This is a genomic window from Clostridium sp. DL-VIII, from assembly GCF_000230835.1.
Taxonomy (GTDB): Bacteria; Bacillota; Clostridia; order Clostridiales; family Clostridiaceae; genus Clostridium.
The window spans coordinates 2539404-2654746 of sequence record NZ_CM001240.1 but is presented as its reverse complement, the minus strand read 5'-3'; the positions used below and the strand labels follow the sequence as shown (position 1 = coordinate 2654746).

Annotated in this window: 115 protein-coding genes, 4 pseudogenes and 1 riboswitch (2 of these 120 cut by a window edge); of the genes and pseudogenes, 29 read left to right on the top strand and 90 right to left on the bottom strand. The window is 29.0% G+C overall.

The features are described 5' to 3' along the window. Positions 1 to 789: the 5' portion of a GTPase-associated system all-helical protein GASH gene (locus CDLVIII_RS12175; protein WP_009169747.1), read on the bottom strand. 285 nt of this gene lie to the left of the window's left edge; only the first 789 of its 1074 coding nucleotides appear in the window; its start codon is at positions 787 to 789; its stop codon lies beyond the left edge, outside the window. Between the two features lie 22 nt (positions 790 to 811). Continuing rightward, complete coding sequence (locus CDLVIII_RS12170) at positions 812 to 2116, bottom strand: metallophosphoesterase family protein (protein ID WP_009169746.1); 1305 nt, start codon at positions 2114 to 2116, stop codon at positions 812 to 814. 356 nt (positions 2117 to 2472) lie between these two features. Between CDLVIII_RS12170 and CDLVIII_RS12165 the strand changes: the two genes are divergently transcribed. Then, entirely contained in the window at positions 2473 to 2697 is a 225-nt protein-coding gene (locus tag CDLVIII_RS12165) for a helix-turn-helix transcriptional regulator (protein ID WP_242835903.1), read from the top strand. 341 nt (positions 2698 to 3038) lie between these two features. On the opposite strand, the gene CDLVIII_RS12160 is transcribed toward CDLVIII_RS12165, so the two are convergent. The 27 genes and pseudogenes from CDLVIII_RS12160 to CDLVIII_RS12040 form a co-directional block, all read right to left on the bottom strand. After that, complete coding sequence (locus CDLVIII_RS12160) at positions 3039 to 4199, bottom strand: hypothetical protein (RefSeq protein WP_207636828.1); 1161 nt, start codon at positions 4197 to 4199, stop codon at positions 3039 to 3041. Between the two features lie 38 nt (positions 4200 to 4237). Further along, positions 4238 to 4618, bottom strand: coding sequence for a hypothetical protein (locus CDLVIII_RS12155; RefSeq protein ID WP_009169744.1), 381 nt, complete (start codon positions 4616 to 4618; stop codon positions 4238 to 4240). Between the two features lie 484 nt (positions 4619 to 5102). After that, complete coding sequence (locus CDLVIII_RS12150) at positions 5103 to 7667, bottom strand: SIR2 family protein (protein ID WP_009169743.1); 2565 nt, start codon at positions 7665 to 7667, stop codon at positions 5103 to 5105. Between the two features lie 578 nt (positions 7668 to 8245). Continuing rightward, on the bottom strand, positions 8246 to 8617 hold the full coding sequence (locus tag CDLVIII_RS12145; protein ID WP_009169742.1) for an aspartyl protease family protein: 372 nt from the start codon (positions 8615 to 8617) through the stop codon (positions 8246 to 8248). Beyond that, entirely contained in the window at positions 8614 to 8865 is a 252-nt protein-coding gene (locus tag CDLVIII_RS12140; RefSeq protein ID WP_009169741.1) for a hypothetical protein, read from the bottom strand. Before CDLVIII_RS12140 ends, CDLVIII_RS12145 begins: the two co-directional genes overlap by 4 nt. Positions 8866 to 9185: 320 nt before the next feature. Then, positions 9186 to 9431: a hypothetical protein gene (locus tag CDLVIII_RS12135; RefSeq protein WP_009169740.1), complete on the bottom strand. Its 246-nt coding sequence runs from the start codon at positions 9429 to 9431 to the stop codon at positions 9186 to 9188. A 1394-nt stretch (positions 9432 to 10825) separates the two neighbouring features. After that, complete coding sequence (locus CDLVIII_RS12130; protein ID WP_009169739.1) at positions 10826 to 13981, bottom strand: SMC domain protein; 3156 nt, start codon at positions 13979 to 13981, stop codon at positions 10826 to 10828. A gap of 2 nt (positions 13982 to 13983) precedes the next feature. Then, on the bottom strand, positions 13984 to 15702 hold the full coding sequence (locus CDLVIII_RS12125) for a hypothetical protein (RefSeq protein ID WP_009169738.1): 1719 nt from the start codon (positions 15700 to 15702) through the stop codon (positions 13984 to 13986). Positions 15703 to 16037: 335 nt separating this feature from the next. Further along, positions 16038 to 16316 carry a hypothetical protein gene (locus tag CDLVIII_RS12120; protein WP_009169737.1) on the bottom strand — a complete coding sequence of 93 codons (279 nt, stop codon included), beginning with the start codon at positions 16314 to 16316 and terminating at the stop codon, positions 16038 to 16040. Continuing rightward, positions 16303 to 16590 carry a transposase domain-containing protein gene (locus CDLVIII_RS31975; protein ID WP_242835988.1) on the bottom strand — a complete coding sequence of 96 codons (288 nt, stop codon included), beginning with the start codon at positions 16588 to 16590 and terminating at the stop codon, positions 16303 to 16305. The genes CDLVIII_RS12120 and CDLVIII_RS31975 overlap by 14 nt, the downstream gene beginning before the upstream one ends. Further along, positions 16588 to 17840, bottom strand: a pseudogene (locus CDLVIII_RS12115) (IS66 family transposase); the annotation flags it as partial. The pseudogene CDLVIII_RS12115 and the gene CDLVIII_RS31975, both read right to left, overlap by 3 nt. A 157-nt stretch (positions 17841 to 17997) precedes the next feature. Next, positions 17998 to 18366: an IS66 family insertion sequence element accessory protein TnpB gene (gene tnpB, locus CDLVIII_RS12110; protein WP_035302242.1), complete on the bottom strand. Its 369-nt coding sequence runs from the start codon at positions 18364 to 18366 to the stop codon at positions 17998 to 18000. Further along, a complete protein-coding gene (locus tag CDLVIII_RS12105) occupies positions 18366 to 18704 on the bottom strand; it encodes a hypothetical protein (RefSeq protein ID WP_009169734.1) in 339 nt (112 codons plus the stop codon). Before CDLVIII_RS12105 ends, tnpB (CDLVIII_RS12110) begins: the two co-directional genes overlap by 1 nt. A gap of 152 nt (positions 18705 to 18856) precedes the next feature. Then, a complete protein-coding gene (locus CDLVIII_RS12100; RefSeq protein ID WP_009169733.1) occupies positions 18857 to 19708 on the bottom strand; it encodes an HNH endonuclease in 852 nt (283 codons plus the stop codon). After that, complete coding sequence (locus CDLVIII_RS12095) at positions 19705 to 21219, bottom strand: AAA family ATPase (protein WP_009169732.1); 1515 nt, start codon at positions 21217 to 21219, stop codon at positions 19705 to 19707. Before CDLVIII_RS12095 ends, CDLVIII_RS12100 begins: the two co-directional genes overlap by 4 nt. Positions 21220 to 21288: 69 nt before the next feature. After that, positions 21289 to 22578, bottom strand: coding sequence for a hypothetical protein (locus CDLVIII_RS29285; protein WP_009169731.1), 1290 nt, complete (start codon positions 22576 to 22578; stop codon positions 21289 to 21291). Between the two features lie 2 nt (positions 22579 to 22580). Then, positions 22581 to 24833, bottom strand: a complete 2253-nt coding sequence (locus tag CDLVIII_RS12085; protein ID WP_009169730.1) for an ABC transporter ATP-binding protein — start codon at positions 24831 to 24833, stop codon at positions 22581 to 22583. A 72-nt stretch (positions 24834 to 24905) separates the two neighbouring features. Continuing rightward, a complete protein-coding gene (locus CDLVIII_RS12080; RefSeq protein WP_035301754.1) occupies positions 24906 to 26255 on the bottom strand; it encodes a hypothetical protein in 1350 nt (449 codons plus the stop codon). 71 nt (positions 26256 to 26326) lie between these two features. Continuing rightward, positions 26327 to 28006, bottom strand: coding sequence for an AAA family ATPase (locus CDLVIII_RS12075; RefSeq protein WP_035301752.1), 1680 nt, complete (start codon positions 28004 to 28006; stop codon positions 26327 to 26329). Next, positions 28003 to 28554: an ABC-three component system middle component 1 gene (locus tag CDLVIII_RS12070; RefSeq protein ID WP_009169729.1), complete on the bottom strand. Its 552-nt coding sequence runs from the start codon at positions 28552 to 28554 to the stop codon at positions 28003 to 28005. Before CDLVIII_RS12070 ends, CDLVIII_RS12075 begins: the two co-directional genes overlap by 4 nt. Further along, positions 28541 to 29899: an ABC-three component system protein gene (locus CDLVIII_RS12065; protein ID WP_009169728.1), complete on the bottom strand. Its 1359-nt coding sequence runs from the start codon at positions 29897 to 29899 to the stop codon at positions 28541 to 28543. The genes CDLVIII_RS12070 and CDLVIII_RS12065 overlap by 14 nt, the downstream gene beginning before the upstream one ends. Before the next feature lie 3 nt (positions 29900 to 29902). Further along, positions 29903 to 31060 (bottom strand): MBL fold metallo-hydrolase, encoded by a 1158-nt coding sequence (locus tag CDLVIII_RS12060; protein WP_009169727.1) that lies wholly within the window; start codon positions 31058 to 31060, stop codon positions 29903 to 29905. Positions 31061 to 31275: 215 nt separating this feature from the next. Then, the gene (locus CDLVIII_RS12055; RefSeq protein WP_009169726.1) at positions 31276 to 31839 is read right to left on the bottom strand and encodes a zeta toxin family protein; all 564 of its coding nucleotides are present in this window, start codon (positions 31837 to 31839) and stop codon (positions 31276 to 31278) included. Next, positions 31839 to 32012, bottom strand: a complete 174-nt coding sequence (locus CDLVIII_RS30445; protein ID WP_008422364.1) for a hypothetical protein — start codon at positions 32010 to 32012, stop codon at positions 31839 to 31841. The genes CDLVIII_RS12055 and CDLVIII_RS30445 overlap by 1 nt, the downstream gene beginning before the upstream one ends. A 1098-nt stretch (positions 32013 to 33110) precedes the next feature. After that, positions 33111 to 33419 (bottom strand): hypothetical protein, encoded by a 309-nt coding sequence (locus tag CDLVIII_RS12050; protein ID WP_035301751.1) that lies wholly within the window; start codon positions 33417 to 33419, stop codon positions 33111 to 33113. A 414-nt stretch (positions 33420 to 33833) separates the two neighbouring features. Then, on the bottom strand, positions 33834 to 33977 hold the full coding sequence (locus tag CDLVIII_RS29875; RefSeq protein ID WP_083825341.1) for a diguanylate cyclase: 144 nt from the start codon (positions 33975 to 33977) through the stop codon (positions 33834 to 33836). 165 nt (positions 33978 to 34142) lie between these two features. Then, positions 34143 to 35057 (bottom strand): LysR family transcriptional regulator, encoded by a 915-nt coding sequence (locus CDLVIII_RS12040; RefSeq protein ID WP_035301750.1) that lies wholly within the window; start codon positions 35055 to 35057, stop codon positions 34143 to 34145. A 401-nt stretch (positions 35058 to 35458) separates the two neighbouring features. Between CDLVIII_RS12040 and CDLVIII_RS12035 the strand changes: the two genes are divergently transcribed. Both CDLVIII_RS12035 and CDLVIII_RS12030 read left to right on the top strand, forming a co-directional pair. Continuing rightward, positions 35459 to 36349, top strand: coding sequence for an AEC family transporter (locus CDLVIII_RS12035; protein ID WP_009169724.1), 891 nt, complete (start codon positions 35459 to 35461; stop codon positions 36347 to 36349). Between the two features lie 174 nt (positions 36350 to 36523). Next, positions 36524 to 36877, top strand: a complete 354-nt coding sequence (locus CDLVIII_RS12030; RefSeq protein ID WP_083825340.1) for a dihydroxy-acid dehydratase — start codon at positions 36524 to 36526, stop codon at positions 36875 to 36877. Positions 36878 to 37192: 315 nt separating this feature from the next. Here CDLVIII_RS12030 and CDLVIII_RS30670 read toward each other — a convergent pair. The 8 genes and pseudogenes from CDLVIII_RS30670 to CDLVIII_RS11995 form a co-directional block, all read right to left on the bottom strand. After that, positions 37193 to 37339, bottom strand: a pseudogene (locus tag CDLVIII_RS30670) (family 1 glycosylhydrolase); the annotation flags it as partial. Then, positions 37338 to 38801 carry an amino acid permease gene (locus CDLVIII_RS12025; protein WP_009169723.1) on the bottom strand — a complete coding sequence of 488 codons (1464 nt, stop codon included), beginning with the start codon at positions 38799 to 38801 and terminating at the stop codon, positions 37338 to 37340. The gene CDLVIII_RS12025 and the pseudogene CDLVIII_RS30670, both read right to left, overlap by 2 nt. Positions 38802 to 39031: 230 nt before the next feature. Further along, entirely contained in the window at positions 39032 to 39961 is a 930-nt protein-coding gene (locus CDLVIII_RS12020; RefSeq protein WP_009169722.1) for a 2-dehydropantoate 2-reductase, read from the bottom strand. Between the two features lie 28 nt (positions 39962 to 39989). Beyond that, the gene (locus CDLVIII_RS12015; RefSeq protein ID WP_242835984.1) at positions 39990 to 41159 is read right to left on the bottom strand and encodes a PLP-dependent aminotransferase family protein; all 1170 of its coding nucleotides are present in this window, start codon (positions 41157 to 41159) and stop codon (positions 39990 to 39992) included. Between the two features lie 25 nt (positions 41160 to 41184). After that, complete coding sequence (locus CDLVIII_RS12010) at positions 41185 to 41847, bottom strand: hypothetical protein (protein ID WP_009169720.1); 663 nt, start codon at positions 41845 to 41847, stop codon at positions 41185 to 41187. A gap of 26 nt (positions 41848 to 41873) precedes the next feature. Next, positions 41874 to 42560: a DUF5058 family protein gene (locus CDLVIII_RS12005; protein WP_009169719.1), complete on the bottom strand. Its 687-nt coding sequence runs from the start codon at positions 42558 to 42560 to the stop codon at positions 41874 to 41876. Between the two features lie 51 nt (positions 42561 to 42611). Beyond that, a complete protein-coding gene (locus CDLVIII_RS12000; protein WP_009169718.1) occupies positions 42612 to 44249 on the bottom strand; it encodes a D-aminoacylase in 1638 nt (545 codons plus the stop codon). A gap of 25 nt (positions 44250 to 44274) precedes the next feature. Continuing rightward, complete coding sequence (locus CDLVIII_RS11995; protein WP_009169717.1) at positions 44275 to 44931, bottom strand: aspartate/glutamate racemase family protein; 657 nt, start codon at positions 44929 to 44931, stop codon at positions 44275 to 44277. Positions 44932 to 45124: 193 nt separating this feature from the next. Here CDLVIII_RS11995 and CDLVIII_RS29870 point away from each other — a divergent pair, with 193 nt between their 5' ends. From CDLVIII_RS29870 to CDLVIII_RS11980, 7 genes are all read left to right on the top strand, one after another. After that, complete coding sequence (locus CDLVIII_RS29870; RefSeq protein ID WP_083825339.1) at positions 45125 to 45277, top strand: LysR family transcriptional regulator; 153 nt, start codon at positions 45125 to 45127, stop codon at positions 45275 to 45277. A gap of 131 nt (positions 45278 to 45408) precedes the next feature. Beyond that, positions 45409 to 45747 (top strand): LysR substrate-binding domain-containing protein, encoded by a 339-nt coding sequence (locus CDLVIII_RS32510; RefSeq protein WP_050816259.1) that lies wholly within the window; start codon positions 45409 to 45411, stop codon positions 45745 to 45747. After that, on the top strand, positions 45732 to 46022 hold the full coding sequence (locus CDLVIII_RS32505) for a LysR substrate-binding domain-containing protein (protein WP_050816258.1): 291 nt from the start codon (positions 45732 to 45734) through the stop codon (positions 46020 to 46022). The genes CDLVIII_RS32510 and CDLVIII_RS32505 overlap by 16 nt, the downstream gene beginning before the upstream one ends. A gap of 299 nt (positions 46023 to 46321) precedes the next feature. Continuing rightward, the gene (locus CDLVIII_RS11985; protein ID WP_009169716.1) at positions 46322 to 46642 is read left to right on the top strand and encodes a hypothetical protein; all 321 of its coding nucleotides are present in this window, start codon (positions 46322 to 46324) and stop codon (positions 46640 to 46642) included. Positions 46643 to 46717: 75 nt separating this feature from the next. Further along, the gene (gene tnpB / locus CDLVIII_RS29865) at positions 46718 to 46933 is read left to right on the top strand and encodes an IS66 family insertion sequence element accessory protein TnpB (RefSeq protein ID WP_083825338.1); all 216 of its coding nucleotides are present in this window, start codon (positions 46718 to 46720) and stop codon (positions 46931 to 46933) included. A gap of 47 nt (positions 46934 to 46980) precedes the next feature. Further along, positions 46981 to 47160, top strand: coding sequence for a hypothetical protein (locus CDLVIII_RS31240; protein WP_186005561.1), 180 nt, complete (start codon positions 46981 to 46983; stop codon positions 47158 to 47160). Positions 47161 to 47241: 81 nt separating this feature from the next. Further along, on the top strand, positions 47242 to 47463 hold the full coding sequence (locus CDLVIII_RS11980; RefSeq protein WP_035301747.1) for a tyrosine-type recombinase/integrase: 222 nt from the start codon (positions 47242 to 47244) through the stop codon (positions 47461 to 47463). Positions 47464 to 47498: 35 nt separating this feature from the next. Here CDLVIII_RS11980 and CDLVIII_RS29270 read toward each other — a convergent pair whose 3' ends face one another. From CDLVIII_RS29270 to CDLVIII_RS11950, 7 genes and pseudogenes are all read right to left on the bottom strand, one after another. Next, complete coding sequence (locus CDLVIII_RS29270; protein WP_009169715.1) at positions 47499 to 47705, bottom strand: DUF3990 domain-containing protein; 207 nt, start codon at positions 47703 to 47705, stop codon at positions 47499 to 47501. Next, positions 47692 to 47916, bottom strand: a complete 225-nt coding sequence (locus tag CDLVIII_RS11975; RefSeq protein WP_009169714.1) for a DUF3791 domain-containing protein — start codon at positions 47914 to 47916, stop codon at positions 47692 to 47694. The genes CDLVIII_RS29270 and CDLVIII_RS11975 overlap by 14 nt, the downstream gene beginning before the upstream one ends. 61 nt (positions 47917 to 47977) lie before the next feature. Beyond that, complete coding sequence (locus CDLVIII_RS11970; protein WP_008422406.1) at positions 47978 to 48178, bottom strand: hypothetical protein; 201 nt, start codon at positions 48176 to 48178, stop codon at positions 47978 to 47980. 1 nt (position 48179) lies between these two features. Next, a complete protein-coding gene (locus tag CDLVIII_RS11965) occupies positions 48180 to 48677 on the bottom strand; it encodes a DUF3990 domain-containing protein (RefSeq protein WP_009169713.1) in 498 nt (165 codons plus the stop codon). After that, complete coding sequence (locus CDLVIII_RS11960; protein WP_009169712.1) at positions 48674 to 48910, bottom strand: DUF3791 domain-containing protein; 237 nt, start codon at positions 48908 to 48910, stop codon at positions 48674 to 48676. Before CDLVIII_RS11960 ends, CDLVIII_RS11965 begins: the two co-directional genes overlap by 4 nt. Positions 48911 to 48985: 75 nt before the next feature. Then, positions 48986 to 49168 (bottom strand): annotated as a pseudogene (locus CDLVIII_RS31965) (hypothetical protein). 661 nt (positions 49169 to 49829) lie between these two features. Continuing rightward, on the bottom strand, positions 49830 to 50120 hold the full coding sequence (locus CDLVIII_RS11950) for a DUF2325 domain-containing protein (protein WP_009169710.1): 291 nt from the start codon (positions 50118 to 50120) through the stop codon (positions 49830 to 49832). Positions 50121 to 50616: 496 nt separating this feature from the next. Here CDLVIII_RS11950 and CDLVIII_RS11945 point away from each other — a divergent pair, with 496 nt between their 5' ends. The 5 genes from CDLVIII_RS11945 (at position 50617) to CDLVIII_RS11925 (ending at position 54231) form a co-directional block, all read left to right on the top strand. Next, on the top strand, positions 50617 to 51003 hold the full coding sequence (locus CDLVIII_RS11945; RefSeq protein ID WP_009169709.1) for a metal-dependent transcriptional regulator: 387 nt from the start codon (positions 50617 to 50619) through the stop codon (positions 51001 to 51003). 279 nt (positions 51004 to 51282) lie between these two features. Continuing rightward, positions 51283 to 51882, top strand: coding sequence for a 30S ribosomal protein S4 (gene rpsD, locus CDLVIII_RS11940; RefSeq protein ID WP_009169708.1), 600 nt, complete (start codon positions 51283 to 51285; stop codon positions 51880 to 51882). A gap of 145 nt (positions 51883 to 52027) precedes the next feature. Continuing rightward, on the top strand, positions 52028 to 52735 hold the full coding sequence (locus CDLVIII_RS11935) for a hypothetical protein (protein WP_009169707.1): 708 nt from the start codon (positions 52028 to 52030) through the stop codon (positions 52733 to 52735). A 505-nt stretch (positions 52736 to 53240) separates the two neighbouring features. Next, positions 53241 to 53831 (top strand): HD domain-containing phosphohydrolase, encoded by a 591-nt coding sequence (locus CDLVIII_RS11930; protein WP_009169706.1) that lies wholly within the window; start codon positions 53241 to 53243, stop codon positions 53829 to 53831. Positions 53832 to 54033: 202 nt separating this feature from the next. Beyond that, positions 54034 to 54231 (top strand): hypothetical protein, encoded by a 198-nt coding sequence (locus CDLVIII_RS11925; protein ID WP_207636827.1) that lies wholly within the window; start codon positions 54034 to 54036, stop codon positions 54229 to 54231. Between the two features lie 127 nt (positions 54232 to 54358). On the opposite strand, the gene CDLVIII_RS11920 is transcribed toward CDLVIII_RS11925, so the two are convergent. From CDLVIII_RS11920 to CDLVIII_RS11875, 10 genes and pseudogenes are all read right to left on the bottom strand, one after another. Further along, complete coding sequence (locus CDLVIII_RS11920) at positions 54359 to 55495, bottom strand: 5-methyltetrahydropteroyltriglutamate--homocysteine S-methyltransferase (RefSeq protein WP_009169705.1); 1137 nt, start codon at positions 55493 to 55495, stop codon at positions 54359 to 54361. Between the two features lie 141 nt (positions 55496 to 55636). Next, positions 55637 to 56554, bottom strand: coding sequence for a LysR family transcriptional regulator (locus CDLVIII_RS11915; protein WP_009169704.1), 918 nt, complete (start codon positions 56552 to 56554; stop codon positions 55637 to 55639). 123 nt (positions 56555 to 56677) lie between these two features. Continuing rightward, positions 56678 to 56893 (bottom strand): annotated as a pseudogene (locus tag CDLVIII_RS11910) (ATPase); the annotation flags it as partial. A gap of 318 nt (positions 56894 to 57211) precedes the next feature. Then, a complete protein-coding gene (locus CDLVIII_RS11905; RefSeq protein WP_009169703.1) occupies positions 57212 to 58879 on the bottom strand; it encodes a tannase/feruloyl esterase family alpha/beta hydrolase in 1668 nt (555 codons plus the stop codon). Between the two features lie 481 nt (positions 58880 to 59360). Continuing rightward, positions 59361 to 61223: a cation-translocating P-type ATPase gene (locus CDLVIII_RS11900; protein ID WP_009169702.1), complete on the bottom strand. Its 1863-nt coding sequence runs from the start codon at positions 61221 to 61223 to the stop codon at positions 59361 to 59363. A gap of 168 nt (positions 61224 to 61391) precedes the next feature. Further along, the gene (locus CDLVIII_RS11895) at positions 61392 to 61667 is read right to left on the bottom strand and encodes a metal-sensing transcriptional repressor (RefSeq protein ID WP_009169701.1); all 276 of its coding nucleotides are present in this window, start codon (positions 61665 to 61667) and stop codon (positions 61392 to 61394) included. Positions 61668 to 61795: 128 nt separating this feature from the next. Further along, positions 61796 to 62017 (bottom strand): PC4/YdbC family ssDNA-binding protein, encoded by a 222-nt coding sequence (locus CDLVIII_RS11890; protein ID WP_009169700.1) that lies wholly within the window; start codon positions 62015 to 62017, stop codon positions 61796 to 61798. A gap of 64 nt (positions 62018 to 62081) precedes the next feature. Next, the gene (locus CDLVIII_RS11885; RefSeq protein ID WP_009169699.1) at positions 62082 to 62927 is read right to left on the bottom strand and encodes an alpha/beta hydrolase; all 846 of its coding nucleotides are present in this window, start codon (positions 62925 to 62927) and stop codon (positions 62082 to 62084) included. Positions 62928 to 62944: 17 nt separating this feature from the next. Beyond that, entirely contained in the window at positions 62945 to 63307 is a 363-nt protein-coding gene (locus CDLVIII_RS11880; RefSeq protein WP_009169698.1) for a DUF4180 domain-containing protein, read from the bottom strand. 14 nt (positions 63308 to 63321) lie between these two features. Next, complete coding sequence (locus CDLVIII_RS11875) at positions 63322 to 63810, bottom strand: helix-turn-helix domain-containing protein (protein ID WP_009169697.1); 489 nt, start codon at positions 63808 to 63810, stop codon at positions 63322 to 63324. A gap of 404 nt (positions 63811 to 64214) precedes the next feature. On the opposite strand from CDLVIII_RS11875, the gene CDLVIII_RS11870 reads away from it, so the two are divergent. Continuing rightward, positions 64215 to 64844, top strand: a complete 630-nt coding sequence (locus CDLVIII_RS11870) for a class I SAM-dependent methyltransferase (RefSeq protein WP_009169696.1) — start codon at positions 64215 to 64217, stop codon at positions 64842 to 64844. Positions 64845 to 65061: 217 nt separating this feature from the next. Here CDLVIII_RS11870 and CDLVIII_RS11865 read toward each other — a convergent pair whose 3' ends face one another. After that, entirely contained in the window at positions 65062 to 66039 is a 978-nt protein-coding gene (locus tag CDLVIII_RS11865; protein ID WP_009169695.1) for an AraC family transcriptional regulator, read from the bottom strand. Between the two features lie 277 nt (positions 66040 to 66316). Between CDLVIII_RS11865 and CDLVIII_RS11860 the strand changes: the two genes are divergently transcribed. Then, positions 66317 to 67159 carry an SDR family oxidoreductase gene (locus CDLVIII_RS11860; RefSeq protein ID WP_009169694.1) on the top strand — a complete coding sequence of 281 codons (843 nt, stop codon included), beginning with the start codon at positions 66317 to 66319 and terminating at the stop codon, positions 67157 to 67159. Between the two features lie 503 nt (positions 67160 to 67662). Here the strand turns inward: CDLVIII_RS11860 and CDLVIII_RS11855 are convergent. The 6 genes from CDLVIII_RS11855 to CDLVIII_RS11835 form a co-directional block, all read right to left on the bottom strand. Further along, positions 67663 to 67923 carry a hypothetical protein gene (locus CDLVIII_RS11855; protein WP_009169693.1) on the bottom strand — a complete coding sequence of 87 codons (261 nt, stop codon included), beginning with the start codon at positions 67921 to 67923 and terminating at the stop codon, positions 67663 to 67665. Positions 67924 to 67937: 14 nt separating this feature from the next. Next, positions 67938 to 69194, bottom strand: a complete 1257-nt coding sequence (locus tag CDLVIII_RS11850) for a DNA polymerase IV (RefSeq protein ID WP_009169692.1) — start codon at positions 69192 to 69194, stop codon at positions 67938 to 67940. 404 nt (positions 69195 to 69598) lie between these two features. Further along, the gene (locus CDLVIII_RS31235; protein WP_035301746.1) at positions 69599 to 69814 is read right to left on the bottom strand and encodes a hypothetical protein; all 216 of its coding nucleotides are present in this window, start codon (positions 69812 to 69814) and stop codon (positions 69599 to 69601) included. Between the two features lie 88 nt (positions 69815 to 69902). After that, a complete protein-coding gene (locus CDLVIII_RS11840; RefSeq protein ID WP_009169691.1) occupies positions 69903 to 70613 on the bottom strand; it encodes a Fic family protein in 711 nt (236 codons plus the stop codon). A gap of 304 nt (positions 70614 to 70917) precedes the next feature. Then, positions 70918 to 71052, bottom strand: a complete 135-nt coding sequence (locus tag CDLVIII_RS32500) for a hypothetical protein (protein ID WP_009169690.1) — start codon at positions 71050 to 71052, stop codon at positions 70918 to 70920. Positions 71053 to 71266: 214 nt separating this feature from the next. Beyond that, positions 71267 to 71509 (bottom strand): hypothetical protein, encoded by a 243-nt coding sequence (locus CDLVIII_RS11835; RefSeq protein WP_035302237.1) that lies wholly within the window; start codon positions 71507 to 71509, stop codon positions 71267 to 71269. A 418-nt stretch (positions 71510 to 71927) separates the two neighbouring features. On the opposite strand from CDLVIII_RS11835, the gene CDLVIII_RS11830 reads away from it, so the two are divergent. Together CDLVIII_RS11830 and CDLVIII_RS11825 are read left to right on the top strand one after the other, a co-directional pair. Further along, positions 71928 to 72470: a hypothetical protein gene (locus CDLVIII_RS11830; RefSeq protein WP_009169688.1), complete on the top strand. Its 543-nt coding sequence runs from the start codon at positions 71928 to 71930 to the stop codon at positions 72468 to 72470. Between the two features lie 100 nt (positions 72471 to 72570). After that, entirely contained in the window at positions 72571 to 72768 is a 198-nt protein-coding gene (locus CDLVIII_RS11825) for a YvrJ family protein (RefSeq protein ID WP_009169687.1), read from the top strand. Positions 72769 to 73022: 254 nt separating this feature from the next. Here CDLVIII_RS11825 and CDLVIII_RS11820 read toward each other — a convergent pair whose 3' ends face one another. The 15 genes from CDLVIII_RS11820 to CDLVIII_RS11755 form a co-directional block, all read right to left on the bottom strand. Next, on the bottom strand, positions 73023 to 73997 hold the full coding sequence (locus CDLVIII_RS11820; RefSeq protein ID WP_035301745.1) for a carbohydrate kinase: 975 nt from the start codon (positions 73995 to 73997) through the stop codon (positions 73023 to 73025). A gap of 34 nt (positions 73998 to 74031) precedes the next feature. Next, a complete protein-coding gene (locus CDLVIII_RS11815; protein ID WP_009169685.1) occupies positions 74032 to 75501 on the bottom strand; it encodes a sucrose-6-phosphate hydrolase in 1470 nt (489 codons plus the stop codon). Positions 75502 to 75815: 314 nt separating this feature from the next. Beyond that, positions 75816 to 76730, bottom strand: coding sequence for an alpha/beta hydrolase (locus CDLVIII_RS11810; RefSeq protein ID WP_009169684.1), 915 nt, complete (start codon positions 76728 to 76730; stop codon positions 75816 to 75818). A 72-nt stretch (positions 76731 to 76802) separates the two neighbouring features. Then, the gene (locus CDLVIII_RS11805; protein WP_009169683.1) at positions 76803 to 78623 is read right to left on the bottom strand and encodes a beta-glucoside-specific PTS transporter subunit IIABC; all 1821 of its coding nucleotides are present in this window, start codon (positions 78621 to 78623) and stop codon (positions 76803 to 76805) included. Positions 78624 to 78691: 68 nt separating this feature from the next. After that, on the bottom strand, positions 78692 to 79678 hold the full coding sequence (locus tag CDLVIII_RS11800; protein WP_009169682.1) for a LacI family DNA-binding transcriptional regulator: 987 nt from the start codon (positions 79676 to 79678) through the stop codon (positions 78692 to 78694). 603 nt (positions 79679 to 80281) lie between these two features. Continuing rightward, complete coding sequence (locus tag CDLVIII_RS11795; RefSeq protein ID WP_050816256.1) at positions 80282 to 80461, bottom strand: thioredoxin family protein; 180 nt, start codon at positions 80459 to 80461, stop codon at positions 80282 to 80284. A gap of 64 nt (positions 80462 to 80525) precedes the next feature. Continuing rightward, entirely contained in the window at positions 80526 to 81317 is a 792-nt protein-coding gene (locus tag CDLVIII_RS11790) for a nitroreductase family protein (protein WP_009169681.1), read from the bottom strand. 126 nt (positions 81318 to 81443) lie between these two features. Continuing rightward, positions 81444 to 82094 carry a peroxiredoxin-like family protein gene (locus tag CDLVIII_RS11785; RefSeq protein ID WP_009169680.1) on the bottom strand — a complete coding sequence of 217 codons (651 nt, stop codon included), beginning with the start codon at positions 82092 to 82094 and terminating at the stop codon, positions 81444 to 81446. Positions 82095 to 82128: 34 nt separating this feature from the next. Beyond that, positions 82129 to 82809 (bottom strand): haloacid dehalogenase type II, encoded by a 681-nt coding sequence (locus CDLVIII_RS11780; RefSeq protein WP_009169679.1) that lies wholly within the window; start codon positions 82807 to 82809, stop codon positions 82129 to 82131. A gap of 55 nt (positions 82810 to 82864) precedes the next feature. After that, complete coding sequence (locus CDLVIII_RS11775) at positions 82865 to 83812, bottom strand: alpha-hydroxy-acid oxidizing protein (RefSeq protein ID WP_009169678.1); 948 nt, start codon at positions 83810 to 83812, stop codon at positions 82865 to 82867. Between the two features lie 62 nt (positions 83813 to 83874). Continuing rightward, positions 83875 to 84321 carry a flavodoxin family protein gene (locus CDLVIII_RS11770; protein WP_242835898.1) on the bottom strand — a complete coding sequence of 149 codons (447 nt, stop codon included), beginning with the start codon at positions 84319 to 84321 and terminating at the stop codon, positions 83875 to 83877. Next, positions 84300 to 84479, bottom strand: a complete 180-nt coding sequence (locus CDLVIII_RS31960; RefSeq protein WP_242835897.1) for a hypothetical protein — start codon at positions 84477 to 84479, stop codon at positions 84300 to 84302. The genes CDLVIII_RS11770 and CDLVIII_RS31960 overlap by 22 nt, the downstream gene beginning before the upstream one ends. A 58-nt stretch (positions 84480 to 84537) precedes the next feature. Beyond that, positions 84538 to 85131: a TetR/AcrR family transcriptional regulator gene (locus tag CDLVIII_RS11765; RefSeq protein WP_009169676.1), complete on the bottom strand. Its 594-nt coding sequence runs from the start codon at positions 85129 to 85131 to the stop codon at positions 84538 to 84540. A 175-nt stretch (positions 85132 to 85306) separates the two neighbouring features. Continuing rightward, positions 85307 to 85810, bottom strand: coding sequence for a hypothetical protein (locus CDLVIII_RS31955; RefSeq protein WP_242835894.1), 504 nt, complete (start codon positions 85808 to 85810; stop codon positions 85307 to 85309). Between the two features lie 334 nt (positions 85811 to 86144). Then, entirely contained in the window at positions 86145 to 87194 is a 1050-nt protein-coding gene (locus CDLVIII_RS11755; protein ID WP_009169674.1) for an aldo/keto reductase, read from the bottom strand. Positions 87195 to 87366: 172 nt separating this feature from the next. Between CDLVIII_RS11755 and CDLVIII_RS11750 the strand changes: the two genes are divergently transcribed. After that, positions 87367 to 88386 (top strand): AraC family transcriptional regulator, encoded by a 1020-nt coding sequence (locus CDLVIII_RS11750; RefSeq protein WP_242835892.1) that lies wholly within the window; start codon positions 87367 to 87369, stop codon positions 88384 to 88386. 323 nt (positions 88387 to 88709) lie between these two features. Beyond that, the gene (locus CDLVIII_RS11745) at positions 88710 to 88958 is read left to right on the top strand and encodes a hypothetical protein (protein ID WP_009169672.1); all 249 of its coding nucleotides are present in this window, start codon (positions 88710 to 88712) and stop codon (positions 88956 to 88958) included. Between the two features lie 102 nt (positions 88959 to 89060). On the opposite strand, the gene CDLVIII_RS11740 is transcribed toward CDLVIII_RS11745, so the two are convergent. Further along, the gene (locus tag CDLVIII_RS11740; RefSeq protein ID WP_009169671.1) at positions 89061 to 89585 is read right to left on the bottom strand and encodes a cupin domain-containing protein; all 525 of its coding nucleotides are present in this window, start codon (positions 89583 to 89585) and stop codon (positions 89061 to 89063) included. A gap of 313 nt (positions 89586 to 89898) precedes the next feature. Further along, positions 89899 to 90070: riboswitch (M-box (ykoK) riboswitch) on the top strand. Positions 90071 to 90303: 233 nt separating this feature from the next. Between CDLVIII_RS11740 and CDLVIII_RS11735 the strand changes: the two genes are divergently transcribed. Beyond that, complete coding sequence (locus tag CDLVIII_RS11735) at positions 90304 to 91560, top strand: CBS domain-containing protein (RefSeq protein ID WP_009169669.1); 1257 nt, start codon at positions 90304 to 90306, stop codon at positions 91558 to 91560. Beyond that, a complete protein-coding gene (locus tag CDLVIII_RS11730) occupies positions 91557 to 92798 on the top strand; it encodes an Nramp family divalent metal transporter (RefSeq protein WP_009169668.1) in 1242 nt (413 codons plus the stop codon). Before CDLVIII_RS11735 ends, CDLVIII_RS11730 begins: the two co-directional genes overlap by 4 nt. 181 nt (positions 92799 to 92979) lie before the next feature. On the opposite strand, the gene CDLVIII_RS11725 is transcribed toward CDLVIII_RS11730, so the two are convergent. Both CDLVIII_RS11725 and CDLVIII_RS11720 read right to left on the bottom strand, forming a co-directional pair. After that, positions 92980 to 93615, bottom strand: coding sequence for a DUF190 domain-containing protein (locus CDLVIII_RS11725; RefSeq protein ID WP_009169667.1), 636 nt, complete (start codon positions 93613 to 93615; stop codon positions 92980 to 92982). 474 nt (positions 93616 to 94089) lie between these two features. Beyond that, the gene (locus CDLVIII_RS11720) at positions 94090 to 96702 is read right to left on the bottom strand and encodes a calcium-translocating P-type ATPase, PMCA-type (RefSeq protein WP_009169666.1); all 2613 of its coding nucleotides are present in this window, start codon (positions 96700 to 96702) and stop codon (positions 94090 to 94092) included. 434 nt (positions 96703 to 97136) lie between these two features. On the opposite strand from CDLVIII_RS11720, the gene CDLVIII_RS11715 reads away from it, so the two are divergent. Next, the gene (locus CDLVIII_RS11715) at positions 97137 to 97631 is read left to right on the top strand and encodes a hypothetical protein (RefSeq protein WP_009169665.1); all 495 of its coding nucleotides are present in this window, start codon (positions 97137 to 97139) and stop codon (positions 97629 to 97631) included. 37 nt (positions 97632 to 97668) lie between these two features. On the opposite strand, the gene CDLVIII_RS11710 is transcribed toward CDLVIII_RS11715, so the two are convergent. From CDLVIII_RS11710 to CDLVIII_RS32495, 3 genes are all read right to left on the bottom strand, one after another. Then, positions 97669 to 98217, bottom strand: a complete 549-nt coding sequence (locus tag CDLVIII_RS11710) for a CD3072 family TudS-related putative desulfidase (RefSeq protein ID WP_009169664.1) — start codon at positions 98215 to 98217, stop codon at positions 97669 to 97671. Positions 98218 to 98257: 40 nt separating this feature from the next. Beyond that, the gene (locus tag CDLVIII_RS11705; protein ID WP_009169663.1) at positions 98258 to 98953 is read right to left on the bottom strand and encodes an aspartate/glutamate racemase family protein; all 696 of its coding nucleotides are present in this window, start codon (positions 98951 to 98953) and stop codon (positions 98258 to 98260) included. A gap of 66 nt (positions 98954 to 99019) precedes the next feature. Then, positions 99020 to 99151 (bottom strand): hypothetical protein, encoded by a 132-nt coding sequence (locus CDLVIII_RS32495; RefSeq protein WP_278245914.1) that lies wholly within the window; start codon positions 99149 to 99151, stop codon positions 99020 to 99022. Positions 99152 to 99319: 168 nt separating this feature from the next. On the opposite strand from CDLVIII_RS32495, the gene CDLVIII_RS11700 reads away from it, so the two are divergent. Next, positions 99320 to 100738, top strand: a complete 1419-nt coding sequence (locus tag CDLVIII_RS11700; protein ID WP_009169662.1) for a PLP-dependent aminotransferase family protein — start codon at positions 99320 to 99322, stop codon at positions 100736 to 100738. Positions 100739 to 100900: 162 nt separating this feature from the next. Here the strand turns inward: CDLVIII_RS11700 and gpmA are convergent, their stop codons facing one another. Then, entirely contained in the window at positions 100901 to 101632 is a 732-nt protein-coding gene (gene gpmA / locus CDLVIII_RS11695; protein WP_035301743.1) for a 2,3-diphosphoglycerate-dependent phosphoglycerate mutase, read from the bottom strand. 506 nt (positions 101633 to 102138) lie between these two features. On the opposite strand from gpmA, the gene CDLVIII_RS11690 reads away from it, so the two are divergent. Both CDLVIII_RS11690 and CDLVIII_RS11685 read left to right on the top strand, forming a co-directional pair. Then, on the top strand, positions 102139 to 103056 hold the full coding sequence (locus tag CDLVIII_RS11690; protein WP_186005560.1) for a substrate-binding domain-containing protein: 918 nt from the start codon (positions 102139 to 102141) through the stop codon (positions 103054 to 103056). A gap of 387 nt (positions 103057 to 103443) precedes the next feature. Further along, complete coding sequence (locus tag CDLVIII_RS11685) at positions 103444 to 104700, top strand: MBL fold metallo-hydrolase (RefSeq protein WP_009169659.1); 1257 nt, start codon at positions 103444 to 103446, stop codon at positions 104698 to 104700. 92 nt (positions 104701 to 104792) lie between these two features. On the opposite strand, the gene CDLVIII_RS11680 is transcribed toward CDLVIII_RS11685, so the two are convergent. The 4 genes from CDLVIII_RS11680 to CDLVIII_RS11660 all read right to left on the bottom strand — a co-directional run bounded on the left by CDLVIII_RS11680 (position 104793) and on the right by CDLVIII_RS11660 (position 109252). Next, positions 104793 to 105692 carry a radical SAM protein gene (locus tag CDLVIII_RS11680; protein WP_009169658.1) on the bottom strand — a complete coding sequence of 300 codons (900 nt, stop codon included), beginning with the start codon at positions 105690 to 105692 and terminating at the stop codon, positions 104793 to 104795. A 407-nt stretch (positions 105693 to 106099) separates the two neighbouring features. Beyond that, a complete protein-coding gene (fliB, locus tag CDLVIII_RS11670; RefSeq protein WP_009169657.1) occupies positions 106100 to 107311 on the bottom strand; it encodes a flagellin lysine-N-methylase in 1212 nt (403 codons plus the stop codon). A gap of 686 nt (positions 107312 to 107997) precedes the next feature. Next, entirely contained in the window at positions 107998 to 108240 is a 243-nt protein-coding gene (locus CDLVIII_RS11665) for a type II toxin-antitoxin system Phd/YefM family antitoxin (protein ID WP_009169656.1), read from the bottom strand. Between the two features lie 139 nt (positions 108241 to 108379). Continuing rightward, positions 108380 to 109252, bottom strand: a complete 873-nt coding sequence (locus tag CDLVIII_RS11660) for a LysR family transcriptional regulator (RefSeq protein WP_009169655.1) — start codon at positions 109250 to 109252, stop codon at positions 108380 to 108382. 120 nt (positions 109253 to 109372) lie between these two features. Here CDLVIII_RS11660 and ispG point away from each other — a divergent pair, with 120 nt between their 5' ends. Both ispG and CDLVIII_RS11650 read left to right on the top strand, forming a co-directional pair. After that, positions 109373 to 110422 carry a flavodoxin-dependent (E)-4-hydroxy-3-methylbut-2-enyl-diphosphate synthase gene (ispG, locus tag CDLVIII_RS11655; protein ID WP_009169654.1) on the top strand — a complete coding sequence of 350 codons (1050 nt, stop codon included), beginning with the start codon at positions 109373 to 109375 and terminating at the stop codon, positions 110420 to 110422. Between the two features lie 16 nt (positions 110423 to 110438). After that, positions 110439 to 110936 (top strand): NUDIX domain-containing protein, encoded by a 498-nt coding sequence (locus tag CDLVIII_RS11650; RefSeq protein WP_009169653.1) that lies wholly within the window; start codon positions 110439 to 110441, stop codon positions 110934 to 110936. A 296-nt stretch (positions 110937 to 111232) separates the two neighbouring features. Here the strand turns inward: CDLVIII_RS11650 and CDLVIII_RS11645 are convergent, their stop codons facing one another. From CDLVIII_RS11645 to CDLVIII_RS11635, 3 genes are all read right to left on the bottom strand, one after another. Further along, positions 111233 to 114193 carry a DEAD/DEAH box helicase family protein gene (locus tag CDLVIII_RS11645; protein ID WP_009169652.1) on the bottom strand — a complete coding sequence of 987 codons (2961 nt, stop codon included), beginning with the start codon at positions 114191 to 114193 and terminating at the stop codon, positions 111233 to 111235. 216 nt (positions 114194 to 114409) lie between these two features. Beyond that, entirely contained in the window at positions 114410 to 115207 is a 798-nt protein-coding gene (locus CDLVIII_RS11640; RefSeq protein ID WP_009169651.1) for a hypothetical protein, read from the bottom strand. 5 nt (positions 115208 to 115212) lie between these two features. Continuing rightward, positions 115213 to 115343: the final stretch of an ATP-binding protein gene (locus CDLVIII_RS11635; RefSeq protein ID WP_009169650.1), read on the bottom strand. The gene runs 802 nt beyond the window's last position; 131 of the gene's 933 nt are visible here — the last part of the coding sequence; its start codon lies beyond the right edge, outside the window; its stop codon occupies positions 115213 to 115215.

Sequence of the window (115343 nt, the reverse complement as noted above, 5' to 3'; positions counted from 1 at the left end):
AAAATTTGAAAGGATTTTATTTATAACTGCTTTTGCTGCAAATGGTCCTGGTAATACATTTACTTTGTCTGCCATTTCCTTTCCTATTAATATAGGAATAAAATTGTCATCAATTTCTTTAAAAGGTTTATTTAAATCACAACTCCATTCACCTATCACCCACCATAGTACTTCTGAATCCTCAGATTTTAAGCTATTAATCTTTTGCATCTTTTCAAAATTACTAAATATACTAATAATATTTTGTTTTAACGATTCAAGCTGTTTAGCAACTTCTTCATTAAGATTTGATGTGACTAAACTAGGATTTTCTTTAATCATTACTTGTAATGATTTCCCAAAATTTCTTTTAGCATAGTCATTATCTTCATTCTCTCTTAGTTGCTTTAATGACTCATAAAAACCATTTTCTATATTATTAAAAACTCCTTCAATTGGAGGATCATAATAGTTTTTCAAACATATGCAGCTCAACTCTATTATTGTATTGTATTTATCATTATCTTTTAGTATTTCATTTAACATAATTCCTGCTAAAAGTTGTATTTCTTTATCCTGCTCATAACTAAAGGCGCTATCATCTTTAATAAATATTTCTGCAAAACTATCTTTAAATTTATCCTGCTTATTGTTTTGCACTTTCATAAATAACTTTATAATATTCTTAATAAAATTCCAATCAACTCCTTCTTCTATATATGTTTTAATACTTTTTTTTCTTTTATCTAATATATCAGCTGTGCAAGCTATATTCGCTTGTCCATACCATGTTCCCATATTTTTTTCCATTAACCTTCCCTCCCACATATTTCTAATAAAATTCATTCAATATATTTAAAAATTGACCCTCTAGATTGTTTTTTTTAATCATTTGTAAAATATAATCAACATCATCTAATTTATTTTTGTCCATTTCATTACCAGACAAACATCTCTTTAATGTAGCTTCTTTATTAATATTGTTTAGGCTTAAATATTTATAAACTATTTCCTTATCAGTAATATTAGTTTTTCTGATTTCTTTCTCCGTTTCTATATTCTCATATTCACTATAATCATTATCTTTAGTATTCAAAAGACTAATATCTTCTTTGCTTTTTAAATTGATTCCCGAATTATTATTTTCATCTAAATTCAAATCTAATGTTACTAATTTATATATATTACTTTCACACACTTTTTCATCGTATGTAAATTCTCTTACATCATTCAAAATTCTAGGATATATTTTTATTATTAACTTATCTTCTTCAACTTTAATTGAAATCCAATTATAGCACGGGATCCAATTATCATCCCTTTCTGGGTGTATTGCACCAGAGCTAATTTTAAGACTTTTTTCATCTGCTTCTATCTTTTGTAAGTGCTTATGCCCATAAAGCTGTATCTTCACTCTTTCATGCATAAGTCTTTCCAAAGTATCATTGTCTTTCCAACATTCAGGTGGATGATGACATAGTAACATATAAATGTTTCCATCTTTATTTTTGGGTATTTGTGTTTGAGTAATTACCATTTTTCTTTCTTTGGTGTTATCTTTATGATCATCTGCATTAGAAATAATAGCAGAGTTAATTCCATGTATTATCAAATTATATTTAGAATTTAATTTAATTTCACTTTGCCAGCATAATTGCATCTTATCAAAGGAAGAAGATAGTTTATTAGAAAATTTATTATATTCTTTAATAGGATATAACAATGGATTTTGTATATACTTATCATTATTAAATTTTCTTAATGCCCAGTCTACATCATCATTTTTTTGTTCCTCAATAAATTTTTGAGCATTATAAACACTAATCGATTTGTTGGGAATATTTTGATCTATATCATGATTTCCAGGCACACAATATATATCCTTTTCATATAAATCAAAAATATTTAATATATTCTTTAAAAAATTATCAGCAATATCATATTCTTCTTCTTGTCCACTATAAGCTATATCTCCACAAACTAATATACCTTTAACATTCTTTAATTCCTTTTTAGCATTTTTTTCTATATCACGTATCATTTCATTTCTTAAATCATCATTATCATCAAAGTCATCGCCACTATATCTATTAAAATGAATATCCGAAACATGAATAAATGAAATTTCATTACACATCGCTCTACCTCCGACTATATATATAATTATACTAAATTTACTTATTTTTTCAATTTAAATTATCTTTTTTTACAAATTTGGAAAAATAAATTTACAATTTTTACTATTAATAAATATCTTTGAAATAATTATGCCATCTAACATAATTAAAAATATCGAGTAAATATTTTTCCAGTGCAATTACCTGCAATTATTAATAAAGGTCCATCTATTGTTCTTATAGTCTTTTTTGATTTATTATTTTCTAGAACAAAAATAGAGGCAAACCTCGTATTTTAGTTTTTCCCTCTTAATTTAGTTATGCTACATAATTATTATGTCCATGCTTCACTCGCATGCTCCTCCAACTATAAGATGTGAATTTTTATGGCATTAAGTATGGGGAAAAAGTAAAGGTTCTATTAAGACGTAAAAAATTAACCATATCAGATTTAGCTGATATGATTGATACTTATCTTCAAAATTTAACTAATAAATTAAACCGAGATAATTCTTCAGAACAGGAACTAATTGAAATTGCTACTGCTCTTGAATGTAAATTTGAAGGATTCTTTATTTTTGATGATAGAAATAAAATATAATATTCTTTATACTTTATAAAACACAAAAAGACTATGAATTTTTAAGTCTAATGACTCTTTTCATAGCCTTTTTCTATTTTATAAATGTATAATCTTAATTCTTTACTATATTGATAATAAAAATATTTATATGGAAACTTTATATCAATTCCAAATTCAGTTACGTAATTTTCGCCCACTACTTGTACATATTGATCTTAAAATGCAATTGTCATATTGAATATAATGGATTTCAATATCTATTAGCAGCTTAATTGCCAAATTCAGAGAAATGGTAAAATATTAATATTAGAGAACTTATTATTGGCATCAAATAAAAACTCTTTTATATTTAGATTGTTTTACCTAATATTATCACTTCTTTTTCTAATTATGAATCCTCGTCCATTTGTAACAATAATTCCTTGATTAATTTGTCCAACATAAAGCATTTCCGGTATATTACTATTTTTATTATCTAACAAAATCTCCATTTTTTCTTTGACTTTTATTTTGTCAATTGAATAATAGTAATCTGATATCAATTTAATCTCATTTTCTTTTATATTATTTTTTTCTAAAAATTTAATGTATCTTTCTGATTTAATAAAAAAATGAAATTTCAAATTTGCCTTACCTTTAAATTTCATTAATTTCCCTAAGGTTTTGTTATCCACTTCATCTAAGAATATGATATTTTTTGTATTTAAATTAAAGCTGTAAATACCATTCTCATTAATTTTTGTGTAGCTATCTATATAATCAATTAACTTATATATTTCTTTCTGAAATGGTATCCTTGAATTTAAGTATATTCTACGTGAAATAAATCCAAGTTCTAGAGCTTCTTTATCTTCCTTCCCATAAAAGATTTCATAACTTTCAGGTGTATTACAGCATATTAAATTTACTAAATGATTCGCTAGCAGCTCTAGCTTATTATTCTCATATAAGATTATATTATCTCTCAAATCTAATTTATTTGACTCAGTTATTGCAAAATTTTTATAATTATGTTTTATTATATTCTCTATCTTTTCAAGTTCTTTTTCTAATTCTGAAATTATGTTTAATAATGTAACCTCAAAAACTTTGCCTTCTATACTAAATAAATATTCATCTGAATAATGAACTTTTTCTTCAATATCATCAATACAAATTTTCTCTACAAAAACATACTCTCTGCATAAGAATGCCAATTCAATATCTTGTTCTTCCATTCTTTTAATTATCATTTCAACTTCATGAAAGAGAAATCTATCTTCTTTACTTTGCTTATTAAATAATTTTTTAAAAGAATTAACTTTATTTTTCATAAAATATGCGTTAATATCATAGCTATTATCATATAAATCCTTAATTAAATTTATGCGTTTATTTATGTAACTAATAATTTTATCAATTAAGAAATTTATATTTTCTTTTACTTCCGCATTGCATTTTAAAGCAAATTTATAAATGTATTCCAATTGAATAGATTCTTTAATATCAAAGATTTCATCATATATTTTTAAGTCTTTCATTAAAAGTATAATTTCATCACCATCCATTAAATGTATCTTTATTGAATGTTTTTTTCTTTATTTTCTTTCCAATTAGACCATGTCTTTTTTTCTTTTATATCTAGCCTTTTAGGTATCACCAGATACCATTCATTTAACTTATAATATTTATTATTTACTGCTCTTTCAAGTGACTTATTAATATTTTCATAGTGCAATTTATTCATATAAAATTTACATTGATACACATCTATTGGTCCATTAAAATCTCCTACATATACATCAATACCTTCGTCCCCAGGATTTTCTTTAATTCTACTTACATCAATATAAGGATATTTGTGTTTTAGCATATTATAACAGGCACCTTCAAACTTATCAGATGCACCGTCTTCTCCATATCTTTCTATGAAGTACCTAAAATCTCTTTCTGTTGCCATAAAAAAACCTCCTATTTATAAATTTGTCTAAAGCATGCTTATTTCTGTTAACTACTTTATTAGGATAATATGCTATTTTAAAATATATCTTGTTAACACCTATATAATATTTTTCTATAATAGCTTGCCTGAATATTAAATTAAGAAACTTTTATTACTACTATTCTTCATAATAATTAAACTTTTTGAGTTTTTATTATAGACACTATATATATTTTTTTAACTTCCTATTATTAGCCTAATCAGCATATTAATTTCTTATTATATAAATAATACTAAGCCACTAACGTAGTGGTTATTTAATTTTGATTCAGCAATAACCTCTTTAAATATTAATACAACAACATTTGGGCATAAAAATTTTTTATAGAAAGAAATTTAGTAATCCCAAGTGTTTTATAAGTTACTTGCTGAATTGAAATTTAATATATATTTTATTTTACATACATTTGTTACATTAATCCTAAAACCGTGCTTTTTTAGATTAGCTGAACTTAGCAGTTTTTCCGGTTATCTCCTTAATAATTTCCTCTAGATACTCAATATCATTTGAATGCAAAAGATTTCTATCCATTTCAGTACTAACATAGTTTATAAAATTATGAACATCTTCCATATCATCTTTTTCAAGATCATTCAAAAGATATTTATTTACAGCAAATACATCATAATAAACTTTAATTGCATTATGTATTTTTTTTCTATCATCTTTATAAACAAGTATATAATTAGTTAAAATTAGAGCTTTAGTTACTAACATATGTACTAATGTATATTCGATATTATGTGCATTATGTTCAGATGCAAGACTATATGCTCGATTTATGTTTAAATAAGCTCTTTCTAAGAAATCAACTTTTATTTCTTGCCTTTTTTCTCTCCTAGCTACTCTTAGCTTACATTTTGCTTCTTGGTGTAAAAACTGATAATTATCACTAAGTAATGGATGTAGCTCTTCATAAATTCTATTTGGCAAAACAAGAGATCCTTTATATTTTCTATTGGAAAACATAAGTTGCACTGTATCCAAGAAATAGTATTGCTTTGTTATTCGATAAAATTCATTTGAGATGCCAGCTTCTGTTTTATATAGATTTTTATAATCATTTATAATATCATAGTATGCACTCGCTATAGACGAATGATTTTTAGTGTCCTCTGCCAATTTTGATAAACAACGAAATACCCAATATGCAGAATTTACAACAAATTTAAATCCTGAATGAGTTGATATTGATTGTTCAATATCAGATAAATAGTCCCTTTGTATAGTAATATTAGCTTTTTCGCATAATTCATAAAGTACTTTATCAATTCCAAGATCTATTGCGGTTTGAGAAGACACTACCATTTGTGTTGCCAAAACAATCATAGCCTTTATTTCTGTCACATTATCATAATTAAGAAAATTAATTCCTGGTAGAAGTGATTTTTGATTTTTCAAAGAACTATTTTCGATAATAACAATATAATCAAGTATAGAATTTTGCTCTTTATAATCATTTAAACTAAGATATGCTATTTTTTCATTAAATTCTTTGATTTCTTTATCTACAAATCGATTTTCAACTGGATAAAATCCTATATAAGATGCCAACATAAGCTTATTTTGAGAATAATAGCGATAAAAATCTCCATCAGATTTATTAACCGAAACAATAATTTTACTTTTTCTATTTTTAATTTCTCCCAACTTAGCAAATATTATATCTCGCATCTGAAGTGATGTAATAGTACCTTCATCAAACAAAAAAATAGAATTTTCACATTGAATAATTTTCAAAAGAAGATGGTCTTCAATTCTTAATTCTGAAGGAAAATAATATATTTTCTTAGTATACAATCTTTGTGCAATATTTAACAAACAAAATGTCTTTCCACTTATTCTATTACCATATAGAATAAATAAATTTACATCTTTCTTTTCCCTCAAATCTTCAAATAGAGATTCTGTAATATTTCTATTAATAAAAAATGATGGTAGAGTAATTGACTTTGTTTTTATGTCAATTTTAATTTTTTCTTTATTAAACAAGTATGAAATATTATCTTTATCACGATCATCTAACTTATTAAATTGCAAATTCATAAATTCATTTAGTTCATCATCTCTACTAATTCTATTTTGTTCCAAATGTATCTTGTTAATAGAATAATATAAATCATTAATTTCATCTAAATTGTTTACACGAATAATGTGAGTAATTCCATATTGTTGTAACTTTATTTTATCTTGTATCGGGAATTTTTTGTCTGATGTTAAATTACTATCATAGTACAAATATAATACTTTATGTTCTTCATCTAACTTAACTTTTTCAGAAAAACCAATTTCAGCAGTAAAAAGTAAATCAAGCTCATTAGCTAGACCACATCCAATAAATAAAACACTTTTTGAATAAAAATCATTTTGTAAATTTTTTAGCATGTCCTTATTATGAGGATCACTTAATGCTTGAATGTACTGACGTTTACTAAGTATGCAGTATTTTGATTCTCCTGTATTTATATAACGGTGTATATCTCCATGAATTTTAAATAAACATTGTTTGTTTTTTATAACATTGGGATTATGACTATCATATGGGAAAATTCTAACTATTCTTAAACAGTTTTCTATAGCATCATCATAATTCAATGTATAAATATACTGCCATCCTGAATTTAAAAGTTTTCTTTGTGGTTGTTCTAAGTCATATACCTCTTTAAAATTATTTTCCATATATGATATGAAATTATTTTTCATTGTTTTGTGTTCTTTACCATCTAAATGATTCCATAATTCATCTGAAATATCAGATAATGCCATTTGTTTTAACTGATTTACATCCTCATAATCCAAATTATCTTCTTTTGCTATTAATTCTATCATATAATCTTTTAGAACATTAGCATTAGGAACTTTTCCACATTTAGTTTTACTTCCAGCAGTAAAACCAGCACCAATTATCGGGACCAAATGCTTAGAATTCATAAGTGTTTTAATAATATCTATTATTTCTTCTTTATCATTATGGTTGCTATAATCAAGAATTTTCATATTCTTCATACCATCCTTTTACTTAAAATTTATTTAACTTCAAAAATACCGAAAATATTCTACTATAATGTAACATCAAACTTTATTTTTTATACTAATACTTTTCAATAAACTTTAGCTTTTTCTTTTCACTTTTTAATAATTATTAAAATTATATAAATATTCATTAATATAATTAAAATTAATTTTCTCAGTTCCCATTACAGACATAACTTGCTTTATAAAAAATTAACGATCATAAATTAATTATTATTTATTCACTAATTTTAATATTCTACAAACTTCCAACTATCCCTCTTCATTCCCTATAAATATACTAAAATGCATTTATGTTCCTTCATAAATATATAAAATAATAATTAATATAAATCTTTTCTACAAAATTTATAAACGCAAAAAGACCATGAAATATTTATTTCTAATAATTTTCTTCATCGTCTTTTTCTACTTCATATTAAATTAATATCCAAATCTCTAATTAATATCATATTGAATCATAGCTTTAATGTTCTTTAAATCTAAACAATAATAACTAAATAAACTAAATCTGCCCATGTAATTATAATTGCGCAAAACACTATAAACATCTAATAATTCAATTCTAATGTCATATTTTTAATATTTATATTGGCATTAAGTATTTTTAATATATCTAAACCTACAAGTAAATCAATATTTATTCCGTAGTCCATATCGCCTATTGATAATGAAAAATCTTTAAGAACAATATCATTTAATTTTAACATTTCAAAATTCTTAACAAGAATTCTTTCGTAACCACCTATTCCTTGGGCATTTTTTATCTTTTCATTTCCATTTAATAAAATATAGTCAGCATTGATTAATGTAGTAGCAGAACCTGTATCTATTAAAACATTTTCTAAATGTAAATTTTGGCTATTAATTCTTAAATCTAGTGAACAAAACAATAAATAGTTTTGGTATCTTAATTTAATCATCTAATTAATCCAATCCTCTCATTTTCATAGACTAACAATTCTTCTTTTGTATTACCAAAACTTAATTCACGCGTTTTATCTTTTCTATGGAGCATACGATAACACTTAAAAGCATCATTAATGTCATCAAAAACTTCTATTATTGCTACGTCTTCAATTATTAATTTATTATCTTCTTCATGTTGTTTTAAACTATCAAATACAATCCATTTATTTGGATATGTTTTTCTTACTTCATTCCATAGCATAACCGAACATCTCCTTCTTTCTGCATTCTACCTTAATTATAGCACATATATTAAAACTCTCTCATACCAATTTTGTATGTTGTCCTTTAATCTTAACCAATCTTTGGTTTAGTTAGGATGTGTGTCTGCACTCCTAAACACAAACGAACTTGAATGTTTTGAAAAGCTCAATTTTTTTGTAATTTTTCTCTAAACGCTACTTTATTTCATATATTATTTACAACCATGAATTTTTGTAATTTAACAAATTCTGTTACTATAATAAACATCTCGTTCTAACATTATTATTCAGATTTAATATATATTAGCTATGGTATTATTTAAATTTGAACCTTTAATTTTTCTTTATATTTTTCATAATCCTCACTAAGGACATATTCAATAATCCAAACTTTTGGAATCATGTATGTCAATGAAACAAAATAATGCCTTACTCTATTTTCTCTCATCAGTCTTCTTGCTGCTTGTTCAGATATTCCACCAAGCATTTCTCTAAATGTTTTTATATTAACAACGTCTGGATAATCTTCAAAAAGTTTTTCATAATATTTTTCATCTCTAATCATAACTTACATCCTTTTATAAATTATTTGTCAATGGTAGGATGTTAGTTGATTTTTTATTAGTTCTCTCCTAGTTCTCTCCAAAATTCAAATTTGATAACTTTTTTCGAATTTTTCCTTTCACCACTGATTCTCTCAATCCAGTTTCAAAATTCCTCTTAATCCCTGTAATAGTACCGCTTTAAGTCAGCTCTATTTTCTCTTATTTTCCTTCACAATACTTTAGCTTCTAGATATCTCAAGGGACTCAAAATCCTCTGGTAGTGATATCGTGCCGGTTCGAATCCGGCCAGCGGCACCATTAATTTTGGTGAATCGTCATATTACTTGGCTCAGACGCCTTGTAGTATGGCTTTTTTTATGTGTTTCCCACTTCTTTTCCCACTTCTGCAACAATTCCTGTACTTACCATCAATTAATCTTTTAAACCTAGTAATGGTGCCACTTATAGCCTCTTGTAATATTCTAGCTATAAATCCATCTTATCTTAATATTTTCCTTTTGGGCATTAAATAATATTAGCTATAATTGTAATTACAGCTAACATTAATTGTTAAAATATATTATATGATAACTTTATTAATAAATTTCTTCTGACATAAAATTAAATATTTTTTAATTACTATTTGCATAAAGTTTATTATTATTTCTGATAGAAATAATAAATGAAGAAAACTATTAAGTTAAAAAACATTTTTCAAATCTTTTAGGTTGTTGATTTTATTTTAATGTTCTAGATAAACCATAAGCCGAGTTCTGTATTGGAACCAGCTTGTACCAAATCATACTTTATAGTATTTTATAATACTTTCAAGCACTGATGTTTAGGCACTTGTAGGCAGTTTTTATATTTCCCCATAACTTACCATGCTCTATTGTATTTTTTCTTCTAAGGGAAAGTTGAGGGAAATTTACCTTGTATAATTTATATTGATATATTAATTTAATGTGGCGAATTATATTCCAATCATTAAAAATACACAACTCCAAATATTGCAACACACACCTCATATTGGATTGTAGTTTCAACATGAGGTGTGTGTTGAATAATTATACCAAATTTTAACTTATCGTATTTTATTGTATCTATTCATCATTGAAATTACTTCAAACCTCAGATTAAAAATATCATATCTTTACATATTGTATTTTTTAATAATAAAGCATATCTTGTTGATGGTCGGAAGAATGGTGGAAGTTTTAATTCTTCCGACCATTTCTTAAGTTAAGAATATCAATAGTAAACATAAGAATTTATAAATATTATTTTACTTTATTTTTATCTAGATAATATTTAAATCAAATAACTTGCTCCTAATTATATTTAAATTTCAAATGGAACTGCATAACTCACGCATGTCTTCATAATTTTAGTTTGCTTTTTCTCATTAATTATTTTAATTTGATTTGACTTCCTTATCAAATTTGTAAACTTTAAAATCATTTTCACCCAAAAATGAAAACTTCTGTTTTAATAAAAATGCTAAATTTTCATTTGCAGTTGCAAAAAATATTTGCCTATCTGTAGAAACAATCATTTCACGTATATAGTCTATAAATGATAGAATATTTAAATCGTCAATAAATGCAATCGGATCATCAAAAATCAAATACGGTGGTCCATTTTTTAATTTTTGATTTAAGCATAGGAATACTGCTAATGCTAGTGCTGATCTTTGACCAGTGCTTATTGATTTTAAATCAGTAATTTCATTAGTATCTGTTCTTTTAAGTATTATGCTAGAACCTTCCTCAAAATAAATATCGATAAATTCAGCTGGTGAGTGTATTTCTGTAAAGATTCTTACTATTTTCTCTCTATTTGAATTCATAAATTCTTTTAAATAATTATTCTTACTATGATTTTCTAAAATATCATTAATAATGCTTAGTGCTTTATCTATTTTTCTCAATATTGCTCTTTTTTCATTAAGTTTTATTCTATAGTCTTCAATTGTATTAATACTTTTTCTTTTTATAATATCAATCTTATCCTTCTGTTCTTTTTCCAATTTAAATTTATTAAACAACTCATGTAATTCTTCAAACTCTTTTTTCTTAATCCAAATATTATCCTTCTCAGCTAATTCTATATATTCATTAATACTACCGATCAAAACTATTGCTTTTTTTATTTTTTTCTGTCTATCGATGATTATATCTTCGAAATTGTCTTTATAACTAGATTTTAAATATTCTTGCACTATATTTCGAATTTTCTTTTCTTTAATATATATTTCGTTATTAATACTATTCTTTTTTTCCATTAATTCACTTAATTTATTTTCATAATTTTTGATATTGTCTACTCCGTATATCTCCTCTACTTTAAGCGAATTGAGATGTCTTCTTAGCTTATTATATTCTTCCTCTGTTAATCCATCCGCTGCTAACTCATCTCTAATTCTATACCACTTAAAATACTCATCATTAATCTCTTCTGCTTGAGATTTTATAGACTCAATATAATTCAAAGCATCTCCTAAACTCATATCTTCTTTCTTAATACAATTTAATCTATATAGAATTTCTTTAACTTTTTTAACAGTAATATATTGTCTTTCTAAATTATCAATGTTAATCTTTAGAAACTCACCCTCTTTTACATATTTCTCCAAAACTTCTGCATTCTCAAAAACTGTATATATTGCCTCTATTCTTTTTTGCAATTCATTATTACTATATGGTGTATTACATAGGGGACATTTGTTTATATCGGTATTAATTCTTAATACCTCTTTTCCCTTAGCTTTAATTTCTACAACTATTGCTTCTAGCTGACTTAAGCTCTTTTTAATAGCGGATGTTTTTTCTTCACACTCTCTATACTTTTCTTTTTGTAACTTTAACTTTTCTCCTAAATTAATATGAAAATTACTTATACTCTCACCGGAATTAGATAGAATAGTTAGATCACATTTTTGTAATTCTTCTAGACATTCATTAAGCAACATCTTCCTATTATACAATTCTGAGATCCTTGCATTTATCCCCTCTAACTTAATTTTAATATTTTTTTCTTCATAAAACCTATATTCATTAAGTAAATCTACTACTTCATTTATGTTTTTTATTTCTCTTTCTATACCTCTAAATTCTTGATTGAGCATATAAATTTCTTCTTGATAAGATTTATAACACATCACAATATAATCAATATCAGCCTCTTCATTATCTATATCTTTTTTAGTAAGTTCATTAATCCAATTGATATCCTTAATTAAAATGTTGAGGCTGTTTTCAACTTTGATAAAATCATTTTCAAAATCACTATATTGTTTCTTTAAATTATTTAGTATACTACCTTTCCAATAAATATTTTTTGCATTCGTAATAAATTTATCAAATAATAAATCAGGATTACACATTCCATCATTTAATTCTATTAATGTTTTCTCTTCATCATTTATTACTTTTTCATAATCATCAATAAATTTAATTGTATTAGATTCTTCCTTTTTTAATCTTTCTTGATAGCCAAATAATCTGTTCTCAATATAGTTTACATTTTCACCTAATGCAATATCTTCAAAGGCTTTATTTATATCTCCATCTGCTTTCTTTTCACTTGTCAATTCAAATGATGCATCTGTGTTAAAAAAGTTATATCTATTAAAACCAACACATAGACGATTAATGCCGTTACTTTGCGGTTTATTATACCAAAATTCATATCTCTTTTTGAATGTTTTATTATCACATTTATTACTTACTACCTTATCAAATCCTTCAAAATATGCATTAATCTTAATCTCATCACTTTCTGCATTTTGGTTTCTATAATTTTTACCACATAAAAGTAATTCTATTGCTTCTAATACAGATGTTTTCCCTGTCCCATTTTGTCCTGTAAAAAGATTCACTTTACCAAATTCAAAATCCCGTTTAATAGGAAACTTACGATAATTCTCAAGCGTTAATTTTTTAATCCGAGGTATTTTTCGCATCTCTATATCTTCAACTACCTCGCTCTCACCTCCTCTATTAGCGTTAATAATATTCTTCATACTATTATCATCTTGCTTAATTGTATTACCTTCTATAATTGATTTTACTCCATCTGTATATTTTACATCTTTCATGAAAATACAATCCAAATCATTTTTTTCTAATTTAGTTATCCATAATTCAGCTAAATCCTCACTAATATTTTCATCCTTTTCAATCTCTACATTGCACTTTTTATCTAACCAATTTTCTAACTGTTTTTCATTGACAATATATTTTCTACAATAGCTTTCATTTTTTTGAATTTCAGTAATTTTATTCTTTAGATTAGAATCAATTATTTCTGGCTCATAAAGCATAATTAAGTAGAAATTCCATTGAAGAAATCCTGGATTAGTATAGTAGTTATCAGAAATATATTTTTCTAAGTATTCCTCTATATCAAAAGTATCCGATTTCCATTCTTCTGAATAATCAACATAATAAATCTGGTATAAATTCTCATTATAATATTTTTGGCATTTTAAAATAGTACTTTTTTCATCTATATTTTCAACTTTGTCAAAGTACTTACATAGAATATTTTTTATTAAATTTATATCCAAAATTATTCCCCCTTTCTAAATGACTCTCTCTTAACTGCAGATGATTTTGTTATTTTAGGCTTATTATTCTTAAAGTATTTTTTTATTCCCTCGATACTCTCATACCATATTACCAATCTATATTCAGATTGACTATCCTTTAAAAGGTTTGCAATTTTATCAAACATCTTTTTAACATTGTTATCAGTTTCAAGACCAAGATACACTACGGTTGCTGGAATTTTTTTATCTTTAGAATATATGTTAAAATAGTAACTATTATTTATGCTATTGGGATTATAATTAATTTCAAAGTTTCCATACAAATCTTTAATATTTTTTGGAAAGTTACTTGACTTATTTAATATAGTAGTTATTAGTTTGCCAAATTTCATAAGACCTTGCTTCCTAAATTCCTTAGATTCAGCATTAGGATGTTGTGCAAAAGTATATCTCTTAATAGCTTCATCAGTACTACTCTCAATCCTAAAACTTTTTAAATTTTTAGGTTTTATATGTCCTTGCTCAGAAATTAATCCTGTAGATAAAAGTATTAATCTCTCGATATTAATAGGTTGTAAATTCAAGCTATTTATGTAAGAAAAATCAATTCCAACATCCGTACATAAATCCGAAAAGCAATCATTAGCATTTTCTTTTTCTATCCACTTACTATTCCACTTAAAAATAGATTTCATTTTAGGACCAGTACTTCCATTTTGATTAGGAGGCGATGACGCCGCTTGTGAAACTTTTGTATTTTCAAATAAGAAAATAGCTTCGTCATAATTTAAATAAAAAGCATTTGTATATACTGGATTCCAATAAGTATAATAAAGTCCTTTTTTATGATTCTGATTTATCCTGTCATCACTTAAATTTACCTTCAAGCATTTTGTATATAAAGCACTTCCACCAAATAAAAGTTCATTGCCTACAAGTGCAGTCTTATGCGCCCAATTTAGAGTTAATATATCTTTGTTACATTCTTTATTTATCTTATAATAATTTTCTCTATAGTTGGAAAATGAACTATTAAACGGTTCTTTATTAAGTTGTATATGTATCAAAAGATATGGCTTGTATATATTAAAATTAGTCATTTCAAATTCTAACGCATCTGAACAAATGATAGTTGTTAAATTAATTGAGTTTTCATCATTTCTTATTGCATATATTTTGTTACCACATAATAATTTATCTCTTTCAAATTCAGTTCCTGCCATAGGATTTGTCTTAAATTGAACAATTGCTACCTTTTGAGGAGTACCATCAATTATAGAGTGTGTATTAAAAAGATAACATACTGGATCTAGAAATTTGTCTGTGCATATAAACTTAAATAGTTCTTCTTCATATATCCAATGTATATTACTATTTCTGCTGATAAATTCCCGAAACTCTTCTTGCATAATTGATTCCATACCAACTACCCATATATTTTTTTCGGAAGGATAAATATCATTTGATATTTCTTCCTCAAGAACACTCCATGGACATGAATATTCAGGAGTAACCGCTAACTCTATATTTTCCGATGATGCCAATTCAAAAAAATTTCTGAATTTTTGACATGCTAAATCCTGGTTTTCATTTCTTACGTAGTAATTACCTGCTATAATATCACCTACTGGCTGTAAAAGCATTGTTTTATATAGTTTTGCGTTTGGAATCAAGACCTCAAGCTTTGGCATATTAAGACCCAATTTTTTAAATAATTCATCTATATAAATAAGTTCCATTAATTCGGCCCTCCTAGCCTAAAAATATAATAATAGACATTAACAAAAATCATAATCTGTATTTAAATAGTAATTTTTCTTCTACTACTTTAACTTGTACTATGTTTGAAATAAAACTTTCAATATAATAAGGATATATTAGTTATCTATAAATAATATATCCTTATTATACTTCAATTTTTACAAAATAGCCTTAATTTTCCCATATTTTTTATAGAGTTTTTTAAGTTAATCTAATAGCACATTCCTTGCCTTATTTATATAAAAACGTAAGCGGTGGAACACCTGCCGTATTGAAAAAAAGTAGCTTCTCAGGAACTTGAGAAGCTACTTTTTTAATAAAAACCTTCTTTTGCAATTTTCTTTATGTAGTTATATTGTTTTCGAATAAGTTTTTTAAATTCAGAATCTGATAAGTCATTAAAAATAGCTATTCCTTCTTCATAAAGACATTCATATATCAATTCACAATAATCATCATCTTCTCTGTGCATTTTATTGTATCTTTTTTCAAGTTCATATGGAAAATCTAGAGTATAAGCTATTTCGTCAATTCTTCCGCTAAGAAATTCTTTAGTCATATTCATCATATAGTCTATATTAGGCTGACTCACTTCTATTTTCCTCCTTTGGGTTAGTTTCTTCTGTATTTATTTTGCATTCAAGTCGCACTTGATCTGCCCATGGTAAATATTCTTCAAGAACAGAATCGTTTGATGTAAAATTAATATTAGGTAAATTGCGGAATATATACTCCAAATACTTGTATGCATCTAGATTATTAGCTGCGGCTGTATTTATAATGCTAAATATAATTGCTGACGCTTCCGCCCCAGCTGGCGAATCTGAAAATAACGAATTTTTTCTTGTAATTGCTACTGGTTTCACAGCAATTTCAGATAAATTATTTGATAAAGGTATTCTTCCATCAAGCAAGAAGTTTGAAAAATATTCTTTATGATTTAATGTATAATACAGAGCCTTCTTAATGGCTCTTGTTTTGTAACTGTTTTTTCTGCCCATGCAAAAAAGGCATCCAATATAGGGATACTATATATAATCCTGTTATTTTTTCTTTCTTCTGGAGATAACTCTTTCCATTTTCTTTCGAATTTAAAGAGTTTATCACAATAAGCCCGTCCAATGGCTCCGCCGGATCCTGGAATCTCTTTCTTACCAGAATCTAGTGGAATAGCATCAAGATAATATCTTCTTAGATGGCTAAAGCACAAGCATCTAGTGATTCCTTCAACTTTCTCATATCCTGCATACGCATCACTTACATGATAACCATTGAATCCATCTAAAAAAGCTTTTGCATGATCTCCAGAACGACTGCTAGTATATTGATATAGAATTACTGGCGGACCTTCACAGTCCCCAGTTCTATGTATCCATATATATGATTTACTAGAGGCTTTCTTATCTTTTTCCTTGTTTACCTGCCATGTTGTCTCATCACTCATGATAATACTGCACTTTAATAATTGTTTATGCATGAGTTCATATAGGGGCTTTAGCCAATATTCAGAGCTATGTATTATCCAATTTGCCATCATATCTCTTTTAAGTTCAGCACCCATCCTTTTAAAATCTTTTTCCTGACGGTATAACGGCATAGACATCATATACTTTTGATACATTAGCCAGGCTATAATTGAAGGCGAAGCAACGGAATGCGTAAGCACAGGTACTGGTACAGGTGCACAATATATGGAATCATATGGATTTATATCATTTTTCCCACACTCAACACATTTGTATACATATTGAACATAATCTTTTATTATCAGCTTTGCTGGAATATATTCCATTTCTGATCTTACTTTTTTCTTTCCAATTACTTTAAGATCACTTCCACAGATTTTGCAAAAAGCTTCTTCATCATTAAGAACACATTCAACTACTTCGTGTGGCAGTGCCTTAATTAATTTTTCTCTGTCACCTTTTTTTCTTACAGGTCTTTTATGTTCTTTAATATTTATAATTTTACTTTCATCTAGAATTTCATCATATGTTTCACCAAAAAGAGAGCATTGCCCATCTATTTTAGGAGTTTTTTCACTTGACGCCCCAAAACGTTGTTTTGATGCATGCAAAACCGCTTGAGTAAGAAGTTCAACATTATGTTCTAACATATTCACCTTTTCTTGCAGTTTTTTATTTTCATTTTCAAGTTCTTTAATTCGTAAATCTTTCTTATCTAAAAACTGCATAGCAAAGGCTCCCTTCTAGTTAATTCTCTACTTATATTATACCAGAAAAGTGGCTATTTTACTAGCTTTTTAGACGATTTTAGAAAATCATCCCCGTAGTGTCAATCCTTTCTCGATGTGCTTTTTTCTGATCAATTTGTAGCCCATCTAAAAGCCATTCCATTTGACGTTTTGTTATATCACGTACTTCTCCTTCATTTTTTGGCCACTGAAATTTCATGTCATCAGAAAGAAACTTTGTAACTAATATAAATCCATTTTTGTCCCATCTAAGTGCTCTAAGAGAGGTGTGCCTTTTATTGCAAAATAAGAAAACACTTGTACCAGAGTATGGATTAAGCTTAAATTTCAATGAAACCAATGCGGCTAGTCCGTTTTGCTGCTTGCGAAAATCGGTGGCACCGAGTGCAAGATATATGTGCTCCGCCCCATCGGCTATATGCTGCATCATAATTCTTGCAGAACCTTCATTAGTCCTGCTAAAGAATTTTGATTAAAATTGCTTGGAATCGTAACCTTTATATCTTTATAGAGTATGTGAAAATCATCATATTTATTTGACTTTGATACTAGATTATCATTTTCTGAAAGGATTGGGGTAATTTCAGTAAATGTTATTTCTTCAACAGGCTTTTCTTTTCTAGTTAGTATTTTGTGATTCCAATAATTATATTTATGTTTACTAATTCCTTTCTTTTCACACCATTCTTTGACTGTCATACCACTTTCATTTCTTTCTTTGATCCGTTGCTCCCACAGGAGCAGATTTTCATTTGTGGATGCCATATTAAAAACCTCCAATCTGATTTACTTTATTAAAGCATATCAAATTGAAGGTCTATTTTCATGACGGTATTTGTTCCAGCGCTTACAAAAGAACGCTTTCATTTTATTGAAATGCGTTCTTTGTTTATTTATAAAATCTAATTCACTTATATTTATTCACGTTTATGTAATTCTAACCATGCTTCATGAACCCATGAATTTTTTAATAACTCTCTATACATTGCACATTCCCAAGAATTAGGATCATATGAACATGCTTCAACATTTTCCTTTAAATCTTTCAATACACTATCCAATCCTAATGTATTATGTAAATTTATAAGTTTTCTTTTAATTCCTATTAATCTTTGAGCTGCGTGAGAACTGTATAGTCTATTTAATCCAAAAACTTTAAAATGATTTTTAACCCTCTCAAACAATTCATTACTCCATTTATCTGGCTTTATAACATTATACGTTAATACAAAATCATTTTTATCATCCTTGATAACTTTAGCTTCCAACCAAATTTCTTCGCCCAAATCATCGAAATATGGATTTAAAATTGTATCTGCATAGGATGTAAATACATCATCTGTTTTTGCTTTGTTACAATCTTTACACGATGGTATCAAATTTGAAGGAGTTACTATTAATGAAACAAATTTTGTCTTCGGGAGATAATGGTCTAATGTTGACACTATTCCTTGTCCACAATATGGACAAACTCCATATTGTGGTATAGACATAAATTTATCATAATATTTTCTCCCAGGTTGGCCAGACTTAGCCATCTTCTGTTCGTATACTTTAATCATATCTTCTTTTGATAACCCTTGTAATTTTTGATGAGTTGCCAGATAGTGGACTTTTCTATTAGATATTTTTTCTTCATATTCATCAGTTTTAGATATAACATCATCCAAACATTTTTCTAATTTTTCTTTAAATTCTTCTCGGAAATTGCTTATACAATCATTAAAAACATCTTTTACATTATCATCCGGTTTCTTAAGTTTTATCATTCTTGGTTATGCTCCTTCTCATTTTCCACTGCAATTAACACCTTTAAAATAGCTCTCGCTTCCATACCTAATTGTCCTTCGAACTTATTTATTATAGTATCGTAATCCCCATATTTTCTTACAGCTTCTTCTAAAAGATTATGATATCCTGAGTGTGTAACTTCTAGCCCAAATACTTCTGCCGTTAAAGACGCTATGTTTTCGCCGAAGGATTCCATTTTCAATCTCTCTGCTATTGCAACTTTTCCTGTTCTTCTCATCTTCCATACACATTTCTTAGGAACTTCCTGTAAAATTACAGGCGAATGAGTAACTATTATTGCAACTCCATTTCTCTCCATAAGTAATTCCGATAAAGCCCTCACAAATGACGCCAACAATGGTGGGTGAAGATGAGCCTCAGGTTCATCCAGAAATACAAGGGTCTTTTCTTCGACAGTTTGTATAAGTGTAGCTACGGTTAAAATAATTATTTTGTGTCCCGAACTAAATCTTTTAAATATTTTTTTACTTTGATTCTTAAAATCCTCTTTCTCTGCTTCAGATGAGAATCTACTTTCGCTACATAACTCAACAATTCCTGACTCATTAAATATTGGATCCGACTGTAATATTTGAAGTGTTTTTATTAGCAATTCTTTTTTCATTCCTCTTAAACACTCTAAAATATTTTCGGTAAAAAAATTTACTAGAGTCTCTTGATTAATCTTCTCAGGAAGACCTATTTTTATATACGGCATCTTTTTCTTCTCAATATTCAACTCCTCATCAAATGCACTAAATGAAACAAAAACTACTTTTGAAAAAATATCTGTTGAATCTTCTTCTGAAGTAAAACTTCCATACTCCTCATTTTCTATCGAATTAACTATAGAGTTAATCATATTGTTTATCAAATGTGTTTTTCCAACCCCATTCCTTCCTATTAATACTTGAATATTTGTTGGTGGATTAGACTTCGGTTTAATATCAAATGAAAGCTCCATTGATTTTATATCCAATTCTTTGCTTATTGCAGCCTGATATCTAAAGCTATAACTGGTTAATCTCGCCCCTCCTTTTGCAATTCTCCTAAATTGCTCTATAACTGTTTTAGTTGAAATACCTCTTAATAATGAATTCTGTGTTACATTTAATCCTATATACTTATCAAATATTTTTTCATTTTTAGCCATATCATTAAGATTATTAAGTATTTCATCTCTCAAGTCATCTCCAAGCTCTTTAATTCTTTCATAATAATAATCATCTTGTCCTAATGAAAAAAACACCTCGCCTAGTTGATTAAAAGTGTTTCGTATATCAGGTCTTCTCTGATCTGACTTCATATCAACCTGTCCTATTTTTACTTTTCCTATCCATACCTTTTCTTTATTTTCATTAACTACCCATAAATCATACATTGTGCTATATTTAAACCAATCATCCCATTGATCTTCAATCAAATATGCGGTATTACTTGTTAATCCAATTTTATGTTCTTGATTGGTACCCAATACTATATATTTCATATTGCTCTCCTACTATAATCACTATTATTAATATTTAAATAATATCACCTACATAAATCATAGTTCATATCATTTATTTAATATTTTTTTCAGTTCTTTGATATATGTACTCTCTGAATCTTCAAAAAAACCTAGTTGTATAGCAACATCTCTTCTCAATTTAGCCAATGGTTCATTATTTATTTTAAATTTATCCTTCTTAAACCCTACTAAAATTTCAATCAATTCTTTCTGTGTAATATCTAATTTCTTATATTCATTATCCATAAAATCTTCAATTCGTGATTTAGAGTATGCTAAACGTTTATAAATCAATTCTTCAACTTGATTAGTATGATAACTATATTGATGCTCTAGTTTAAATGTATTTTTATAATTTTCAATATACACATCTTTCTTATCAGTGTCTATTACTTCAATTTTAATATTGTCTTTTGATATTATATTAGCGTAAAACTTAGCATAATCATCAAAACTTTTCTCATATGGATTTAGATCATTCTCATCAAATTGTTTACTCCCTTTTAAAGATGAATTGCAAAATCCACATGAAGGAATCAAATTATATAAAGACATTGAAAAATAAGGAAATTTAACTTTTGGGAAAAAGTGATCGAGTGTGGCTCTCATCTTTCCTGAATCTGTATAAATTGGCGCAATGTATTGTCTATTACAATATGGGCATACTCTTATTTTACTGTTTAATAAAAAAATATATGCATTCCAAATTCCATTGAAGTTATTTTTATGAAAATTATCAAGCGTTAATTCCAATGTAAAGCATGATTCTAAAAACGCTTTTCTCTCCTTATTACTCGTCTTCTTTTCTAATTCCTTCTTTTGACTATCTGCTAATTTAAAATTTGCTTTCTCTAAAATTCCTAATAAATTATCATAAACTTCCTTATCCTTGGATAATTTGCTTTTTATATTTTTATTTGCCACTTCTAAAATAGATTCCCAAATTGTAATGCTACTAAATTTTTCATATCCAAAGATTTTTAATAATAAATTGTGATATGTGTCAACTTTTCCTTTACCAGTGTCTCTACATCTAAATTTTTTTTCAATTAATACTTTGATGTCATGATAATCTTTATTAATTTCACTATCAAGTTTTCTTAACTCATCTACGGTTCCCGTAGATAAAATTTCGCTATTCTTTTTACAAAAATTCATAAATTCCTTATGAATTTTTTTTATTTTACGTGTATCATAGCTTGTACCATTTTTTTTATTAAACTCTTCAACACCTTTTTTATTGCAATATATTGATTTATCAAAATTAACTTTTACAAAGTCATTATAGTAATTCTTATGTTCCTCTTCAATCAAGTCATCTAATTCAATTTTTATCATAATTATTCTTCATCCTTGCTTTTTTCAATGATATATCTAACTAATTGTTCTCTTTCTAGAAGTGTTAAATCATCAAATTTTCTAATTACATCCTTAAGTTCGTTAGACTTCCAATTGTTATTTAATTTAATCTGAATCTTTTCAAATTTTACTAAAAGAGCCTTTCTTACAAAATCCTCTCCTACTATATTTATTGTTTTTTTACATTCATCCAACTCTTTTTTTGATATATCTATTTTCTGAATTAATCTTTTTTTAATACTTTCAATATCAGTTTCACCCAAAATATCAGATCTTCCATTTTTCTTATACTCTTTATATTCAATTAACGCATTTTCTTCTGCTTTCTCTATTTCAATAGCCCATACGTTTAATTTTTCCTGTACATCTTCTATTTTTGATGATGCAAATAATCCAATAATTCCAAAACTACTGCGTTTCAAATAAAATCCATCATGGAAAATATCATATATGTTGCCACCAAAAGTTTTCTCTTTTTTAGTTATAGAAATACTTTCTCCTTTATCATTTTTTGTAATATATATTATATTATCATTAGGAATATCTGAAATCATTATTGGTGAATGTGTTGTTATTATTAACTGAATTGGGTAATCTTCATATAAATCCTGTAGAAATTTTATTAATATCTGAATATATTCTTGTTGCCATTCTGGATGTAATGTAACATCCCCTTCATCTATAAGTATAATTATATCTTCTATTTTATTTTTATTATTATTTTCTCTCAATTGATCTATTGAATAGAATCTTGCTAATAGACTTAATATATGATTTTCTCCGCCGCTCAAAGGCCAACTAAATTCTAAATAGTTAAAATTAATTGCTGTGTTCTTGTATATTTCATAAAATTCTTCTAAATCACTATATTTTTTTTCTTCATTCAATTGAGATTCAACATCATTAACTTTAAGAACAAACTGTGCGTCAACTCTATAATAGTTTATTCTCTCCATATATTTATTTGTTATATATCGCCTAAAACTCTCTATACATTTTAGGAAATCTCTAATATTAGCTTCTCCAATAGAAATTCGTGTTTTTCCATTTGTAACAGCAAAAAGAGTAGCTATGCTAATAATGAAATTACGTATAGAATCGTACAGATTGTTTATATTTTTAAAATTGTTTTCCATATCAAGTATTGTTGATTTGATTATTAAATATATTTCCTTATATTCATTATCATAATTTCCAGCTATGCCTGGCATTAACAAGTAAATGAACTCTGTAAAAATTCCTCTTATAATCCTTGCTCCAAAATCATATTGTCTTATTTCATCATTATCAATTTTATCCTCTCTTTTGCTAGTAAAATTTTTAATTATCGAATCCACTTTAATTATACTTTCAATCAAATGCTGTTTTGTGAATTTTGACACAAAAGAACTTCTCTTTTTATCAATATATTGTTCTCTTTTATATTCGCTATCTATTTTTCTACATATGCCGTCAATTGCTGGATCAATATTTGCAAAACTAACTAATGCATATTCAGGTAATTTAAATCTAATAAATTCCTTAGTATTTTTATAGTCAAAAATAAATCGAATCTGGCGATAAAAATCTTCATGAAAAAAATAAACAAGTCTGTCAGCACTTAGTTCTTTATAATGATTTTCATATGCACTTTTCTTATCTGATTCAATGAGTGCTATTGTTGATATATCACTTACTCGTCCAAATCTTTTATTACTAAACGTTGGCTCAGTTAAAATATCAGAATAATATATGTAGTAATTTTTTTCTAGAACTTCTAGATATTTATTCATTGTAATATTGTTTTCATATTCATTTTTAATATTCCATGATTTAATTCTTGTACCATTAAATAAACCAACAAAATGTTCATCAACTTTTAATTCTATGTAATTATTCTCTGATTTCTCATATAACAAATTATTATATATTACAAATTTCCCGTGTTTATCCAAGTAAATAAATATACCATCTACTTTGCTGTGGTTTATTGAAAAAAGATTTAATGAGGCAAGTTTTAATAATGTAGTTTTTCCTGCACCATTGTTTCCAACAATTACTGTTAGATTATTAATCCCATTGTTAGTATTCTTACTTTTTTCATCTTTATAGAATTCGTTAATACTATCTGAATTATCATAATATTTAATTACATTACTACTTTTGCAAAATTTAAATCTATGTTTAGAATAAAAATTAAATTCTTGTTCATGAAAGCATCCATAATTTTTCACCCATATATATACTAATTGCATTTTTTCTCCTTACCATTATCTAATACTTTATAAATCTAGATTATGTTATGTATTCTATTTAATAAAAAAACTTTATATATCTCTTAATATTTTTCCATATGACTCAAGTTCAATAAACTTCGAATTATAGTAATCTGAATCAAGCTTTCTTTTAATAATATTATAAAAATTACTATTACTTGTTGAAATAATCATTTGTCTATTAAACTTTTTGCCGAATGCTACAGTTCTAATTAAATCCACAAAAGATAATATATTTATACTATCTAAGTGCTGTACCGGCTCATCCATAAAGATTGTTTCAAGTCCATTGCTTTTTTGTAAAGCTTTCGCAAAAAATATACTTAATGATAATATATTTACTTGTGCTGCACTAAAATATAATATTGGTGCTTTCATATTTTTCTTATCTTCATCACTATATGTATATATATTCATTGTAGGTTTTCCATCAACAAAGTCTGGAACAAATTTTATATTATTCATATTAGGATGTGGTTCTAATCTTCTATATATAGAATTTATACAATCTGAATTAAATGCTAAATTAACTTTAACATTAATAACTTTTTCTAACCCATCTTTATACGTATTAAGTTTGTCCAATGTTTCTTTAATTTTTCTTTGTTTTTCTACATCTATTTTATTTTTATTAATTAAATTAATTCTTGCTTCATTTTCTGTAATATATCCAATATTTTCGATAATAAGATTTACATTCTCTTTTTTTCGTTCTATTACATTTCTTAATATATCAGCATTCTTTATCATATCTGATACTTGTTGCAATTGTATATCTTCACAATTTAATTTACTATGTTTTTTATAGATTTTTTCATATTCATCAATAAATTTAAATTTAGTCTCTATTTCTGCTTTCGTTGTATCTATTTCTGTAATAATTTCTTCATATTTATATTGAGAAGTTTCATTTGTCAGTTCTTCTATTTTTGTGCTTAAAACTTTATTATCTTTTGTTATATTTTTAATTTCAGTACTTTGAACTATAAATTCATTATTAATTTTATTATAATCAAATTCCATTTCTAGTTTATCTAAACAATTTTGAACTTCTACGTATTTTTCTTGAGACATTACTGCTTCGATTTGAATTTTTTTGATATTAATTATTCTTTCAGATTCATCATAAGTATCCTTGTATTTTTTTAAATCCATCTCTAATATGCTTAATAAATTGCTATCATTGATTAAATCCTTATTAATTTCAATTATTTGCAATTCAAAGATTTTTTTATAATCCGTATTCTCTATAATCTCATCTTTAATTCCTAATTCTTTAAGTTCTCTTTTTATGTTATCAATTTTAGTATTTATATCTTTTAAATTTGAGTTTTCTTTTTCCAGAACTAACATATTGCGTTCAATCTTATTTTTTTCTAGTGCATAATTTTTATTAATCACCTTAATTTCATCTGTTACCTCATTATTAAATTCTATACGTTTTTCATTTAGTTCTTTATTATAATTTGCTATTAACTCATTGTTTTTACTAGTTCTTCTTCTATCTCTTTTATGCCAAAACTATCCTCTAAATTTGAATCAAGATTTTCAAGCAAAGTTTCAAATTTTTTATAATCCCTGTTGCACAACGGACATTTAGTTAATTTATTTTCTTTGATCAAAATTCTTCCTGCTGATATTATTTCATTTACTTTATCATCTAGAGCCACAAATTTCTTATACTTTATATTTACATCCTGTATTTTCTTTTGCACTTCTTTTATATTAATATACAATTCCTTACATCTATTAAATTTAGCACTCTTTAGATCATTAGAAAATAAAATTTCATTATTATATTGCAAATAATTTATTAATTCACTTTTTCTACTAAGATACTTATCAATTCTTTTTTGTCTTAAGTCTATTACTGCATTTAACTTAGATATAATTCTATTAACTTTAGGAGTTTTATTTACACATTTAAAATAAATGTCTATATTTTCATTAATTTTATCTATCGTCTTTGCTATATCAAATTTTGTGGAATTATTTTTTTCTATTTTTCTATTTAATTTCTCTATCTCTTTTTGAATTTTATTAGTCTCTTCTGCAATATGTATTTTTTTTTCTAATAATTCACTAATTTCTTTGTTTCCATTTGTTAGTTTACTTGTTTCTTCTATATAAAATCCAGTACTGTCTTTTAATATTGAAAGATTTTTAATCCTAAACCCAATTTGTTCTAGCCTTTTATTACCTATATTTAGTTTTTTTATACTTTCTTCAATATTATCAAATTTCCTCACAATTATTTTTTTCTCATTAATCTTCTTATTTAATAATATTATCTCTTCTTTCTCTAATTTATATTTTTCATACTTTACAACAAGTTCATCTAATTCATTTTTATTTTTATCTGATAAATTTTCTTCTCTTTCAATCTGTAATTTTTTATTTGTAAAATAATTTAAACATTCATTTATTTCACTGCTTTCTATATCATATTCCATATGCTTTTGATGTTCATTAGTTAAATCATTATAAATATCCATAAGATTATTTATATCATCAATTTTTTTAGTAACAAATGCTAATTTATTAACATCTTCTTTATTATTTGTAATTACATTAGTTATCTCCTTATATAATTTATTTGCTTCGCTATACATGCTATTAATATTAAAATATATTATAGACTCCTTATTATCATCCCAAAAGTCCTCAAGGACTTTATATCTTTCAACTGGCTTTTGAAATCTCAAAAACTCATCTATTTTATCACTTGTTATTATATTCCTTGAATGAAATGTTTTAAAAATTTCATTTGTCCTAATTTCATCTCTTACAATTTCTCCTGGCTTATAATCAGTTAATCTTTTTCCCTTAATCTCCAATGTATTAATTTCAAGAATCTTATTCTCATCTGTAATAATTCTAATAGTTCCAAAGGTCTTATCACTATACATGTTTTTTAATATATTTTCTTTTTCAAAATTCGCAATTTTTTTTACTTCTATATTTCCTGAAATTCTTCTTATCTCATCTGTAAAGCTCCATTCTACAGCATCAAAAAAAGATGTTTTACCAAAACCATTTGGTGCATAAATTACTACCAAATCTGCAATATCTCCATTTCTAGATAAAAAATTAAAGCTCTCAGGATCCTTATATGCTCTAAATGCCTCTATATCAATACTTTTTAATTTCATAATTCTACCCCCGAGTACTTTGCTAAAGCTTCTTTAATATTTTCTATTGGCTTTCCTGAAACAATCTTATATAGATCTGGATCATTTGATAATAATAAGTCTTTATTATTCATATTCTCTTCAACATATTGTTCTTGTGTTTGAATTGTGAAATCAAAAAGTTTTTCATTGATTATATTTTCCTCACTTTTTTTAGAATATTGCTCATTATCATAATTATCAATGACTATTTTTCTTGTTGAATACCTATCTTCTTCTATTTTATATTTTATAGAATAACCGATTTTTTTCTTTACAAAGAAAATAGTATAAATATTCCAAACTTCAATATTTTTAGTTAATTCGCTTTGAACATATACAGCTATATCGCTAACAAATGCTTCCCAAATTTCATTAAGCTTCGCCTCATCTTCTACAGTAATTGTGTAAATATATATATTGAATCCATCTTTATTACTTATCCAACATTTTAAACTTAAATTTGAATAAATTTGAAACATATCACTTTCTTCTAATAATTTTAATTTACTCCTATCAATCTGCAACACTTACCACTACCTCCTTTATACACTGTTTAATTTCTCTTTGTCTTTGATTTGAATCGTCAATGCAATCATAATCATTATCTGATAAAATTTGTTGGAAATAATTAATATGTACACATGACAAGTTTTTACGAGTTTGAGGGTTATATATATCTATACCTTGCTCTAACAACTCATCCGCTATGTCTGGCAAAATCCTACTTACCCTTTCTTTCTTTAAATATTTTTTATCTGGTACCTCATTTGTTGAGATTAAAATACATCCCTCTTTATTTAAATCATTATATATAGTTTTATACATAGCTTTAACAATCTGTTCCAATCTATCATATTTTGTACAATAATAATGTTTAAACTTGCATTGCGGGGCACTCACATAATTTTTAAATTCTTCTCTATCTATGCTTACTTCATAATAAATATTCAAATATGTTATTACCTTTAACCACGAACTCCACAGCTTATCATTAAGAAGATTTTCCTTTCCATATGGGAAGAATATTCTTGATCCTAATATTGAAATTATATCCAATGGGCTTATATCTTGAATTGAATTTGAAAACTTTTTTAGTTCATATGCAATCTTAATCGGTGTAGCTTTATAAGCATTATCTACATGAACAGAAAAACTTGTTAGTTTAGGGTTGTATAATAATGGAAGACTATAATTCTCTAATATTTCATTTACCAAATTAATTTTAATTGCTTCTAACTCATCATAGCTTAACCGTTCATCTTTAAACCCAGTAAATATTCCTATCAAAAACAAAGATTCTTCTGATTCTCTATATATACCAGATCCTGATAATCCGTCTGCATAGTCTATAAGTTTATCTGTCTTCTCATCCTTTTTTACTAGAGGCACATTAGTTTTTACATAAATCCCATCTATAGTAGTCTCTATAAAACGACATTGTATATTTTCTTTTGGATTTTCTAATATTTCCTCCATTTCTGATGGAAAGCCTGATATTATTAATTCATCATTTCCTCTGCATTCATCAATCATTGGAGAATCAAAATCACAATATTTCTCTACTAATAGTACAGCTAGATCAAGAGAATTATGAGAAAAATAATTTTTTACAGCATAACTTGTCCATTCTCTATTATCGTTAAATCTCTCCACTTTAATATCATTGATATTAAATTTGTATACATCATCTGTATTTACAGTAAGATCTTCAATAAACTCATACGAAAAATCTTCTCCCTCTAAACAATGCTTTGCCGTAATAACATAAGTATATTCATCTGAGTCAGCTTGAAAGAGACACCCACTTCCTATAAAAATGTCCTTACATGTTACCTTCACTGATAATTTCCTATATTGTTCAGAAAAATCCACAGTTTATACCTCCAATTCCTCTTTAACTAAACAATTAAGTTTATACTTTTTTATTTCATCCTCGCTAAAAATGTTATTCCAAATTGGGTAATTAAAATAAAAATTTATTCCTTGGCTAACTTTTTTAATTTTCTTTTTAAAACTCTCTTTTTCTAAAATTCTAATATGCCCTATATTGATATCTAACTTCTTACATTCAGAAGTTTTAATATTTCTTCCAAATTCATCAATTATTCTTGCCAAACATTCTTTATTAGGAAGACCATGACTACTTCCATCACTACTAATTATAAATTTCTTGCATCTTATGATCTTTAACAATCTTTCATTTGTATTAGCTTTACTACCATGATGTGATATTTTAACATAATCTAGCCTTAATGGATTTGCTTGATTAAATCCTAATTCACTAAGAGATGCAATAATATCTGTTGGATGTGCGTCCCCCAACATCAGTATCTTTTTATTTTTATATTCTAATATAAATGAAATGCTACTTTTATTAGTAATAGATCCATCCTCTTTAAATTCGTTTTTTACTAATGACTCTATAGTCTGCTTATAATCAGTTCTATGCCTAGCCTTTTTCCCTGAGCCTTTCTCTCTCTCCCATTTCCTATTCAAATCAACTATGCCTTTCCATCTAGGAGATAGCACTGTAATATTTCCATCTCCAATTTGTTTATCCTTAAATTCAATACCATGCTCTATTAGCTGCTTATTCCAACAATCTAAATTGCTTAAATATTTCTCAAGGCTAATCCCTTGCTTTACACTTTTCTTTTTACTTAATCTTTCTTCTTTAAGACGTATTGGCTTGGGATCAATATCTAACTTTTCGATATTATCTTTAATTATAAGTTCAGAATTAAACCATACTTCTTTTATTATATTATCTTTTTCATCTATTAATTTATCTTTCAAATTGGTAAACAGCTCTAAAACCCCACCTATATGATCATCATCTATATGGGTTACAATTACCAAATCTAAACATTGCTTTGCTCTTTTTATTACCTCTATTTCATTTTTTAAAACTTCATTGTATACCCTGCCAGTTCCACCATCTACTAATATGTTATAAGTTTTTTCATTAGATCCAAACTTAATGATGAATGAATCTCCTTCATTTGCCTTTAGAAATTTTATATTAAAACTCATAAATTTTCTCCTTATCTATATATACTACATATCTGAATCTAAGTTTATTAATTCTCTGCTATTAGTTGCTGTATAAACTTGTAATTACATTATAATCCAAATTAATCTAACTTTCTATATTATGCTACAGTTGGTGCTAATATCCTAAACATATTATAAAATTTCGATTAATTTCTATAATAAAAGACTAGCTTAATATTGATACTAAGCTAGTCTTATCTTAAAATATACCTACTCCATTCAGGAATTATATCCTTTTTCCATTTAATTATTCCATCACATACATAGGCTACATCTTTAAATTTGTTTGTATTATCATATATACTTATTTCATTGCATATATTGAATATTTCTTTCAAATTTTCCAATGATTCATAATATCTTCTTTCTATAGCTTCATCTGGTATTCCATGTCCACCTTTTGATACTCTAATTCTCACTCTTTCTTTAGCAATATCAGGTGTATCAACTCCAATATAGTTTATAACTACATAGAAACCTTTTTGTTTTGCTTTTTCTATATTTTTAATTATACTTTTACCTGCAAGCGTAGTTTCCTGATTAAATGATATATCATTTTTTATATAGTAATTTATAAGCTTTACAGCTTCCCTTGCACATTTGATTTGAAGATTATTATCTTTCCATGAGCCCACTCTTGCTACCATCTCATCTGTATTTATTCTTTTTTCATCTTTATTTTTTTCATAGTAAATAGATTCATATATTGATGTTTTTCCTGCTCCATTTACCCCTGCGAATATAGTATAAGTAGCCATTAATTTTTACCTATTACTCTTTCTTGTTCCTTTTGCAGTACTATTTCAGATAAAGCAATATAAAAATCTTGTTCCTCTTTTGTCTTTGCTTTTTTGAACAATTCCTTTAAATCTGCATATGAATATTTTAAAAACTGATTATACAAATTATTTTGCTCATTTATCTTTTCCATAGAAACTCCTCCGATAAATAATACTTTTATTATATTATATACTAACCGATTATTAATATAAACATTTTGTCCTAAATTCTAAATATCTAATCTGCTTAAAACTTGAAATCAAAGTTCTCTATATTACTTCATTAGCAATTCTAATTAAATGATTATATTTATAAATACAGTAATTTCTCTCAAAATCAAAAATAGTAGTTAGAATTAATCTAGCTACTGAGGATAATAAAAGTTTTAAAATTTGTTACTATTTTTGTTGCTACGGTAGTAACAAATAACAAAATGTAAAAATAACCCAAATACTTTCCAGCCCTTATATTGTAAGCTCTTTAGCGATTAGTGAATATTAACTAAATCTCTATTTTCCGAATCCGGCCAGCGGCACCATTAATTTTGGTGAATCGTCATATTACTTGGTTTAGATACCTTGTAGTATGGCTTTTTTTATGTGCTTCCCACTTCTGCAGCAAATCCTATATTTGCCAGAGATTAATTCTCTAAACCCTGTAATCATGCCATTTACAACGTTTTGTAATATTCTAGTTATAAATCCATCTTATCTTAATATTTTCCTTTTGGGCATTAAATAATATTAGCTATAATTGTAATTACAGCTAACATTAATTGTTAAAATATATTAATGATAACTTTATTAATAAATTTCTTCTGACATAAAATTAAATATTTTTTAATTACTATTTGCACAAAGTTTATTATTATTTCTGATAGAAATAATAAATGAAGAAAACTATTAAGTTAAAAAACATTTTTCAAATCTTTTAGGCTGTTGATTTTATTTTAATGTTCTCGATAAACCATAAGCCGAGTTCTGTATTCCAAAATTAGCATATTTTATTGTACTTTATCGCATCTTATAATACTCTGTAGTTATTGATATAACTTGTTTTAAAACACATGGAATAATTTACTATATTAAATTCTATTTTATTATATTTTGCTGATGGTAGGAAGAATGTCGGAAGTTTTAATTCTTCCTACCATTATATTAAATATATATTTTACTGCTGCATATATATCTTTAAAATACAAATAATGTAAATCACACTTTTCTAACTCTTCGCCTAATATATAATTTAATTATTCATTGCATATCCATGTTAAATTGTCCTTGTTCCATTTATGTGGAATATTCTTTTCTTCAATTATACCTTCTGCTATTGGTTTTAAAAATTTTTCTAAAACATTCATAACTGCTGAATATTCTAATTGATCAATTAAATTAATTCTCTTTAAAAATGCTTTCCATTGATTTATTCTTGACTGATCTGTTATAAAATCCTCTGTAAATATAGCTACATAATTACTTATATTAGTTTCTCTTCTATTAATAGTAGCTTGAACACTTCTATTATAACTCGGAAAAGTGAGTTTCTTTGTATAACACATGTTAGCCACCCGCATAGCAGGTGGTTTTATGTTTCGCACGCGCGCGAGCTCAACAGACTAAAGTCCATAATTAAAAGCACCGAAATAATCGGTGCAGGTGAAATAAATATTATTTATGTTCTATTTTCATCATCTTTCACAGCTAATGTCTCCACTTTTTTAGAGTCAATTTCATAAATTAATGTTTCTTACTATTAATTATACATTGCCATCATTTATAAATTTTATATTATAACTAAGTTATTATTGCTTTTCTTTTGTTAATGCTATACTTGCGGTATTTATTAATTTTTTTATTATGCCAATCATATTCTCATTAAAGATATTTTTAGAATTATAATCAGCAATACCAATAGATATTGAAGTTTGAATATTTTGTAAAAATTCATACTTTCTTATATCTAAAATCAGCTTTTAAGAAAATAACTTACAGTCTTCTCGATTATATGAAGTTAATATTGCAATTTCATCTCCAGCATATCTACATACAAACATATCTGATGTAATATTTTTTCTTAGTATATCTGCAATATTTTTTAATATTAAATCTCCGGTCACATGTCCATACTTTTTATTAACTTATGTACATTTTAGAACAAATAACTATTCTTGTATAATCCTGTTAATATTTCAATGTGTTTTCCTAATTCTATATTAATACTTGTCCTTGATACATATTCCACTATATCATTTTTATTTTTTACAAATAATTAAATAACCACTCTATATAAACCACTTAAAAAGTATATCTCGATTATTCTTTAACCATTCCATTGTAAATTCTTCAAAATACTGGGCTTCTTTACTTAAATTCTTTCCTATTTTCTTTACTAAATAAACATCCTTCACGCAATCTTTATCCTCAAATGGGCGTATTACTGTATCATTGTTTTTGTCTGCAAATGCAATAAAATCTAGAGATACTCCAATCCCTAAGTCCCTTCTTGCTACTTCGTGAATCAAATTTTCTTCCGAAGTCTCTAACAGTATATTAGGATTAACTCTATTTTTTATGAATCGATTAATATTACTAGAATATATATTAAATTCCCTTCCTTTGATGGCTAATGGAATACCTCTTAAATCATCATAAGTAATAAAATTCTTTTGTGCTAAAATATTACTCTTGTGAATAATAAGACAATGTTTGTGAGTTGTACAAAACTTAGCTTCAAAATTTGTATTGTCAATAGGTCCGGGCAAGAATGCTATTTCAACCTGCTCTTCCTTAAGCATATTTTCAATTGGACGTTCTGGATATTCTACAATATTTAAACGAATGTTAGGATATTTAACATAAAAATCTTGAACAAAATCCAGTGTAAGATACTTTAGTACTCCATAGGTAGATACTATACGGAGTACAGTTGTTATTTCTTCCTCTTCAAGTAGTATATCATTACCAATATTTTCGAATTCTGTAATAATAATTTCAGCTCTTCTTTTTAGTTTACTTGCATATATTGTTGGCTTGACTCCATGAGTTGTACGCGTAAATAATTTCACCTCTAATTCAGCCTCCATATTTTTAATGGTTTTACTTAGCCCTTGAGATGAAATAAAAAGATTTTCAGCTGCCTTTTTTATACTCTTATATTCATAAACTTTTAAAAAATAATTTAATTCTCGTTTATTCACATTTATCACCACTTCCATTATGCAACGATATGCATGTTATTTTCAAGTATGAATCAACTTTGGAGTTTATTAACTTCAACTTTCTTCTTCCTGAATTCTATATTTATAGTTTTTATATTTTAAAGCTAAATCAACTATTTAGTTTACTTTCATTAACTTTTTTCTGTTTGAGTTCTTCTTATATATATTTTATACTTTAATCAAACAAAAGCGTTTGATACTAATTCAAATGCATTTTTATTTTATTATATATATATTCTAATAAAGAAAATTCATAAAATGCAAAGTCGACTTGTCTGCATCTTTAAAAGTACACAGTAAATTTAGATGAATAAACTTTTTCAGAACATATATACACAAATAAATATTTTATCCCAAAAATCAGAGAGGAAGTATTAATTATGATTATTTCACAGATGCTATTATTATTTGGACTCATGGCAATTGGTTATTTAGCAAAGATTACAAAAATTATGGATACTATTAGTGATAAATATTTTTCTAAATTTATTACAAACATTGCAATTCCAGCTACAATCCTTAGTTCTGCAATTGGACAAAATATTGAAGATAAGATAGGCATTTTTAAAGTATTATTAGTTGCCATTTTAGTATTTGTAGTGACTCCATTTGTAAGTATTTTTTTAGTAAAAATACTCAAGTTAGAAAGAACTTATGAATTAATGTTAAATTATAGCAATCTAGCCTTTATGGGTATTCCTATTATTTCCAGCATATATGGTAAAGAATATGTATTTTATGTTTCAATCTTTATGATGGTATTTAATATTAGTTTATTTTCATATGGAGTTTCCGTCTTGCAGAAAGAAAATAACTCTGGCAAGATGCAGTTAAAAAGTCTAATTAATCCGGGCATTATTTCAGCTCTAGCTGCATTAGTAATTTTCATATTTGAAATATCTGTACCCGAATTTATCACCAATATATTAAAAAATATAGGTTCTATTACTACTCCATTAGCTATGATAATAATAGGTTCTACATTGGCTGGTGTAAAAATTAATAGTATTTTTACTGATCATAAAATTTATATTTATACTATTTTAAAAATTTTAGTATATCCTTTATTAACCTGGATAATTTTACATAGCCTTATAAGTGATCCAGTAATAACAGGTATCACAGTTATTTTATGTGGACTGCCTACTGCAGGAAATTTATCAATGCTTTGTGCTGACTATAATAGTAATGTAGAATTGGTAAGTAAAGGCATGTTTATTTCTACAATATGTTCTTTTATAACCATTCCACTTTTAGTGATTATTTTTTAAAAACATAAAATATATTTCATTAGTTCCTATAGACATATTATAAATAAAATTTTCTTGTTAACTTTTTTTGTTTAGCATTTATCTTGCAATAACCTGCGGATTTGCTATGAACATATATACATATTTTAATTTTTCTAAGATGATTTTGACCTCTTTAGCAGAGAAGTTCCTTTTATCTGCAATTTACAGCCATCTGGAAAATATCCACTTGTTGCACTTGATGCCTGCGGTGGAGTTACTGCTATTTTAAAAGCTATTGAAAGCAAATTAGAACTAAATCACATGACTGTAACTGGACATACAATCATAGAAAATATTAAAGACACTCCTTTATTAGAAAATGATGTTCTATATACTTTATCTGCTCGTAAAAATGCAGAAGGTGGACTTGCTGTTCTTTACGGAAATTTAGCACCTAAAGGTGCTGTAGTAAAACAATCTGACGTTGCAAAAAACATGCATTACTTTAAAGGAGTTGCCAAAGTATTCAACTCTATGGATGAAGCCAATGAAGCCAGCACTAGCTAAATATGCATCTAGAGTTTCATCTGCCGATACAGGAGCTGTAATACGTTAAATCATCAGTTAAACAGAAATTTCTATTATAAAAATAATCTACAACAATCTAATACTATGTTACTTTTTAGTAGACTATATTCTTAAGCTACGAAAATTTCAAGAAAATAAATAGACCATTCCCTATATAATAATTTCACTAAAAATCTAAATACATCATATAGGGAATGGCACAGATATAATTATAATGAAAAAACTGTGTTATCGCACTTCAAAAGCTTGAAATAAAGATAATTAAAAATCATTGACATTTTAATTATCTTTATTTTATCTTTTTAAAATTTCTCTATTTGTAGCAATAACTTCTTTATACCAATAAAAACTCTTTTTCTTATATCTTTCTAAAGTCCCACTACCATCATCATGTCTATCTATATATATGAAACCATATCTTTTCTTACGTTCAGCAGTATTATTTTTTCTTCAAACAAAACTTATAAATAACACTCAAAAATATGAACCAGAAAAGTGCTGCATAAATAATAGGTCTAGTATCAGAACTTATAGTCATCATGACTACAACCAAAGCAATAAATCCGAATATTATGTAAGAGGAGTATGGATACCAAGGCATTTTAAATGCAATTCGCTCATTACTTTGCATCTTGGCACGTCTAAACTTCATCTGTGTATATGTTATAGTAGTCCATGCAGTTAAACCAGCAACAACAGCCAACCCTGAAATATAACTAAATATTTTTTCTGGAATAATATAATTTGCAATAACCGCAAGTAGTATTACGCCTGAACTCAAAACAATCCCAGCATATGGAGTTTTTGTTTTTTTACCTACCTTGCTTAAAAACTCCGGTGCATTTTTTTGTAATGAAAGATTGTAAAGCATTCTAGAAGAAACATAAAGACAGCTATTCATAGATGATAATGCTGAAGTAAGAACAACAAAGTTAATTATAGATGCAGCTGCCGGAATACCCATTCGACTGAATACCGCAACAAAAGGGCTGCCTTTAAAAGAAAGATCGTTCCATGGATATAGAGCGACTACAACAAAAATTGCACCTATGAAAAAAATTAGGATTCGCCATGCTATACTATTAATAGCTTTCGGAAAAGTTTTTTCTATATCATTGGCTTCCCCTGCAGTTGCACCTACCATTTCTACTCCTATGAATGTAAAAGTTACCATAACCAGTGCCATCATTATGCCTGATATTCCATTTGGCATAAAACCGCCATGACCTGTCAGGTTAGTTAATCCTACAGGGACTCCACCATTCCCGACACCAAAAAATATAATTAGGATTCCAAATAATATCATGGTAATAATTGTCACAACCTTGATACCTGCAAACCAAAATTCAAACTCACCGAAAGCTTTAACTGTAATAAGGTTAACTGCCGTCAAAAATATTAAGCATATAAGACCTGTCAGCCAAGCTGGCACCTGTGGGAACCAAAAATTCACATAAACTCCGGCTACAGTAACATCCCCCATACTTCCCAATATTACCATAAGCCAATATGTCCAACCTGAGATGTAACCTAAATATTTGCCTGAATAACGATATGCAAATGCACTGAAAGAGCCTGATATAGGTTCCGAAACACACATTTCTCCCAAAGCTCTCATCATTAAAAAAACAATAATCCCACCAATAGCAAATGATAACAAAACAGCAGGTCCAGCTGCGACAATGGAACCTTTGCTTCCGTAAAAAAGTCCTGTACCGATTGCTCCTCCAATTGCTATCATTTGAATATGCCTATTTTTCAAACCTCTTTCTAGAGATTCGTTTTTAATTATCATTTTGTTTTCTGAAGCCATATATCTCCCTGCCTTTCTCATATTTTCGATAATAATAACCGTGAATAAGTTTATATCATAAAATTCCTCCTTATCATTGCATACATGCATTAGTAGCTTGCGGAATTCCGCAAGCGTTGATTCGCCTAACTTTTTAGCCGTTAGGCTTTTATATTTTCTTCCACTATGAAATAATAAATGTTACCACATAAAATAATAAGACACATAGTAGATTAACAATTTTTCTTATATTTTCTAATGAATTAAAAGAATTCTGTGGCTTTTCTTAATTATTTTCCTTTGTTTAAATTGACTTTTTTTAGGGAATATAATACTCTTTTTTAGTTCTTAACTCTTTCTTTTCTATTTTCTAACACTTTAATCAATCGTAGTGTCATTTCTATACCTGGTACATTTACTCCAAGTTCCTTAGCCTTCTTTATAACATAGCCATTAAGAGCTTCAATTTCTGTTTTCTTTCCTTCAAGAATATCCTGTGCCATAGATGTATAGTGATGTTTGTGAATTGAAAAAGTTTTAGTCAAGGTATCTTTTACTTTTACTGCTGATGCATTAATTTCTAATTTATTAGCTACGTTAACAACTTCATCTGCAAGTTCATAAACCATCTGCCTGCCTTCTTCTACTTCACCTATATCTCCACAGGTTGTGCAGCAAATAGCAGTTGTTGTATTTATTGCTATATTAAACGCAGCTTTTTCCCAAATATCAACAAAGATATTCTCTTCAATAGAGCAGTTAAATCCTGCAACATTTAGCTTCTCATTAAACTCTAATAACGTATCATCTTTTTTATTGTCTGCCCTCGCAATTTTTGTATATCCTCTTCCATTAGATACAATATGACCTCTTTTTATAAGATCACTTGGGAAGTTGGTTACTCCAAGAATCATGTGTTCTTTATCTACATATGAAATAAGATTTTCAAATCCGTTTAAGCCATTTTGTAATGATATAATATATGTATCCGGAGTAATCCACTGCTTTATAGAATCAACAGCTTCTTTTGTCTGCTGAGATTTTGTAAATACCATCAACATATGAATCGGCTCTTTTACTTCATTCGAAGTAATTGCTTCCACTTTAACGTTTTGAATTCCAACATCATCTTTTAAAATAATTCCCTGTTTAGAGACCTGTTCTGCTGCTTCAGTGGAATGAAATAGCAAAGAAATATCATTACCTGTCAAAGCTAATTTTCCTCCAAAAAGTGTACCCATTGCCCCTGCACCAAGTATTGTAATTTTCATAAAGTTTATCCCCTTTAAATTTAATTTTTTAGTTTTGCGAAAGTATTCTTCCCAAACGCTTAACCCCTTCTTCTATGAACTCTTTTTCAATAAACGAATATCCTAAACGAATATAGTTCTTTACTCCAGGTTTTGAAAAAAACCCTTCACCGGATAAAAATACAACTTTTTCTTTTTCCGCTGCCTTTAATAATAATTCACTGGCATCAATGGATTCTTTTAGCTTTATCCATATGAAAAACCCACCATTAGGAACAGTATAAGAAATATCGGCTGGAAAATATGCTTTGATAGCATCTACAATTAGATCTCTCTTCTTTCGATATACCTGTTTAAGACCATTGATATGTTCATCTAAGTCATATTTCTTAAAATATTCTGCAATAATCAACTGATCAAATGTACTGCAATGTAAATCTATATTTTGCTTTACCGTAAAATATTTTTTAATAACTTTCTGACTAGCACTAATCCATCCAATTCTAAGTCCCGGACAAAAAATCTTTGAAAAACTTCCAAGATAAATAACCCATCCTTCTGTATCAAAACTTTTAATACTTGGATATGGTTTCCCTTCAAATACTAATTCTCTATATGGAGCATCCTCGATGACAAACACTTCATACTGCTTGGCCAACTTGGCCAATTTCTCACGTTTCTCCACACTCATACAACAACCCGACGGATTTTGAAAATCAGGAATCGTATATATAATTTTTGCTTCCGGATGTTCTTTTAATACTTTTTCAATCGTCTCAATATTCATACCATCCTCTTCTACCGGAACTCCAACATAATTAGGACTGTATGAAGCAAATGCGGCAAAAGCTCCTGTATAACTAGGTTCTTCACAAATTACAGTATCTCCCTCATTGAGAAATATTCTGGCAGAATATTCAATCCCCTGCTGTGACCCAGAGGTAATTACAATATCTGTTTCCTCAATTACTCCAGCACGAGGCATCATAGTATTTTTAATGAAATCTATTAAAGGTTCCATTCCTGATGTATTACCATACTGAAAAGCTTCGTAGTCATAATTCTCAACAACAAAAGGTACCAGTTTTTTCAAACGTTCTATGGGAAAAATTATATTTTCTGGTTTCCCTGCAGCAAAAGAAATCATTCCCGGTTGATCAAAAAGTGGATTTCTAACAGCTGATTCTTTTAGATGTTTTGTTCTCTCTGCAAATTTCATATTCAATTTTAGTCCTCCTTATATTTCATAAATTGTGCCTTTTCTTTGTGTCAAACACATAAACTCCTCTGGAAATAAACATGCTTATGACAACAGTCAATAAAATAATCCATATGCTTGATAAGCCTAATTTGATAAATACAAAGAAGCAAATAATTGCACCTATAAACAAGGTTCCATTATACTTAATATTTTTCATAAGGTAATCACATATTAATGCTCCAAATAGTGCTGGTACGAGATATCCAAAAGAATTTACAACTGATTCTGGAAGGGATGAAAGTATGTTTTTTCCTGCTATAGAAAATATGGTAATTAATATAACAGTTACATAATTACTAATTGCAGTTGCCATAGTTGAAATAACATCTCCTTCCTTTGTACCACCTTCTACATTAGTAGCTTTCTGAACTGAAGCTATTACAGGCATACGCAGTTCTGCAACATTTCCCGTTGTCCAGCTTAAAAAGCTTGCACCTGTTCCAATTGCCGGATAATAAGTTATAGGCTGTACAATCCATCCTATTGCAAAGGATGCAGCAACCATGCTGAAAATTGCACCCATATCTGGCATTGGAGGTGTAACACCATAAGCAATCCATACATAAATTGCTGGAATAAAATTAGCAATCACTGCACAAGTCATCGTTGTTATACCTAATTTCATGCATTTTTTTTCAAAACTCATATTTATCTCTCCTCTTTTTAATAATCTTAAATAAACATGGCTGCTACTACGCCAACCACCATAGAAATACCTAATGAAAATTCCTGCATTCTACGATTTTTTGAAAATATCTTATTCAATGTAAACATACATATTGCACCAAATAATGTAGAGATTGTATACGGACTTGGTTTTTGATATATTTGACTAATTGTTAAATATGAGAATAAACTAACCAAAACGCCTCCTGTTAAAACCTTTATCCACTTTGGATCTAGTTTTTCATTCATCTTATTTGTAATCTTCTCCATGCTGCAGATAAGTATCATTGAGCTTAAAAGCCATCCAGCTACATCAACAGCCTGTGCCCATAGACCATAAGAAAATATTCTAAGATCACTGTTTTCTCCACTTCCCACCATGTCTTTAACCATGCTGGCAAGTGCTAATTCTGTACGACCAGCTCCAACATCACTTATACGCATCCAGGAAGTAGGAGTTCCCATCACCGCCATTAAAGCTATACACATAACGGCAAGTGCAAGTCCTGGTCCAATTGAAGTTATTACAGAAACACGAATCGTTTCCTCCACTTTTTCTTTCGAAATCCCAATTTTCTTTGCTTCCTTTTTTGCTTCCAGCAAGAACAATGTGGATTGAACCAAAATAACACTAATCATTATTCCACATGTAATCCATAAGCCTAAGCTTTCTTTTATTATTGATACATTCATCTTTTTTCCTCCTTGTTATTCTTATAGTTAATAATTTTTATCTTTGGCTTGCTATGATATAAACTTACTGTTATCTCTTCTAAGTACTTTCCCTGCTCTTTCAGATGTTTGAATTCCATTTTCTAAAGCCAGTTTTCCATTTACTAATACATACTCAAAACCAGATGAGTACTCTCTTGGATTAGTGATTGTAGCATTATCCTTTATTTTATCCAAGTTAAATACAACTATGTCTGCAAAATATCCCTCTTTTAAATATCCTCTATCCTTAATATGTAAATGTTCTGCTGCCAATGCTGTCATCTTTCTAATTGCTGTTTCTAATGAAATAATCTTCTTCTCACGCACAAAGTTCTTTAAAAAATGTGCATAACTGCCATATCCCCTTGGATGAGGTTTTCCTTTTGAAAGTGGACCATTCTTAGATAAAGTAGCAGAATCAGATCCAATCATTATTTCAGGTCTTGAAGCAATTATTTCCACATCCTCCTGACTCAAACCTTCAACTATTACCAGTGTTCTAGCCTCATCTTCTAATAACAATTTAAAAAATAATTCTTCATTAGATATATTTAATTTCCTTGCAATATCAGACATTCTTTTGCCTTCCATCCATTTGTTTTCTTCTTTTACTATTGTGGATATAATAAGATGCTTGAAACCTCCTATTGCTTTTAATACATTCTGCCAGCCAAGAATGCCATTATTAATATCATGCATCATCTTCTCCTGCTCTTTTGGCATTTGAATTATATTTAATAAATTTTTCATTCCTCCATTTGATGCCCATGGAGGTAACATTGCCAATAATGAAGTCATTGCTGTATTATATGGATGCTGGTCACAGGTAACACATAGACCACTATCTTTTGCTTCAGCAATTAATTTAAATATTTTACCTGTTTTGTTATGATTTTGCTTTCCTAATAACTTCAAATGTGAAATATTTAATCTTGCCCCTGAAGCTTTTGCCACCTGAAAAGCTTCCTTAAAAGCTTCTTCTTCTTTATCGCCTTCATCTCTGACATGGGTTGTATAAAATCCATCATATTCAGCAACAACTTTACAAAGTTCTATCATTTCTTCCTTTGGTACATAAGCTCCTGGCAAATAAATTAAACCACTACTCATGCCCACAGCTCCAGCTTCCATTGCTTTGCGAACTTCTCTTTTCATGGTTTCTAATTCTTCTTGTGTTGCTTCTCTCTGTTCTAATCCCATTGTTGAAATTCTTACCGCACCTTCTGCTAAAATAGGCACCATATTTACTGCAATGTCTTTTGCCTCCATATAATTTAAATATTCTTCATAAGATTCCCAATGAAAATCAAGGTCTGCATCAATATTTCCTACCATTCTAGTCTTCAAATAGCTCATTAATTCATCCTTATATTTTTTACTTACTGGAGCAGGCCCAACTCCACAATTACCACATACATCTGTTGTTACTCCATCATAAATTCTGTTTTCAGCACTTCCATCATATAAGACACTTAAATCAGAATGAGTATGAACATCAATAAATCCAGGTGCTGCATAGTATCCATCTGCGTTTATAATATGATCAGCCTCCATATCACCGCAATCTCCAATTTTTACAATGCGCTCATTTTCAATAAGTATATCTCCAACATAGGTATTATTTCCAGTTCCATCAACTATTTTGCAATTAATCAGTTTTATTTTCATATTTATATCCTTTCTTCCATATTTTTTAGTTTATAAGTAGTTCTAAAACAATGCTGGCAGGGTCTATAACACATATGTCTGTTATTTTCTCTAAAGCTTCCTTAAAATAAGGAAAATGTGTACATCCTAACACTAAGCTCTCTACCCCGTTAGATTCATAGAACTCGAGTAAACTTTTAATATTATGTTTTTCAATAATTTCTTCTGGCAGTAACTTATTTTCTACATCAACCACAAGAGGAAGCATTGCCATGCCAAATACATCTGAATTTGGATTTTCCTCCATTATGCTTCTTTCAATCCCTGCCAATGCTTGGTTATTTCCTGCCAATACACCTATTACTTTCTTATTCTTAGCTATCTTTTTATATGCGTGCAAAGGTGTTATTATTGTAATAGCTTCCTCTTTTGATAGACAGTTCATGTCCACAGAAGCACTTAAGGAATTACAGTTAATCATGATTTTAGAAATTCCTTCCCCCTTAATATCTTTTATCAAATTTCTTATTCTCTCTTTTTTTTCATTTTGCGGCATCATCTGAAATATTGTTTGTTCTCGTGCCTCTCTAGCTACCGGATAACTTCTAGCATCAATCCCGTGAGCTCTTAAAAAAACTACTCCCATATGTGTATCTATATCTGTTCCTGCTATAACACCAATTTTCAATATATCACTCTCCATTTTTACCTCCATTCCAAAAAAAGCAACGGAACAGATTGTTTTATCTGCACCGTTGCAAAATTATTACTTAATTTATTTTCTTGAAAGTTCTTCTTCTTATTTGTATAATAGCAGAATAGAATAGTACCGTATAGTTAATAATTTTAAACTAATAGTTCAAAATTATTAAACTATTATCTTAGGAGGCATCAGAATGGAAATAAAAAGTTTAATAACATTAAAAACTATTGTAGAAGAAGGAAGCTTTCAAAAGGCTTCTGAGAAACTCGGGTATTCTCAAGCTGCTATTACATTTCATATTCGTCAATTAGAGGAAGAAATTGGCATACATTTTTTGATAAAATAGGAAGAAAAAAGATATTAAATCAATATGGAAAAGCTATTATTCCATATATCAATAACATTATTAATGACATAAATTATATTGAAGACTATGGAAAAAGTATAAATGAGCTTAAAGGTCACCTTACAATTGCTATGCCAGAATCATTTCTTGTATATAGAATGCAGCCTATATTACGGGATTTTAAAGCTCAGGCTCCACATGTACAATTATACCTGCAAGCTCTGAATGGCCAAGATATTATTTCCCATATAACTGCAGGAAAATCTGATCTTGCTATTCATTATGATACAAAATACCCAGATTCTATTGAAGTAAAAGCCAAATTAAGCGATTACTCATTAACTGCAATTGCCTCTCCTGCATTTGATTCCTCTATATTAGACCCTATAGGAGAAAAAAACATTGTGCTACTAATTATATTATTAATGATCATAAAAATATTTATCGAGATATCATGGAAAGCTATTTAAATAAAAATCACTTAATTTTGGAAAATACATTTGAATTTTGGAGTATAGAAGCAGTGAAAAAAAGTGTTGCAAGTAATCTTGGAATATCTTTATTACCATCATTTACTGTAGAAAAAGAATTAGAAGATGGTATTCTTAAAGAAATTCCCAATTTACAAGTTTCTGAATTACTTCCAGTATACTGCATTTTACATAAAAATAAATGGATTACACCCGCAATGGATTTTTTTCTGTCTATTCTAAAATCACATTTTTTAAATGAACGTCATATATAACAAAAAAGCCCTATAAAATGGAGTGTTAAAAAAAGCATTATACTTTTTCATTGTCTATTTAGCCTGGGGCTATCCAATTTAAAAAATTGCTAGTGTGACAGCTCCATCTATACTTTCGTACATTCTAATTCTAAAGGATGTCATCCAACAATCATCCAATTGCTTTCTTTTTCTAATATCAAATCAAACTGTGAAATTTGCGTTGCTTTTGCGTAAGCGTAAAAAAATTAACGTATAGATAAATATGAGTCTCCATTGCTAAAATTAACATAGTAGTTTTAACAAGGAGGGTTACCTATATGAATAATAATGAAAATATAAATTGGAGAGAAATGATTGCAGCTTTTTCTTCTTACGAAGGAACGTTGGTAAGCTTTTGCAACATAAATCACATTTTTAAAGGTCAGCTTTATTATTATAGAAAGAAATTTGAAAAAGAAGATAATATAAAGTTTCATGCAATTTCCATTAGTGAAGAAAGAGTAAAAACTGAAATCACTGTAGTTCCAACTGATAGACCCAATATAAGAATAGAAATAGGAAATGCTAAAATATATGTACCGGCCAATGAAATGGCAGCTTTAAGCACCTTACTTAAGGATCTTATTACAAATGTTTAATCTTAACAAAATTAATACAGTTTATCTTGCGTGTGGAATAACAGATTTAAGAAAAAGCATTGATGGACTAGTGTAATTGTCCAAACACAGCTAAAGCTGGATCCGTTTGAAAAAGCTTTGTTTGTCTTCTGTAATAGGCAAATTAATAGAATTAAAATACTTCACTTTGATGAAGGATTCTGGTTGTACTATTTCCGACTTGAAAATAATAAATTAAAATGGCCACTGACTCTAGATGAAGCGCTTAAATATGCCTATATTTGTTGTGAGGTATATGAATGGATATTTTAGATTTAGAAAATCAGCTTGATGAAAAAACATAATTATTGATTTCTAAAATGGAAAAAGAAATCGAATCAAAAGATAAAGAAATTTATGATTTAAAAAAGCAATTATCTTTTCTTAAAGGACAGATTCTTAATAAAAACAGAAAAATTTTTGACAATCTAGTGAACAAGTTGATTCAAGACAGCTCTCACTTTTTAATGATGCCGAAAAAAACAGTGATCTTAAAATAGATGATCCTTCCATTGAAGAAATTACATATACAAGAAAAAAATCATCTTCTCATTTAGGAAAGAAAGATAATTTATCCGGCCTTGAAAATCACATTAAAAAAGGTAGGAATTAAAACAGATATACATTACCATAGTTTAAGACATATCTTTATAACCAACTGCCTAAGTAAAGATATAAATCCACGTACTGTTATGGATTGGGTTGGCCATACTGATATTAAAATGACTATGCTTGTTTATGCCGAGATTAATAAAGATAAGAATAAGAAGGAATATGAGAAAATTAATTGTATGTTTGATTAGGCTAGAAATAACTAGCCTAATTTAGGATTATATAATTATTTATTTTCCCATTCTCTAAACAATTCATCAACTATGAATTCAGAACTTTCAGCCCATAAAACAGATTCAGTATTTTGTAATTCCAATGTAGTAGTATAGAATCCTTTTCCAAAATCACGCTTATTCTTAGATTTTTCTAAATCCACCTCGTAAAATAGCTGATTAGTTCCATGAAATAGCATTAGTTCATTATTGCTTAACATATTCTTTTCTCCTAACCACATCTTCAATAAACTCAATACTTTCTTCCAGGCTCTGAGTATGTAAAACATCATATTGGGAGCGGATTAATTTAAATAAATCGTATTTTTCAAATATTTTAAATGCATTGATACTACTTATATTATGATTAAATGCAAAACCTTCAACAGCCTCTATTATTAATAAATTCTTATCATTTTCAGTACTATTCATCTGTTTCTCCTTCCATAATGAATTGATTCTAACAATTAAATAATATCATCCTTATTTTCCCTTAATTAATACATCTATACGCTATACTTGCAGCACTTTGCGTATACAACCCTGTATTTTTTTGATAAAGCATTTTACATATAGGCGATGTGTAAAATAATTTCATTGATTCATACTTACTTATAGATTTTAGGTTGCTTATATTTTCAATAATATCATCTACAAGCATAACCATAATTTCATCATATTCATTCATTTTCATCTTATTTTACTACCTCCATACCAATATATTTTAAACATTGTTCAATAACTTCTTGATTGTTAATACACACCTGATTATTAGGTAATTTAAATTTTAATCTTTGAGTTGCAGCACTAATATCTATCCATCCTCTTGAAAGAAGATTTATTGTAGCAAATACTTGATCATCAGCTACCTCTCCAATAGTTATATCATACGGAGATTTTGAGTTTATATCCTTTCTGTTCATCAATATAAACTTCAGCCACTCATTTGTAACACCTTCATACTCATGTACTTTATAATCCTTTTTCGCCAATTCTAAATCTAATTCATATATTGATACAGTTGGCTTTTCCTCAATTTCACCTTTAAAATTAGTACATTTTCTAATGGCCCACTTTTCTGCTTGCTCTTTAAATGTAGTTGTATAAAACCCAAATCCAAAGTCTAGCGCCCTGTTAGATTGTATTATTTTAGGTTCCTTTATATCAATATTAGATCCATGATAAACTATCATATTTCTAACTCCTCACCTTTTAATAATTGAACAATTTCACTAACTATATAATCTTCACCTTGAGTATGCAATGTATCATAATATTTAATTATATAATCATCCAATATATTGGTTTTTTCAGAAATAAGTTTATACACATCACTGGGATCCATATTTAAATTTCGGCTTAAGGCAGTTATGCAATATATTGCAAAATACAATTGTTCATCTGTAATATCTCTTCCACTAAACATTTATTCACACCACCATTTTTACTTTAATATAAATAATATTTGTTTTTGATGTTTTTTATATATCACAGTTTTATTCTAAATATTATTTTTACCTAGTACTCTTTCTTGTTCCCTTTGCAACACCAAATCAGATAAAGAAATATAAAAGTCCTGTTACTCTTTTGTCTTTGCTTTTTTAAACAATTCTTTTAAATCGGCATATGAGTATTTTAAAAACTGTTCATATAAATTATTATTTTTCTCATTTATATTTTCCATTGAAATTCCTCTAAAAATAAATCTTTATTATATTATAGCCTAAGAAATTATTAATATAAACAGTTTTATCTATTGCATTCACAAGATTGATCTATATTCCCTTCTATTTTCAAACAAATATTTTTACTATTATGTTTATCTAGAAAATTCATCTTTGCTTTGTCATTTTCTAATAATAACTTTAAGATTTTTTCTAGAGTAATCATATTTTTTTATCTAACATAATCTTTGAATTTCTTCTCTTACTCTTCTTACTACTCAAAATTTAATTGTTTCATTCGTGTTTTCAACTTGACCACCATCTTGACCATCATCTTGAACTTTATCTTGACCACTAAAATGGTATACCTTCTTGATTCAATATCTTATTATTTTATAATAAATCTGATTTTATTTTTTTAATTTCTTTCAATCATTGATATCACTTAACTACAAACGATAATTTTCCCACTATTTTTCCCACTACGGCACGAAAAACCACTAAAAATCGAAACTACTTGTCTACATATAAAACGGCATAACCATGCGCTTTTTAAGCATTACTGAATATTAGTGAACAAGCTCCTTATGAATCCGGCCAGCGGCACCATTAATTTTGGTGAATCGTCATATTACTTGGTTTAGATAGACTTGGGCTATAAAGTTACTTTGGTTAGTATTATTAATGCTCTTTACAGCATTTACAGTCTAATATTTTTTTTAATGCATTTCCACTGCTAGTATGACATCTTATTAGTTCAGCTTCGTTTACATTTTTCTTGGATAAAGCACACTGTATCATCTTATGTGATATAGTATTCGTAAATACTACCAACAAATCAGGTCTTCCAATTTGCTTTTTTAAATTATTAGGCATTTGAGTAAATACTTTTGCCTTACAATTGTAATCTTTGCATATTCTTTTGTATTCACATACCATTCGATCATGCCCACCAATTATTACAATACTCATTTTTTTTCCTCCTCTCATACAATATGTTTTTAGATATTTTTTATTTTTAAAGCAAATCGCACAAGTTAGTTTTGACTAACTCATTCATAAATTTATATATTCCCATTATTTTTATTATTATTCATATAAAATTAGTCATAAATAACTCTAACAATATTATTACTAAGATATTCTTTCAACATAATTTGTATATTAAAATAATATCGGTTAGTTTTGACTAACTAATGCTATTTTAATATATTTTTTACAAGTTGTCTATAAGCTTCAATTGCACCTTTTCCAAATTATATTATTAAGCTAAAACTATTATTTGTTTGATGCTCATTATGGAATAAATGTAATATAAATTCATCCCATTCTAAAGAATAAATCCTATATTCCAATGCATTATGATTCATTATTCTAAATTTGATGTTATATATAAATTTATGATATACTTATTTAATTAACAAACAAATTTTAATCAAATTAAATATGCAATAAAGAAGGTTTTTACATGAATACAAATGAATCAGTTGAAAATTATTTAGAAACCATTTTAATATTAAGCCAAACTCTGCCTGTAGTTCGTTCTATTGATGTGGCTACTGAGCTTAATTTTAAAAAACCTAGTGTAAGTGTTGCTATGAGAAATCTTCGCGAAAAAGAATACATAACCATGACAAATGAAGGATATATTCACCTTACTGATACAGGCAAAAAAATAGCAAGTATGGTTTACGAGAAACATACTTTTCTTTCTCAATGGTTAGAAGCTCTCGGCGTAGATCCTAAAACTGCTGCTGAAGATGCCTGCAGAATTGAACATGTTATAAGCAATGAAAGCTTTAAAGCTATAAAAAAATATGTTAATAAAAATACTCTTAATATTAAATCATCTTAAAATTATGTATTTAATTTTACTTTTCCGTTACTAATTTCCTATTATTTGTGAGGCAAGGAGTCAAGTTTCCATCATCAAGGACTAAAATTTAATTTTCATTTTGTATTGTTGCAAAGCGGTAAGCTATAATAATAATTGCTTTTCCATAGTTAAAATACTGATTTCTTCTCAAAGAAATAATTGATAATGAATTTCATTTACATTGTTTTTATCTTGTGCTATATTATTTTTAGGCTTAATTTTATCGCGGCAAATTTCTGTATGGAGATGATAATTATTATGGCAAAAATGAGAACACCAAGATTTAAATTATGTAGAAGATTAGGATTAAATGTAATTGGTCATCCTAATGCAATGAAAAGAGCTAATAATGGTAGTGCTAGAAATGCGAAAAAACTTTCTGCTTATGGAACTCAGTTGTTAGAAAAGCAAAGATTACGAGCATATTATGGTGTCATGGAAAAACAGTTCTCTAATTATGTAAAAAAAGCTCTAAAAGATAAAGAACAAACTGGATATTCTTTAATTAAAAGATTAGAATGCAGACTTGATAATATTGTTTACAGATTAGGATTTGCAAATTCAATAGCTGGCGCACGTCAAATGGTAGTACATGGCCATTTCTTAGTAAATGGAAACAAAGTAAATATTCCATCATTTAGTGTCAGCATAGGAGATTTAATTACTTTAAGAGAAAAATCCCAAAGAAATGAAACTTTTAAAAATAATTTTTTATCTAATATTATTAATACTTATCCATATTTAGATAAAAATGCAAATGAATTTTCGGGTACTCTTCTAAGATATCCTCTTAGAAATGAAGTTCCCATTGAAGTTAATGATTCATTAATTGTTGAATTTTATTCAAAATTAAGTTAAAAATTTAATTTAAGCTAAAGACAGCTAAGTATTTGATTTGCAAATATTTAGTTGTCATTATATTTAAGTAGAATTAAGAAGTATGCAATTCACATTTGATTTATTTTTATATAAAAATTTAAAATTTGAAATGAGGTAATGCAAATTGAAAAGTAATACAAAATTAAAAATTATTTGTAAAAGTCCATATAAACATCATTATTTTTGGGAACATAAGATTATTAATAATGCTAATTTATGGGAAGGTTACTTTGAAAATCAAAATATAACTCAAGACTCTAGAATAATATATACTGGAATACTTGATAATGAAAAAAACATCTTTCACTATGGTTTTGTAGTCTATCCATCCATTTATAAACTTTTGGGTTTTTTAGAAAATGTTTTTCTTCCTACAGCTTTTTTTACCTGGTTTGATCGTAATTGTCATGATTTTTATATTCCATTAGCATCATATCCAGTAGTTGTTAGTGAAGTAATCGACTCCACTAAAGATATTAATTTAAATTCAGTTAATTCTATGAATAATTCTTATTATTTTCTAAATAATTTATGGTTATTTGATAACTCAATGTTAGATATGGCTTTAAAATCTTTTTGTGAAAAATTTAATAATGAATGGGACAAAGACTATAATAAAAAGATATTTCTAAAAATATTTAATTCGCCATCACATGTTTTTGATTTCATAAAAAACTCTATTGGCTGGTCTGATTGTACTGAGTTCATAGAAGAAGAAATTTCAATGAATTTAGATAGACTTAAATTCACTTGTGATAATGTATTGACAGAACCTTTATTAAATAAAAAGTTTATTTATATACTAAATACAAATATACCTGCATTATTTTAATATAACTAATGTGCACTATAATTATATCTTTTGCAAAATTTAAGTTTGAATAATATATCTGTAATTTTCTCTACTAATGCTTGACAAAATTGTAAATATATCATATTCTTTTATTGATAATGATTTTCATATTTATTTAATCACTAAAAAAAGTGCTACTTAAATAAAAATAGTATATTGGTCAGGAACAGGTAATATAACGACATTCAAACTCAGCTTATTATTAATTCAAAATTTGTTAATATTTTATGGAACATATTAAAATACCAAATATTTTTTTTCAGTTCACACACGCTGAAAAATTTTGATACATGACTGTAAGCTCCTAATATAAAATGTAATTATGTTCCACAAAATTATATATTAGGCTTTCTTAAGATAAAATTCAATACACTGCAATTTAATTATCTATTATCATTCATAATAAAACTGCATTGTATAACATTATTTTAGGAAAGTCTTTTTATATACTATTTAAACTTATTCCATTAGAAAGGAGAATTATATGATATTAGATTTTGAAATGTATCATGATATTATTGAAGCATTGGCTGCATCATTAGATGCAAAGGATGTTTATACTGCTGGGCATTCTACTAGAGTTGGAAATATAGCGTATGATTTAAGCAAAAAATTGAATCTAGATAATGCAAGTTTACAGATGATTCATATTTCAGGGCATTTGCACGATATCGGTAAAATAGGTGTACCAGATAATGTATTAAAAAAAACTGGTAAACTTAATACATATGAATGGGAACAAATGAAAATGCATTCTGAAATAGGCTATAACATATTAAAAAAGACAAACAGTTTAAAAGAAATTTCGCGTATAGTTTTACATCATCATGAAAGATGGGATGGGAATGGCTATCCCCATGGATTATCTAAAGAAGAAATTCCTTTAGGCTCTCGGATAATAGCTATTTGTGATTCCATAGATGCTATGAGAAGTAAAAGGCCTTATAAACAACCAATAGGTAATATTGAATGTTATAATGAAATATTAAATAACAAAGGAATTATGTATGATCCTATAATTACAGATTGCATAATTGAAAATTGGAATTCAATTGTGGTTCCATATTACTTATAAAACAATTTATATAGTATCTATGAAAAGGAAGTTTGTTTTTAATACTACTTACTTTTCATATTAAAGTTTCTAATTTTATTATTTCGGTTTATTAACTTTAGCATAAATTATAAATATGATACAAATTTTAATAATTGCATATAAGAACTTTAAATCTTCGAGCTACTCTATAAACTTAACAATCCAACTATATTATGCTCCCATGGAGCTTATTCAATTAATTTACTTAATTTTAGCTGGAGTTTTTGCAAGTCTAGGACAATTTGGAATAACTTTTGCTTATAAGTATGCTCCAGCTAAAGAAACTTCTATTTTTGATTATACTAATATTATTTCTTCTGAATTAATAAGTTTATACTTATTAGGAATATTTCCAGATTTTTTAAGTATTATTGGATAAATTATTATATTTCTAATTTCCCTGCATATGTTCATATTCAATGAATGATTATAATTATGCCTAAAGGAAATTAATTATATGGCCTCGTTTTTATCATAAAAAGCTTTTTTACAGCATATATAAAATTTTATTTCCAGATTTCATCAGCAATTTCTTTAATTAATAGAATTTTATTCCACTGTTCATCCTCTGTAAGAATATTTCCTTCTTCGGTAGAAGCAAATCCACATTGTGGACTAATACAAATATTGTTAATATCAACATATTTAGTAGCTTCTTTAATTCTGTCAATTATAGCAGCCTTATCTTCTAATTTCCCAATTTTTGAAGATACAATTCCTAAAACAACTTGTTTTCCAGCACCTAAGAAACGAAGTGGTGAAAAATCACCTGCCCTATCTGTATCAAATTCAAGATAAAATCCATCTACATTTTCTTTTCCAAATAGAATTTCTGCAATTGGCTCATATCCACCAGAAGCTGCAAATGTTGAATGATAATTTCCTCTGCAGACATGAGTTGTAACAATCATATCATCTGGATGCTTTGAAATTGCCTGATTATTAACTTTTACATAAATCTCTGCAAGTTCTTTTAAATCAACTCCAGCATCTTGACGAGCTTCCCAGTATTTTTTATCACAAAACATTCCCCATGTACAATCATCAAGTTGTAAGCTTCTGCATCCCGCATCATATAAATCTTTTATTACTGTTTGATAAGCTTTTGCAATGTCATTTGTTAACTCATTAATGTTATTATAAGATTTATTTGTAGCTTCTTTATTTTCTGCACGTTGTAATTCTGCTAAAAATTGAGCTGGCGCAGGAATTGTTTGTCTTGCTACAATTCCCTCTTGTGCAAATTGGTTAATAAATTTAAAATGTTCAACAAAAGGATGATTTTCACCAGTTATTTTACCTGATAACCTTGCAGTTTCTGGCCTTGTTTCTAAGCCATTAAATTTATATCCACTATCTATTTCTACTTTTTCAACACCATTTAATCCCCATATGAAATCAAGGTGCCACCAAGAACGACGGAATTCTCCATCTGTTATTACTTTTAAGCTGGCTTTTTTTTGCTTTTCAATTAGTTTTGTAATTTCAATATCTTCAATGTTCTTTAATTCCTCGCTAGAAATTATTCCTTTTATAAATTTTGCTCTTTCTTCTTTTAGAACTTTTGGTCTTAAAAAACTTCCAACAATATCATATCTAAATGGTGTTACTTCTCTTTTCTTTGCATTTTTAAATTGTATCATGCTTGTCTCTCCTTTTATTCTAAACTTTTTTTAATAACAATTAGAACTTATATTTTTTAATGTTCTTTAATAAAACAAGTATAATACATTTTTCTATGTATAAAATAATTCCTAAATTATATGGCTAAACATAGTTTTAAACTATATCTGATTTAATTCTCCTATTAATGTTTCTTTTAATAATTCAACATAATCTAAAGCTATTTTACTTAAAGATATATTCTCATGAACAATATATCCAATAGTAATTTCATCTTTTAATTGCAGCGGAATAGAAATTATATTGTTTCCATTTAAATCATGGCTAATAACTCCAGTTGAAATAGTATAACCATTTAATCCAATAAGTAAATTGAACAACGTCGCCCTATCACTTACAGTAACACTTTTTTTATGGGTAAGAGTACTTTGAATTTCTTCTGAAAAATAAAAAGAATTAAATTCACCTTGTTCAAATGAAAGATATGGATATTGTTCTAATTCTTTTAACGTAACATATTTTTTATTTGCAAGTGGATTTTCAGAACTAATGAAAATATGAGGATTTGCTTTGAATAATTCCTTAAAAACCAAATTATTTTCTTTCAAAAATTTATTAATAACCTTAGAATTAAATTCATTTAAATAAAGAATTCCTATTTCACTTCGAATATTTTTCACATCTTCTATAATTTCATAGGTTCTAGTTTCTCTTAATGAAAATTCATATTCATCCAAATTATATTCTTTTATAAGATTTACAAAAGCGCTAACTGCAAAAGCATAGTGTTGAGTCGAAACAGAAAAATTTTGTCTTAACTGTTTTTTATTGGAATAGCGGTTCTCGAGTAATTCAGTTTGTTCAATCACTTGCTTTGCATAGCCTAAAAATTCAGCTCCTTCACTAGAAATTATGCTTCCTTTATTAGTTCTATTAAAGATGGGAATTCCGATCTCAGTTTCAAGTTCCATAATTGCATTAGAAAGACTTGGCTGGCTAATAAAAAGCTGCCTTGCTGCTTTTGTAATAGATCCACATCTTGCGATCTCAACTGCATATTTTAATTGTTGCAATGTCATAACTTCACCTTCAATCTAAAGTAATCTAAAAAATTAAATACAATACTTTTTATATAATAAGAGCCTTGTCCAATATAGCACTGAACAAGGCTTTATATTATGCTCTGCTCGAGCAGTACCTTTTTTCTTTATATTCATGATTATACTTTCACCATATAAAGTAGTTTCTTGATGAAATGATATATCATTTTTTATATAATAATCAATCATTTTAACAGCTTCTCTCCCCGCTTTAATTTGAAGATTATTATCTTGCCATGATCCAATCCTTGCAAGCATTTCGTCAGCATTAATTCTCTTTCCTATATAATTTTCATTGAAGAATACTAATTTATATATTTAGGTTTTTCCTGAACCATTTATGCCTGCAAATAATGTATATCCATTATACTGGCATTTCCTTTATGACTCTTCTTTGCTCCCTTTGAAGCTCTAAATTAGCCATATTCATATGGATTTACCTCATAGTAAAATTATACCCCAAAACTACTGTGTTTTAAACAAAACAAATAATTTTGACAAACTTTTAATTTCCTTCACTTATATTGTATTAATCTATATAATAATTCAACATATATTTGCGCTTATAAACTTTAATTAATCATAATAAAGAATTAAAATTCGAGTTTTATGATAAAATAATCTCTTTCCATTTCATTAAGGGGTAGCGCTGATAAAACTTCCAGCGGAATTTACATCTCCGCTTCCTTTATACTCTGGATAAGCAGGATATTCTAAAAGCGGACGTGTGCGGCCTGCAGTCTTTTCAGACCCATCTGTTACAATCAAATTTTCAGGAGATTTATTATTTACTACCCATTGATCCAATGCGTCTAATGTGTCTGATTCCATATTCCAGGTTTCTGAGTTATAATGGCCATTTCCTGGAACCATATAGAATTTTACGAACTCACCAAGGGAGTCTTTACCAAACTTGTTAACTAACTCATTATAGTAGTCGATTGTGCCTTGAAAGGTAACAATTTGGTCTCCTGCTCCATGAATAAGAATCAATTTTCCTCCATTATTTTTAAAAGCTGAGATATCTGGATCTGTAGCATCAAGCAATTCTGAAGCTTGTACAACTTTGTCGTGCCATTTATCTTGATCAAAACTTTCAGGATTAAAATTATCATCTCTAACTATCATATCTTTAATAACAGCATCCCCAGATGCTGCCATTATGCCATCTCTGGCAGTTGGTGCTGTACCAAATTGGTTTAGATACATATCTTCTAAAGGCGCTCCTTTAAAAACAGGATATCCCGGCATGGTGGTTAATCCATTAGCAAGAGGATAATTAAATTTCATAGGTGAAGCAAATGTTTCTAATGTTTTTATCTGCGCATCTGATAATATATTTTTTAAAGCTTTTAAAACTTCATCCTTCTTTTTTTCAGCTCCAAAAATGTTGCTTATTATGCCATCCCGAGCGCCGTCTAATCCATCATCTATTCCAAGGATGGTTTGATTAACACGCTTATACTGTTCAGGACTGATCCAGCCCGCTCCATTATTAGCCTCTACGGCATCTGCATTCCTGCTATCTGCAATTGCCTTAGGCACCCAGTTTAATACAGGGAAATAGCAAATAACGCCGTTATATTCTGTTGGAAAACGTTGCACAACTTTCAACGCTTCTCGTCCGCCATTAGACCCACCAACAAAATATACCTGAGACGGCTTGGATTTATAAAAGGCCTGTACTATTTCTAGTACTGTATCTTTTGTTTTCTTTAACTGGTCAGAGGCAAAATTATTCAATGCTTCATCATTAAGCGCCCATTTACTATCCCAATATGAAGAATTTACATGGCCACTATCACTGCCAAATGTCACATACCCTTGAGCTAAAGGTGTCGGGTCTGAAACCATTTGCCCGTAATATCCACTATCAGCAGTAACCAGAGCACCGTCAAATCCGCCGCCACCATATTGTAGTATTTTACTGTTCCATTTTACAGGAAGGTTAACCTGAAAGTTAATGTCTGGAGCAGTTTTATCTACTGGATGGATTGCACCTAATACCTTGCAGTATTCTCCATTTAGATTATCCTTTTCATCAGATTTAACTATGGTTGCTGAACTGATCGTAGCACCTGATGTAGGCAGCCCTATTTTCGATGCAGGAATTTCTGCTGGTATCGTAAAATTGCTTGATGCATCAGAAACCTTAAAATCTTTTAGATTAGTAGCTGATGATGTAGCAATAACTATAGAATCTTTTTGATTAGCGAATGCTGCTGTGCTGCTTCCATTAAACATAAACACACAACTGGCAGCAAAAGCACTTATAGTAGTCCAACTTTTCTTTGAAATTTTCATTTTTTCGTCACTCCTTACTTTTGACTGGTACTATCAGAGTTTTATCTGATATCTAACCACTGTAACACTCCCTCCTATCTTAATATAAGATTAATAAAATCATAAATTATCAAAGTTTGATTTATATATAATTCAAACTTTAGCATATTTTTCTATACGTGAATATATTATACTAATTTAGGCTAATATTCAATAAGCTTTAATACTAATTATTTTATAAAAAATTTCATTATGTTTTAATTTTAGATAAATTAATAAAAACTAGATGCGTCAAAAGTAAAAGAGCATACATTGTATGCCCAGGTTGTTGAAAAAGCTCATCAGATTTTGAATCTGATGAGCTTTTTTCTCCTGCATTAAATACAATCCCAATATGAAATCATAATTAACTAAAAAATTTATATATAGGCATTTGTTACTTACTGTCTTTTGACATTTTAACAAATATCAAAGAAACAAAATATTAATGATTTCATTTTATTTAGCTTCTCCATTTTAATAATAATGCTGAATGTAAAATAACTATAACAGAGCCTACATTATGTACTAGTGCTCCTACAATTGGATTTAGAATACCTGTCATGGCTAATATAATGGCAACAAAATTTAAGGTCATTGATAATATAAGATTAATTTTTATTGTTTTCATGGTTCTCTTTGAAAGCTCCAATAAATGTGGGATGCACTTTATATCATCATTTACAAGAGCTATATCTGCCGCATCTACAGCAATATCACTTCCTATCCCACCCATGGCAATTCCAACAAAAGCTTTCTTTAACGCTGGTGCATCATTTACCCCATCTCCGATCATAGAAACAAGTTGTCCATTTTTTTGAAAATCTTCAATTATAGATAATTTATCTTCTGGCAGGCATTCTGAATATACTTTTTCAATACCAGATAAAGTTCCTATATTTTCTGCTGTCTTTTTATTATCACCTGTAATTAATGCAGACTCTATATTTAATTTTTTAATTTTTTGAATTATATTTTTAACATCTTCTCTTAGTACATCCTCTAAAACTACAAAACCTTTTATATCAGCATCTTGTGCAATGTACACAACTGTGCATCCTTTTTCTATAAAATCGCCAGATAAAGTTTCTTGAACATTACTTAAGCTTAACTGATGTTCTTGTAACAGTTTGTTGTTTCCTGCTATTATCTTATTATTATCTATTTTTCCAGAAACCCCTTTACCAATTACCATCTTAAAGTCTGTAACTTTCTTAAATTCTTTCTTCGATACTGTCTTATAGTATTCTACAATTGCTTTTCCAAGTGGATGCTCAGAAGATTTCTCAACACTGGCCATTAAATTTAATAATTCTTGTTCTGATATGTCTTTGTCAAAGGTACATACTTTAGTAACCTTAGGCTTTCCATACGTTAAAGTTCCTGTTTTATCAAAAGTAATTTTCTTAACTTTTGATAATCTTTCAAGAGCATCCCCTTCTCTAATTAAAATACCGTATTTTGTTGCATTTCCTATACCTGCCATAATTGCTGTTGGCGTTGCTAAAACTAATGCACAAGGGCAAAATACAACTAATATCGTAACAGAACGAAGAATTTCACCTGTAACAAGCCATGTACCTATTGCTGATATTAATGCAATTACGACAATCCAAGTAGCCCATCTGTCTGCCATTCCTACAATCTTTGCTTTTCCTGCATCTGCTGATTTTACAAGACGGATCATTCTTTGGAGTGAACTGTCTTCACCAATTTTGCTTGCTTTCATATTGAAGGCTCCAAATTGATTTACAGTACCACTAAAGACCTCATCTCCAATATTCTTATCTACAGGCATAGATTCACCTGTCATAACAGATTGATCTATTGACGTTTCTCCTTCAATTAAAACCCCATCGACTGGTACTGTTTCTCCTGGTAAGACTTTAATTATATCATCTACTAAAACATCTTTAGCTTTAATCATTTTTTCTTTTCCATCAACAATTACTCTTGCTATTGTTGGTGTTAAATTAACTAATTTTTCAATTCCGGATTTAGCTTTTGCAACAGTATGTTCCTCAAGTAGTGCGCCTAAAGTCATAATAAATGCAACTTCTCCTGCTGCAAATATTTCACCGATGATTACTGATGCTATTAAAGCCATAGATACTAACACATCTGCTTTAATATCAAACTCAGTAACAAGTCCAATCACTGCTTCTTTAATAATTGGCAAGCCACATAAAACTATTGCTATATAAGCTGCATCAAAGGGTAAATCTATTAAATTAAAAAAACTAATTATAAGCGATAATACTGATATTATGAGCATTATCATAGTTCGTTTTTCTTCATCCTTTATGAATTCACTTATTTTAGACATTCCATACCATCTCCTTTCATATACCCCTAGGGGTATAGGTATATGATAATTATGAAAAAGTCTTTTGTCAAGAATGATTTTCATAATTACTTATAAATTTTTTCAACAAAAAGGCAGCCAAATTATTGACTGCCTTCTATTAAAAAATCATTACATTTTTAAATATTATTATGACATCCTCGAAAAATGTTCTACTGCCTTGGCAAAATCAGCAATTGTCTTATCAGCATCACCATGTTCTATTCCTTCACGGACACAGTGTTGAAGATGCCCCTCTAGTACTACTTGACCAACTTTATGTAATGCACTTTTAGCTGCATTAATTTGTATTAAAATTTCTTCACAAGGAACATCTTTATCTACCATTTCTGAAATAGCTCTAAGTTGACCTTCAATTTTTTTAATTCTAGTTTGTATCTTAGGAATATCCATACATTGACGCATACTAAATCCTCCTTTATAACAAAGTATGATATATACATATAAAAGAATATTAGTACTTAAATATATTGTTGTCAATAATTCGCTAGAAAATAGCCACTCAATCTTCAACGCATAAGCTAAAAAGTATCTCAAATATCCATACTATTTAATAATTCTTTTAAAGCTTTAAGTTCATCATTACTTAAAGTAATACCCTTACCCATCTTCTCATGTCCAGGCGCCCAATCTCTCAAATCAAACTTAGCTTCTTTTCCATTCCAACTTATTAAATTTAGTTCTTTAGTCCATCCTTTTGATGATTCTGATATTTTCCCTAACTCTTTTTCTATTTCAAACTTAATATCTGCCATAGTTAATACCTCCTATTATTAAAATGCCTTCTTCTAAAAGCATTGCCTTTAATATTGAATTATATCATTGTAAGTTCATCCATTCTATTATCTTATCTGGATTATTAACATTTGAATGTCCAGCCTCAGGTAAAATATTTATTTGTGCATGTGGAAGTAAATTGCCTAAACGCCTTGCAGTCTTGTCTGAATGTAACATTATATCCTTTGCTCCTACAAATAACACTGTTGGCATAGTTAACAGCTTTAATTCATCATCAGAAAATATAGGAATGGTTTCTCTCCTATAATTGAAGTTCTTTCCTATAAGCTTTTGATATTTTAACATTTCTTCTGGTATAGGCTGATTGCCATTCACTTTGTAATATAACTTATCTATGCCTTTTTCTCCTAGAACACCATAAAATATAGCTTTAAAAATAAAAGATGTCTTTTGTGGTCCTACCCCAGATGGACAAAGCAATACAAGTTTAGCTACCATTTCTGGATAATTTACCGAAAACTTTATTGCCAGCCATGCTCCTAAGGAGATTCCTATAACATTGGCTCTTTCTATTGATAGCTTTTCAAAAACCTCCTTAAGCCATTCTGCATAAGAAGAGTCACTTAATGAAGGACGGTTTTCATCACTTTTTCCAGGCTCACCTAACATATCTACAGCATACACTCTATAAGTTTTAGAATACTTCTTTATATCTCTTAGCCACATTACAGAATTCATACCGCTTCCATGTAATAATATAAGAGGTGGATCACTTTTTTCACCGCTAGCTATAATAAAGGTCTTTCCATACTTTGTATCCACATAAAATTTTTCATATGATAGTGCCAATTTTTGAAGAAGTTCATCATAAAATTTTATAACCACATTTTTTCCTTCTTCTGTTTTAAATACACTATTTGTTTTCATCTCTATTTCTCCTAATATCATAATTTAGAAATCCAAATTTCTGCCTCTTCAATATTCTTAAAGGTTCTAAAATGGTTTCCTTTGTTAGATTCCATGATCATTTCTTTAAATCTATCATTAAGTTTTTCTTCATCTTCTATAATAACTGTAACTTTTACATGATAGTTTATAAATTTTTGTAATGCGATACCTGCAAGTCTTGTCTTAAGATTAAAAAAATCTTCTGATAAGACATTTGAAGGAAACATAATTGTAAAAATGTCATTTTCCATACAAATAGATATACAATCCACCACATCTTGCTCTGAAGAAAGTTTCCATGCTTCAGAAGCAAATTCAATATATTTCATATTATTTTTATGTACTACTCTATAATTCAAAACATTCACTCTCCTTATAAATCTTTTTGTTCCACAAGCATAGAAATGGAGTTTAGCATTTCTTCAATGAAGCTTACATTCCCCCATAATAAAACCCTTAGCCTGTTTTCTTTTTCATCATATTTCATATTAATTGTTGATTTGCCCATTTTAGGATCTTTACAATTCATTACTGCTATAAGAGTATTTGATATTCTAAAATATTCTTCTTTATCTACATCATTTATATCTGCAACAGTAGATACATTTATTTTTTGCTTTTCAGTTTCTTTAACTTCTTCATTAGTAAGAAAATCAATACTTGATTCTTCTTTAATATTTTTATCATTTATATTAACATTATTCTTTTCCATAAAAAGACTTAAATCATTACCTGAAATTCTCCATTGCTTCCCTACTTTACTTGCAGCAAGCTTACCTTCTGTTATAAACTTTCTAATAGTTTTGTGATGCATACCTAATATTTCTGCTACTTTATCTATTGTATAAAATTGATTCTCCATAAAAAATCTACCCTTTCAAAATTAGTCTATGGTCAAATTATAATAATTATTTTTGCCCGCGTCAAGTACTTTATTGTATTTTGTTGTATTTTATTGAACTTTAATAAACTTTATTGAACTGAAATAAGAATAACTTTTTAGTTAACTCTTCCCATAATGGTTTGTAATGCTCATTATATGAGACACCAGTAAAACCCTCACCATGACAGTATATAAACTCATTCAGATAATGCTATTTCGTTAATAAGTATTGACTAAAAGTATGGATAGGTATATTATAGATAAATACACTCTGTAATATAATTGATTGAAATAATTATATTTTTGTTATAAATAGTTTATTACTAATGTTTAATCTAAAATATGATGTATGCTAATAATAAAATTATAAAGGAGATGTTTATATGTCAGAATTTTGGGAAAAAAGTTTTGCAGAAAAACAAGCAATGTGGGGATTTGAGCCATCAAGCACTGCAATTATAGTAGCAGATTACTTTGCTGAAAATAATCTAAAGGATATCTTAATACCAGGTGTTGGATATGGAAGAAATATAAAACCATTTATTGATAATAACATTGAAGTTACAGGAATCGAAATTTCTCAAACAGCAATTAATATAGCAAGGCAAAATGGAATTAATAATAAAATTTATCATGGATCAGTATCAGATATACCTTTTGAAAATAAGCTCTATGATGGTGTCGCTAGCTTTGCGCTTATTCATTTGTTAAATGAAGATGAAAGAAAAAAGTTTATTAATGATTGCTATAACCATTTAAAACCAGGTGGATATATGATTTTTACGGCTGTTTCAGAAAAAGCTCCAATGTATGGTAATGGCACGAAGCTTGCTGAAAATTATTATGAAACAACATATGGGGTAAAACTGTTTTTCTATAATTCTAAGTCAATAGAGAAAGAGTTTGGAAATTATGGGCTTGTAGATTTTGTAGAGATTGATGACATAGATAAGGATAATCCAGATAAACCTCCAGTAAACTTTTTAATGATAAAATGCAGAAAAAAGATATAAAGCTGATAAAATTCTCAAATAAAATCATAGAATATAGATAAACCCTATTATAGGATAATCATATAAGAAAATAAAAAAATAGAACAAATGCTGTTCTATTTTTTTATTTTAAATCTATCCTCTAAATTATAGTTTATCTTTCAATTAATCCTCACAACATATTTTCAAAATACTATACTAATTACTTCACAACTATTATCATAATAAAGGAGACACCTTATATACCATTTTCAAATTCACCATTTTCAAAACTTTTTCGCAAAGCTCTTATATGTTTTAGTGGCGGCTGTCCAAATAACCGCTTATATTCTCTGGTAAACTGCGATGAACTTTCATAACCAACTTCCATGGCTGCAGTAGTAACATCCATAGAACCACTTAGCATGAGGCGTCTTGCTTCATGAAGACGAAGCTCTTTCTGATATTGTAATGGACCCATGGCAGTTACAGCTTTGAACTTATGATGTAGTCCTGATACACTCATATTATTTGATTTTGCTAGCTCTTCCACCGTAAAAGAACGGGTATAATTTTCCTTGATCCATTCTATAGCTTTACCGATTCCATCTGCCTGCTGGTCAGCAAGTAACTGTTGAAGAAACAAGTATCCATACTCTCCTGTCAATAGATGATAAATCATTTCACGCTTAATAAGCTCCGATAAAAAGTAAGCATCTTTAGGTCTATCTATTAGCTTCAAAAGTCTAATAAATAAATCTAACAGTTCCTCATCTGATTTCCCTACAAATGCCCCTAAATAAAGATTCTTATTCTTTATGTCAAATTCAATATGAGCATCCATGACCACAGAAGCAATTTCACTTGTAGTAAAATCAATACGCATACTAATACAGGGCAACTCTTTTGATGCTCCTATCACTTGCACGGATACAGGAATATCAATAATAGACGCTGCGAAATCACCTGTATTAAAATGTATAGTCTCCTCTCCGAAATGAAACTCCTTTCTTCCTTGAAGAATAATACTAAATGCTGGATTCATAACTCCTGGAGTTATAGGAATTTCATGACTGTGCCTAGTAACTGATAAAAATGGAATTATTGTTTTGGTATTTCCATCAATTTTAGCTATTCTCTCTGTCATTCCAATTATGGTATTCAATGTCTTTTGCTTAATAAAGTTACTTTCTTCAAATAATGCTTCTTTATTTAAATTTTCTTTTTGTTCTAACATTTATTTCTCACCTAGCCTTTATTCTTAAACAATCTGCTGATAACCTCCACATCTTACTTCATTTCTTTAACTCAATGATAATATTTCTTAAAACTATAGTAAATACTATATTAAAAATCAACTTGTTTTTAATCAATTCATTGAATTGATACTTTGCAGAATTAGGCAAGTTTTAAACACTATCGTTATATTATGTTTTTATTTTTCATGTGATAATATGGTTAGTCAAACTTGATGTCTAAACTATTAAATTTTAATAAAAGAGAGGTATAAAGAAATGGAACAAAGAACTTGGTTTATAACTGGTATTAACAGTGGATTCGGACGACATATGACTGAACAACTCCTTGAGAGGGGCGATAAAGTTGCTGGTACTGTACGCAATATGAATTCAGTAGAAGACCTTAAGGAAAAATACGGTACTCTTCTTAGAGTGTATCATCTTGACGTTACAGACACCAACGCAATTTATAAGGTTGTCGATCAAACCTTCAACGAACTTGGAAAAATTGATGTTATTGTAAGCAACGCTGGTTATGGGCTTATTGGTGCAGCGGAAGAATTAACTATTGAGCAAATTACTCATCAGATTAACACAAATCTCCTTGGATCTATCCATTTGATTAGAGCTTCATTACCACATCTACGTGCTCAAGGAGAAGGGCATATAATTCAGCTCTCATCATCAGCAGGCCAAACTGCATTCTCTGGAGGATCACTCTACCATGCAACTAAATGGGGAATTGAAGGATTCTGCGAAGCCGTAAGACAGGAAATCGCTCCTTTTAACATCAGTCTTACAATAGTAGAGCCAAGCGGAGCACGTACAAATTTTACACATCATAGTGTAGTATTGGGTGAAAAGTTAGAGGCTTACTCGATTTCCCAAGCACATAATGCAAGACGCGGTTTTGAAGATACCTCAATAGTTCCTATTGGTGATCCTGCTAAAATGGTAAAAATCATGATTGACAGTGCCGATCAAAAGCCAGCACCAATAAGAATTGCTCTTGGCGGCGGAGCTTATAATACGATACATCAATCACTTTCAAATCGTCTTGAAGAACTTGAAGCACAAAAAGAACTTGCCTTTTCTACTGATTTCCCTGCTAATGAATAGAGGGTAAAATAGGCATTTATAGTGTCGAATTTGTTAGATACAAATTTAAGTATATTTTAAAATCTTAGTAGAAATAAATGATCTGCTACCAATACTGTTCATTGGTAGCAGATTGTTTGTAAAATTGTTGACATATCAATTCTAAATTTCCCTAAACGTTGATTTTTTTAACTAGTTATAAGAAGTCTCCATATGTTTTATATGTTGAAACAAATCTAGAATAATATTCAAACTTTTATTAGATTCAGCTTATTCTTAAAAAAATAGGCCGTTACTTATGGTAAACTTGACCTTTCATTATCCTAAACTTTATTCAGAAGTTAAGCATTTCTTCTAGAACATAGACTTACTATTATAGACATAATCATCATTTCAAATTAACCTATAAAATATAAAAAGATAGAACACTTATCTCCAAATATTCTATCTTCATTATACTTCATTTTTTACAAACTTTATATTAATTTACCATATTATAAGCAATATTTTGCATATTCCATTTATTAAATCTTATAAAGGAGCCAGCTGCAGCCTTCCACATCATATTTAAGCTCGAATACCTTCTCAACCTCCCCAATAACAGCACTGCAAGTAAACACCCACATCTTATTGCCACATAGCTTTTCCATATCTGTACTTATAAGCTTTCCTATTTTTATAACTTCACATTTGTTTTCTTCTTCAATTCTAAATCTTATGGGGTTTATTTTTCCATCTTTCTTAAAGTAAGCTATCATTTCTATTTTCTTAGAAATAACCTTCATTTTCTGCACTTCCCTTACAATATGCTGCTCATCATTGGATAATATTCATCTGAACCTGTTCCACCATTTAGTGGTTTTACTCCTGAATGTAAGAAGGTTGATCTCATAACAGCTTCCTTTCCATATTTGTTTCTTAAAGCATCTAAAGTCTTATCCAATTTCCTCTGTTTTTCATTTTTTTCGAAATCAAATAAAGTTTCCTGAACATATGAGTTAGCACAAAGTTTTGTAACTCTTACTCCTAGCTGCCTTATTTTTTCACCTTTCCAAACTTCTTTAAAGGCTTCTTTTATTCCCTCAAAGATTACATTTGTTGAATCAGTATTACTCTTTAATGGCTTTTGATGAGAATAATAAGCAAATTGATTAGTCTTAACGCTTACAACTACCAAGCCGCAAAGACTGTTACTTTCCCTAAGCCTCATAGCAACACTTTCTGTAAGGGACAATAATATTTTAAAAGCTTCTTCCATAGTTTCAACATCATAAGAAATTGTAGTTGAATTTCCTATTCCCTTAACTTCTAAATAATTAGATTCTCTTATTTCTGAATTATCAATTCCATTAGCATATTCATAAATAAGCTTTCCATGAGAATGTAGTTTATTTATTAAAAGGTTCACATCGCTATGAGCCAGCTCACCTATTGTATTAATATTTAATTTCTTAAGCTTAGCTGCACTTGCCCTTCCTACCATGAATAAATCTTCAACTGGTAAATCCCACATTTTAAGTGGTATTTCTTCTTTAAATAAGGTATGAATAGTATTTTTAGGCTTAAAATCACTGGCCATTTTTGCAAGTAACTTATTTGTTGAAATCCCAATGTTGCAATTAAAACCAAGTTCTTGTGTTATCCTCATTTTAATTCTCATTGCTATTCTTTTATAATTTTCTTTAAAATGAGTAGCATCTATAAAACATTCATCAATACTGTATCTTTGAATTTTAGAAGAATATTCACTAAGCAGCTTATATAATGCATCGCTTGACCTTACATACCAATTATAATCTGGAGGGTAGACTACAAGATCTCTGCATTTAAGCCTTGCTGAATATATTGGCTCTCCAGTCTTTATCCCATATTTTTTCGCTGGTATTGAAGCTGCAAGTATTATCCCATGTCTGTTTTCTTCGCTACCACCAATTACTGAAGGTATCTTTCGTATATCAAGCTCACTTCCATATTGCAAAAGCTTAACTGCAGTCCATGAAAGATATGCTGAATTCACATCAATATGAAAAATTATTTTATTTTTCTCATTAACCATATAATCACTCCAAACATACGTTCTTATAGATATTATATTGAACATATGTTCTGTTGTAAAGGGGGATTATTGATTTATATCTGATTCGCAGTAATCTTCCATGCCATCACATCTCACATTATATTTATGATATACATTAATATCGTTCCAACTATAATCAATGTTAATAATTTCTCCGAGTGATACTCCTGCTGATTTTGATATTATTAATGCTTTATTTTTAGCATCTGCTACTAATCTTTCTAATAAAAGTTCTTTTATTTTTTAACAAGCTGACCCGCATAAAATACCATTGAAAAACTCTTACCAGACCCTTAAGTATGCCAAACAACACCAATCTTTCTATCACCTTCTGTTCTACTAGCAATCTTAGTTTTTTCAACTGCTTTTTTTACTGCAAAATATTAATGATAACCTGCTAAGATCTTAATTATGGTTTTTTTATCTCCAATTTTATTTCCTTCAGCATCACAATCTGATTTATTAGATTCTTGGAATAATATAAAGTTTTCTATTATGTCTAGAATTCTGTCTTTACCTAACATCCCTCTAAGCATTACCTCATATTGAGGTATATCTAGACTAGCAATATCTATTCTGTCAATGCTTCCCCAATTCATAAATCTTTCTTCATCAGAAGTTATAGTTCCAACCTTAGCATTTATCTTTTTCTTTTAAGATTGTTGACCATCTCTTAATTCTTAATTATTAAAACATGTTTTTATTCTCTACTATAAAATCTTTTTGATTTTCTATATATTGAGTTAATGGTTTGATATTATCTTTTGAAGCAGCCCCTAATGCTTTTCTGTATTCATCAGCTGATTCACCGTTCATGTATTTTAGTTCCAATCTATTATCTAGTAACTGTTTTAAATATATAAATCGTCCTATTCTGCCATTGCCATCTTGAAATGGATGAATGACTTCAAATTCTAGATGAAATATTGCTATATCCTCTATTGTTACTTTTCCTAATGAATTAAAATTATTTATCAAGGCATTTAACTTATCTTCAACTTCCAAAGGACTTGATGTTTCAAAATCAGCTCCTAGTATTTTATTTTGATATTTTTTAAATACTCCAGCAAGTCCCATATCATATAAGCTAGTTCTATACATTAAACTTCCATGCCATTCCTTTATCATGTCTAACGTAAGCTTTTTATCTAAAGTATCAATTACCATATCAAATGTATAAAAGGAATTTACTGTTTCTTGAACATCATCTAATTTATGAGTTCCTTGGACTATATTTTTTTCAAATAAAAGCTGCAATGCTTCTGTTGTAAAAGTACTTCCTTCTATTTTATTTGAATGATATATGAAATCATATTTTAATACTTCATTTAAGGAATTATGAATTCCTTTAGTTTCTTTTAGTACTTGCTGAAATTTTTTATAATCTATGCTTTGCATTTTTACACCACCCTTTTTAAATTGAGAATTACTATTTTTTACATTTATTTCTTTATTAATAATATTATTTTTTCTTCCTTATCCCTAATAAATTGTTATTAATTGTCCATTTATTTCTATAAGCTGATTAAATTAATCTTTTTCAATTTCAACTTGATTCCCTTCCCCACTTTTCACTTACTAATATATAGTTATAAAAACATATTTCAATACTTCATTTAAAGAATTGTGAATTCCTTTATCTCCATTTCTTGTTTTCTATCCAAAATCTCAAGTTTTAAATAGATAGTAAGAATTATTTCACTTACTTTAATTTACGTTTAAACTTATACTTATCTTTTGCATTCCTAAAAATCATATTATTTATATCACAAATTATAGCATAAAATCTATCCAACATTATCCTAACTATAAAAAAGACATTTATAAAATTACTCATTTTTTATACACCTCTCCATAGGATTTATGCTACTTTATCATATATACTAGATGTAGAGGTTATTTTATCATACCTGCTATAGTTTATTTATAAATGGAGACGTCCTATATAGATTATGATTATATCTCCCTAAATTATTAAAATGCCCACGCTTAAAAACCAAGGTCACATAAACCTTGGTTTTTTCTTTGCAATATATTTACTTTATATTATTTTATTCAAATGAAAAGCTATTTACAATCTTTGTTGTCTTATTAAGATAATCTTCAGCTACTTTATCAATTCCATCACAAATATATTTAAGAGAACACCCTTCACATTTATTTAATATCTCCTCATCCAATAAGGAACAAGACAGCTCATCATCAAAAGTTGAATTTCTAATGGCAAGAGCAATCTGTTTCTTATCAAACACTTTCCTATCTTCTGAATTAATATTAATTTCATCTTTAATCATAACCATACACACTCCAATAACAATAATTTATTTGCAGCTTCAAAGAAATTTATCCGATAGCTAGCATCCGTAACACACTCACTTCTTCAAGTGGCGCTAACTGCTGCACGCTCCTGGATGAATAAAACTCTATCTGCTGCTATTATGGATATATGTTTTAGGCTTTAAAATAACATTAAAAATCAATAATATTTTTATATCAATGCCTTCTTAAGCCGCATTTTTCAAGCATATTCTAAAGAATATTTATGGTAATATTGTTCAGAATATATATTCTTATATTCTTCAAAATATATATTCTTATATTGTAATATTCTTCTGAATAAATATTGTACAGAATATTTACAGTAAACCATATTAGAATATGCAATATTTTAGCATATATACTAAGTAGGAATATTAGTAAAGGAGAACACTTATGCGTAGAAGAAAACAAATCGAACCACCTAAAAATGATTTTGCACCTGATGAAAATGAAGAGATAATAGGTTTTTCCTCAGAACCAGTTGCAGCTGGAAACTGCATTTCATCTTTTTCTTTTGATGATGATGAAACTGATAGTCTTAACACGATTGATACTGCTAAAGATTCTTCAGTTCTAAATAATACTACTGCATGCTCTTCAGCTGATTCCAATAATAGATCTGTATCCATAACCGAAACTAAAGTATCTAAGAATAATATTACACCTAAAAATTCAACTAAAACTTTTGATATATCTAACGATAAATTCCCTTCAGATAACCGAAAGACTCCAGTTGCAAATGGTATGGCACCACCTATTGATGGAGAATTTCTAGATACTAAAAGAACCTATATGCTTAGAGCTTCTACTGTTAGAAAGATTAATGAACTAAAGAGCATACATCCTAATTTAAACACTTATGTAAGTACAATAGTTGATCTAGCTATAGCTAACTATTATAATTACATAGTTAATGAAGGCGGTTCTCAGAAATAACACTATAAAGTTTTTATCCATAACTATTATTTAATTATTTATCTTTCTTACTGTGACTTATTAATTTTAGTCATATATCCTATGCAGGAGGTGAAAGATTATGGATTTAAATGAATTAGTTAACTCAATAGTTAATAATGGATTTGCAGTGGCTGTTGCCGCATATCTATTAATCCGGTTAGAAAAACAAATTGATAACTTATCAACATCAATTAATAAACTCAATACCATAATATCTGCTAAACTTGGAGTAGCTATAGATACAGATAATTCCGATGATTCTCATAATGTAGCTTGAGAAAAGGCGATAAACATTAACTTTTAAATGTTTATCGCCTTTAAATTTATCTCTGTTTTGACTTTGCTGCTTAAATTCTTAATATATTAGCTATTAAAATTAAGTAACCAAATTATAATTTATGGTTCTAATTCTTTCAAGAAAAAACGTAATGACATAACTATTTTAGATATTTTATATTTCTCAATCAATAGTTGCAATATATTTGAGGCAGTTACGCCATTTTTTACAATAATACAAAGAAGTTTATTAAATTAATCCATAAGTCGAGTTAATGAAAATATACTTTCTTTAGATGGAATAGCTGAAATAGCCCCTTTTTTAGTTGTAGTAAGTGCCCCACTTGCATTTGCAAACCTAAGAATATCTTCATGAAATTCTTCAATTATATCCACCAAATTGTTTTGATTTACTTTTCTATTTAGAAGCTGGTATAAAACTCCTCCAATAAATGCATCTCCTGCACCTGTAGTATCTTCAACTTTAACATCATATCCCATAGATTCATATTTCTTATCTTTTACATAAAGTTCTGCACCTTCTGAGCCTTTTGTAAAAATCACCACTTTTACATCCCCTTTAAACAAAGATGCAATTGCTTTTCTTTCATCAGAAATTCCTGTAATAAACTCTAACTCTTCGTCTGATACCTTTAAGATATGTGCCATTGGGATAAATTCTAAAATTGTTTTTCTGCATTCTTCTGGATCATTCCAAAGAGGTAACCGTACATTAGGATCAAAACTAATAAGCCCGCTATGAGTTTTAACTGACTTAATTGCTTTAATATGAGCTCCCTTCATAGGGCTTTCTACTAAATCTACAGAACAAAAATGTAAGATATCACCTTCATGAAACCAATTTTCTTCTATTTCTGTATCCATGAGTAATAAATCTGCAGAAGGCTTACGATAAAATGAAAAGTCACGTTCACCATCCTCTCGCAACGATACAAAAGCTAGACCAGTATTAGCTTCTTTTGTTCTTAAAATCTTATCAGTACTCACTCCAAAATGTGTAAGCTGCTCTAAAAGAAAATCACCAAAAGCGTCTACTCCTACTTTTGTAATCAACGCTGAATTCCCTCCAAACTTTGCAACAGCAGCAGCTACATTTGCTGGGGCACCTCCTGGTGCCCTTTCAAAAGATGATACATCTTTTAAAGCTTTTCCCTTTTGTAACGGAATAAAATCTATTAAAACTTCACCAATTGAAAATAATTTTCCCAATTGAATACACCTCATTTCTTCTAATAATCCTCTATTAATAATCCCATTTTACTGCTTTAAACTTAGCTGGAGCCTTCATTGCAAAAAAACGAATATCTTTACTATTTTGATTTGGAAAAATTCTAGCTGTAAATACTTCTTCTCCATCATTCACAAAAATCTCAACAGATGAAAAGTCAACAAATAAATGAATCTTTATTCTATCAGCATAAATTTTGCATGCTCTTTCGCTGCCATACTCTACTGCTACCTCTTTACCTGATAGAGTCCGATCTAATGTGACTTTTTTTTGAGCTGAATCATACTTGATAACAGTTTTTTCTTCTTCATTACCTCTAAATATTATACCAAATTCAGAGCCATCTTCATATTCAAATTCACATATCAGTTCATAAGTGATACCTGAAAATCCATCATACATTTTCACTTCATTAAAAATACTATCAGATATCTTAACTTCTTCTTTACGAAGGTTTTGAAGTTCACGAATAGGCTTCTGCACTACCTTACCATTTTCAATAGACAATTCTCTTGGTAGAGTCAAGCAATGTGCCCATCCATTTTTATCTGTAGGATATTCTATTTCAGGTAAGCCCATCCAGCCGATTAAAATACGTCTGCCATCTGGAGCCTTCATCGTTTGAGGAGCATAAAAATCAAATCCCCTATCAAGCTCAGTAAATTCCCCATGCTTAAACAATTTTTGCTTCAAATCTAATTTTTCTCCTAATATATACCCAGATTGGTATATATTTTTATATTTATCTTCTAAAGGTTTTAGCCCTTGCGGTGAGAATATCATTATACCTCGGTTGTCTATTTCAAAATAATCTGGGCATTCCCACATATAGCCAAATGGATTTAAGCTTGTCTGAATTTCTCCTTCAAATATCCAGTCCAATAAATTTTTTGAACTATATAAGACGGTACATCCAGTCTTATCAATTCTTTGAGCTCCTATAATAGCATAAAATTCTTCTCCTTCTTTCCACACTTTAGGATCGCGAAAATGTTCTGTATATCCTTCAGGCACCTCATTTACAAAAGGTCTTTCTAATTTGGATATATTTCCATGCTCATCCATAGCGGCTATACACTGATATGGATGTCTCTCTAAATTTTTATCATATGTGTTTCCAGTATAAAACAAATATAATTTTCCATCGTGTTTAATTGCACTTCCTGAATATACTCCATGACTATCAAAATACGTATCAGGTTTTAAACCTATCCCAACGTTCTCCCAATGCACAAGATCTTTTGATTTACTATGATACCAATATTTTAATCCGTGTACAGGTCCTAATGGGTGCCATTGATAAAACAAATGATATTCTCCATTATAAAAAGAAAAACCATTTGGATCATTAAGTAATCCTGAAATAGGCTGTATATGATAGGTCTGACGCCATGGACAGCTATTAACCCTTGATATAAGTAATTCAAACTCTTCCTTACTCATGTCCTCTATTCGACGATACTTTTTTTCTTTGTGCCACTCCATTTATGTCAAACTCCTTTCAATGAAAACAATAAAAGTTGCAGGAACCGGTTCCACAGGTATTAAATTTCATCATAGATTTTCATTTATTAATCTAATTAATGAACTCCTATGGAATACCGGTTATCAGAAGATAATATATTTTCTAAACTTACTTATATATATTATCATCTTTATAAATTTTACTTTACCTACAATTGATTTTAATAAGTTAACTATATACTATATTTATTAATACATCAAGTAATGTCCCTTGTATGAAATTACTATTATTGAAAAATATTATATCGATTATTTCTGAATCACATTTTTCTTTATCATGCATTCATTTGAATTTTTATCCAGTTATCTGCAAGTTTTACCCATTCTGCACATTCTTTATTAATATCATTTTCAGTACTAGCAGAAGTCTCATCACATAAAGCCATACCGTGCCTGCCATGAGCAAACAAATGAAATTCGCAGTTTACATTATGACGAATTAATCCACAAATAAACTCTGCTGAATCTTCTGGACTTGTTATTGCATCATCATAAGTATGCCATAAAAACACAGGCGGCATATCTTCTCGAATATGATTTTTTATATTCAACTCATCTACTTGTTCTTTTGTTGGATTTTTGCAGCCAGACACAGCTTTACTAATAAAATCTGCTTGTCTTCTAAGCTCCTTATCTTCACTTTTTGTTACATTTTCTATTAACATTTTTATATCTAATAAAGGATAGCATAACAAAATCCCTTTTGGTTTAAAGAAAGCTGAATCTACTTTTTTATCAAATCTTTTTAATAAGAAATCATCATCCCATTTTACGCCTAACGATGCAGCTACATGTGCGCCTGCTGAAAATCCCAAAACAAAAATATTATCTGAATCAATATACCATTTTTCTGCATTTTCTTTAATTATACGTATTGATTCTAATAAATCATATATATGTTCAGGATAATGTGCTGTTTCATTTATATCAGGTATTTTATTTATATCAGTCATTCTTTCCTTAAAATACGTACGATAACGAAGTACAAACGTATGGTAACCTTTAGCTATAAAATTTGATGCTACTGGTTCCCCTTCTTTTGTTGCTGTAAACAAATAACTGCCTCCAGGGCATATAATAATTGCCGGCCTCTTTTTGAATACATTCGTAGATATCTGTGCATCCAATATATAGGTAAATAGATTTGAGTATGGATTATCTTTAAATAATTGAATTTTTTCTGTTATCATTTTTTCACCTGCTATCACTCTTACTAAATGCTACTTTACTTTAAGAAACAAATATACTTTAAGTATATAATCTTAGATTGATAAACTTAATAAAGTTTCATTTGCCCGAATATTTTCCTTGTTTGTTTGAATTATATCTTTATACGCCGCTGAATTTGTAATAACTATTGGTGTAATTACCTCATAACCTTCTTCTTTTATTTTTTCTATATCAAAACTTACAAGTAATTCTCCCGTCTTAACCTTATCCCCTTTTTTAACATGTGTTTCGAAATACTTTCCTTCCAATTCTACGGTGTTAATTCCAATGTGTATTAAGATCTCTGCTCCTGCATCTGACTTTATGCCAATAGCATGCCCAGTTGGGAAAATCGCTAAGATTTCACCATTCACAGGTGACAAAACGTTTCCAATTGTCGGTTCAATTGCCACTCCTTTTCCCATTGATTCAGATGAAAAAGCTGGATCGTTTACTTGACTTAACTTTTTAACTATCCCTGTTAATGGACTTGCAATACTTTGTTCTTTTACAAGAGATTCATTAGCATCTATCTTATCCATTGATTTATTTTCAAAACCAAATAACAAATGAAGCAACATAGTACCAATAAAAGCAATGGCAATAACTATTAAGTATCCAGATACTGGTTTAAAGGTTGGAATAGTAAATAATCCACCAGCTAATTGAGTCGCATTAACACCTAACACTGCAGCAACTGCACCTGAAATTCCACTCATAATTATCGAATATGCAAATGAACGCTTATATCTAAAAAATATACCATAGATGATAGGTTCTGTAATACCTGATAGCACACAAGGAACTAATGCAGATCCAGCTATTGCTTTAAGATTTTTATCTTTAGTCTTTAGTAATACTCCTAAAGCCGCACCACCTGAAACCCAAATAGTACTCATTGCAATTCCTAGTAGTGGATCAACACCATTAGTTGACATATTTGATATCATAATAGGAATAATTGCCCAATGAAGTCCTAGAACCACAATTGGTATCCATAGTCCGCTTAATAATAATCCTGCTAGGAAAGCACTCTTACCAATAAGATAACTTGTACTTAATGCAATTAATTTACCTACGTACACTCCAAATGGTCCAAAAGCAAGTACTGTTAACGGAACCATGATCATTAATGACACCATTGGAACAAAAATCAAATGAAGCTGTTCATGCATAATCTTCTTTAAAAACTTTTCCAATAGTCCATAAATACAAATAGCCACGAAAATAGGAAGTACAGTAGATGAGTAGTCCATTAATACTACTGGTATACCTATAAATGAACTTGTTCCACCAGCTTTTAATAATCCTGTAAAGTTTGGTTCCAATAAAGCAGCTCCAATTGTAGCTGCAACATATGGATTCGCACCAATCTTTAGAGCTATTGTTACACCTAATATTACTGGTAAAAAATAAAAGAATCCATTAGATGCTGCTGATAATATAGAATACGTACCACTTTTATCAGAAAGCCATCCGAGGGTAGTAAGAATTGCTATGAGAGCTTTCAAGAGACCTGAACCACACAACACCGGAATTAAAGGTGTAAAACTTCCTGATATTGTATCAGATATTCTTGCAAATAAACTTCCTTTTTCTTCATTGCCATCTAAAGAATTAGTTAGTGCACCAAAATTACCTAATCTCATCACTTCATCATATACGCTCCCTACTTGGGGTCCAATTACCACTTGGAATTGTCCTGATCCTTCTATGACTTTTAAGATATCTAGTTTTTCTAGTTCTTCTTTATTCGCCCTTTTGCTATCTTTTAATTTAAACCTTAATCTAGTAGCACAATGCGTAAGACTTAATACATTTTCTTTTCCTCCAATTAGTCGGAGGATGTCTTCTGATAATTTTTTATAGCTCATATTTCCTTCTCTCCTTTATCACAATTTTAAACGCTTACAGGAACCGGTTCCATGAGCTAATTATACTATCATTTAATTTTATTGTCAACGCTTTCTCTCTCAACAATCTCGAATGTTGATAAGTTTACTTTAGGTATTGTTTCACCATTTATCAGCTTAATCATACCATTTGCTGCATCAGAGCCTGCCTCTTTATAATAAAACTTAACAGTAGTTAAACCTGGATGAATAATCTCTGTTACATCATACCCACCAAACCCTGTAATAGATAAATCTAACGGAACTCTTATTCCTTTTAAATTTGCTGCTTTTAAAACTCCAAGCGCAATATTATCTGTAGCACATACTATAATTGATGGCATAAAAGTATCTATTATGTTTGATGCCTCTTTTACTGCATCGCTAATTTTAAAACTTGTTTTGTAATACCTAACATCAAAATTTTCTTTTTCACTGATTGCTTTTTTAAACCCTTCCATTCTTTTCATACCAACAGCAATATCCTTTTCAGTTACACCCAAATAAGCAATTTTTTGATGCCCTTTTTCAATCACATATTTACCTATATTGTAACCAGCTAATTCATCATTGTGAATAAAACTATATGCTTTGTCATGCTGCTGACCTACAAGGATAACAGGTAATTTCACTTTATTGAAAGCATCTAAATGATTATCAGTAATTTGTGTTGCGAGTAATATTATTCCTGCAACTTTTTGATTTGCTAAACTATAAATACTGTCAATTTCACGCTCTAAATCTTGGCTAGTATTAGAAATCAACATTTGGTAATTTAATTTTCTTAATTGTTCATCAATTCCAATTAGTATTTGAGATGAAGCAAAAGAATCAAGTCTTGGAACTATTGTGCCTATAATATTAGATTTCTTTGCTTTCAAACTTTGAGCAAATGTATTAGGAACATATCCAGTTTCATTTATAACACTTTCAATTTTTCTTTTTGTTGATTCACTTATAGGTCCCCCATTTAAATATCGTGAAACTGTACTTTTTGCTACACCTGATAATTTAGCTATATCTGCAATTGTTTTCATATTATTAGCTCCTTATTATAAGAATTATTTATCTTATAGTATATATTAAAATGTGAATGATTTGAAGTGTCACTGAATACTTATGCTAAAATTACATATTTTTTGATCTTGGATATTACAGTTAACTATTTAAGTAATTTAATGATATGTCCATCTTAGATATGCTTGGTCTTATTATCCTAATAATTAGATACTATGGTTTACATCCATACCACTAAATATAATTTTCTTGTTATATTTTTTTACTATTTTTAGCTATTGAATTTTCAGAATTGTTATCGGCTGTACTTATAGTAAAATTATTAAAAAAATGTATTTAAGAATGTATTTTATACATCCTCAGATGCTTTTGTATCTAAGTCATTTAAAATCAATTTTATTAATTCTCTAGATAAAGACATAGTCTGTGCTCCCTTCATTCGATAATTTATTGTATCATCCTCATGAAGTTTACACAGACTATTTCAAACTCTCGCAAGAAAACCAAATATATCCTCTCCATAATAATTAGAGTAATCTATATTTCATAAACTTTCTATTGTTCATTCCTCTTTACTAATTTACCCCAGCATTCTTATCTGCATACGCAGCATCATCACATACTTATAATTTGCTTTCAATCATTTCTTTAATTTTTTCCTTTGGGGAAAAACCTACAAGTTGCTTTATCTTTTGATTATCTTTAAACATGACAATAGTAGGTAAACTTGATATCTGATATTCGTTTGCCAAATCTAAAGTTTGATCTACATCAACTTTTACAAAATTAACTTTCCCATTCATTTCTTTTTCTAGTCCTTTTCTTCTGCATTAAAAAATTATATTATAAATTTAGTTTCTAAGATTATTAATCTACAAAAGTAACTTCCAATGGATTTCTATCTGTTAATCTTGGATAATCATATTTGGGATATCCAACCATAACAGCCCCTGTGATTTTTTTCCCATCGGGAATATTCAATAATTTAAATAGTAAAGAATTATTTTTTAAAACAATTCGTTCAAACAATCCAGCCCAGCATGAACCTAAGCCAAGGCTTGGTGCGTATAATTCCATATATGATAATGAAAAAATCGAGTTCTCTCTTCCTCTTAAAAAGTCAACATCAGCAATTGCCAAAATCAAACATGGAGCTCCATGCAAAATAGTATCAATTCCTTTTTCTCGATAGAGTTTAGTATAATTGCTAACTGAATTATTATTTTCTAATTCACCTATAACAATATTTACAGCTTCGTCAAGTATTTCTCTATCATCTATAATAATGTAAGATATGCCCTGCAGATTATGTCCACTAGGTGCAAAATGTGCAATATTAGCTAAAGCTCTTAATTTCTCCCTTGAGACAGGTGTATTTTTATAAGAACGGATTGATCGTCTTAAGCGAAGAAAATTTTCTGCTTCTTCCGGGCTTAATCTAGGATATTTTTTAGAACTCACTTGGTTGGCTAATGGACTTTTAAAGTTTTCTATAGCTTCATTTGGACAGATAGCAACACAGTGCCCACATGCCACGCAATCCTCAGGATAAATTTCTTTAGGGCCATTTTTTTCAAGCCGCAATACGTACTGCGGACATTCATTTACACAAATTCCACATTTAATACATTTATCTTGATTTACAGAGATTAAGTTCATTTTTCATTCTCCTCACATAAAAATATATTGAAATATAGTCATTTCTTATTTAAAGAAATGACTATATTTATAATTTTTATTAAAAATTCATTATTCACTTGTATTCTTTGTCAAACATATAAAAAATTATGAGACTAAATTCCTAAGAGACTCTAGAACTGCGCTTGGCTCTAGTCGTTTGGTGTAATCAGTGTTTACATAAGACAAAATTACATTACCATTAGTATTAACAACATATGTTGCAGGAACTGGTAATTCATAGTTATTGTTACCTTGAGTTGAAACTAAATCTATGCCGAGATTTTTATAAGCTTCTTGTAATTCTTCCTCAACATGATAAACTATTCCGAATTCACGTGCGACTTCATTTTCAATATCACTTAAAATTTGGAATTTTAATGAATATTTTTCTGTTAGAGATATGGAGTTATCGGGCAGCTCAGGTGAAATTCCTACTAATTGCGCACCTAAATTTTTAATTTCAGGTAAAATTTCTTGGTAAGCTCTAAGTTCAAGATTACAATACGGGCACCATCCTCCCCTATAAAAACTTATAACTAGAGGTCCATTTGACAATAAATCATAAGAATTTATTTTTTGTCCAATACTATTTTGAAGTTCGAAATCAGGTAATTTATCACCTACTTTTAAAGCATCCTTTTCTATTTGTTTATGTGCAAGTTTTTTTGCTTGTCTTTCAAATAAATCAATAATGTCTTTTGGCGCTACCTTTATAAAATTCTCATCTACTTTTAATAATTCCGATTTTAAATTCATGCTATTTCCTCCCATTTTAAATTTTACTGCAATACTATTGTCTTGCTCTTTGTATGTTCATAGTTTTCTCTACTAATTCTTTAAGATTAGAAACAATATAATCAGGTTTAAAGCCTAATTTTTCCGTTGGTTTATTAAGACGATTAACCCATCCTACAATAAATCCAAAAGATTTTGCTCCTGATACATCCCACCCGTTTGAAGATACAAATAGTATATCCTCTTTATTTACACCTAATTTTTCAACAGCCAGCTTGTAAACTTTAGGATTTGGTTTATAGGTTTTTAAAGGATCAACACTTAAAATCTCATCTAAATGCTTATCTAAACAAGTATTTGTTGCTAGCTCTTCAAGCATTTCAGAAGTTCCATTAGATAAAATTGCAAGCTTACAAGGACGAAAAGCTTCTAAAGCTTCAATAACTTCTGGATAAAGTTTTAAATTCAAATATACTCTGAGAATTTTTCTTATTATATCCTCATTATATTCCAGCTCAAGCGCTTCTAAGGCATAACATAAAGCATTTCCGGTAAGTATCCAAAAATCTTCATATCTGTCCATTAAAGCACTAAGCCAGGAATACTCTAACTGCTTTTGTCTCCATATTTTGCTTATTTCAGCACCTTTTTTAGGAAAAATTTCTTCACATTTTTGAACTACAGAATCTACATCATACAAGGTACCATATGCATCAAAAACTACAGCTTTAATCATTTAATTCACTCCTAATTTACTGAATTTTTTACTTGATATAACATCAATTAACCTCTTAAAACCATAATACTTCCGGATCAATATTATTTACATCCACAGACCCAGTTAAACTCATGGCTCTTTGCAATTCTGCACTTGTCCCATTTATAATTTTTGCAACACCCTCTGTTCCTTCAGCTGCTAAGCCTGCCATTACCGAACGTCCTATTAATACACCATTTGCTCCTAAAGCTAGGGCTTTAAACGCATCGGTTCCTCTAATTATTCCACTATCAACGATTATAGGAATTCTTCCTCCAATTACTTTTGCGATGCGTGGGAGAATTTTTAGCGGTGGTACTGCATAATCTAAAAGATTTCCTCCATGATGAGATACTACTATAGCAGCTGCTCCAGCTTCTAAAGCCTTTTGAGCATCGCTTTCACTTAAAATTCCTTTTAAAATAAATGGCAATTTTGTTGACTGAATATAACTTTTGATTTCCTCTAGAGTTTTAGGTGCCATAAGCTCTGGCCTAACTAAACTATCTTTTCTTTTACCACCAAAGGAAAAGATAATATCCATGCCTACTGCAAATGCTCCAGCCTTTTCAGCTTGAGATATTTTTTCGAATATAAGCTCACTATCCTTATATGGTTTAATTATCTTTATAGTTTTTGCACCAGTTTCAATAATATCCTTAAGCTCCTCTTCTTTTCCAATTCCTACCCACATTGCAGTTCCCGCTGCTGCAGCTCCTTTTGCCACCTCTACCATAGGATTAGAACATATTCCTCCTAACCCTGATAATGGAGCTACCATAATAGGTGTATTAAAAGTTTCTCCAAAAAGTTTCATTTCTGTTGAAGCTTCTTTAGAATCTATGACACGAGATTCAATCATAATTGAATCTAAATAATTCCTTGTAAGTTCCGAAACCTTACCTGTTTCCGCTGAGACTTCTATATCTATACCTTTTTCCTTTAATTTGTTATTTCCTTCTATTAATAACTTGCCAATCATCTTTATACCTCCATCATAATATAATTTTGCTATGTACATATTACAGTATGCTTTTTAATAGTTTAGCTTAAGTCATTTTCTTTACGCTTTTTCAATGTAGATCCCAATATTTTTCCTATTTTAGCTGCATTAAAGCAGGCTTCCTTTTGTTCTTTAAAATGTGATGGAAATTGCTCTTTTTCAATTTTATCTAAAAAGCCATGATCTTGAACAACCTTGCCAACTCCGCATTCATGTCCATAACCGCAATTGTAACATTGGGAATAACCATCTACTTCTAAAGATTCTAGTACTGCCATTTTATTTTTCAGCATAAAATATTCTATTTCAGGCCTTACAAAATCATTATTTTTGTAATCTGCACCAACAATAACTCCAAGTTTACCTGATAAATTAAAGCTTTCTCTATGACGAAAACTGAAAGTTCTTTCCCATAATGCGTGACCTAGAGCATTCATTCTTCCAAAATAATTTGGAGCTCCAAATATTATTGCATCTGCCTTAAGCATTTATTATCAGATGCACAAAGAGTACATCCAATACAGCCACTAATTCGCTTTCCAGCAAGAGAAATATATTCATATTCCAAACCTGTAGCCTCTAAAATAGCTTTTATAGCCTCACTTGTAACACCATTCTTTCTGCCACTACTTATGCCTAAAATCATACTTATACTCCTTTCAGAAATTTTTGAAATTATAATTATCTTAATTTTTAAACTATATTTAACAATGAACCTTTATAAAATTATTGACCATATCTTTAGCTAAGTCAGTCATATCCTCTAAAACTTTAATATCCTGCCTGTTTTTCATAATCAGAATTCCTCCTTCAAGCATAGCTACAATTCCTTGAGCTAATTTTTGAACTTCAAAAGATTCTATTGGCTTAACTGACTTTACCATTTCCTCTAAAACTAATTTTAGTTTCTCTATCCAAATCTCAAACACTTTTTGTACTTTTTGACGAAATTCTTCATCATGCTCACTCATTTCAGCAGCAAAATTACCAAATATACATCCGCATTTGGTCTCTCTAGCTTGATGGCGTACAATAACCCACTCTAGCATTTCATTAAATCTTACTTCTGCACTTTTTTCAGAACCCAAAATATTTTTAAATAGTTCTTCATTGAAAGATTCAAAGAAATAATCTATCACAGCTAACCCTAATTCATGTTTAGAAGAAAAATAATGGTAGAACTGCCCTTTCCCAATTTGGCCCGCCTCTAAAATATCACTAAGTGCTGTATTTTCATATCCTTTAGATCTCATTAATGCTGCCGATGCTTCTATTATTTCCTTGCGTTTTTCAGACAAATTGTTCCCTCCTTTACCTACCGGTCGGTACAATTTAATGTTACATTAGTAATATAATACTGTCAAGTTTTAAATTACTCGGTCATCTTCATACATTTTTTTCTTTATCTATCTTGTTAATGAGTTATTCTTCCCCAGTTCATCCCTTTTACAATTAATCATTTACTGAATTTATTCAATATAAATGAAAAATAACAGGAATATTTACTTCTTTAGCAAGCAATGAAGCATGTTTTGCAAAATAAGATTCTTTATCCTTGCTGGCGGCAATCTCAGTTCTTACAACTGCAAGGTTTCCCTTTAACACTTTTGGTGATGATCCATTTCCTCCACTTACTTCAATAGCATCAATACCTGCTTTTTCAAATATTTTAGATGCTTCAATACTTTCTTCACTTGTGAGACCATCTTCCATAAAATCTTCTGAATTTATCTTTATTAATATTGGAGGTCCATTAGAACTATCTAGTCTTGAGATGATTAAACAAATTGTAAACTGTGGAAAAGGATTTGCCTTAATTCCTGAAATAGCCGTAAATGAAGAAATAAATTCTGGTACCCTTAATGTTCTACCTATTAATTCAAAAATTAGTTTTACACATGGAGTAATTACCCACAAAGATCGTGAAGAATCTTTCACCTCGACTTTATTTAGAACAAATCTTTTAAATTTCTTCACTAAACAGACTATTATTGAGTAAGTTCTGTAGACTTTAACTTGTAAGAAATTATTGGAGAGTATTAATACAAAGCTACGACAGCTTGAATCTAAAATAATCCTGGAGAGGTCCATCTTCTCCAAGATTATTTTATTTACTTAACTCTATTTTAGATGAATTTCATATACGCATTTTAAAACAGTTAGACCAATCTTAATCACTTAATAAATATACAATCATGAATACTCTATTTATCTCGCAAATTTTTGCATAAATTTTTCAGCATTTCTCTCAAAACCGTATTGTTCATACATATTCCAGATTGGACTTTTAGCTTATATGTTGTTATAGTTTTTATTTCAACTCCATTCCAGGAACACGTTTTCGAATAGCATCCAATTCGGCTTCATCAGAAATCCCCTGCCAGTCATAGCGTGGTGTATATGGTCCTTCTAACGCTCGTATTTCTTCTTCTGTAAGCTCAATATTCAGAGATGCAACAGCATCATCAATTTGCTCGATAGAATTGGCTCCAACGAGTGGTGCAGTTACAACTGGCTTGCTACGAAGCCAAGCAAGTGCAATCTGTGGCCTTGAGACGCCTCTTGCGTCAGCAATATTGCCAACTGCATCGATAATCGCATGATTTGATTCTTCCTCTGCGGGAGAATACAACATATCGGCATAATCACCATCAGTCTTAGATCTAGCACTAGTCTTGGCCTGCTCGAACGGACGAGCAAGACGGCCACGAGCTAACGGACTCCATATAATCGTCCCAACGCCCTCATCAAGGCAGAGTGGAATCATCTCGCGCTCTTCCTCACGAGCGAGTAAGTTGTAGTGATTCTGCATTGTAACAAACCTAGCCCATCCATGCTGTTTCTGCAAATGAAGTGCCTTGGCAAACTCCCATGCATGCATTGATGACGCACCAATATAGCGAACCTTCCCCATCTTTACGAGATCATTCAAAGCCTCAAGTGTCTCCTCAAGCGGCGTCGAGTGATCGTTACGATGGATTTGATAAAGATCTATATAATCAGTACCAAGTCTCTCAAGCGAATGGTCAATTTCGGTCATAATCGCCTTTCTAGACAATCCACGACCATTTGGACCTGGACGCATTGGATGACGCAGCTTTGTAGCAATAACGACATCATCGCGATTTGCAAAGTCCTTGAGCGCACGTCCGAGTATCTCTTCGCTAGATCCATTTGAATACATGTTTGCAGTATCAAAAAAGTTGATCCCAGCCTCCAGTGCATGTTTAATGAGTGGTCGCGCCTCTTCCTCACCCTTTGACCATACGGGATGGCCTCGATCAGGTTCACCATAAGTCATTGCACCAATTGCAATTGGTGACACATCAAGACCAGTTGTTCCAAGTTTAATGTATTTCATATTATTATCTTCCTTTCTCCGTTATGATACAGTAGAAATGTTTTCTGCTTTCTCTTACTATTATTGCTCAAGGCATTATTTTTTAGTAGTACATTTCTGCATAAAAATTGCCTAAAACCGCAATTGTTTATATTTCCCTAATTGAACTCCACTTTCATTTAATCTATACTAAATGAAAGATTATATTATAATAAAAAATAAAGGTAATGTGATAAAAATGAAAATATCGAAGCAAAAGTTAAAAACAACAAATATTTTAACGCCGGACCAGCCACCTTTAAACAATCATGAACTGTTGTCCCAGCTGATCTCACTGGCAAACACAATTACAAGTGCAGAAGGTAATACTAAGACTGTTATACCCTATTTATCAATCTGCCGCCATACTTATGAATCGCCATTAATTCCAAGTGTACTTTCACCAGCTTTTTGTCTTATTCTGCAAGGAGAAAAAGAGCTTCATCTTGGAGAACACATTGCACATTATTATGAAGGGGACTATCTGGCTTCCATAATTGATATGCCTGCATCTGGAAAAGTCGTTGGAGCAACAAGTGAGTTTCCTTATATAGGATTGCGTGTGGACTTTACAGCAGAGGAAGTTGCTTCTGTCGTGGCCGAGGCTGAAATTGAGCTTCCTTCTAGAAACAAGAAACCAAGCACAGCCGCTTTCATTGGGAAATCAGATATAGGACTTCTTGAACTGTTCTTGCGTGTTCTAAGCCTTGCCAATACTCCTTATCCAGATCCATTCCTCTCCACACTTATGATTCGTGAGATGATCTATCGCTTAGTCTCAGGAAAATATGGACACTTATTTCTTCAGCAGTCCCTCTATGATAAGCAGTCTGATGGTATAGGAAAAGCAATCGGGTGGATAAAGGAAAATTTCTCTAACCCATTTACCACTCTTCAGCTTGCTAAGATTAGTAATATGAGCGTATCAAGCCTCCAACACAAGTTTAAAGAGATTACAACAATGGGACCTTTGCAGTATCAAAAACAATTGCGTCTTCAGGAGGCTAGGCGCCTTATGCTGACCAGCTCTATGGATGTCACCACAGCTGCACTAGAAGTCGGCTATGAAAGTCCATCTCAATTTAATCGAGAATATAAGCGGCTCTTTGGTTTATCCCCGCTTAAAGATATTAGAGAAATTCAAAACAACCCATATAATATAAGTGAAAGTTAGGTATAATGCTCTAACTTTTCAGTCAATATCAGCCTTTTCTAATGCACTATAAATAATATGACAATGTACGGTTTTCTTTATATCTCACTCCGTACTGGCATTGAGTATTGCTTTTTATACTTTCTTATCACATTAGCCTATTAATTTCATATAATAAAAGATAAGTAATATATTATGGACTTTTATTAATTCTCCTTGTTTTAGGCTCCTCTTAACAGGGGCCATTTTTAATATCTCAAATTATCCTATAAATTTGTTCTCATATTATTAATTTAATAGTCATAATATCTAATATGCAAAATTCTTATTAGGTAGGTACAACTATGACATTTTTAGATAACCTAAGCCCTGAAGACTTACTAGTTTTAACTAACGCGATTGCTGTTTCACTTTCAAAAAACAAAACTGCTGATGAAATTAATGTGATTGGAAACTTTATCGTAGGTATAGGATGTTTAATGTTAACAATTGCTTCTCAGGAGCAATATCTAACTATATTACAAGAGCAGTATAAGCAAAAAAACAATGCTAATAATAAAACTACACCTGAGGATGATACTATCATTGGTTGATAAATTAAATATGATACTTACAACAACTTACTACTAAATAAGTGTCTAACCATTTGATATAAATTCACACCAGGTTAGACACTATTGATTGATTTATTTCTCTTACTCAGCAGGCTTAGTCGCCTGAACTACACCATGTGGGTGCTGAGGTGGTGCATAAATAGAATATACTTTAAGTGGCTTATTACCTATATTTATAATATTGTGCCAAGTACCAGCAGGTATCATTATTGCAAAATCATCACTGGCGTTTGCTTGAAAATCTAGATTATCTTTACTTTTCCCCATTCTAACCCTTCCTTGTCCATCTTCAATACGAATGAATTGATCAATATTTGGATGAATTTCTAAACCTATATCATCACCAACCTTAATACTCATCAAAGTAACTTGAAGATGACTTCCTGTCCATAATGCAGTACGAAAATTATTGTTCTGCTTAGTTGCTTCATCAATATTAACTACATAAGGCTCAGGACCATGATCCTCCAATGTATTTTGATTACTCCCTGTACCTGTTTGTGAATAATCAGCTCTTAAATCACACTCATTTTCATCAAAGAGTGTACTATATGGAACATATCTAAAATAAGAATTTTGATATCTCCAATTATCATTATTCTCCATATTATTTAATCCTTTATATTAATTCAGAATTATAATATGTTTTTGTTTTTGTAAATGTGCTGTGTTAGTTATTGATAATTTGCATTATCCAAATTTTTATATTATTCAGTTTTTAAATATTAATTTAATTGAGTTAATTATAAAAGTATGCATTAAGAGAATATAAATCTAATCCATGAATCATGATTTTATAATATATCAAACAGTGTAGTAAATCATTCCCTTTAGAGAATAAATATAAGTGATTTAATTAATATTTATCATATTTGCTATTGACGTACTGTTATCCAAGGTAGTAAAATAAGTACGAAAATAATAACTTTGTTAGGTGAGGCTCCTATATAGATACACGCTGCTGCCCCGAAACGTCGAGAGACGCCAATGGGTCAACAGGTATTACCGGATTAAGGTTCTACTTAATGTAGCCGAAAACCATATGGTTTTCTATGCTATATAGTGCTAAAACTCAACGAGTGGAGATGGATATTAGCAAATATACTTGGGTCAAATACCTTGTATATTTATATCGTGGTGCAATTTTAGCCCCTTCACTTTGAGTGATGGGGCTTATTTTATTATTTAAAGGAGGTGTTATCCAATGGATGACTGTGAAACGGATCATTATATTATACATTTTTATTTAAGTTCAAGTAATACTAATTTCAGGGCATTAATTGGATACACACTTTTTATGCCCTAATTTGAAAGGGTGTACCATATGGAAAAGGTAACAAATTTATTTTTAAGTAAAATTATGCATAAAGATATTCATAATATTTCAGGACAAATAATTGGTAAATTAAATGATCTTATTTTTGATTTCAGTCAAGAAAAACCTACTGCATTATATATACAGATCACAAATTGGAAAAAATCTTTTTATTTGTCTGCTGAAGCATTGGAAATATACAAAGATAAAAAAGAAAAATATTATATTAAAATTAATAGCAATAATCTTATAACAAAGTTTCCTAATGAGGAAGATATTTTTTTAGTTAGAGATTTTTTAGATAAACAGATAGTTGATATAAACGGAAGGAAAGTAGAAAGAGTTAACGATGTAAGACTTGGAAAAATAAATTCTAAGTGGAATCTTGTAGCTGTTGACATAGGAACTAGAGGGTTACTTAGAAGACTCGGAGTCGAGTATCCATTCATTATATTGACAGAAACCTTTAAATACAGGTTAAGAAATAAGCTAATAATTTGGGATGATGTTCAGACATTATCTACTGGTGTTAGTAATTTACAGCTTCAAATGCCTGCAAATAGAATCGAAACCTTACACGCTGCAGATATAGCTGATATAATTGAAGATCTTGATAATAAAAGTAGAGATATATTATTTCAAAGTTTAAACAATCAAAAGGCTGCTGAGGTTCTAGAAGAAATTGACACTGATGTTCAATTAAATTTGTTAAAATCTGTGTCTGACGAAAAAGCTTCTGATATATTTGAAAGTATGCCATCGGATGAGATCGCAGATATTTTGGAAGAAATGGATGAAGATAGAGTTGAAAAACTATTAACTAACATGGATGAAGAAAGCCAAGGCGAAATTAGAGAGCTCATGGAATACGAAAAAGAAACAGTTGGAAGCATTATGTCAAAGGATTTCCTAACTTTCTTGCCTGATATAACTGTAAATGAAGTTTTTGAATGGATTCAAATTAATTCTCCTAGCGAAGATGAAAGTTATTATATATATATTACAAATGATAAAGATAATCTTATTGGAGTTATTTCTCTTTTTTCACTTATTACCGCAGATAGAAATACTAAACTTTATAATATTATGACTACTAGACCTGAAAGTTTAAAAGATACAGATGAAATAGATGATGCAATCAGCATAATGCATAAATATAATCTTGTATGCATTCCTGTTATAGACGAAGATAATAATTTGGTCGGTATAGTATCACTAAATGATAGTATTCATGAACATTCACACTTAAGGAGGGTTGCACTATGAAAAAATCATTATCTAATAGATTTAAAAAAATACTTTTTATTATGACTATTATTGGCCCAGGACTAATTACTGTAAATGCTGGTAATGATGCTGGTGGTATTACAACATACGCTTCAGTTGGTGCATCCTATGGATATAAAATGTTATGGGGATTACTTTTAATTACCTTTAGTCTTGCAGTAATTCAAGAAATGAATGCAAGAATGGCGGTAGTAACTGGCAAAGGCCTATCAGATTTAATTAGAGAGAAGTTTGGAGTTAAACTTACTTTCTTTGCAATGGCTATTTTATTAATTGCAAATATGGGAGTTGTATTTGGAGATTTCGCCGGAATAGCAGCAAGTTTAGAATTATTCGGCATAAGTAAATATCTATCAATTCCTATAGTTTCTATACTGATTTGGTTTCTTGTTACTAAAGGCTCTTATAAAAGAGTAGAGAACATTTTTTTACTTTTTACTTTTATATTTTTTACCTACATCATATCAGCATTTTTAACTGGACCAGATTGGGGTAATGTATTTAAATCAATGGCTACTCCTACCCTTGAATTAAACTCAGGTTTTCTTCTTACGTTTATAGGAATGATTGGTACTACAATTACTCCTTATATGCAGTTTTATTTACAATCATCGATAGTAGATAAAAAAATAAGCTTATCTGATTATAAATACGAAAAACTTGATGTCTACTTAGGTGCATTTTGGGGGAATGCAGTAGCGTTTTTTATAATTATCTGCACTGCTGTAACTCTTTATAAAGCTGGTATAACAATAACTAGTGCTGAAGAAGCAGCTATTGCTTTACAACCATTAGCTGGGAAAGCTGCGTTTATACTTTTTGGTGCCGGACTTTTTGGTGCTTCAGTACTTGCTACAGCAGTTATCCCACTTTCTACATCTTATGCAATATGTGAAGCCTTTGGCTGGGAAAGCGGCGTTGATAATGACTATAAAGAAGCACCTGCTTTCTTTGGGATATATACTGGTATAATTCTTCTTGGAGCATTATTTATATTAATTCCTGGAATATCACTTATTCAAATTATACTTATAAGTCAACAGATTGCAGGATTATTATCTCCAATAATATTAACCTTTATGATAATTTTGATTAATGATAAACGCATAATGGGTAAATATATTAATAACAAAACTCAAAATATTATATCTTGGTTTACTGTTGTATTTATAATTATCCTATCAATAATTTTATTTGTATCACCATTATTTTCATAATTCATTTTATATGAATTTCAATGATAGATTGCTATTAAATTTAAATAATTAATTAAGGACTTATAATCTAAATAGCGATATTATATTAATATTTATATAATTATAAAATCTTAGTTTTTAATAAATGCTTAAACTTATTAAAAATTAAGATTTTTTATTTCTTATTAATAGATCATTCTTCCTATCTATTCATTATTAAATCTATTGGCGTAGCAAATACAGCTCCCTCTTCAACCATATTCTTAAGTTCACTAAGCAAATCATTTAAATGCTCACATGGTACAACGCATTCTATTACAACAGGCATCTTTTCACTAAAAGAAAATAATTTTTGTTTGTGAATAACTCTATCTTTACCGTATCCAACAAGTCCTTTAGTTACGGTAGCCCAGATAACTTTCTTTTTCTGAAGAAATTTTAAAACCTTTTCATACTCTTCCTTTTTAAACCACGCATTATCTTCTTTTGTGTAAATTTTAACTACACAATACTTATTGCTATTCATACATTTCTCCTCCATACCTCTAATAATGGTTACTTGTCCATGTGGTATATATTTTATGAGGTCTTGTCTAGCTTTTTCTATTTTTTTATTATCAGCAACTGTCTCTATTATAATTGCTAAATCGTTAAATTCTATGTCTTCAAGTGCAATTGAATGCATTATGCTTTTGTAATCAAGACTTAATTCTCCCCTCCTAATAGTGAGCCCTGGAAAACCTTCTTTCCATAGAAAATCTTCTATCCATTTATAAGTTTTACTTAAATTTGAATTGAACTCATGTTCTCCAGCTACAATTCTCATCAAACTGTTCATTTTATTAATCACTCCTCTCTAGCGATTTTAGCAATTTATAAAATCAATTACTTCTTTTCACAATACTAAGCTATGTTTTAAGCACTCTATTTTCTATAACAATAATAAAAATAATTATTTATTACTTTATATAAATCATATATCCGAATATCTTATAAATAAAAAAACTTCTACCACATTTAGTATAGTAGAAGTCATTAATCTCTAAAAATATGTTTAAAGTATTTAATACAATTATTAAATACTTTAATTTTTTCTTCATATGTTACATGCATCAATGGTATAACTTTCTTAGGTTTATTAGCTAACATTTCCTTATTAAAATTTGAGAATCTTTTTATTTATACAATACTTAACAGGACAATCTGAAAATTAGAGCTAATATAAGTGAAATAATAGCTGTAATTGTTAACAAAACATTAACTCTTAAGCTAAGTTTCACTTTATTTTAAACTCATTTTATATATTATCTTTCTATTTATGAGTTTTTACAAATAGCAATTTATAAGCTTGAACTACAATAAGTGGGATAACTGATAATCCATATATATAACTAAATTGTCCTGAACTTAATGTACTAACTTCAAATATATCACTTAATTGCTTAAAACTTAGTACTACTAATAATAAAAGGCACCCAATTATTACTGAAAACCATATAGTTTTATTTGTAAATAATCCTATTTTAAAAATCGATTCTTTAGACCTACAATTAAATCCATGAAGTAATCTTGATAAGCATAAAGTACCAAAAGCCATTGTACTTGCTACCTCAGTTCCACCTGTATACAATCCTATATGAAAAGCTGACATAGTAACTACTGCAATAAGAAATCCTTCCATCATAACTTCTGTTGCAAAAGATTTATTAAGTATTGGAACATTTATATTCCTTGGCTTTTCTTTCATTATATTCTCATTGTGTGGTTCAAGTCCAATTGCTATTGCTGGCAAGCTATCTGTAACTAAATTAATAAATAAAAGATGCACGGCTGCAAAAGGAATCGGTAATGCTCCTATTGATGCATACAGCACTGACAGTATTCCTGCTGTATTTCCTGATAAAAGGAATTTAATTGAGTTTTTAATATTTGCATATATGCTCCTGCCATTTGAAATAGATTTTACTATAGTTGAAAAATTATCATCTGCTAGCACAATTGAAGCAGCATCTTTAGCAACTTCTGTCCCTGTTATGCCCATAGCAATTCCTATATCTGCTTGTTTTAAAGCTGGAGCATCATTCACACCATCTCCTGTCATTGCAACAATATTTCCTTTTTCCTGCCAGGCTCTTACTATTCTGATTTTATGCTCTGGTGATACTCTAGCATAAACTGATATTTTATCTATTTTATTTTTTAACTCTTCATCACTAATTTTCTCTAATTCAAAACCTTCCATGGCTTCTGATTCATCTTTAAGAATTCCTATTTGCTTAGCTATAGCCGATGCAGTAATTTTATGATCACCAGTTATCATTATTGGTTTTATCCCTGCTTTAATGCAATTTTCAACAGCATATTTAGATTCATCCCTTGGTGGATCCATCATCGCTATAAGACCAACAAATGTCAAATCATATTCATCTTCTGTAGTAATCTCTTTTTTTCCTTCACCAATTTCCTTATATGCAAAAGATAAAACTCTAAGTCCCTCTACTGATAATTCTCTATTTATTTTCTCTATTTCCTTTTTATGCTCTCCTGTAAAATCTTTTATTCCTTCTGATGTTTCATAACTTTTTGTTCGTGATAAAAGTATATCTAGTGCCCCTTTAGTTATCATTACATATTTATCTCTAAACTTGTGAACAGTACTCATCAGCTTTCTCTCAGAGTCAAATGGTACTTCTCCAAGTCTTGGATATTGTTCTCTTATAATCAGTTCATCTAGTTCATATATCTCACCTAAATTAACTAATGCAACTTCAGTTGGATCACCAATTTCCTTGTTTTTCACAGTAACAGCATCATTACATAATAATGCCATTAAAATCAAATCTTTTTCTAAAGCCTTATTATGATCTAAGTTATCATGATCAAGTATCTTCTCATCAATAAAGACTTTCTGTACTGTCATCTTATTTTGTGTTAATGTTCCTGTTTTGTCTGAACATATAACCGATATGCTTCCAAGACTTTCAACTGCATGAAGCTTTCTTACAATCGCATTTTCCTTAGCCATCTTTTGAGTTCCAAAAGCCAAAACAATTGTTACTATTGAGCTTAATGCTTCTGGTATAGCTGCTACTGCTAATGAAACTGCAAACATAAATGAATCTACAATATTACGTCCTCTTAATATGTCTAAGCCAAAAATAATTGCTGAAATTATTAAAATAATAATAGCAAGCCTTTTCCCAAAGGTATCCAAACCAACCTGAAGTGGAGTCTTCTTTTCCTTTGCATTCTCTAATAAATTTGCTATTTTACCAATTTCAGTATTCATTCCTATATCTGTAACTAAAATAACACCTCTTCCGTAAGTTACAAAACTTCCCGAAAACACCATGTTCTTTCTATCGCCAATAGCTACATCATCTTTATTTATTACATCCGCAAACTTTAATACACTTTCTGATTCACCAGTTAAAGAACTCTCATTCACTTGAAGAGTAAAGCTTTCAAGAATTCTACCATCTGCACTAACATAATCTCCAGCATCTAAATATAAGATGTCTCCAACTAAAAGTTCCCTTGAAGGAATCTCAAGCTTTTGACCTATTCTTAAAACCTTTGCTGTAGGTGATGACAGTGCCTTAAGACCCTTTAGGGATTGTTCTGCTTTAAGATGTTGTATTGTGCCAAGAATTGCATTTATAATAACTACAACCATTATAACAATTGTACTTTCGAATTTTCCAAGAAACATTGAAATAATTGCTGCTCCTAATAATATAATTACTAAGAAGTCTTTAAACTGCTCAAGAAAGACCTTCAATGGACTTTTCCTTGCTGCCTCTTCCAATTCATTATAACCATACTTCTCTCGCCTTCTTTTAATTTCTTCCTCATTTAAGCCATTACTAGTAACACCTAACATTTCCAGCATATCTTCTGGAGTTTTTTTATAATGCCCACTCATAAACTGTGCCTCCTTAAAAATAACTATACAACTCCTACATTTTATACTTATATTCTATATATTTATCTTTCTACTTAATTTTGTATAAAAACTAATATTAAAAAATCAAATACTATTTTTTCATGTAAATCTAATTATTTATTAAAATCCACTCAATAATACCAGTATATTGTCCCAAATTATTATTCCCAAAAACTATATTTTAATCCTTACGCTTTGATAACTACAAAAAATAAAAAAGGTAAGAAACTCCATATTGAGCCGCCTACCGTAGAACATATAATTTTATTTTTTAAGAAAACTATCTATTATTCCTTTTAAAACTCGCAATTTGTAATTTTCTATTTTTATTATTTTGAATAAAAATTTTTTTATTTGAACAAAATATAATGTCCCTAATAAAAATATTCTGCATTGCATAGGGAGGAAGAAATTTGAATATAAAAAATAAGTTTGTATATTTTTCTCTAATATCGCTGATCATTTTTATAAGCGGTTGTAACATGAATTATAATAGAGCTACTGTATATAGCGATATATACAACGATAATGATAAAATAGCCAAAACAAGTAAAGATCACATATATACAACATCTAGCATCACTAAAAATTCTGACCAGAATTTATCTTTAAAATATAGTGGTTTTTTAGGTGTAGATGCAATTTGGAATATAAATTCAAAAGATGATGGTGAAATTACATTAGACTATGACTCAAATGTTAATAGTGGTGATTTTAAAGTAGTTTTAGTTAATCCTAATAAAGAAATAGAAAATATATTAGTTGGTACAGACCACGGAAGCAAAACTCTAAAATTATCAAATGGGAAATATGTACTTAAGCTTGTTGGAAATAATGCAAATGGTAATATTAAACTTACAATTAGCCAAAGTAAAAATGCTGAAATATCAATTATGGAAGAACGATAATTAACCAAATTCAATACAAAGACTGCTAAATAATTAATTAGTTGTTTAGCAATTCTTTTATTGATAGTAATGCTTCTTCTGTTTCTAATGCCTTTATTCCAATCATTTTAATATCAATACCTTTTTCTTTTAACTTATTTCTTAGTCTCTCAATGAAAACACCTTCACCATCAACTTCCTTATTATTTTTTGAAGTTGTATTAACACCACAGCTTGGTGAACGATTAATTCCTATAACTCCTGCTACAGAAAATCCATTATTAATATATTCGTTTATCTGAAATACAACTTGATTTACAAGTTTATTTAGTATTTCAGCAGCAGTTGGTTTATTCATACTGTCTCTTATTCTCGTATTTTCTACAACAACATCTCTTTCTGCTCCATGAATATCACCTCTGTCTAAACCTAAACATAGTGTTTCAGGACAAGGCATTTGTATTATTCCAACTTTTGACTGGATAAGCAATTTTAAAACACTTTCATTTGTTGCTGGGTAATCAGCTGTCCCATCTGAAATTGAGTTTTGATTTAAAATACAATGTGAAACTAATACTACTTTTTTACTTCTACAATCTGAAAACATAATGTTATCCCTCCATTTTATCTATTATAAACACAAAATTTTAATTAATTAAAGCAAATTCAGCAGCAGAAATAGAATGTATTGTAGTTGTATCAAAAAGTGGTATATCTATATCTTTCTGTTTTATTAATAATGGAATTTCTGTACATCCAAGAACTATCCCTTCAGCTCCATTTGAAGCTAAACTATTTATTATTTTTATGTAGCGATCTTTAGATTCTTCATTTATAATTCCTTTGCATAATTCATCATATATAATCTTATGAATTATTTCTCTTTCTTCTCTACTAGGAATAATTACATCAATATTAAAATTATCCTTTAACACTTTTTTATAAAAATCTTGCTCCATAGTAAAACTGGTACCTAGTAATCCCACCTTTTTAATTTTACTTTTAATTATCTCTTCACCAGTTGCTTCAGCAATATGCAAAACTTTTATTTGGGCTTTTTCCTCAATATCCTTTGCCATTTTATGCATTGTGTTTGTGCATATTACAATAAAATCCGCCCCGGAATTTTTAAGTTTCTTAGCAATATCAATCATAATACAAGTAAGCTCGTCCCACTTATTTTCATGCTGCAATACTTCTATCTTTTCAAAATCAACTGAATACAAAATACATTTTGCTGAATGCAGTTTTCCAAGTTTTAATCTCATTGTTTCATTTATAATTCTATAATAATCTAAGGTTGATTCAAAACTCATTCCACCTATTAATCCAATTGTCTTCACTTTTATCACTCTCCCCTTAGTATATTTACATTTTTCATCTTAATATTTATACTAAAACTTCCTAAATCATTGATTACAAAATTCATATAAGTCTGATGATAGAATATAATCTAGTTCCTTTGCATTTTTCTTACTAGTTTCTGTAAAAATGAATCCAAATACATCAAGGCTTGGATTATCTATTTTACGAAGTTCCAAAATATTTTCAAAATAATCATATAATTTATCATAATTAAATTTAGAACATTATACGCCCCCAAACAGAATATTGTTTGTTTTTTCCAATTATAACATTGAATATATTTGCATACAATATTATAATTGTATGCAAAACAATTTAATCTTAAATTTGGAAGGAGCACACATATGCCTGTCAATTCCTTTGATAATTATCCAATGACTTGGAAACCAAATATAACGAATAAAACTGGTCCCTTATACAAGGTGTTATCAGCTTTATTAGAAGAAGACATAAAGACTGGAGTTTTGAAGCCTGGAGATAAACTGCCACCACAAAGAGAACTTGCTGATTTTTTAGATGTTAATTTAAGTACCATCTCTAGAACTTTTAAATTATGCGAACAGAAAGGTTTAATAAGTGGAGAAATAGGAAAAGGTACTTATATTTCATCTGATGTTAATGTTAATAGCACTCTTTTAAATCCAAAAAATGCCACAAATTTAATTGAAATGGGTGCTACATATCCCCCATATGCACAAAATAAATATGTGATTAAATTCATTGAAAATATGTTGCGTAAGCCTAATTCTGATAAATTTTTAGAATATTCTTCCCCCTGTGGTACACTTGCCCAAAGGTCATCTGGAGTAAAATGGTTAAAAAAGTTAGGCTTAAATATAAGCGAAAAAGAGATTCTCCTTGCTTCCGGCGGACAAAATGCTTTATGTGCTATATTGTCGTCTCTTTTTCAATCTGGAGATCGCATTGGTACTGATCCATTAATTTATTCTGGAGTAAAAACTTTGGCCAAAATGCTCGGAATTCAATTGGTTCCAATTATGCAGGAAATGAATGAGATGTCACCTATAGCTTTAAAAAATTATTGTAGAAATAATGAATTAAAAGGGATCTATCTAATTCCTGATCATCAAAATCCAACTACTCATACAATGTCTCTTAAAACAAGGAATGAAATTGCTGAAGTTGCAAAAGAATTTAATTTAATCATAATAGAAGATGGTATAAACAGTATGTTAAGTGAGAAAAATATTACTCCAATTGCTGCCTTAGCTCCAGAGCAGACAATTTATATTTCAAGTATATCAAAAGCATTATGTGCCGGGCTTCGCGTTTCTTTTATAGCTACACCACATATTTATAAGAAAACTTTAGAATCAGCTCTTTATAATATTAATATGATGATATCACCTTTAAATGCTGAAATTATTCATCAACTTATAAACTCTCCTATTGGAGACAAAATAGTAAGAGAACGTAAAAATATGATAATTGAAAGAAGTAATCTAACTGATGCTATTCTTAATGACTTTGATATTCTTGGGGATAAATATTGCAATTTTCGATGGCTAATGCTGCCAAAAGGCTGGAATGGCAAAATCTTTGAGACGTGTGCAAAAAATGCTGGTGTACAAGTTTACTGTGCTGAGCGTTTTGCTATTGGGAATGCTTCTGTCCCTGCTGCTGTTCGTATTTCAATAACTGCTCCAAAAAATTTAGCTGAGCTTAAAAGAGGTTTAAATATTATTAAATCCATATTACTACATAATGATGCGTGCACAATGAGTAATGCCTCACTTAAGTAAAAATAGAAACCTATCCTCATGTGGTCTTTATAAGGATAGGCTTTATTACATTTCATACAAATTGTGCATCTTTATTTTGTGGTATTATAGTATCAATTGTTCATCATATTTATTTTACACTTAACTATGATATCCCATCTACTGTTGCTATTTTATCTCAAACTAAATATGCTTAGCTATTATGTTTTCAGGTACTTTTCCTTCTAATGATAAATAATAACTAGTTATAGGTTTTAAATTTTCATCTAATTCATATACTAGAGGTGTACCTGTAGGTATATTTAAATTTGCTATTCCGTCACTAGAAATATTATCTAAATATTTTACTAATGCTCTTAAAGTATTTCCATGAGCTGATATTATAATTTTTTTACCTTCTTTCAATTTAGGAGCTATGTTTTCATTCCATTCTTCTAAAACCCTTTTTTCTGTATCTGCTAAATTTTCTGTTAATGGAATTTCACTCTCTTTTAAATCTTTATATTTTAAATCATGACCTGCATATCTTGGATCATCTTTTGTTAGCTCTGGTGGTTTTACATTTACAAATCTTCTCCACTTATGAACTTGTTCTTCTCCATATTTTTCTGCAGTTTCTGCTTTGTTAAGTCCTTGAAGCGCTCCATAATGTCTTTCATTAAGTTTCCAAGATTTATATACAGGTATCCACATTAAATCCATCTCATGTAATACTATATCCAATGTTCTTATTGCTCTTTTTAAAACAGAAGTGTACGCTATGTCAAAAATGAATCCATTCTTCTTAAGTATTTTTCCTGCCAATCTTGCTTCCTTAAGCCCATTTTCTGATAAATCTACATCAGTCCATCCAGTAAATTTATTTTCTAAATTCCAAATGCTTTCTCCATGTCTTATTAATACTAATTTTATCATATACATATTCATTCCTTTCTTAAAATTAATTATTTAGACCCTTATCTTAAGATCATGACCTAACAAACTTATATTTGGTTTTAAACAAAGTCTATATTAAATTAATATATATTATAACTTATTATATTGGACATGTATACTTATTTGAAAATTATTCTCAATAAAACATTATTAAAACTATACTTCTAAATCCTACTGCCAAAAACACCTATATTTTTATAGATGTTCTTAAAATCTTTGAATTCGATTAAATGATTCTATATTTACGTAATATTATATTCTACAAATATTAAATACTTTATAACATATTTTTTATAAACTTACCAATACTATCAATAAATGATTTTTTATAATTATATTAGGAGTATAAAATGAAACTACTAAAAAAAATAGTCGCTATAATTATTACACTTTCAATTTTAACACCCAGTATATTTCAAATATATATTACTAATTTTTATTCCATTGAAACAGTAAATACGACTAATCCCATTAGAGTTAGTCTCATGTTTAGTAATTATAATATAGCTTCTATACAATTACTTATTGAAGATATGAAAAAAGTTGAACAAGAAAATTCAAAAACTGTACAATATACTTTTTATGATGGGAAAGGAAGTCAAAATCTTCAAGACACCCAACTTATAGATATTGTTAATAACAAAAAAGCTGATATTATAGCAATAGATATGGTTGATGTAGCTCATACTAAATATGCTATAGATATGATTAAAGCATTTAATATCCCAGTAATTATAATGTATAACGGAGATGAAAAAGCTGTTCAATCCTATGAAAAAGCTTTTCTAGCAAGAACAAATCCGGCTGATGAAGGAACTTTACAGGGGAATATTATTGTGGATGCATGGAATAAAAATAGAGAAAATATGGACAAAAACAAAGACAATATACTCGACTATATTGTTTTTATAGGATCACCTGATAATATAATATCTACGACTAGAATAAAATATTCCGTTTTGCAAATAAACAATAATAATATTAAAAGTAAAAGAATTGCAGAAAAATTTTATTACTATCTCCCATCTCAAATTAAAGAAGATGTTTATCAATTTTTCTTAAGATTTGGCAATAATATAGATTTAATAATTACTGATGAAGATAGTGCTGCTGTAAATACTGTAAAAACACTACAAGAAAATGGCTATAACTTAGATGATAAAGAAAAAAAGATAGATGTCGTTGGATTTGGCGGCATACCTGAAGCCCTTGATTTAATAAAAATTGGTGCAATGACTGGAACTGTTCCTATAAATACATATAATTTAGCTAATGATTTCTACAAATTTGAATTAAACTTATTTAATGACAAAAATATTATTGATGGAACGAACTGCACAATTGACTATACTGGAAAATTAATAACTTTTCCTCTTGAAGGTGTATCCGTTAATTTAGGTTGATAATAATGTTAAGTTAAGTTAATTATTTTAGTACAAAGCACGACCACCTGCACGCAGCTATTCAAGCTACATGCAAATGGTCGTGCTTTTTATGGTGGAGACGAAGTGTGACCTTTGAAATCCACTATAAACTTTACTGCTTTCCTCTATCTTCCTGCTCCAGCATATCTATTTTTTACTTAACTTTGTATTATGTGGGTCCAGTTTCAGTTAATTTTTGAAAAGGATAATTAACATTATCTTATTATAAAAAATGAGATTGAATTTTATGATTGAGTTAAGATTTTGTTAGTTTGTAGTTAATTCCTTATTTGTTGCATTATAGATTAAAAATTCAAAGAATAATATTACTAATGAATTACAAATATTAAAGAGGCAACAGTAAAGATGCAAAAAAATATAATAAAAACACTAATACTAATTCCTATTATATTTGCTTTATGTTTTTCATTTATTGGAATCAATTCGTATGTAACAAAAGATCATTTAAACAATGAAGGAAGAGTAACATTTAGTAAAAAATTCATAAATAATAATTGGTATTCCTTTGATATGTCAGGAAAGCTACAAACTGGAATTTATGACTATAACAACAAAAAATATTATTCAACAAACGAAGGTATAATGGTATCTAATGAATGGATTACCATTGACAGTAAAAAATATTATGTTAAGGCAGATCATTCACTTGCAGTCGGAAATATAATTATCAATGGTAAAATGGAGAGTTTTTCTGATTCGGGTGAATATAAAGGCCCTGGAAAAATGACAGACTACTTATTCATAAAATTTTTAAGTGTAGGAAATGCAGATTGCTCATTCATTAAACTTCCAAATGGAGAAACAATATTGATTGATACTGGTGATTTTAACCATTCGGAGAAAGTTATAAGTTTCTTAAAAGAGCAAGATTTAAAAATTAAGAATGGAAAGCCACTAATTGATTATATTGTACTTACACATCCTCATGGTGACCATATGGGTGGGTTAATTCCAATATTTAATAATTTTCAAGTCAATAAAGTATATCTTCCTAAGATTTCAAAAGTAACCGATTGGTATGCTGATATGGATTTAACTAAAGAAACTCCTTATATTATTGACTCACTAAAACAAGATTATGATATGTATAAAGATATAGTAGATTATATCAGTGAAAATGGAATTGAAACTACTACTATAGCAAAACTTCTATTCATAGATGCAAATAATATCTTACAATTTATACAATCCGATAAAGATTTTGAACCTAGACCAATAAAAGGTGAACACTTAATAGATTACTGGAATGATAAATCTGCAATTATATATTTAAATTACGGAAATTTACATGTGTTATATACTGGGGATATGCAATGGAGGGCCGAAAAAGATTTTGTCGCAAATAAATTATTAAATGGATCAGAAGTTAATGTAATAAAAGTTCCCCATCATGGATATGATACATCATCAACAATAAGTTTTCTTAGATATGTTAAGCCAGAATTTGGAGTTATAAGCAGATCTGCGGAAAACATAAATTCAGATACCTCTAAGTCTGCTTACAATAATTTGATTTCAACGGGCGTTACCATATATGAAACTAGCGAAAAAGATGGAGTTTCAATATATGCAACAGAAGAAAATTGGAATTTAGAAAACTAAATTTTATTATTTTAGTTTTCTAAAAAGCATGCAACCATTATCTCCAACTTGTATAAGTTGGAGTGTTGCAGCTATTAACTATAAGATAAAAATCAAAGGTGTTTTAGTTGTACGCGATAATGTCTCAATTCAGATTCACTTCGAGTTTTGCATACCTTCTCAAGGTGTTTAACCATTACATCTTTGTCCTTTGGAAGCTGCCCTTGAACAAAAATTGCGTTTGATGCACCTAGAGTCGCGAAATATACAGGAATATCCAAATTTTCAATGAGTGTTTTTAATTCATCTAGTTTCTCTATTTCTGTTTCTTCTGACCAATTACCTGACTGAATCTCAACATACAGCTCAGATTCTGGATAGACAGTAAGCATGGATGAACCGATAATATGTGGATTTGTTTGATTAAATATTTTAGCTGTTTCTAATGCACCTATTTTTCCCCGCCCTGAACCCGAGATACCTGCAAGATAAAAATAATTATACTTGATATTTGCAACATCCAGACGGTGGCTCTGTGTTATAATTTCCTCAGGAGCATATCCCTTATTCATAAATTCAAGCATTCTCTGATCCCCAGTTTCCACGCCTATGGTAATACCATCATAGCCAAGATCCTGCAAAGCCTTTAACTCTTCATCTGTCTTAAGATCAATATCAGTAACACGAGAAAAACAGCCTATTGTCTTGTAATCAGGTAGATATTTATGAATCAGTTCAGCAATTTCTTTTAGCCTTTGAAATTTCAAAACAAAAGGATTAGCTCCAGTTAGGTAAACGCGATCAATTTTCTGACTATTCCAGCTACTAAGTTCTGCCTGTACTTCTAACAGATCTTCTTCTATATCATCTAAAGGTGACATTCTAAATTTGAAAGGAAGATCATCATAGAGAGTGCAAAATTTGCACTTATGATGCGTACAGCCTGCGGTAACTTCAATTAATAATGATGAAGCCTCATATGGAGGTCTCCAAATGGTTCCAGTATAATGCATATTTATCTCTCCTTTTAGAGTAATTTTTCTCTATGAAGCGAGTCTTAAGATAATGGCCTCCCGTTTCTGATTTATATGTTACAGTAGATATTTTTTTATTCAAGTACGGTCTTTTTATGGTTGTAGTACTATTTTTAATACTATGTACAAGAAAAAGTAGTACATTGATTTTTCTTTTTTCATGAGGTATACTGTTCATGAATCGGAGGGATAATATGGCAGATAATAAATTTCGTGACAAGAATTTGATGTCTCATTGTGTACCAATGAGTATGCTGCAATCTGTATTAAACGGTAAATGGAAAATATTAATGGTATATAGCTTTTTATAAAGTTCAACGCTTCGGTGAGTTGATACGTCGTCTAAAAGGAGCTGTGCACTAATCATTTAGTGCGACAGCCCCTTACTACAAAAGCATTTTTGCGAATTCCATATTATCATAGCTATTTTCTTTAATATATTCTAAGATCTGGCTTCTATAGTTCTTATCATGCTCTACTGCTTTTGCAAATACTTGAATAAACTCTACCATATCTTCTACGGAATCTTTTCCATTATATATGTATTTTCCAACTAGATAAAATCTCATTAATGAATATCTAAATAAAAGTAGAATATATCCATCAAACATACAATCGCTTTCTGAAAAAGGAAATAGATTATTATATATAAAATTAACCATATAACTTTCAAATATGTAGCTATTGCTTTCTATATATTCTTCTGTATATTTTTCAAATGCATTTATATATTTCTCCTTATTTTCAATTGCCTCTTCATTATCTTTAATATTATATCCCTGCATAAGTTCTTTAGTATACATTTTAAATTTATAGCTATCATTTTCATTTAATATATCTAAAGAATCAATTATATTCTTCAAAAATGAAACTTGAAGTGCATAATTCATACGTTCTCTTTTATAAGACTCAGCTTCATTTTCTATATCATATTCACTTATAAATTCTTTTATTTCATCACTTTCTATATCTTCTAGTTCATTTAAAAAATTCCCCAAGACATATAATCTAGAACTGAACTTCAAATTTCTATTTTGTATTATTTTTATTGAAAAGTCTCTTATCTCTTTAAAATACTTTATAGGTGTATCTTTGAATTCAGATGCTCTAGTATCAAGTACACCTGACATAATATACTTACCTAAACTTTTCTCACTTTCCTTAAATTCTATTTTCTCTTTACTTCCAAGAATAATTCTTGCTGCCTCTGGACATGCTGCATCTAAGGATATTTCGTAATGATTATCTACTTTATTTAGTACTCTAGGAAATTGGCTACAAACACTAGAAAGATAATCTTCACCAAATTTCCCTTGAATCAAACAGTAATTCTCATCATCTAGAAACGGACATCTTTTTGTTTTGCTTAATTTAACTCTTCCATAATCTAAATCTTTATTAGTACAATATTCATTGTTATGAACATTTTTTTGGAACATCTTTTTCATTGCTTCATCTGTAACTTTGTGATATTTTTTAAATGTTTCTTTATCAATATCTATATCCCATCCAATGCAACAACTATCTTCACATTTTCCTCCAATACACTGAAACTTATCTATATAGGCTGGATATATCATCTTAACATTCTTTTGCATTTTTATCTTCCTTACCTTTTAATATTTTATCTACGGCACATGAAAGAAAATATCAAGGCCAAAGCTGCCATGTATATTTTTTCATTAAGCAAGGAAGCAAATCGCCCTCATAGCGGACCTTTTAGGCCAATTTGCCGACGTAAGTGTACGCAAGTCGAGTTTCCCCTTGATGGAAAATAGACTAGCAAATAACTACTTGTTATTTTCTTGATTGTGCCTAAAGCTATTATATCATCAAAATAACGTATATTTAACTTAAATTGCTTTTATACAAAATATAAAGGCATTACAAATTGCATTGCAATACCTTTATATTTATTAATAAACTCATTCTTATCCTTAAAAATATTAGTTTTTATTTTTTATTCTACTTGTATGTTATTTATCCATGCTTGTATATTGTTATTATTCTCAAGATACAAGAAAGACCCACGAAAATCCAAAAATTAGATTTTCGTGGGTTTCATGGTGGAGGCGAAGCGTGACCTTTAAAATCCACCACTAAAATTTATCTCTATCTATTACTACAATTGATAATCCATTCTTTTACATATTCAGCATCATATTTCCCCGATGCAACTCCTAATCCAAGATCTATGATATCTTCATCTCAATCCCATCTAAACCACCAGTCTTTGTAATTGCCATAGAATGCAAATACATCATTTATTCCTTGCTTAGGTGTCTCATTTAGCTAACTCCTCAAATGCTCTTAGATGTTTACTTAAAATATTATTTGCTGCTTCTTCTACTGTTGCATCATCTGCAATAGTGTCTTGCTGAAACTTACTATAATCTATCAAAACATATCTTGGTGCATTATTTTTAAGTATAATTGCTGCGCCATTTTCATCTACCATTCTTGCAACTTTAGAAAAATTTTGATTAGCTTCAGATATAGAAACTAAATTATTAATATTTACTTGCATACAAACACCTCCTTTTAATTATATTATACACAATTTTAGGATAAATTAAGCCTAAAACTCTTTTAATTTTTACCAATTAGTTTATTCTTTTTTCATATTTATTTTCTTCATAATAAGTTGTATTATAAATTGATAATCACTAGTTTTTTTGATTAATCATTCCTAACCAGCTTTTTACCGAAATTGAATCACTTTTATTTTTATTTATTATCATATATATTTTCCGCAATGGTGGAGTTGCATCTTTTATTTTCACATGAATTAACTCTCCATTTTTTAATTCCTCTATAACTGATGATTTAGTAACAAATGCATATCCAAAACCTTCTTTAACAAAATCAGTCACATATATATTTTCATCTGTTGAAAATTTTAGTAAAGGGCTGTCCCCATATACTTTACTAAGCCAAGTAAAAAAATCTTCTCCTAAATCTGTATATAATAATGGTAAATCTATCAACTCTGAGTATGAAATATCTATTTTTAATCCTATCTCATTTTTATTGCTTGTCACTAATATTATTTCATCTTCAAAAAAATCAATAATTTCAAATTTATTTGATTTAGATTTTGTATAAACGAATCCAATGTCTAGTATACCATCACTTAATAACCTTATAATTTCTTCTGAATGATTTACCTTAAGTTTTATAGCAATATTAGGGAACATTATATAGTATTTTTTCAAAACATTCGAAATTCCCCCTTTATAAATAGAATCTGTAAGGCCAACTGCTAATCTATCCTCGTATATTCCTACTGCTCTAGCTTTTATTATACCGTCTTTTTTTAACATAATCATTCTCTTTGCATATGGTAGAAAAGCCTCTCCAGACTTTGTGAGCTTCACATTTTTATTATCTCTTAAAAATAGCTCCTTTCCAACAAATCTCTCAAGTTCACTTATCCTTTTTGAAATCGTTGATTGAACTAAATATTGTTGTTCCGCAGTTTTAGTAAAATTACCATTCTCTGCAAGAACTACAAAGGTCTCTAATGAGTCAATATTCATAAGTACCTCCCATCACCATGAAATATTTCGATTATTTCAATTAATATAATTCGTTTTTAACATTGAAATTCCTTTATTATACTAGGAATATAAATTATAACATTTTGGAGGAATAAATTTATGAAGAGAAATATTACAAGAAAAATTAAGGTAGGAAACATTTCTATAGGAGGTGATTCAAAAATATCTGTTCAATCTATGACAAATACAGATACTAGAAATATAAACGCAACGGTAAAGCAAATTCTTAGTTTAGAAAAAGCAGGTTGTGATATTGTAAGATGTGCTGTCCCTGACATTGAAGCAGCAGAAGCTTTAAAGACTATTGTTAATCAGATAAATATTCCTTTAATAGCAGATATACATTTTGATTACAAATTAGCACTTGAAGCTATAAATAACGGGGTTGCCGCATTGAGGATAAATCCAGGTAACATTGGAGGCATAGACAGGATAAAAAAAGTAGCTGATGCTGCAAATAGTAAAGCTATCCCCATTAGAATCGGAGTTAATTCAGGATCATTGGAAAACGATCTTCTAGAAAAATATAATGAAGTTTGCCCTGAAGCATTAGTTGAAAGTGCTTTAAGACATGTAAAAATATTAGAAGATTTAAATTTTTATGATATATGTATATCTATAAAATCGTCTGATGTGAACGACACAATAAAATGTAACAGAATCCTTTCACGAAAGGTTAACTATCCTATTCATTTGGGAATTACAGAACCAGGCACCTTATGGAATGGAACTATAAAATCAAGCATAGGCATAGGTACACTTTTATCTGATGGAATCGGCGATACCATAAGAGTTTCACTTACTAGTAATGTACTAGATGAAGTTAAAGTAGGACGAGATATCCTTAAATCTTTAGGATATATAAACACAGGTATTGACTTTATCTCCTGCCCTACTTGTGGTAGAACCCAAATAGATCTTATAAAAATAGCCAAAGAAGTGGAACGAAGATTAGCATACTGTGAAAAAAATATAAAAGTAGCAATAATGGGGTGTTTAGTAAATGGACCCGGTGAAGCTAGAGAAGCGGATATTGGTATTGCTGGTGGAAAGGGCGAAGGGATAATCTTTAAAAAGGGAAAGATCATAAAAAAAATTAAAGAAGACAAGTTAATAGATGAATTCATCAATGAAATTAACAAACTTTAGTATAAGGAGAGCTTTTATGGAACTATTTTCAAAACCATCCGCAAGTGCAATAATTACAAAAAATGTAAATTCTAAAAAATATATCTTAATTCAAGAAAGATTTAAAGAAAACTCAGCTCTAGAAAATGGATTGTTAGAAATCCCCGGAGGCAAAATAAGAGAATTTGAAAACATATATGATTGTTTAAGAAGAGAAGTTAAAGAAGAAACTGGCCTTGATGTAATTAAAATTCAAGGTGAAAATAACTCAACTATAATTGATTATAATGAATATAAAGTCTTAAACTACACCCCTTTCACTTGTGACCAAAATATTAAAGGATACTATCCAATAATGACTGAAACCTTTATTTGCGAAGCAAGTGGTACTCTATTAACGTGTACAGATGAAGCTAAAAATCAGAGATGGATTTCTTTAGAAGAATTATCTAACTTATTACAAAGTAATGAAAGTAGATTTTATCCTATGCATATAGCTGCATTAAAAAAGTATTCAAATATATTTAATGTTTGACATGCTAAGCTAAAATAATCTTACTAGTTTTATATAACTGGTGGAGCTACCCGTGACAACAAAAAACACGACCACCTGTAAGTAGCTATTCAAGCCACATACAAATTGGTCGTGGATTTTATGGTGGAGGCGAAGCATGACCTTTAAAATCCACCACTAACCAATATTATAAGGAACACTATCTTCATATAGTATTTCAGTCTCTATATCTGCCTCGTTCTCCCATTCCACCGTGTTAAATGGCAATCCTTTTCTACTTCACTTTATATAATATTACTAAATTATTTTCATTTAAATCATATAAATCTTTCCTGAATAGGTATCTCATTTTCTTCATCATCATCATCTTTTAGTATTTCATTTGCTATCTCAACATTGTCTAACCTCATTATACTATCTTCTGAATTGCTATAACTTAATAAATTTATACCACCATACCAAACTACCTTATTATCAATCACAGCAAACTTTTTATACAAATTAGTTTTAAATACTAAATCAATTCCAACCTTTGATAAAACTTCAAATATAGCTTTCATATTTTCTCTAGAAGCACCATTAAAATCTTCTTCTGGTCTAGTGATTATCTTAATTTTTACACTTGTATTTAATAACGCTTTAAAATTCTCCAATAATCTTGTTAAACTTATCTTGCTAATAAAAGGACTCGATATAACTAATTCTTTTTTAGCAGATAAAACATCATTGTTATATATCGTTAAGAAATTTTTACTATTATAAATTGAGTTAATGCTCTCCGACAATTTAGTATCACTTTTAATCCAATATCCTATAGCTGAATACCCTTTTAATCTTTTTTGATACATTTTCTCTAAAACCCCAACATGCATATCTACATAATCATATACTTGAACTTCATATTTATTTTCATATAACCTATGCAGTCTTCCTACATATTGTTGCAATGTACCTTTCCATGATATTGGCATAGCTAAAAAAAGACTATCAAGTCTTGACTCATCAAAACCTTCCCCTATAAACTTACCAGTTGCAACTATTACAAAATTTCTTTCTCTTGGTATCGCTTGAAGTCTTTCCATTTCCTTTTTCTTCTCTCTATCTGCCATTGCCCCAGTTAGCGTTATCACATCTAACAGTTGTTTTTCTAATTCTTCAGAAAGCATTTTAACATGAGCAGTTCTTTCTGTTAAAACGATAGGATTCCGCCCATTTTTTACACATTCAATTACATCCTCAACAATCATTTTATTTCTAATATGACTTTCAACTATTTGTGAATAAATATCTGTTATTGTTAACTGATTTTTTTCTATATTATTTTTTATGTTAAATCGTGTAAACCTAGGAATGACATAATGCTCAAATGGTCGCTTTAGAGCTTGCTTTATCGGATCAACTTTATATCTAATTGGACCACATTGCATAAAAATAATAGGATCATGCCCATCCTTTCGTGTTGGCGTTGCAGTTAGCCCATATACATATTTAGCATAAACATTCTTTAAAATTTGTTCTAGACTAAAAGCTGAAACATGATGACATTCATCAACTATAACCATTCCATAATCTTTAACTAAATCTTTAACTTCACCTTCTCTAACTAGTGATTGCATTGTAGCGATATCAATTATTCCACTTAATCTATTCTTTCCACCGCCTAATTGGCCAATAACATTAATAATTTTATTTCTTCCTCTTTTCTTATTATCCTCAACAATTACAACTTCATCAATAATTAAAAATTCATTCAATCTCTTGATCCATTGTTCTAATAATTGTTTTGTATGTACTATTATTAACGTATTAACTTTCTTCTCTGAAATCAAATTGGCTCCAATAACAGTTTTACCAAAAGCTGTAGTAGCTGATAAAACTCCATTATTATATTTCAACATTTCTTCTACTGCTTGCACCTGTTCATTTCTAAGTTCTCCATTAAATTGGACCTTTATTTCTTTACCTGGATGTGTTTTATTATCTAAACTTATATATGCATTATTTTCACTTAATAAACTCAGAAGTTCATCTTCACATCCTCTTGGAATACATAAATAATCCTCTGTTTCATCTGACAATGAAATAATACGTGGTTTATTAAATGTATTCATCCTCATTGCTTGAAACTTGTAGAATTCCTGATTCTTAAATGCAGCTAATCTTTTAATTTTATTTAAAACTTTATTGGAAAATCCTTTTTTATGAATATAAAGCATATTAGCTATTACTATATTGACCGTATCTGGAAAATCCGATGAAATTAATTTAGGTTCTTCCTTTACTTCATCCCATGGCTTAACAGTTTCATTTTTAATCATCATTAATTCGCCTAATTCATTTGTCACTGCCAATTTTATGATATATAAATCTAAATCTTCTTTAGATATCTTATTAATTGTAGATAAAAAAAGCCATTGGTCACTATACGGCTCAAAATTTTCATCAATAAATACACTGTTATTATTTCCCCTGGAATTTTTTTGCAAAGGTAATGCAATTAGATTACCTAGTCCACCATTGGGCATGGTATCCTGATTTGGAAATAATCTATCATAAGATTTAAATTTTATCTCATGCCTTTTATCCATTGCATAAGTCAAAATAGCTGTTCCAAATTTCCTAGCTATTACTGCGCTTATACTTTCATTAAAGAAAAACCATACATGAGCTCCATTTCCTGATCTTGACCGTTCTACCGCAAAAGGAATGCTTTTTCCCTTACATACTTCTCTTATAATAGTAACATCCTTTTCCCATCCATCATCATCAAAATCAATGGCAAGAAAAAAGCATTTTTCGTCTTCTAACATCGGATATATTCCTAAAACTTCTATTCCCCGCAAATGTCTATTTATCTCATCAAAGCCCAACACCGAATATTTTCTATTTTCACATTGTGAACATTTAATTTTAGGTTTATTACAAATCCACTTTTTCCATTCATTCATACATACTGGAGAATATCCACCTTTTCCATCTTTCTTTTCAAAGCGTTTTGCATAAACATCTTCCCGCCCTTTAAACAATGACATAAATAAATGTATTTTTTCTTTTGGTGTACTCATATTACTCACTTTACCTATTTGATTATCTTCGGTTATAATCGGTCTTTTATCTCCATAACTCTCCATTTCCTCATTAATTATAATCTCATCTTCGGTATTAACTATTCCGCCATGACTTTCAAGCAACTCCCGCATTTTCTTATTTTCATTTTTCAAAAATTCATTTTCTTTTTTTAAAGTAATATACATTTGATACAGTTCTTCATATTGCATCCAATCAACCTCTTAACCAATAATATCTTAATATCATGACCTAGTATTATTTTAAAATGTTTCTATTCTAATTAAATTTCACGATTGTTTAAGATACTGTAATAATAAAAACCCACGCCCACCTGTAAGCAACTATTTAAGTCACATACAAATGGTCGTAGGTTTCATGGTGGAGGCATGAAATCCACCACTTAATGACCTTAAATAATTATACTACTATATAATTCTCTTACTCTTTCCTATCATATAAATAGTACTACATAATTTTATCCTTGCTTCTTCATCCAAATTTTCAAGCTTATCTACAAACAAATCTACAATATAATTATTATATTTTCCTTTTCTTAAATATCTATCTCCATTTATTATATCTTCACAAAATTTAAGTATTTCACGAGTCCTATATATAGAATCATTTAAATTAAACTTTGAAATATGTTCTCTTATAAATTCTTTCTCAGCATCAGTATACGCTACCGTATCACTAGGTTCAAATGTTAATGTAAGCAAATTATATTGAATATTATAAGAATGTCCTTTTACAGTTACTCCCATAGGCTGTAATATAATATTTCTTTTTTGCAAATAAACCCTTTTAATTATTTTATATTCCCTGCATTCTTTTGTGCATTTCACAGAATTGCTACAAACTGTTTTTTCAAAATTTTCTATTTGCTTATGAGTAAATATACCCTTTATCTTATTATTTTTGTCCTTTTTGGTCAAACCCGAATTCTTAAAAGACTGATTGCATTTAGGACAAGCAAGCCCTATATTAGGAACGCATTCAGATAATTTTTTTTTACAAAAATCTTTTTCAATTGCATGTTCTAACTGACCAAATTTCTTATTATCTATATCGATTTTACAATAGCAATACATACAATACCCATTAGTAGTTTTATATAGAAGTTCCAGCAACCTCTTTCCATTTGCATCTTTATAACCGTAACTCTTATCAGATTCATATTGAGGTGTAAATGATGGTATATCAATTATTGTAACACTGCTCATACCAATTACCACTCCTCAATCTGCTTATGAATCAACTTTTGTACAGATGTAAGGTTATTAAAGTCTATATTGCTAAATTCAATCTCCTCTTCCTCTGTCCATTTTCCAATTATCTTTAAATCAAATAATCTTTGTA

What these genes read in the sequence shown, in the direction of transcription:
- CDLVIII_RS12170 (WP_009169746.1), bottom strand. Translation starts at nt 2,116, where the DNA reads ATGTGTAATGAAATTTCATTTATTCATGTTTCGGATATTCATTTTAAT.
- CDLVIII_RS11640 (WP_009169651.1), bottom strand. Translation starts at nt 115,207, where the DNA reads ATGAGCAGTGTTACAATAATTGATATACCATCATTTACACCTCAATAT.
- CDLVIII_RS11975 (WP_009169714.1), bottom strand. Translation starts at nt 47,916, where the DNA reads ATGAATAGTACTGAAAATGATAAGAATTTATTAATAATAGAGGCTGTT.
- CDLVIII_RS11750 (WP_242835892.1), top strand. Translation starts at nt 87,367, where the DNA reads ATGAAAGATTATATTATAATAAAAAATAAAGGTAATGTGATAAAAATG.
- CDLVIII_RS12125 (WP_009169738.1), bottom strand. Translation starts at nt 15,702, where the DNA reads ATGGAACTTATTTATATAGATGAATTATTTAAAAAATTGGGTCTTAAT.
- CDLVIII_RS11740 (WP_009169671.1), bottom strand. Translation starts at nt 89,585, where the DNA reads ATGGAGAATAATGATAATTGGAGATATCAAAATTCTTATTTTAGATAT.
- CDLVIII_RS11860 (WP_009169694.1), top strand. Translation starts at nt 66,317, where the DNA reads ATGGAACAAAGAACTTGGTTTATAACTGGTATTAACAGTGGATTCGGA.
- CDLVIII_RS12150 (WP_009169743.1), bottom strand. Translation starts at nt 7,667, where the DNA reads ATGAAGAATATGAAAATTCTTGATTATAGCAACCATAATGATAAAGAA.
- CDLVIII_RS11895 (WP_009169701.1), bottom strand. Translation starts at nt 61,667, where the DNA reads ATGCGTCAATGTATGGATATTCCTAAGATACAAACTAGAATTAAAAAA.
- CDLVIII_RS30445 (WP_008422364.1), bottom strand. Translation starts at nt 32,012, where the DNA reads ATGGAAAAGATAAATGAGCAAAATAATTTGTATAATCAGTTTTTAAAA.
- CDLVIII_RS12005 (WP_009169719.1), bottom strand. Translation starts at nt 42,560, where the DNA reads ATGAATGTATCAATAATAAAAGAAAGCTTAGGCTTATGGATTACATGT.
- CDLVIII_RS11950 (WP_009169710.1), bottom strand. Translation starts at nt 50,120, where the DNA reads ATGAGTATTGTAATAATTGGTGGGCATGATCGAATGGTATGTGAATAC.
- CDLVIII_RS12035 (WP_009169724.1), top strand. Translation starts at nt 35,459, where the DNA reads ATGATTATTTCACAGATGCTATTATTATTTGGACTCATGGCAATTGGT.
- CDLVIII_RS11690 (WP_186005560.1), top strand. Translation starts at nt 102,139, where the DNA reads ATGTTTAGTAATTATAATATAGCTTCTATACAATTACTTATTGAAGAT.
- CDLVIII_RS31240 (WP_186005561.1), top strand. Translation starts at nt 46,981, where the DNA reads ATGGAAAAAGAAATCGAATCAAAAGATAAAGAAATTTATGATTTAAAA.
- CDLVIII_RS11915 (WP_009169704.1), bottom strand. Translation starts at nt 56,554, where the DNA reads ATGACATTGCAACAATTAAAATATGCAGTTGAGATCGCAAGATGTGGA.
- CDLVIII_RS11780 (WP_009169679.1), bottom strand. Translation starts at nt 82,809, where the DNA reads ATGATTAAAGCTGTAGTTTTTGATGCATATGGTACCTTGTATGATGTA.
- CDLVIII_RS11855 (WP_009169693.1), bottom strand. Translation starts at nt 67,923, where the DNA reads ATGAAGGTTATTTCTAAGAAAATAGAAATGATAGCTTACTTTAAGAAA.
- CDLVIII_RS11680 (WP_009169658.1), bottom strand. Translation starts at nt 105,692, where the DNA reads ATGCATTATACTGGAACCATTTGGAGACCTCCATATGAGGCTTCATCA.
- CDLVIII_RS12155 (WP_009169744.1), bottom strand. Translation starts at nt 4,618, where the DNA reads ATGGCAACAGAAAGAGATTTTAGGTACTTCATAGAAAGATATGGAGAA.
- CDLVIII_RS11930 (WP_009169706.1), top strand. Translation starts at nt 53,241, where the DNA reads ATGATATTAGATTTTGAAATGTATCATGATATTATTGAAGCATTGGCT.
- CDLVIII_RS11755 (WP_009169674.1), bottom strand. Translation starts at nt 87,194, where the DNA reads ATGAAATACATTAAACTTGGAACAACTGGTCTTGATGTGTCACCAATT.
- CDLVIII_RS29285 (WP_009169731.1), bottom strand. Translation starts at nt 22,578, where the DNA reads ATGATAAAAATTGAATTAGATGACTTGATTGAAGAGGAACATAAGAAT.
- CDLVIII_RS11985 (WP_009169716.1), top strand. Translation starts at nt 46,322, where the DNA reads ATGAATAATAATGAAAATATAAATTGGAGAGAAATGATTGCAGCTTTT.
- CDLVIII_RS12145 (WP_009169742.1), bottom strand. Translation starts at nt 8,617, where the DNA reads ATGATTAAATTAAGATACCAAAACTATTTATTGTTTTGTTCACTAGAT.
- CDLVIII_RS31960 (WP_242835897.1), bottom strand. Translation starts at nt 84,479, where the DNA reads ATGATTTTAGGCATAAGTAGTGGCAGAAAGAATGGTGTTACAAGTGAG.
- CDLVIII_RS11790 (WP_009169681.1), bottom strand. Translation starts at nt 81,317, where the DNA reads ATGAACTTAATCTCTGTAAATCAAGATAAATGTATTAAATGTGGAATT.
- CDLVIII_RS11645 (WP_009169652.1), bottom strand. Translation starts at nt 114,193, where the DNA reads ATGCAATATGAAGAACTGTATCAAATGTATATTACTTTAAAAAAAGAA.
- CDLVIII_RS11725 (WP_009169667.1), bottom strand. Translation starts at nt 93,615, where the DNA reads ATGAACAGTTTGATGAGAATTGTAGCTGGAGAACATGAGTTCAATTCA.
- CDLVIII_RS11830 (WP_009169688.1), top strand. Translation starts at nt 71,928, where the DNA reads ATGCGTAGAAGAAAACAAATCGAACCACCTAAAAATGATTTTGCACCT.
- CDLVIII_RS12050 (WP_035301751.1), bottom strand. Translation starts at nt 33,419, where the DNA reads ATGTGTTATACAAAGAAACTCACTTTTCCGAGTTATAATAGAAGTGTT.
- CDLVIII_RS12060 (WP_009169727.1), bottom strand. Translation starts at nt 31,060, where the DNA reads ATGAGTTTTAATATAAAATTTCTAAAGGCAAATGAAGGAGATTCATTC.
- CDLVIII_RS12135 (WP_009169740.1), bottom strand. Translation starts at nt 9,431, where the DNA reads ATGATTAGAGATGAAAAATATTATGAAAAACTTTTTGAAGATTATCCA.
- CDLVIII_RS11660 (WP_009169655.1), bottom strand. Translation starts at nt 109,252, where the DNA reads ATGAATATTGACTCATTAGAGACCTTTGTAGTTCTTGCAGAGAATGGT.
- CDLVIII_RS32500 (WP_009169690.1), bottom strand. Translation starts at nt 71,052, where the DNA reads ATGAGTAATTTTATAAATGTCTTTTTTATAGTTAGGATAATGTTGGAT.
- CDLVIII_RS12010 (WP_009169720.1), bottom strand. Translation starts at nt 41,847, where the DNA reads ATGAGTTTTGAAAAAAAATGCATGAAATTAGGTATAACAACGATGACT.
- CDLVIII_RS11785 (WP_009169680.1), bottom strand. Translation starts at nt 82,094, where the DNA reads ATGAATTTAAAATCGGAATTATTAAAAGTAGATGAGAATTTTATAAAG.
- CDLVIII_RS11850 (WP_009169692.1), bottom strand. Translation starts at nt 69,194, where the DNA reads ATGGTTAATGAGAAAAATAAAATAATTTTTCATATTGATGTGAATTCA.
- CDLVIII_RS11815 (WP_009169685.1), bottom strand. Translation starts at nt 75,501, where the DNA reads ATGGAGTGGCACAAAGAAAAAAAGTATCGTCGAATAGAGGACATGAGT.
- CDLVIII_RS12095 (WP_009169732.1), bottom strand. Translation starts at nt 21,219, where the DNA reads ATGAAATATATAGTATTGGGTACCAATCAAGAACATAAAATTGGATTA.
- CDLVIII_RS11685 (WP_009169659.1), top strand. Translation starts at nt 103,444, where the DNA reads ATGCAAAAAAATATAATAAAAACACTAATACTAATTCCTATTATATTT.
- CDLVIII_RS11745 (WP_009169672.1), top strand. Translation starts at nt 88,710, where the DNA reads ATGACATTTTTAGATAACCTAAGCCCTGAAGACTTACTAGTTTTAACT.
- CDLVIII_RS32510 (WP_050816259.1), top strand. Translation starts at nt 45,409, where the DNA reads ATGCCAGAATCATTTCTTGTATATAGAATGCAGCCTATATTACGGGAT.
- CDLVIII_RS11870 (WP_009169696.1), top strand. Translation starts at nt 64,215, where the DNA reads ATGTCAGAATTTTGGGAAAAAAGTTTTGCAGAAAAACAAGCAATGTGG.
- CDLVIII_RS11650 (WP_009169653.1), top strand. Translation starts at nt 110,439, where the DNA reads ATGGAACTATTTTCAAAACCATCCGCAAGTGCAATAATTACAAAAAAT.
- CDLVIII_RS11925 (WP_207636827.1), top strand. Translation starts at nt 54,034, where the DNA reads ATGGAGCTTATTCAATTAATTTACTTAATTTTAGCTGGAGTTTTTGCA.
- CDLVIII_RS11720 (WP_009169666.1), bottom strand. Translation starts at nt 96,702, where the DNA reads ATGAGTGGGCATTATAAAAAAACTCCAGAAGATATGCTGGAAATGTTA.
- CDLVIII_RS29870 (WP_083825339.1), top strand. Translation starts at nt 45,125, where the DNA reads ATGGAAATAAAAAGTTTAATAACATTAAAAACTATTGTAGAAGAAGGA.
- CDLVIII_RS12105 (WP_009169734.1), bottom strand. Translation starts at nt 18,704, where the DNA reads ATGGCATCCACAAATGAAAATCTGCTCCTGTGGGAGCAACGGATCAAA.
- CDLVIII_RS11995 (WP_009169717.1), bottom strand. Translation starts at nt 44,931, where the DNA reads ATGGAGAGTGATATATTGAAAATTGGTGTTATAGCAGGAACAGATATA.
- CDLVIII_RS11905 (WP_009169703.1), bottom strand. Translation starts at nt 58,879, where the DNA reads ATGAAAATTTCAAAGAAAAGTTGGACTACTATAAGTGCTTTTGCTGCC.
- CDLVIII_RS11805 (WP_009169683.1), bottom strand. Translation starts at nt 78,623, where the DNA reads ATGAGCTATAAAAAATTATCAGAAGACATCCTCCGACTAATTGGAGGA.
- CDLVIII_RS11770 (WP_242835898.1), bottom strand. Translation starts at nt 84,321, where the DNA reads ATGCTTAAGGCAGATGCAATAATATTTGGAGCTCCAAATTATTTTGGA.
- CDLVIII_RS11710 (WP_009169664.1), bottom strand. Translation starts at nt 98,217, where the DNA reads ATGTTTTCAGATTGTAGAAGTAAAAAAGTAGTATTAGTTTCACATTGT.
- CDLVIII_RS11795 (WP_050816256.1), bottom strand. Translation starts at nt 80,461, where the DNA reads ATGAATGGGAAAGTTAATTTTGTAAAAGTTGATGTAGATCAAACTTTA.
- CDLVIII_RS12055 (WP_009169726.1), bottom strand. Translation starts at nt 31,839, where the DNA reads ATGGCTACTTATACTATATTCGCAGGGGTAAATGGAGCAGGAAAAACA.
- CDLVIII_RS12015 (WP_242835984.1), bottom strand. Translation starts at nt 41,159, where the DNA reads ATGAAATTTGCAGAGAGAACAAAACATCTAAAAGAATCAGCTGTTAGA.
- CDLVIII_RS11840 (WP_009169691.1), bottom strand. Translation starts at nt 70,613, where the DNA reads ATGCAAAGCATAGATTATAAAAAATTTCAGCAAGTACTAAAAGAAACT.
- tnpB (WP_035302242.1), bottom strand. Translation starts at nt 18,366, where the DNA reads ATGCAGCATATAGCCGATGGGGCGGAGCACATATATCTTGCACTCGGT.
- CDLVIII_RS11885 (WP_009169699.1), bottom strand. Translation starts at nt 62,927, where the DNA reads ATGAAAACAAATAGTGTATTTAAAACAGAAGAAGGAAAAAATGTGGTT.
- CDLVIII_RS11775 (WP_009169678.1), bottom strand. Translation starts at nt 83,812, where the DNA reads ATGATTGGCAAGTTATTAATAGAAGGAAATAACAAATTAAAGGAAAAA.
- CDLVIII_RS12000 (WP_009169718.1), bottom strand. Translation starts at nt 44,249, where the DNA reads ATGAAAATAAAACTGATTAATTGCAAAATAGTTGATGGAACTGGAAAT.
- CDLVIII_RS12085 (WP_009169730.1), bottom strand. Translation starts at nt 24,833, where the DNA reads ATGCAATTAGTATATATATGGGTGAAAAATTATGGATGCTTTCATGAA.
- CDLVIII_RS32505 (WP_050816258.1), top strand. Translation starts at nt 45,732, where the DNA reads ATGGAAAGCTATTTAAATAAAAATCACTTAATTTTGGAAAATACATTT.
- CDLVIII_RS12075 (WP_035301752.1), bottom strand. Translation starts at nt 28,006, where the DNA reads ATGAAATTAAAAAGTATTGATATAGAGGCATTTAGAGCATATAAGGAT.
- CDLVIII_RS12025 (WP_009169723.1), bottom strand. Translation starts at nt 38,801, where the DNA reads ATGCATGTATGCAATGATAAGGAGGAATTTTATGATATAAACTTATTC.
- CDLVIII_RS12140 (WP_009169741.1), bottom strand. Translation starts at nt 8,865, where the DNA reads ATGCTATGGAATGAAGTAAGAAAAACATATCCAAATAAATGGATTGTA.
- CDLVIII_RS31235 (WP_035301746.1), bottom strand. Translation starts at nt 69,814, where the DNA reads ATGAATTGGGGAAGCATTGACAGAATAGATATTGCTAGTCTAGATATA.
- CDLVIII_RS11835 (WP_035302237.1), bottom strand. Translation starts at nt 71,509, where the DNA reads ATGATTAAAGATGAAATTAATATTAATTCAGAAGATAGGAAAGTGTTT.
- CDLVIII_RS11875 (WP_009169697.1), bottom strand. Translation starts at nt 63,810, where the DNA reads ATGGAGAATCAATTTTATACAATAGATAAAGTAGCAGAAATATTAGGT.
- CDLVIII_RS11865 (WP_009169695.1), bottom strand. Translation starts at nt 66,039, where the DNA reads ATGTTAGAACAAAAAGAAAATTTAAATAAAGAAGCATTATTTGAAGAA.
- CDLVIII_RS11825 (WP_009169687.1), top strand. Translation starts at nt 72,571, where the DNA reads ATGGATTTAAATGAATTAGTTAACTCAATAGTTAATAATGGATTTGCA.
- CDLVIII_RS12100 (WP_009169733.1), bottom strand. Translation starts at nt 19,708, where the DNA reads ATGATAAAACTTAAGAAACCGGATGATAATGTAAAAGATGTTTTTAAT.
- CDLVIII_RS11900 (WP_009169702.1), bottom strand. Translation starts at nt 61,223, where the DNA reads ATGTCTAAAATAAGTGAATTCATAAAGGATGAAGAAAAACGAACTATG.
- CDLVIII_RS29270 (WP_009169715.1), bottom strand. Translation starts at nt 47,705, where the DNA reads ATGTTAAGCAATAATGAACTAATGCTATTTCATGGAACTAATCAGCTA.
- ispG (WP_009169654.1), top strand. Translation starts at nt 109,373, where the DNA reads ATGAAGAGAAATATTACAAGAAAAATTAAGGTAGGAAACATTTCTATA.
- CDLVIII_RS12160 (WP_207636828.1), bottom strand. Translation starts at nt 4,199, where the DNA reads ATGAAAGACTTAAAAATATATGATGAAATCTTTGATATTAAAGAATCT.
- CDLVIII_RS12020 (WP_009169722.1), bottom strand. Translation starts at nt 39,961, where the DNA reads ATGAAAATTACAATACTTGGTGCAGGGGCAATGGGTACACTTTTTGGA.
- CDLVIII_RS11735 (WP_009169669.1), top strand. Translation starts at nt 90,304, where the DNA reads ATGGAAAAGGTAACAAATTTATTTTTAAGTAAAATTATGCATAAAGAT.
- CDLVIII_RS11800 (WP_009169682.1), bottom strand. Translation starts at nt 79,678, where the DNA reads ATGAAAACAATTGCAGATATAGCTAAATTATCAGGTGTAGCAAAAAGT.
- CDLVIII_RS11965 (WP_009169713.1), bottom strand. Translation starts at nt 48,677, where the DNA reads ATGATAGTTTATCATGGATCTAATATTGATATAAAGGAACCTAAAATA.
- CDLVIII_RS11730 (WP_009169668.1), top strand. Translation starts at nt 91,557, where the DNA reads ATGAAAAAATCATTATCTAATAGATTTAAAAAAATACTTTTTATTATG.
- CDLVIII_RS11665 (WP_009169656.1), bottom strand. Translation starts at nt 108,240, where the DNA reads ATGCAAGTAAATATTAATAATTTAGTTTCTATATCTGAAGCTAATCAA.
- CDLVIII_RS11810 (WP_009169684.1), bottom strand. Translation starts at nt 76,730, where the DNA reads ATGATAACAGAAAAAATTCAATTATTTAAAGATAATCCATACTCAAAT.
- CDLVIII_RS11890 (WP_009169700.1), bottom strand. Translation starts at nt 62,017, where the DNA reads ATGGCAGATATTAAGTTTGAAATAGAAAAAGAGTTAGGGAAAATATCA.
- CDLVIII_RS11960 (WP_009169712.1), bottom strand. Translation starts at nt 48,910, where the DNA reads ATGTTTAGTGGAAGAGATATTACAGATGAACAATTGTATTTTGCAATA.
- gpmA (WP_035301743.1), bottom strand. Translation starts at nt 101,632, where the DNA reads ATGATAAAATTAGTATTAATAAGACATGGAGAAAGCATTTGGAATTTA.
- CDLVIII_RS11970 (WP_008422406.1), bottom strand. Translation starts at nt 48,178, where the DNA reads ATGAAAATGAATGAATATGATGAAATTATGGTTATGCTTGTAGATGAT.
- fliB (WP_009169657.1), bottom strand. Translation starts at nt 107,311, where the DNA reads ATGCAAAAGAATGTTAAGATGATATATCCAGCCTATATAGATAAGTTT.
- CDLVIII_RS11945 (WP_009169709.1), top strand. Translation starts at nt 50,617, where the DNA reads ATGAATACAAATGAATCAGTTGAAAATTATTTAGAAACCATTTTAATA.
- CDLVIII_RS11700 (WP_009169662.1), top strand. Translation starts at nt 99,320, where the DNA reads ATGCCTGTCAATTCCTTTGATAATTATCCAATGACTTGGAAACCAAAT.
- rpsD (WP_009169708.1), top strand. Translation starts at nt 51,283, where the DNA reads ATGGCAAAAATGAGAACACCAAGATTTAAATTATGTAGAAGATTAGGA.
- CDLVIII_RS11920 (WP_009169705.1), bottom strand. Translation starts at nt 55,495, where the DNA reads ATGATACAATTTAAAAATGCAAAGAAAAGAGAAGTAACACCATTTAGA.